At 53.8% G+C, this 115,343-nt stretch carries 86 protein-coding genes, 1 tRNA gene and 1 pseudogene (1 of these 88 running past the window's edge); 54 read left to right on the forward strand and 34 right to left on the reverse strand.

The features are described from left to right. Window positions 1-81: 81 nt before the first annotated feature. On the reverse strand, window positions 82-7,653 hold the full coding sequence (locus OSC10802_RS0119425; RefSeq protein WP_017718435.1) for a CHAT domain-containing protein: 7,572 nt from the start codon (window positions 7,651-7,653) through the stop codon (window positions 82-84). Window positions 7,654-8,143: 490 nt separating this feature from the next. On the opposite strand from OSC10802_RS0119425, the gene hisB reads away from it, so the two are divergent. Both hisB and OSC10802_RS0119435 read left to right on the forward strand, forming a co-directional pair. After that, window positions 8,144-8,785 carry an imidazoleglycerol-phosphate dehydratase HisB gene (gene hisB, locus OSC10802_RS0119430; RefSeq protein ID WP_017718436.1) on the forward strand — a complete coding sequence of 214 codons (642 nt, stop codon included), beginning with the start codon at window positions 8,144-8,146 and terminating at the stop codon, window positions 8,783-8,785. 160 nt (window positions 8,786-8,945) lie between these two features. Then, window positions 8,946-10,079, forward strand: a complete 1,134-nt coding sequence (locus OSC10802_RS0119435; RefSeq protein WP_017718437.1) for a histidinol-phosphate transaminase — start codon at window positions 8,946-8,948, stop codon at window positions 10,077-10,079. 297 nt (window positions 10,080-10,376) lie between these two features. On the opposite strand, the gene OSC10802_RS0119445 is transcribed toward OSC10802_RS0119435, so the two are convergent. Both OSC10802_RS0119445 and OSC10802_RS0119450 read right to left on the reverse strand, forming a co-directional pair. Beyond that, on the reverse strand, window positions 10,377-10,970 hold the full coding sequence (locus OSC10802_RS0119445) for a hypothetical protein (RefSeq protein WP_017718439.1): 594 nt from the start codon (window positions 10,968-10,970) through the stop codon (window positions 10,377-10,379). A 459-nt stretch (window positions 10,971-11,429) separates the two neighbouring features. Continuing rightward, the gene (locus OSC10802_RS0119450; RefSeq protein WP_017718440.1) at window positions 11,430-12,053 is read right to left on the reverse strand and encodes a GNAT family N-acetyltransferase; all 624 of its coding nucleotides are present in this window, start codon (window positions 12,051-12,053) and stop codon (window positions 11,430-11,432) included. Window positions 12,054-13,928: 1,875 nt separating this feature from the next. Between OSC10802_RS0119450 and OSC10802_RS0119455 the strand changes: the two genes are divergently transcribed. The 4 genes from OSC10802_RS0119455 (at window position 13,929) to OSC10802_RS0119475 (ending at window position 18,685) form a co-directional block, all read left to right on the forward strand. Beyond that, a complete protein-coding gene (locus OSC10802_RS0119455) occupies window positions 13,929-14,165 on the forward strand; it encodes a hypothetical protein (protein WP_155968081.1) in 237 nt (78 codons plus the stop codon). Window positions 14,166-14,330: 165 nt separating this feature from the next. After that, window positions 14,331-17,861: a response regulator gene (locus tag OSC10802_RS40910; RefSeq protein WP_044170172.1), complete on the forward strand. Its 3,531-nt coding sequence runs from the start codon at window positions 14,331-14,333 to the stop codon at window positions 17,859-17,861. Window positions 17,862-18,327: 466 nt separating this feature from the next. Further along, window positions 18,328-18,398 (forward strand) — tRNA-Gly (locus OSC10802_RS0119470). A gap of 83 nt (window positions 18,399-18,481) precedes the next feature. Beyond that, window positions 18,482-18,685, forward strand: coding sequence for a hypothetical protein (locus OSC10802_RS0119475; RefSeq protein WP_155968083.1), 204 nt, complete (start codon window positions 18,482-18,484; stop codon window positions 18,683-18,685). Here the strand turns inward: OSC10802_RS0119475 and OSC10802_RS0119480 are convergent. The 4 genes from OSC10802_RS0119480 to OSC10802_RS0119500 all read right to left on the reverse strand — a co-directional run bounded on the left by OSC10802_RS0119480 (window position 18,682) and on the right by OSC10802_RS0119500 (window position 20,942). Further along, window positions 18,682-19,431: an HNH endonuclease gene (locus OSC10802_RS0119480; RefSeq protein ID WP_155968085.1), complete on the reverse strand. Its 750-nt coding sequence runs from the start codon at window positions 19,429-19,431 to the stop codon at window positions 18,682-18,684. The two genes, OSC10802_RS0119475 and OSC10802_RS0119480, sit on opposite strands and share 4 nt — an antisense overlap. Before the next feature lie 569 nt (window positions 19,432-20,000). After that, entirely contained in the window at window positions 20,001-20,390 is a 390-nt protein-coding gene (locus OSC10802_RS0119485; RefSeq protein ID WP_017718447.1) for a 6-pyruvoyl trahydropterin synthase family protein, read from the reverse strand. Between the two features lies 1 nt (window position 20,391). Then, complete coding sequence (locus tag OSC10802_RS50360) at window positions 20,392-20,688, reverse strand: hypothetical protein (RefSeq protein ID WP_155968087.1); 297 nt, start codon at window positions 20,686-20,688, stop codon at window positions 20,392-20,394. Between the two features lie 98 nt (window positions 20,689-20,786). Next, entirely contained in the window at window positions 20,787-20,942 is a 156-nt protein-coding gene (locus OSC10802_RS0119500; RefSeq protein WP_155968089.1) for a hypothetical protein, read from the reverse strand. A gap of 93 nt (window positions 20,943-21,035) precedes the next feature. Here OSC10802_RS0119500 and OSC10802_RS0119505 point away from each other — a divergent pair, with 93 nt between their 5' ends. After that, on the forward strand, window positions 21,036-22,151 hold the full coding sequence (locus tag OSC10802_RS0119505) for a DNA cytosine methyltransferase (RefSeq protein ID WP_017718450.1): 1,116 nt from the start codon (window positions 21,036-21,038) through the stop codon (window positions 22,149-22,151). Window positions 22,152-22,333: 182 nt separating this feature from the next. Here OSC10802_RS0119505 and OSC10802_RS0119515 read toward each other — a convergent pair whose 3' ends face one another. The 3 genes from OSC10802_RS0119515 to OSC10802_RS0119525 all read right to left on the reverse strand — a co-directional run bounded on the left by OSC10802_RS0119515 (window position 22,334) and on the right by OSC10802_RS0119525 (window position 24,573). Next, window positions 22,334-22,639 (reverse strand): hypothetical protein, encoded by a 306-nt coding sequence (locus tag OSC10802_RS0119515; protein WP_017718452.1) that lies wholly within the window; start codon window positions 22,637-22,639, stop codon window positions 22,334-22,336. Window positions 22,640-22,752: 113 nt separating this feature from the next. After that, window positions 22,753-23,814, reverse strand: a complete 1,062-nt coding sequence (locus tag OSC10802_RS0119520) for an ABC transporter permease (RefSeq protein ID WP_017718453.1) — start codon at window positions 23,812-23,814, stop codon at window positions 22,753-22,755. A gap of 243 nt (window positions 23,815-24,057) precedes the next feature. Then, window positions 24,058-24,573 (reverse strand): adenine phosphoribosyltransferase, encoded by a 516-nt coding sequence (locus OSC10802_RS0119525; protein ID WP_017718454.1) that lies wholly within the window; start codon window positions 24,571-24,573, stop codon window positions 24,058-24,060. On the opposite strand from OSC10802_RS0119525, the gene OSC10802_RS0119530 reads away from it, so the two are divergent. The 4 genes from OSC10802_RS0119530 (at window position 24,572) to OSC10802_RS0119545 (ending at window position 33,963) form a co-directional block, all read left to right on the forward strand. Beyond that, window positions 24,572-24,874, forward strand: coding sequence for a hypothetical protein (locus OSC10802_RS0119530; protein ID WP_017718455.1), 303 nt, complete (start codon window positions 24,572-24,574; stop codon window positions 24,872-24,874). The genes OSC10802_RS0119525 and OSC10802_RS0119530 overlap by 2 nt on opposite strands. Before the next feature lie 110 nt (window positions 24,875-24,984). After that, the gene (locus tag OSC10802_RS0119535) at window positions 24,985-25,590 is read left to right on the forward strand and encodes a DUF3038 domain-containing protein (protein ID WP_017718456.1); all 606 of its coding nucleotides are present in this window, start codon (window positions 24,985-24,987) and stop codon (window positions 25,588-25,590) included. Beyond that, the gene (locus tag OSC10802_RS0119540) at window positions 25,587-26,933 is read left to right on the forward strand and encodes a DUF4335 domain-containing protein (RefSeq protein ID WP_017718457.1); all 1,347 of its coding nucleotides are present in this window, start codon (window positions 25,587-25,589) and stop codon (window positions 26,931-26,933) included. Before OSC10802_RS0119535 ends, OSC10802_RS0119540 begins: the two co-directional genes overlap by 4 nt. Window positions 26,934-27,675: 742 nt before the next feature. Then, window positions 27,676-33,963, forward strand: coding sequence for a CHAT domain-containing protein (locus tag OSC10802_RS0119545; RefSeq protein WP_017718458.1), 6,288 nt, complete (start codon window positions 27,676-27,678; stop codon window positions 33,961-33,963). 168 nt (window positions 33,964-34,131) lie between these two features. Here OSC10802_RS0119545 and OSC10802_RS0119550 read toward each other — a convergent pair whose 3' ends face one another. Together OSC10802_RS0119550 and OSC10802_RS0119555 are read right to left on the reverse strand one after the other, a co-directional pair. Continuing rightward, entirely contained in the window at window positions 34,132-36,096 is a 1,965-nt protein-coding gene (locus tag OSC10802_RS0119550) for a hypothetical protein (protein WP_017718459.1), read from the reverse strand. Window positions 36,097-36,691: 595 nt separating this feature from the next. Continuing rightward, on the reverse strand, window positions 36,692-38,422 hold the full coding sequence (locus OSC10802_RS0119555; protein WP_017718460.1) for a DUF655 domain-containing protein: 1,731 nt from the start codon (window positions 38,420-38,422) through the stop codon (window positions 36,692-36,694). Between the two features lie 346 nt (window positions 38,423-38,768). On the opposite strand from OSC10802_RS0119555, the gene OSC10802_RS0119560 reads away from it, so the two are divergent. After that, window positions 38,769-38,951, forward strand: a complete 183-nt coding sequence (locus OSC10802_RS0119560) for a hypothetical protein (protein ID WP_017718461.1) — start codon at window positions 38,769-38,771, stop codon at window positions 38,949-38,951. Window positions 38,952-39,333: 382 nt separating this feature from the next. On the opposite strand, the gene OSC10802_RS0119565 is transcribed toward OSC10802_RS0119560, so the two are convergent. Next, window positions 39,334-39,633, reverse strand: coding sequence for a hypothetical protein (locus OSC10802_RS0119565; RefSeq protein WP_155968093.1), 300 nt, complete (start codon window positions 39,631-39,633; stop codon window positions 39,334-39,336). A 178-nt stretch (window positions 39,634-39,811) separates the two neighbouring features. On the opposite strand from OSC10802_RS0119565, the gene OSC10802_RS0119570 reads away from it, so the two are divergent. The 4 genes from OSC10802_RS0119570 to OSC10802_RS0119590 all read left to right on the forward strand — a co-directional run bounded on the left by OSC10802_RS0119570 (window position 39,812) and on the right by OSC10802_RS0119590 (window position 44,260). After that, window positions 39,812-40,213, forward strand: a complete 402-nt coding sequence (locus OSC10802_RS0119570; RefSeq protein ID WP_026098639.1) for a DUF7682 family zinc-binding protein — start codon at window positions 39,812-39,814, stop codon at window positions 40,211-40,213. 152 nt (window positions 40,214-40,365) lie between these two features. After that, window positions 40,366-41,571 carry a cysteine desulfurase family protein gene (locus OSC10802_RS0119575; RefSeq protein ID WP_017718465.1) on the forward strand — a complete coding sequence of 402 codons (1,206 nt, stop codon included), beginning with the start codon at window positions 40,366-40,368 and terminating at the stop codon, window positions 41,569-41,571. Between the two features lie 1,096 nt (window positions 41,572-42,667). Next, window positions 42,668-43,396, forward strand: coding sequence for a DUF1995 family protein (locus tag OSC10802_RS0119585; RefSeq protein ID WP_017718467.1), 729 nt, complete (start codon window positions 42,668-42,670; stop codon window positions 43,394-43,396). A 120-nt stretch (window positions 43,397-43,516) separates the two neighbouring features. Next, window positions 43,517-44,260, forward strand: a complete 744-nt coding sequence (locus tag OSC10802_RS0119590; RefSeq protein ID WP_017718468.1) for a metallophosphoesterase — start codon at window positions 43,517-43,519, stop codon at window positions 44,258-44,260. Between the two features lie 549 nt (window positions 44,261-44,809). On the opposite strand, the gene OSC10802_RS0119595 is transcribed toward OSC10802_RS0119590, so the two are convergent. Then, window positions 44,810-45,670 carry a M48 family metallopeptidase gene (locus OSC10802_RS0119595; RefSeq protein ID WP_017718469.1) on the reverse strand — a complete coding sequence of 287 codons (861 nt, stop codon included), beginning with the start codon at window positions 45,668-45,670 and terminating at the stop codon, window positions 44,810-44,812. 353 nt (window positions 45,671-46,023) lie between these two features. Here OSC10802_RS0119595 and OSC10802_RS0119600 point away from each other — a divergent pair, with 353 nt between their 5' ends. From OSC10802_RS0119600 to OSC10802_RS0119610, 3 genes are all read left to right on the forward strand, one after another. Then, window positions 46,024-46,572: a DUF4330 domain-containing protein gene (locus OSC10802_RS0119600; RefSeq protein ID WP_017718470.1), complete on the forward strand. Its 549-nt coding sequence runs from the start codon at window positions 46,024-46,026 to the stop codon at window positions 46,570-46,572. A 121-nt stretch (window positions 46,573-46,693) separates the two neighbouring features. Continuing rightward, window positions 46,694-47,152 carry a fluoride efflux transporter CrcB gene (gene crcB / locus OSC10802_RS0119605; RefSeq protein ID WP_017718471.1) on the forward strand — a complete coding sequence of 153 codons (459 nt, stop codon included), beginning with the start codon at window positions 46,694-46,696 and terminating at the stop codon, window positions 47,150-47,152. Window positions 47,153-47,162: 10 nt separating this feature from the next. Continuing rightward, window positions 47,163-47,474, forward strand: coding sequence for a DUF190 domain-containing protein (locus tag OSC10802_RS0119610; protein WP_017718472.1), 312 nt, complete (start codon window positions 47,163-47,165; stop codon window positions 47,472-47,474). A 51-nt stretch (window positions 47,475-47,525) separates the two neighbouring features. Here OSC10802_RS0119610 and OSC10802_RS0119615 read toward each other — a convergent pair whose 3' ends face one another. The 3 genes from OSC10802_RS0119615 to OSC10802_RS0119625 all read right to left on the reverse strand — a co-directional run bounded on the left by OSC10802_RS0119615 (window position 47,526) and on the right by OSC10802_RS0119625 (window position 51,140). Then, window positions 47,526-48,518 (reverse strand): M48 family metallopeptidase, encoded by a 993-nt coding sequence (locus tag OSC10802_RS0119615; RefSeq protein ID WP_017718473.1) that lies wholly within the window; start codon window positions 48,516-48,518, stop codon window positions 47,526-47,528. A 462-nt stretch (window positions 48,519-48,980) separates the two neighbouring features. Next, window positions 48,981-50,054: a coiled-coil domain-containing protein gene (locus OSC10802_RS0119620; RefSeq protein ID WP_017718474.1), complete on the reverse strand. Its 1,074-nt coding sequence runs from the start codon at window positions 50,052-50,054 to the stop codon at window positions 48,981-48,983. Window positions 50,055-50,141: 87 nt separating this feature from the next. After that, entirely contained in the window at window positions 50,142-51,140 is a 999-nt protein-coding gene (locus OSC10802_RS0119625) for a hypothetical protein (protein ID WP_026098642.1), read from the reverse strand. A gap of 771 nt (window positions 51,141-51,911) precedes the next feature. On the opposite strand from OSC10802_RS0119625, the gene mgtE reads away from it, so the two are divergent. The 3 genes from mgtE (at window position 51,912) to OSC10802_RS0119645 (ending at window position 56,720) form a co-directional block, all read left to right on the forward strand. After that, on the forward strand, window positions 51,912-53,309 hold the full coding sequence (mgtE, locus tag OSC10802_RS0119635) for a magnesium transporter (RefSeq protein ID WP_017718477.1): 1,398 nt from the start codon (window positions 51,912-51,914) through the stop codon (window positions 53,307-53,309). Between the two features lie 45 nt (window positions 53,310-53,354). After that, window positions 53,355-54,962 carry a WD40 repeat domain-containing protein gene (locus OSC10802_RS44580; protein WP_155968095.1) on the forward strand — a complete coding sequence of 536 codons (1,608 nt, stop codon included), beginning with the start codon at window positions 53,355-53,357 and terminating at the stop codon, window positions 54,960-54,962. Between the two features lie 642 nt (window positions 54,963-55,604). Further along, window positions 55,605-56,720, forward strand: a complete 1,116-nt coding sequence (locus OSC10802_RS0119645) for a hypothetical protein (RefSeq protein WP_017718479.1) — start codon at window positions 55,605-55,607, stop codon at window positions 56,718-56,720. Between the two features lie 63 nt (window positions 56,721-56,783). Here OSC10802_RS0119645 and OSC10802_RS0119650 read toward each other — a convergent pair whose 3' ends face one another. Beyond that, window positions 56,784-58,157, reverse strand: a complete 1,374-nt coding sequence (locus OSC10802_RS0119650; RefSeq protein WP_017718480.1) for a sensor histidine kinase — start codon at window positions 58,155-58,157, stop codon at window positions 56,784-56,786. A gap of 96 nt (window positions 58,158-58,253) precedes the next feature. Between OSC10802_RS0119650 and OSC10802_RS0119655 the strand changes: the two genes are divergently transcribed. The 5 genes from OSC10802_RS0119655 to OSC10802_RS0119680 all read left to right on the forward strand — a co-directional run bounded on the left by OSC10802_RS0119655 (window position 58,254) and on the right by OSC10802_RS0119680 (window position 67,338). Then, window positions 58,254-58,931: a response regulator transcription factor gene (locus OSC10802_RS0119655; RefSeq protein WP_017718481.1), complete on the forward strand. Its 678-nt coding sequence runs from the start codon at window positions 58,254-58,256 to the stop codon at window positions 58,929-58,931. A gap of 324 nt (window positions 58,932-59,255) precedes the next feature. Beyond that, window positions 59,256-60,383 carry a redoxin domain-containing protein gene (locus tag OSC10802_RS0119660; RefSeq protein ID WP_017718482.1) on the forward strand — a complete coding sequence of 376 codons (1,128 nt, stop codon included), beginning with the start codon at window positions 59,256-59,258 and terminating at the stop codon, window positions 60,381-60,383. 757 nt (window positions 60,384-61,140) lie between these two features. After that, window positions 61,141-61,269 (forward strand): hypothetical protein, encoded by a 129-nt coding sequence (locus tag OSC10802_RS55730; protein WP_017718484.1) that lies wholly within the window; start codon window positions 61,141-61,143, stop codon window positions 61,267-61,269. A 26-nt stretch (window positions 61,270-61,295) separates the two neighbouring features. Continuing rightward, on the forward strand, window positions 61,296-65,369 hold the full coding sequence (locus tag OSC10802_RS44585) for a tetratricopeptide repeat protein (protein ID WP_017718485.1): 4,074 nt from the start codon (window positions 61,296-61,298) through the stop codon (window positions 65,367-65,369). A gap of 193 nt (window positions 65,370-65,562) precedes the next feature. Continuing rightward, the gene (locus tag OSC10802_RS0119680; protein WP_026098643.1) at window positions 65,563-67,338 is read left to right on the forward strand and encodes a tetratricopeptide repeat protein; all 1,776 of its coding nucleotides are present in this window, start codon (window positions 65,563-65,565) and stop codon (window positions 67,336-67,338) included. A gap of 368 nt (window positions 67,339-67,706) precedes the next feature. Here the strand turns inward: OSC10802_RS0119680 and OSC10802_RS46390 are convergent, their stop codons facing one another. Further along, window positions 67,707-67,922: a hypothetical protein gene (locus OSC10802_RS46390; protein WP_071593321.1), complete on the reverse strand. Its 216-nt coding sequence runs from the start codon at window positions 67,920-67,922 to the stop codon at window positions 67,707-67,709. 334 nt (window positions 67,923-68,256) lie between these two features. Here OSC10802_RS46390 and OSC10802_RS0119700 point away from each other — a divergent pair, with 334 nt between their 5' ends. Beyond that, window positions 68,257-69,522: an FAD-dependent oxidoreductase gene (locus tag OSC10802_RS0119700; RefSeq protein ID WP_017718490.1), complete on the forward strand. Its 1,266-nt coding sequence runs from the start codon at window positions 68,257-68,259 to the stop codon at window positions 69,520-69,522. A gap of 187 nt (window positions 69,523-69,709) precedes the next feature. On the opposite strand, the gene OSC10802_RS0119705 is transcribed toward OSC10802_RS0119700, so the two are convergent. Then, window positions 69,710-71,080 (reverse strand): helix-turn-helix domain-containing protein, encoded by a 1,371-nt coding sequence (locus tag OSC10802_RS0119705; protein ID WP_017718491.1) that lies wholly within the window; start codon window positions 71,078-71,080, stop codon window positions 69,710-69,712. A gap of 411 nt (window positions 71,081-71,491) precedes the next feature. Here OSC10802_RS0119705 and OSC10802_RS0119710 point away from each other — a divergent pair, with 411 nt between their 5' ends. Continuing rightward, window positions 71,492-73,042, forward strand: coding sequence for a radical SAM protein (locus OSC10802_RS0119710; protein WP_017718492.1), 1,551 nt, complete (start codon window positions 71,492-71,494; stop codon window positions 73,040-73,042). 752 nt (window positions 73,043-73,794) lie between these two features. Here the strand turns inward: OSC10802_RS0119710 and OSC10802_RS0119715 are convergent. Next, complete coding sequence (locus tag OSC10802_RS0119715) at window positions 73,795-74,007, reverse strand: hypothetical protein (RefSeq protein WP_017718493.1); 213 nt, start codon at window positions 74,005-74,007, stop codon at window positions 73,795-73,797. Between the two features lie 288 nt (window positions 74,008-74,295). Here OSC10802_RS0119715 and OSC10802_RS50375 point away from each other — a divergent pair, with 288 nt between their 5' ends. From OSC10802_RS50375 to OSC10802_RS0119735, 4 genes are all read left to right on the forward strand, one after another. Continuing rightward, window positions 74,296-74,448 (forward strand): hypothetical protein, encoded by a 153-nt coding sequence (locus OSC10802_RS50375; RefSeq protein ID WP_155968101.1) that lies wholly within the window; start codon window positions 74,296-74,298, stop codon window positions 74,446-74,448. Continuing rightward, complete coding sequence (locus OSC10802_RS0119725) at window positions 74,435-74,791, forward strand: hypothetical protein (protein WP_026098644.1); 357 nt, start codon at window positions 74,435-74,437, stop codon at window positions 74,789-74,791. The genes OSC10802_RS50375 and OSC10802_RS0119725 overlap by 14 nt, the downstream gene beginning before the upstream one ends. 312 nt (window positions 74,792-75,103) lie before the next feature. After that, window positions 75,104-75,682 carry an Hpt domain-containing protein gene (locus OSC10802_RS0119730; RefSeq protein ID WP_026098645.1) on the forward strand — a complete coding sequence of 193 codons (579 nt, stop codon included), beginning with the start codon at window positions 75,104-75,106 and terminating at the stop codon, window positions 75,680-75,682. A gap of 221 nt (window positions 75,683-75,903) precedes the next feature. Beyond that, a complete protein-coding gene (locus tag OSC10802_RS0119735; protein ID WP_026098646.1) occupies window positions 75,904-76,242 on the forward strand; it encodes a cupin domain-containing protein in 339 nt (112 codons plus the stop codon). Between the two features lie 178 nt (window positions 76,243-76,420). On the opposite strand, the gene cimA is transcribed toward OSC10802_RS0119735, so the two are convergent. Beyond that, window positions 76,421-78,043, reverse strand: coding sequence for a citramalate synthase (gene cimA, locus OSC10802_RS0119740; protein ID WP_017718497.1), 1,623 nt, complete (start codon window positions 78,041-78,043; stop codon window positions 76,421-76,423). Window positions 78,044-78,144: 101 nt separating this feature from the next. On the opposite strand from cimA, the gene OSC10802_RS0119745 reads away from it, so the two are divergent. After that, window positions 78,145-78,483, forward strand: coding sequence for a 2Fe-2S iron-sulfur cluster-binding protein (locus tag OSC10802_RS0119745; RefSeq protein WP_017718498.1), 339 nt, complete (start codon window positions 78,145-78,147; stop codon window positions 78,481-78,483). Window positions 78,484-78,527: 44 nt separating this feature from the next. Here the strand turns inward: OSC10802_RS0119745 and OSC10802_RS50380 are convergent, their stop codons facing one another. Then, entirely contained in the window at window positions 78,528-78,989 is a 462-nt protein-coding gene (locus tag OSC10802_RS50380; protein WP_155968103.1) for a hypothetical protein, read from the reverse strand. 205 nt (window positions 78,990-79,194) lie between these two features. On the opposite strand from OSC10802_RS50380, the pseudogene thiO reads away from it, so the two are divergent. The 4 genes and pseudogenes from thiO to patX form a co-directional block, all read left to right on the forward strand. Further along, window positions 79,195-80,202, forward strand: a pseudogene (gene thiO, locus OSC10802_RS56560) (glycine oxidase ThiO); the annotation flags it as partial. Window positions 80,203-80,403: 201 nt separating this feature from the next. Beyond that, on the forward strand, window positions 80,404-81,246 hold the full coding sequence (locus OSC10802_RS56565; protein WP_255349197.1) for a thiazole synthase: 843 nt from the start codon (window positions 80,404-80,406) through the stop codon (window positions 81,244-81,246). Window positions 81,247-81,509: 263 nt separating this feature from the next. Continuing rightward, complete coding sequence (psb34, locus tag OSC10802_RS0119755; RefSeq protein WP_017718500.1) at window positions 81,510-81,692, forward strand: photosystem II assembly protein Psb34; 183 nt, start codon at window positions 81,510-81,512, stop codon at window positions 81,690-81,692. 898 nt (window positions 81,693-82,590) lie between these two features. Beyond that, window positions 82,591-82,776: a heterocyst-inhibiting protein PatX gene (patX, locus tag OSC10802_RS56570; RefSeq protein ID WP_369797088.1), complete on the forward strand. Its 186-nt coding sequence runs from the start codon at window positions 82,591-82,593 to the stop codon at window positions 82,774-82,776. A gap of 385 nt (window positions 82,777-83,161) precedes the next feature. Here patX and OSC10802_RS0119760 read toward each other — a convergent pair whose 3' ends face one another. Then, window positions 83,162-83,680 carry a DUF29 family protein gene (locus OSC10802_RS0119760; protein ID WP_017718501.1) on the reverse strand — a complete coding sequence of 173 codons (519 nt, stop codon included), beginning with the start codon at window positions 83,678-83,680 and terminating at the stop codon, window positions 83,162-83,164. Between the two features lie 265 nt (window positions 83,681-83,945). Between OSC10802_RS0119760 and OSC10802_RS0119765 the strand changes: the two genes are divergently transcribed. Continuing rightward, entirely contained in the window at window positions 83,946-84,515 is a 570-nt protein-coding gene (locus tag OSC10802_RS0119765) for an HD domain-containing protein (protein WP_017718502.1), read from the forward strand. 201 nt (window positions 84,516-84,716) lie between these two features. Here OSC10802_RS0119765 and OSC10802_RS56575 read toward each other — a convergent pair whose 3' ends face one another. From OSC10802_RS56575 to OSC10802_RS0119800, 6 genes are all read right to left on the reverse strand, one after another. Continuing rightward, window positions 84,717-87,266 (reverse strand): protein kinase domain-containing protein, encoded by a 2,550-nt coding sequence (locus OSC10802_RS56575; RefSeq protein ID WP_017718504.1) that lies wholly within the window; start codon window positions 87,264-87,266, stop codon window positions 84,717-84,719. Window positions 87,267-87,540: 274 nt separating this feature from the next. Further along, window positions 87,541-89,004 carry a serine/threonine protein kinase gene (locus tag OSC10802_RS0119780; protein ID WP_017718505.1) on the reverse strand — a complete coding sequence of 488 codons (1,464 nt, stop codon included), beginning with the start codon at window positions 89,002-89,004 and terminating at the stop codon, window positions 87,541-87,543. Window positions 89,005-89,511: 507 nt separating this feature from the next. Further along, window positions 89,512-91,698: a tetratricopeptide repeat protein gene (locus OSC10802_RS44595; protein ID WP_017718506.1), complete on the reverse strand. Its 2,187-nt coding sequence runs from the start codon at window positions 91,696-91,698 to the stop codon at window positions 89,512-89,514. 97 nt (window positions 91,699-91,795) lie between these two features. Then, window positions 91,796-92,839 carry an S-methyl-5-thioribose-1-phosphate isomerase gene (gene mtnA / locus OSC10802_RS0119790; protein ID WP_017718507.1) on the reverse strand — a complete coding sequence of 348 codons (1,044 nt, stop codon included), beginning with the start codon at window positions 92,837-92,839 and terminating at the stop codon, window positions 91,796-91,798. 323 nt (window positions 92,840-93,162) lie between these two features. Next, on the reverse strand, window positions 93,163-94,641 hold the full coding sequence (locus OSC10802_RS45430; protein ID WP_017718508.1) for a pentapeptide repeat-containing protein: 1,479 nt from the start codon (window positions 94,639-94,641) through the stop codon (window positions 93,163-93,165). Between the two features lie 1,074 nt (window positions 94,642-95,715). Then, window positions 95,716-98,103 (reverse strand): pyridoxal-dependent decarboxylase, encoded by a 2,388-nt coding sequence (locus OSC10802_RS0119800; protein WP_017718509.1) that lies wholly within the window; start codon window positions 98,101-98,103, stop codon window positions 95,716-95,718. Between the two features lie 507 nt (window positions 98,104-98,610). On the opposite strand from OSC10802_RS0119800, the gene OSC10802_RS0119805 reads away from it, so the two are divergent. Further along, window positions 98,611-99,240, forward strand: coding sequence for an adenylate/guanylate cyclase domain-containing protein (locus OSC10802_RS0119805; RefSeq protein WP_017718510.1), 630 nt, complete (start codon window positions 98,611-98,613; stop codon window positions 99,238-99,240). A 302-nt stretch (window positions 99,241-99,542) separates the two neighbouring features. Here the strand turns inward: OSC10802_RS0119805 and dxs are convergent, their stop codons facing one another. Both dxs and OSC10802_RS56580 read right to left on the reverse strand, forming a co-directional pair. Further along, complete coding sequence (dxs, locus tag OSC10802_RS0119810) at window positions 99,543-101,447, reverse strand: 1-deoxy-D-xylulose-5-phosphate synthase (RefSeq protein ID WP_017718511.1); 1,905 nt, start codon at window positions 101,445-101,447, stop codon at window positions 99,543-99,545. A 433-nt stretch (window positions 101,448-101,880) separates the two neighbouring features. Then, window positions 101,881-101,961 carry an LPXTG cell wall anchor domain-containing protein gene (locus OSC10802_RS56580; RefSeq protein ID WP_082218405.1) on the reverse strand — a complete coding sequence of 27 codons (81 nt, stop codon included), beginning with the start codon at window positions 101,959-101,961 and terminating at the stop codon, window positions 101,881-101,883. Between the two features lie 213 nt (window positions 101,962-102,174). Between OSC10802_RS56580 and OSC10802_RS56585 the strand changes: the two genes are divergently transcribed. The 5 genes from OSC10802_RS56585 (at window position 102,175) to OSC10802_RS0119835 (ending at window position 105,895) form a co-directional block, all read left to right on the forward strand. Next, window positions 102,175-102,393: a PmbA/TldA family metallopeptidase gene (locus tag OSC10802_RS56585; RefSeq protein ID WP_369797089.1), complete on the forward strand. Its 219-nt coding sequence runs from the start codon at window positions 102,175-102,177 to the stop codon at window positions 102,391-102,393. Window positions 102,394-102,396: 3 nt separating this feature from the next. Beyond that, window positions 102,397-103,227 carry a TldD/PmbA family protein gene (locus OSC10802_RS56590; RefSeq protein WP_369797090.1) on the forward strand — a complete coding sequence of 277 codons (831 nt, stop codon included), beginning with the start codon at window positions 102,397-102,399 and terminating at the stop codon, window positions 103,225-103,227. Next, on the forward strand, window positions 103,190-103,582 hold the full coding sequence (locus tag OSC10802_RS56595; protein ID WP_369797091.1) for a metallopeptidase TldD-related protein: 393 nt from the start codon (window positions 103,190-103,192) through the stop codon (window positions 103,580-103,582). Before OSC10802_RS56590 ends, OSC10802_RS56595 begins: the two co-directional genes overlap by 38 nt. A gap of 102 nt (window positions 103,583-103,684) precedes the next feature. Beyond that, on the forward strand, window positions 103,685-104,374 hold the full coding sequence (locus OSC10802_RS0119825) for an HAD family hydrolase (protein WP_017718512.1): 690 nt from the start codon (window positions 103,685-103,687) through the stop codon (window positions 104,372-104,374). Window positions 104,375-104,935: 561 nt separating this feature from the next. After that, window positions 104,936-105,895: a WD40/YVTN/BNR-like repeat-containing protein gene (locus OSC10802_RS0119835; RefSeq protein WP_017718514.1), complete on the forward strand. Its 960-nt coding sequence runs from the start codon at window positions 104,936-104,938 to the stop codon at window positions 105,893-105,895. Window positions 105,896-106,218: 323 nt separating this feature from the next. On the opposite strand, the gene OSC10802_RS0119845 is transcribed toward OSC10802_RS0119835, so the two are convergent. Together OSC10802_RS0119845 and OSC10802_RS56600 are read right to left on the reverse strand one after the other, a co-directional pair. Next, window positions 106,219-106,851 (reverse strand): PAP/fibrillin family protein, encoded by a 633-nt coding sequence (locus OSC10802_RS0119845; RefSeq protein ID WP_198525152.1) that lies wholly within the window; start codon window positions 106,849-106,851, stop codon window positions 106,219-106,221. A 355-nt stretch (window positions 106,852-107,206) separates the two neighbouring features. After that, window positions 107,207-107,536, reverse strand: a complete 330-nt coding sequence (locus OSC10802_RS56600) for a GUN4 domain-containing protein (RefSeq protein WP_369797124.1) — start codon at window positions 107,534-107,536, stop codon at window positions 107,207-107,209. A 357-nt stretch (window positions 107,537-107,893) separates the two neighbouring features. On the opposite strand from OSC10802_RS56600, the gene OSC10802_RS0119855 reads away from it, so the two are divergent. From OSC10802_RS0119855 to OSC10802_RS0119895, 9 genes are all read left to right on the forward strand, one after another. After that, complete coding sequence (locus tag OSC10802_RS0119855) at window positions 107,894-108,049, forward strand: hypothetical protein (RefSeq protein WP_155968105.1); 156 nt, start codon at window positions 107,894-107,896, stop codon at window positions 108,047-108,049. A 422-nt stretch (window positions 108,050-108,471) separates the two neighbouring features. Then, window positions 108,472-109,515, forward strand: coding sequence for a ParB/RepB/Spo0J family partition protein (locus OSC10802_RS0119860; protein WP_017718519.1), 1,044 nt, complete (start codon window positions 108,472-108,474; stop codon window positions 109,513-109,515). 117 nt (window positions 109,516-109,632) lie between these two features. Next, a complete protein-coding gene (locus tag OSC10802_RS0119865; RefSeq protein WP_017718520.1) occupies window positions 109,633-110,400 on the forward strand; it encodes a glycosyltransferase in 768 nt (255 codons plus the stop codon). Next, the gene (locus tag OSC10802_RS0119870; RefSeq protein WP_017718521.1) at window positions 110,378-111,682 is read left to right on the forward strand and encodes a DegT/DnrJ/EryC1/StrS family aminotransferase; all 1,305 of its coding nucleotides are present in this window, start codon (window positions 110,378-110,380) and stop codon (window positions 111,680-111,682) included. Before OSC10802_RS0119865 ends, OSC10802_RS0119870 begins: the two co-directional genes overlap by 23 nt. Next, the gene (locus tag OSC10802_RS44605; RefSeq protein ID WP_082218317.1) at window positions 111,679-112,914 is read left to right on the forward strand and encodes a 3-dehydroquinate synthase family protein; all 1,236 of its coding nucleotides are present in this window, start codon (window positions 111,679-111,681) and stop codon (window positions 112,912-112,914) included. Before OSC10802_RS0119870 ends, OSC10802_RS44605 begins: the two co-directional genes overlap by 4 nt. Further along, entirely contained in the window at window positions 112,907-113,653 is a 747-nt protein-coding gene (locus OSC10802_RS40960; protein WP_017718523.1) for a sugar phosphate nucleotidyltransferase, read from the forward strand. Before OSC10802_RS44605 ends, OSC10802_RS40960 begins: the two co-directional genes overlap by 8 nt. Before the next feature lie 53 nt (window positions 113,654-113,706). Continuing rightward, window positions 113,707-114,333, forward strand: coding sequence for an SIS domain-containing protein (locus OSC10802_RS0119885; protein ID WP_017718524.1), 627 nt, complete (start codon window positions 113,707-113,709; stop codon window positions 114,331-114,333). Then, window positions 114,287-114,937, forward strand: a complete 651-nt coding sequence (locus tag OSC10802_RS40965; protein ID WP_071593323.1) for a D-glycero-alpha-D-manno-heptose-1,7-bisphosphate 7-phosphatase — start codon at window positions 114,287-114,289, stop codon at window positions 114,935-114,937. The genes OSC10802_RS0119885 and OSC10802_RS40965 overlap by 47 nt, the downstream gene beginning before the upstream one ends. Window positions 114,938-115,037: 100 nt before the next feature. After that, window positions 115,038-115,343: the 5' portion of an SDR family NAD(P)-dependent oxidoreductase gene (locus OSC10802_RS0119895; RefSeq protein ID WP_017718526.1), read on the forward strand. It continues 672 nt past the right edge of the window; only the first 306 of its 978 coding nucleotides appear in the window; the start codon lies at window positions 115,038-115,040; the stop codon falls past the right edge of the window.

Raw genomic sequence — 115,343 nt, forward strand, 5'->3', positions numbered from 1 at the left:
CCCCCCAACCCCCTCCCCGTTCACGGGGAGGGGGAGAAGGAGAGGGGTTCATATTATTAAGGTGCGACGGCAAAATTCATATTACCACGGGCTGCCAATCATGGTAAAAGCGGACCAATAATAGGGGTGCTTGAGATTGTGGGATCCTTCGTTGAGCAATTCTGCCGGCAGGGAAACACCGGCACGAGTTCCGCTCCGCAGCAACTGACCCCCTTCTATCCGCACTTCTCCCCGAATCATCGCCAGCTGCGCTTGACGCAGCGCCTCCGCTTTAATTTTGGCTGATGCCAAGTGCTGGTAAAACTCGGTCATTAGCGCTAAAGTTCCGGCATCGCTAACATACCACAAACTGGCAACTGCTGACTTGACTCCTGCTGCCACCGCGAAACCGGCAAACCCCAACTCCGCCTTTTCATCGCCGACTGCGGTGCGACAGGCAGACAGCACCAGCAACTCCACCGGCGGACTGTTCAGGTGAAGGTTGCGCAGCTCATCAAGGCGCAGTTTGTCCTGCCACAGCTGAATGTAAGAGTTGCTGATTTTCCCCGCTTGAAATTCCCCATGCGTTGCCAGGTGAATGATAGGATAGGGATAGTTAGAGCGCTGCTCCATCAGGTTGTCTCGCGTGAAGTCTTGATTCAAAAAGGCTTTGCCCTGCCACAACTTATGGGTAATTTCGGAAAGTTCCACCGGCACGGCTAACAAGGGTTTGCGGTCGGGAAATTCCGACGCCCCCATCGCCAGAACTTGTTTCCCGTGGAGAGGCTGGTAGCGGGTGTCAATCAAGCTGACGCTGGGGATGAGCGCCAGGCTGTATTTTTCCACGAGAAACTGTTTGCCGTCATGCAGCGCCGCCACCGGCAGACTGCGCAACCCGGCATCCATACTGAACAGCAGCGTGTCAATTTTAGCGGCTTGCAATTCCGCCTCTACCGGCGCAATCAGCCACTTATAAAGCTGCTGCGCCGGCTGCAAATAGCTGTCGGTGTTCCGTTGGCGAACGTCTGTGATTTCGTCGCGAAAATCCCGGACAGCAAGCATCAGTTTCTGCCGCTCGACTGCCGGCACAGTCTTGCGAATAAACTTGCCTTCTGGCGTCAGCAGCACCACTTCCACTTGGTCAGGAAGTGCCGTAACATATATGATAGCAGAGCGGGTGCCGGTTTGGGAAGCAATCGTTGCCAAAGCGTCTCGGATGCTTTCTGTTGAGGTCAGCTTGTTAGAGATATCTGAGCCGAAGTAGTTGGTAAATTCCCGCTCGCGGGTTTGCTCCAACTGTGCGATGGCTTCCGCCGAATTCACCGCCAGCTGGCTGCTATTAAGCACATTCAGACCGGCTGCGATCTCTTGGGCGCTGCTGCTGAGAGCGAGTTCGTTACTGTCGGGGGTGGCAGTTTTCCTGCCCGACAGGTTGGGGTTGATGCTGCTGTCAGAACTCAGGGTATGATTCAAGCTAGCAGACAGCACCGGCTGGGTTTGGGTTGAGGAAGCTACCTGCACGGAGTTTGCGGGAGCGAAAACCGGCACCGGCACGGGATTAACGCCAGCATTGATATTCACTTCTCCCGTATCCTTGCGGACTTCACCCGTGTGAATCTGTCCGCTAGCGCTCGTGAGGTTTATATCCCCACTTCCTTGAGTGCCGGTGGAGGTGAGATTGCCAGTATTTATGTTACCAATTGCAGTGTTGGTGAGGTCGCCGGCAGTTCCGCCAATAGCGCTGGAGGTTTGAGCGCCGGTGTTTATGTCGCCACCGGCAGTGTTGGTGATGCTGCCAGAATTGCCATTCGTTGCGGTGGTGGTTTGGTTGCCGGCGGTAAGATTGCCACCGGCAGTGTTGGTGATATTGCCAGAATTGCCATTTGCGGAGCTTGTGGTTTGATTGCCGGCAGTCACATCTGAGCCGGCACTGTTGTCGATCTTCCCAGAATTGCCATTTGCGGCGCTGGTGGTTTGATTGCCGGCACTCACATCTGAGCCGGCAGTGTTGCTGATATTGCCGGAATCACCCTCACCGGTGGTTGTGCTTTGATTGCCGGTGCTGATGTCCTCACCGGCTGACACATTTATATTCCCCGAATCCCCTTCATCCGTGCGAGACTGGATATTCAGAGTCGTGACGTTTCCCCCGGCACTCACTTGAATATTCCCCGCGCCCAAACTGCCTATCGAGTCCAAGTTGCCTGCCGCAATATTATTGCCATTGACGGTGATATTCCCGCTGGGCCCACTTCCCGCTTGCGTTGTGATAGTGTTTGTCGTGACGTTATTACTGTTGCTAGTCACAGTAATGTCGCCACTTTCGGTGCTGCCATAGGAGGTGATGTTACCTGCTAGGGTAATGCTACCCGGACTCGTAGTGGTGATATCACCCGCCGTACCATTAGTAGAATAAGTGTCGAGATTGCCGCTAGCATTGATGCTATTTTGGCTGTCGCTGCGGATGCTAATATTGCCGCCGCGCGATGGGCCTTCGGAGCGGATGGTAGCGATTTCGACATGTCCGGCTGCATTGATGGTAACATTGCCGGCAGCACCCCCAGAAGACATTGTATTGAGTGCGCCGGTGCTGGTATCTACCCCACCGCCGCTGCTTTCGATGGTGATATTTCCGCCGGTGGCAATGCTCCCTTCAAGTGGGGTGAAGTTCAGCACACAGCCACTATAATCGCACAACTGGTCAGCGGAAAAACCCGCCATTGACTCAATCTGCCCTGTTTTAATATCCCCAGAAGCCGTCAGGGTGACAGAACCCGCACTCCCCTGAGTTGAATAAGAGGATAGCCCACCACCGGTAGTGTCAATGCCACCGCCACTGCTAGTGAGGGTTATATCCCCCCCACTGCCGGTGACCGTGCCCAAAGAATACGACCAGATGTCATCTGTTTTAATATCCCCAGAAGCGCTCAGGGTTACAGAACCCGCATTCCCCTCATTGGATCTGGAGGATAGGCTGCCACCGACAGTTTCAATGCCACCGGCGCTGCTCTTGATTTCGATATTCCCCCCACTGCCGCTGCTTGAAATTGACTCGATTCCACTTATCTTAATATGCCCAGAAGCCGTCAGGGTGACAGCACCCGCATTTGCCTGAATTGAATAAGAGGATAGCGAGCCACCGGCAGTGTCAATGCCACCGGCAGTGCTGGTGAGGGAGATATTCCCCCCAGAGCCGGTGCCATTTGAATACGACCTGATATCCCCTGTCTTAATATCCCCAGAAGCCATCAGGGTGACAGAACCCCCATTTCCTGCTTCTGAATAGGAGGATAGCATACCGGAGGCAGTATTAATGCCACCAGCACTGCAGGTGAGGGCGATATTCCCCCCAGAGCCGGTGGCATTAGAGTTCGACCTGATATCCCCTGTCTTAATATCTCCAGAAGCCGTCAGGGTGACAGAACCTCCATTTCCCTGTGCGGAGGTGGAGTTGAGAGTGGTGGCGGTGGCATCAATGCCACCGCCGGTGCTATTTAAGGTGATATTTCCGGAATTGCCAGAAAATGGACTAACAGTGCTCACCGGCTCCGCAACCGTGATGTCACCGGCAGCGCGTAGCGAAACCTCTCCCCCACCTGAAGTTATAATCCCCACAGGCTGATCGGTAGCGCCACCCACCGTCACTCCCCCCGCTGGAGACTCGAAAAACGCCCCCCCACTTCCTGCGCTTGCCTGTAAATTGCTGACACTGATGCGCAGCGGTTCTGCCGGCAGCCCAATGCTGCCTGCATCTAATATTTCTGTCTGGAATAAAGCACTGCCGGCGGTAATTAACGAGTCGGCTGAGCTGCGCAGGATATTCCCCGCTATGGCACTGACGGTGAGAGCGCCTGCCGTGTTTATATTGCTCAGGGTGATATTGCCAACTTCTCCAAGCTGGCCCAATTCTATGGCAATATTGCCGGTGCCGGCCTTCAACGTCGCGCCCGGTGCCATTGTCACGGAACCGGCACCCGATTCGCGATAATTCGGGTTAGCGCCGTTATAGTTCCCTCGCAAGGTAATATTGCCGTTCCCGCCTGAGGTGTCGATGTCGGCGTTTATGTTGATGCTGCGACCGGCATTGAGTTCTAAATTGGAAATTGAGCTACTTTTAATGGGTTCGCTGACGGTAATGTCGTTGTGAGCGTTCAGGGTGACATCCCCGGCGACAGCGCTAATATTGCTGGCACTGGCAGTGACGCTGGCGTCTGAGTTCGTATTGAAGGCACCATCTTTGCCAGAAGCAGCAATTGTGATATTCCTCGCACCGCTCAAGCTCCCTGCGGATATGCTGCCGGCGTAAGCATTTATGGCCAGAGCCCCTGGAGTGCCATTTGTTGAAGTGGAAGCGGAGTCAAAGAATCCCCGGTTGATGATGTCACTCAAGTTGCTGGTAATGGTAATGTCCCCACCCTGCAAGAAGCCAAACGATTTGATGTCGCCGGTTAAGATTATACCACTGGCACTCAGGGAAACAGAACCCCCATTCCCCTGAGATGAAGAAGAGTCTAGCTCGCCACCGGCAGTATCAATGGCACCGGCACTGCTATTGAGGGTGATATTCCCGCCACTGCTGGTGTATGAACCCGAGGAGATGGAACCTGTCTTAATATTCCCAGAAGCTGTCAGGGTGACAGCACTGCCATTCCTCTCCCTTGAAAAAGTTTCTAGCCACCCACGGGCGGTGTCAATCCCACCGGCACGGCTCTTGAGGGTGATATCCCCCGCCTGGAACAGCGCATACGACCGGATCGCACCCGTCTTAATATCCCCATCAGCCGTCAGGGTGACAGAACCGCCTTTTTCCTCACCTGTAAAAATACTAGACATACTCCACGCATTTGAAAAAGAGGTTATCCGTCCCATAGAAGTGTCAATCGCACCGGCACTGCTATTGAGTGCGATATTCCCCCCACGTCTCATTTCCGAACTCGAACTGATGTTACCGGTCTTAATATCCCCAGAAGCTGTCAGGGTGACTGAACCGCCATTCCCCTTTTTTGAAGAAGCGTCTAGCCCGCCAAGGCTGGGATCAACAGGGTCTACCCCGCCAGTGGTTGTATCAATGCCACCGGCACGGCTAGTGAGGGTGATATTCCCCCCATTGACGGGATTATCCAACATCTCTATCTCTGAGATTGAATCACCTGAATACGACCGGATCTCACCTGTCTTAATATCCCCAAAAGCACTCAGGGTGACAGAACCCCCATCACTCTTCAATGAATAGGCAGACAGACTGCCGGCACGGCTATCAATGGCACCGCTGCGACTTTCTAGGGTGATATTCCCTCCCGTACCCCTGCCGCCCCGGTCGCCGCCCTCTTGCAACGCAACATGCCCTGATGCCGAGGAAATCGCACCTGTTACAATGTCTAGTTGCGCCGTCAGGGTGATATTTCCCCCATTCCCATTATAAGAACTGGCGTCCAGTTTGCCGGCACTCGTATTAATCCCACCGGCACTGCTGCTGAGAGTTATATCCCCCCCTCTGCCGGTGACTGACAGGGGCGGCGACACTGAACCTATCTGAACAGAACCACCTGAGATGCCGGCACTCGCATTCATCCCACCGCCACTGCTATCAATGGGAATTAGACCCCCCCCTGTGCCGGTGTCCGACACAGTCGGCGGAGGCGACACAGGCGGCGGAGGCGGCGGCGGCGGCGGCACGGGAATACTCCCAGAATCACCTGTGATGCCGGCACTCGTATCAATCCCTCCGTCAGAGCTATTGATGGAAATTATACCCCCGTCTGTGCCGGTGTCCGAGGAAGGCGGCGGCAAGGTGCCGGTCTGAATTCCCCCAGAATCACCAGACGTGCCGGCACTGCTGCTTGGGGAGCTCTCCCCACTAGCGATGCCGGTGGAAGCTGACCGCAAGGAACCTGTTACAATATCTGATGTGGCATTGAGCGTAATGGAACCGCCGTTTTCTGGGGCGCTCGTGTCAATATTGCCAACAGTTATTGCCTGCGCCGAAATTGTAATATTTCGCCCTTCCGCGCGGATGGTGTCCCCCGCATTCATAGAAAATGAGCCGGTGCCATCGCTATCCGCATCCGCCGTCAGGGTAATCGTGCCGGTGCCCGGTTTAAAGCTTAATTCATTGTCCGACAAGTCTGAGACGGTGATATCATTACTCGCCTCTAACTTGACATCAGCGTTCCCGTCCAGACTTTCCAGCTTGGCCTCAGAGATGGTAAAGGTGCCGGTGCCCTCCCCAAACAGGACTTCACTGTCCGTCACTTCACTCTCCGAGTCCCCGCCATCTCCATCCGCGATTATAATATTTTCTGGGTCTAGCAGCAAGATGCCCGGAGTGCCCAATGCGGCGCTCACATCAACAGTCCCCCGGAAAATTAGGTTCTCTTTTCCCGAGACTTCCACAAATCCGCCACTCCCAGAATTTATCCCCCCACGGGCGCTAATATGACCCAAGAAATGTGTCGTTTTATCTGACCAAACTATAACACGTCCCCCATCTCCATTCCATAGGGCGTCCGCATTAATTGCCGAATCCGAACTGACAAACGTGTGTGAGGCATTCAAGGGGCGCACAGGCAAGTTCACAGGCGGGTGCACAGGCGAGACGCCTGTGCTACGTCCTTTATAGTCGCCGCCAATCAGCACCTCCCCGCCGGCAATTGCGCCCGAAGCGTTAATATTAGCGCCGATAAGTCCAGCGCGAGCGCCCAAAACATTGACCGCGCCGCCAACACCACTCGGCGCAGACACATCTATATTCCCCGCAACAATTGCCATCCCCGATTCTGCCGGTATCCTCACCCCAGAACCTGTCAACAACACCTCGCCTTTCTCACTCACACTCAGCGCAGAGGCGTGCCCAAAATCTGGTCTGCCGGTCAGCAATTGTGGCAGCGACAATGGAGTGAGCTTTTCATTATTATGACGTAGGACAGGCGTCCCGCCTGTCCCTCCCCCCAATGCCACCGCCTCAATGTCCAAACTCAACAAATGCCCCTCTTGAGAAAGTCGCACGGCACTCTCACCCGGCACACCGGCAATGGTAATATTCCCCCCAGGACTTGTCAGGGTGCCGGTGTTTATTACTGTCCCCCCCAACAAGGTTAGACTGTTCCCAGATGTTAAGCTTAAATTCCCCTCATTGACAATCGCCCCTGGCTGTGATCTTGCGAAATTAAACGCACTCGGAGTCCCCACTAAAATATTGTAATCATTGCTACCCACCGCATTAAACCAGCCCGCACCAAACCCAATGCCGGTGGCTGCTGTCGCGGTGAAGGATGCCGGTACATTCAAGCTGGCATTTGGGCCAAACATGATGCCGGCGGGGTTCATCAGAAATAGATTCGAGTTCCCCCCGGTGACTTGGATTAATCCATTTATATAAGAAGCGTCGCTCCCGACGATCCGCCCCAGAATATTGCGGATATCCGGATTCGAGATAAAGTTGGCCGTCTGCCCCTCGCTCAGGCCAAATTTCTGGAAACTGTGGAAGAGATTCGCGCCATCTCTTGACAGGGAACCGCCTTGTATGTTAAATGTATTTCCCTCTCGCGTGACCGCCGTGCCGGTGCCGTCGGGTGCCGGTGTGACCGGTTGGGCGCGTGCCGGTGTGGCGGCTGCTAGTGAGGCGATAAAGGGAATAATTACCAGCAACGAACTCAATGACCCGGCGGGTTTCATTAGGTACATAGCCTTAATTCTATTTTTTAACCACTGGTTATAAGTCTAGAATAGTTTTGATAAATTAGCAACACCTTCCGCTTTTTTTACTGGAAGGCCGCCAGGGTGAGTATAAGTGCTTATGACAGTTCGGATCGATGCGGTCAGAACCCGGTTAACTTCGGCAAAACCCGATTTATTTACGCCCGCTCTTTCGCCTTCCTTAAGTATCACACCTTTCGCCCCTATGAATTATACTTCTAATTCAATCGTAGGAATTATATCTTAATATTAATTAATTCAATATAAAATAAATATGCAGCTACATGAAATTTGCCCTAGCAGCCGGCACTTGACCGCAACTGCCGGCGGGCCAGCAGCCAGCGCGGTAGCCCCAAAAAGGGGCACACTTAGCCCCGTGCCCGCTTGCAGGAGAGGGTTGGGGTGGCGAGCTCCATTGCCGGCACTCAGCAGAACGTGATATAATTCGCTTCCCTAGCCAGCAGCTGCCATGCAAACACGCGACCGCAACCCCCAAACCCTCCCCAACCCAGAACAGCCACCGGCACGCACCGCCAGTGTCCGCCGCACCACCGGCGAAACCGACGTGCAAGTCAGCCTCAACCTGGATGGCACCGGCATGTGCACCGCCAAAACCGGCATCCCCTTCCTCGACCACATGCTGCACCAGATCGCCTCCCACGGACTGATCGACCTGGACGTTCGCGCCACCGGCGACATCGAAATCGACGATCACCACACCAACGAAGACGTGGGCATCACCCTGGGGCAAGCCCTAGCCAAAGCCCTCAGCGATCGCAAAGGCATCGTCCGCTTTGGCCACTTCACCGCCCCCCTCGATGAAGCCCTGATTCAAGTCGCCCTGGACTTTTCCGGACGCCCCCACCTCAGCTACGGGTTGCAAATCCCCACCCAGCGCGTCGGCACCTACGACACCCAACTCGTGCGCGAATTTTTCGCCGCCCTCGTCAACCACAGCCAAATCACCCTGCACATCCGCCAGCTCTCCGGCATTAACTCCCACCACATCATCGAAGCCACCTTCAAAGCCTTCGCCCGCGCCCTGCGCATGGCCACCGAAATCGACCCCCGCCGCGCCGGCAGCATTCCCAGTTCCAAAGGCGTTTTGTAATATCAATTTTGGATTTTAGATTTTGGATAATGGAATTGAAAAAGACGGCAGGAAAGCTTTTTCATCCACAGTAGGGGCGGGTTGACAGACAATCTTGGCTTCCCGCAGACATCCGGAGTGAACCCGCCCCTAATATCTATCTCAACTTTGTGTGAAATCCATGCTTCCATTTATCCGCTCCGACCTTGGCGAGCTCAGCGCCTACACCCCCAATCCAGGCGGCACCCCAGACGAGCCCGCTCCCATTTCCCCCGACCGGCTCGACGCCAACGAAAGCCCCTACGACTTGCCCTCTGACTTAAAACAAAAGCTGGCTTGGACTTACCAGCAGGAAATCGAGTCGAACCGCTATCCAGATGGCAGCCACGCCGCCCTCAAACAAGCCATCGCCGAATATGTCTGCGAAACAGCCACTCCCTCGCCAGCAGATAGCATCACCCCAGAAAATATCACCGCCGGCAATGGCTCCGACGAACTGATCCGCTCCCTAATTATGGCCACCTGCTTGCGCGGAGAAGGCTCTGTCCTCGTGGCCAATCCCACCTTCTCCATGTATGCAATTCTGGCAGAAACCCTCGGCGTGCCGGTTGTGCCGGTGGGGCGCAGTGAAACGAACTTTGAAATGGACTTGGGGGCGGCGCAGCAGGCGATAGAACAAACCCAGAACCCGCCGGTGCGTGCCGTGTTCGTCGTCCACCCCAACTCCCCCACCGGCAGCGCCCTCACGCCGGCTGAACTCGACTGGCTCAGGAATTTGCCTCCGCACATTCTCGCAGTCATTGACGAAGCTTATTTTGAATTCAGTAGAAATACGGTTGCGGCGGAGCTGCGCAGCCACCCCAACTGGGTTATTTTGCGGACATTTTCCAAAGCCTTCCGGCTGGCAGCCCACCGAGCCGGTTATGCCATCGGCAACCCAGAACTGATCGCCACCCTGGAAAAAATCCGCCTCCCCTACAATTTGCCCAGCTTCACCCAAGCAGCAGCCCTCAGCGCACTGCGCCACCGGCACGAACTGCTGGCGTCGGTGCCCGAAATTCTCGCCGAGCGCGACAGGTTGAGAGACGCCCTCGCCCAGATGCCGGCGCTCCAGGTGTGGCCCACCGACGCCAATTTCATCTACCTGCGGCTCTCTGGTGCCGGTGGCAATGACGCCTTGGCGAGCCTCACCGAGCAGCTGAGAGCCGGTGGCACCCTCGTGCGCCACACCGGCGGCGGTTTGCGAATCACCGTCGGCACCCCCGAAGAGAACTCCCGGACACTCCGGCGTTTTAAAGCACTTTTCAGCCGGTAGAGAGACAGGAAAGTGAGTCCGAAATTAGGGTATTAGGGGATTAGGGCTGGCAAACTTGCTTGAGTTACGGTTAATTAATTTTCATAAAATTCCTGTGGGGGGTTTCTTAAAGAAACCCGGTTTCTGAACCGGCATGGCCTCGGGCGCATGGCCTCGGGCGCATGGCGGGGACACGCAAAACAATCAATCGAAAATCTGGGCATCGAAAATCCGGGCATCCAAAATCCGGGCATCCAAAATCCAAAATTCACAATGCGATGATGCCCCATGCCCCATGCCCAATGCGCCATACCCAATCTAAGCCATCACCGGGGCGGAAAGCTGCGAAGCGGTGCGGCGCACAGTGGCTACAGTTTGCGGCAAAACGCCCACGAGACGAGCAAAAGCCTCATCCGAGATTTGGCTCACCGTCTGCGGGTCAAAGTAATGCTCAAACTGGGTCAAGACAGTTTGGGCTCGCTGCATCGGTGCCGCGTTTTGCGTCAGCTGTTCGATTAAGCGAATCCAGTGACGGCGAATCGAGAAAGCCTTCTGTCGCTCTTGGTGGGATTCGGGATAGACCAAAGCCAGATCGCCCACCGGCACGATTTGCTGGCAGTCCACATCCAAGAAGCCGCCGACCGCCGCTCCCGGGCCAGCAAACTCAGCGTGGAAGCGCTTGTAGATAATTAAGCCGCAGCGGCGATTTTTAGCCACCGCCAGCAGCTGTCCGCTGCCTATCTGGGCGAGGATTTCCGATTTTCGAGCGTGCAAGATCAAGCTCTGGCAAGGGGTGGGAGTTTTTGTTGCCAATCGTTCAGTGTTCTGTGAGCTGAGGGTATGAATGCCGGTGCTTGAGTTATGCACGGCGTCAAAAGCTTTGCTCTCGTGCTGCTGGTTATTGCGATTCATCTGAAATTCACTCCTGCTGCGTGCACCAAAACCCAAAGCCCAGAAGGTGACTCAATTAGGTGTACTTTTGGAAGACCCATGCGGATGGGAGTCCCATCTGTAATATCAATGATGACTTGGTGGCGCGGCTTGTAATAACAAGATTTAGTAAATCTTAGCCGCCCTACCCCCCAGCTTTTGTGAAGATTTTTTAAAGCCGGTCTGAGAGTTCCCACGCAGGGAGCGTTCCGGGAAAGACAGGACTGAAATGCTATATTTAGATTACTTCCGGTTTATTGATTGGAATTAATTCCTGTCCTGCTCTAACTAAAATAGTGTTTTTATGCCCTAATAAAGTAAACTAATCAACCGTAATTTATATCATCTCCCATCTTCCGCCACCGCGCAAGGCCATCAGGAAGCACTGTTTGACACCGGCACGGGAGCCGCCGGTGGCGGGGAGGGCGGCTGCGCCTGAGTTCAGTGTCTTTGGGCGAGGTCCTTGCGCAGCAACATCCGCTTGGGCTGTCCCAGCAACCAAGAATGCCAGGGGCTGTCAGCCTCCTGCAGCCGGTAGCCCACCTTGAAATAGAGCCGGCGAGCCTGATGGTTATTTTCCAGGACGTGCAGGTAGATGTCTCGGAAGCCCCATTCGAGGGCCATGCGTTCGCAGGCGAGCAGCAATTGCCCAGCCACTCCCTGGCGGCGGCTCTCCTGTTGCACAGCCAGATTAGACACATAGGGATATTGGGAGTCACAGTGAGGCCAGGAATGGATGGAGCGCAGCGCCATTTCCACCGTGCCGACGATAGCTGGCTGGATGTGGGTTGGGGTTTTGGGCGAGACATCGATAGCCACAAAGCAGACGTAGTGCGCCGTGGCAAAGCGGAGCCGGTGCCGCAAGTCTTCATAGATGCTCATGCGCAAGAATGGATAAACCCAGCGCATCAGACCCTCGCGAGAGTGAAAGCTATCGGTGAGGATCTCAGCAAGGCAGGTCAGATCCTGCGGTTGGGCAGCACGGATGAGCAAGCGGTTAGAACCGGCATCAGAGCCGGAAAAATCTGGCTTGCCTGGGGTTGCGGAGGAAAAGCAGGGGTTCACAACTAAACTCAGGATACTTGCGAGATCGTCCTAAATTCTGCGGGCAGCTGAGAGCGGCGTTCCATAAAGGCATGGTGTCAAATTTTATAGATTTGACTTCAGAGGGGAGATCCGTGCGCCAAAACTCACACAAACTGACCTGGAGTTATACCCTCAGGAGTTGAAGCAAGTTTTCTGTTTGTCCGCGGGAGTGGGTTCTCCGGGGTATCAACGGGGAACGAATCCTCAGCCTTTGAAATAGCTTTAGATAGGAAGCACTGTTCCGGGAGCGCCACCTTGATTCTCCCTCATTGTGCCTTACAGCTTAGCATTTCGGCCAGTACGCCGTGGGGAATAGGCGCAGCTGCGAGTGCCAATTGCCTCCCTCCCTGTTGGCGTCCAGTTTCCAACCCTAACCTGCAATGTCAAAGGGCCACTCTATTGGGAGCTGCCAAATCCTCTGCTGCGATCGAGGCACTCCCCCACCCAGTTGAGATCGCGAGGCGCGCTACTGAAAGCGAAGACTGTATTTATAAGACCGCTGTTTCTCTTCAGCCGGTTTCCAAAAAATGTCCGCCCTTCCCCTCTCTAGGTTTAAATATTTTATGGAGACAATCCAGCGCTACTCATTCTCTTTTTCTCAAGATGAGTTGCCTGCTATCTCTCCCCCGCCGCCTATCAAACCTTATTTTTTTGTTATGCCCGCTAAAAAAAAATGCGTAAAATCTCTTTATTTCGCCCTCAGGCATAACCGGAAATGCTGCTGAAATGATTAAAAATAAGGGCGGTCTTGTAGGACATGCAATCTTTGAAAGGCAGGGGGTGAGGAAATCATAATATTTCCCCTGAATTTACGGGGTTATTGCTGGAAAAGCTAGCCCTTCAATCTTCTTCCAGAAAGGAGGAACAGTAGCGCTCGCGGCTTACCGGAATTGCCTGGATATTGAGATTATACCACTAGCAGAGCAATTTGGCAAGAGAATAGAGTAAATTAAGGCAACTTTGTGGCGTTTCCGCGTCCCCCGAGCAGCCCTTGGCAGGGGTTGGCAGTCCCGCCTTAATGTCAGCGGAGCCGCACCAGAGGGGCGCGGTGTTGGAGTGGGTGCCGGCAGGGCAAGCGGTCGATTGGCAGAGCAATTGGGCTCTCAAAGGACGCGGATGTGGGGCGTGAGACGGAATAAGGGACAGGAGACGGAGGTCTAGCCCCACAGCCGGCGGACAGATGGTTCCTGTCGGAATGCCTGAGCTGGCGGAAGTTGCCGCAGCCAGAGAATCAACAGGCCGGCCTGTTGGTATACTGAACTGTACCCAACCTGTAAGGCGCTCTCGCACCGCGGAACCTGAGGCAGGGCGCGAGCGTAGGCTTGGCGGGGTTGCAGCCACAGGAGCGTGTGACAGCGGTGGCGCAAGGCACGGGCACCGATTCAAATCCGGAGCGGCTGCCGGTTTTGGCTTCGTGGCGGCTAGGCTGCGAATAGCCGTGGCAAAACAGCACCGGAAAACACCCCAGCAGGGGGGAGCGGCTTGCGGATGAGAGTTTTTCACTGATTGACCGCTCCCCAAGCTCCCGGCGCTCACTCAAACCCAAGGAGGGCATCGGTGCCTCTGGTTGGGGTTAGGTGTTAGTTTTTAGAGGGAATCTTAATAAGTAAGAACATTGCCCCCACCGGCTGTCAGATGAGAGAGTTTCCTGGCAGCTAGCTTGCAGGCTTATTGGCTGTATTAGGATCGTACATAAGGAGTGCATCAACCAATGGAAGTGCGGGGCTCTCACCACCCAGGAAGGGCACGGTCCGGTGCTCGCCTGCCGCTTGCCTGTCCAGTTTTTCGGCTGGCACCGACTGCGCCGCAGTGCCAGACCGCAGGTCACACCATCACACCCAAAGGATCGCTCCTTTGACTGAGATGACAATTCGGGTTGCTTTTTTCAAGTCCCCTGACGCCGCGCCTGACCTGCGGATTCTCCCAGGTCCGGTGTTAAAGGTTGAGCGCGGCAGCAATGGGCGCACACCCCCCAGGGGGACTGGGGACGCCCGCCACCGGCACCTTTGGGCTGACGCAACCACGGCCCCACACCCCCTGGCACGCCTTGCTGCCGGTGGGGGCAGCATGACGGATTTCCAAAGGGGCTAGAGCGCCGGAGATTTTAGATTTTACAGTAGAGATTAATCCGGGCATTCCAAACTAAAGCAAAACCTAAAATGACTGTATCCCTCCCTGCTACCCTCACGCTCGTAACCTCCTAGGCTTGATAAAACAATGTTGGATCTAACTGCCCTAGCTGTAGGAGAGCGGTGCATGACCTCCCAAGAAAACAGTAAGCCCAAAATTCTGGTTGTCGATGACGAACCGGATAACCTGGATCTGCTTTACCGCACCTTCCACGAGGAATATAAAGTGCTGAGGGCAGAGAGCGGACCGGCGGCGCTGGATATTCTCGCCACCGAGGGAGATATTGCCGTGATCATCTCCGACCAGCGCATGCCCCTGATGAGCGGGACCGAGTTTCTCAGCCTCACCGCCACCCACTATCCAGACGTGATCCGGATTATTCTCACCGGCTACACCGATGTGGAAGACCTGGTGGAAGCGATCAACGCCGGCAAGGTGTTCAAGTACGTCACCAAACCCTGGGACGCCGAACACCTGCAATCCGTCGTGCGGCAAGCCGTGGACACCCACAACGTCCTGAAAGCCCGGACGCGGGAGCTCTGCCGCACCCTGCGCCAGGAATCGCTGCTGAATGTGGTGACCAATACGATTCGCTCGCGCACCAACTACCGGCAGATTCTCCAGACGATCGTAGAGACAGTTGGCCAGATGTTTGAGGTCACCTGCTGCATCCTGCGTCCGGTTCAGGACGACCAGATGGTGGACGAATGGTTCGTCTACCGCAGCAAGACTGAGGAGAAAACCTCTCTCAACGGAGCCGCATCGAGAGAGCCGGCAGGCGTAAGTGCCGAGTTGGCCCAGACGGTTTGGGACACTCGCGATGTCGAGGTGATCAACGATACAGAAACTGACCCGCGATTCAGTGAGACAGAGGAGGGCGTCGCCCGCGCCGCAGCGTGCCGGTCGGCCAATATCCGCTCCAGTCTGGTGGTGCCGCTGTTCTGCCGGCTGGATCTGATGGCCGTGCTGGCCCTGCACCAAATGGGTGAGCCGCGCACCTGGCAGGATGACGAGGTGCAGATGGTGATTATGGTGGCGGATCAAGCGGCTCTGGCCCTGGCCCAGGCGCGAGCTTACGAGCAAGTGCGGGCCCTGGCCAAACGAGAGGCCCTGATCAACACGATCACGTCGGCGATTCGCTCCAGCCTCAACCCGACCGACATTTTTGCGGCGATCACCCAACAGCTGGGACAAGCCCTGCACGCAGATGGCTGCGCCCTGTCCCTGTGGACGGAGGAAGATGAGTACGTGCAGTGTGTGGGACTGTATGACGCGGGGCTGCAGGAGGTGGAAGTCCAGGCGATTGGGGAAGGGGCGGACGCCAAAAGTAAAGACACCTCTCGCTACCTGCCTAGGTCGGTGGTGCCGATTCGCGGCAATCCGGTGCTGCTGCAGCTGCTGATGTCGCGAAAGCCGGTGGTGGTCAGCGATCTGGAAGCCAAGCCAGAACTGAACGTGCTGGACTTGCCCCTCCGATCGCCGGCGCGGGCGCTGCTGGTGGTGCCCCTGCAGTCGGAGGGCCAAATTATCGGCAGCATTTCCCTGCGCACGACGGCAAAACCCCGCCAGTGGTCGGCGTCCGATATCGAGCTGGCCCAAGCTGTGGCGGCGCAGGCAGCTATCGCAGTGCAGCAGTCCAGGCTCTATCAAAAAACTCGCCAGCAGGCGGAACGGCTTATGGAGCTAGACCGGCTGAAAACGGAGTTTTTCCAAAATATTTCCCACGAGTTCCGCACGCCGCTGACGCTGATGATTGGCCCGCTGGAGTCAGCGGTCACCGAAGGCGCGGCTCTGCCCTACGAGCAGGCGGAAATCGCCCTGCGCAACTCCCGGCGCTTGCTGCGACTGGTCAACCAGCTGCTGGACTTGCAGCGCATCGATGCCGGTCGGATGCAGCCCACGTTTCGCCCCTGCGACTTGGTGGATTTCGTCAGCCAAACGGTGGATTCGTTTCGCCCCTACTGCCAGAAAAAAGGCATCGGGGTCTACACCCAGCTCAGCGACTGCCCCTCGGTTTACCTGGATCTGGAAAAGTTTGACAAGGTGCTGTACAATCTTCTCTCCAATGCGATGAAGTTTACGCCCAAGGGCGGCAGCATTACTGTCACCCTCCAGCGGGCTGGGGATCACTGCCTGCTGCAAGTGAGAGACACCGGCATTGGCATCCGCGCTGACCAAATCCCCCACCTGTTTGAGCGGTTCCGCCAAGCTGAGGGCTCGGCGAGCCGGTCTCACGAGGGCAGCGGTTTGGGGCTGGCTCTGGTGAAAGAACTGGTGGAGATCCACGGCGGCCAAATTACTGTGGAGTCGGTTTACCGGTCAGGGGCTGCGTTCACGGTTTGGCTGCCCACCGGCACCGCCCACCTGCCTCCCGAACAAATTATTGAAGTGCCCACGGGCGTGCTGCCCTCTCGCGCGGCAGAAGAGCTGGCTGATGTGGAGGTTGAGCAAGACTCTGAAGAGTTAGCGCTTCTCAGCGAGCAGTTTAGAACATTAACTCAAAATTCTCCTCCTGCAGCGGAACGCTCAGCACATAAGCTAAAAGCTGACTCTCACGAGACTGTTTTGTTCGTGGATGACAATCCGGATTTGCGCACTTATGTCTCTGGGATTCTCAAGCAGAAAGGCTATCAGGTAGTCGTCGCCCGCAATGGGGCGGAGGGATTCCAGCTGGCTCAGAAGCACCGCCCAGACATGATAGTGACGGATTTGATGATGCCGCTGGTGTCCGGTTTGGATATGATTCGCATGATTCGGGAGGATCGGGGTTTAAAGGCAACGCCTGTGGTTTTGCTGACGGCAAAGGCGAACGAAGAAACTCGCTTGGAAGGGGTGGAAAAGGGAGCCGACGCCTACCTGGCTAAGCCGTTTAATGACCGGGAGCTGCTGGCAACGGTGCGCAATTTGCTGGCGCTTAAGGCTCAGGAGCGGCGGGTGCAGGAACTCAATGCCTACCTCACTGAGTCGGTGCTCAAGCGGTTTTTGCCGCCTTCTATGGTGCGCAAGGCGGCTGTGGGTGAGCTGGCGCTGGACTTGCGTCCAGAACCCCGGCTGATTACGATTTTGTTCAGCGATATTGTCGGCTTTACCCAGCTGGCGAATACGCTGCGCTCCCGCCGGGTGGCTGAGCTGCTCAATGAATATTTGGCGCAAATGACGCTGGCGGTGTTTGATAATGGCGGTACGGTGGACAAGTTTGTGGGAGATGCGGTCATGGCCCTGTTTGGGGCTCCGGAGGAGCTGACTCCCAATGAGCAGGTGCGGCGTGCGGTGGCGGCGGCGCAGCAAATGCAGCGCTCTCTGGCGCTGCTCAACCACCGCTGGCAAGAGCAGGGTTTGGTGGGCAGTGCCGGTGTGCCGCCGATTCAGTTCCGCTGCGGCATCCATCAGGGCACTGCTGTTGTGGGTATGTTCGGCAGCGAAGCCCGCGCTGATTACACTGCTATTGGGCCTTCGGTGAATATTGCGGCTCGGCTGCAAGAAGCGGCAGATCCGGGCAGCATTCTGGTTTCCGCTGCAGTGGCGGACTATCTCGATGAGGAGGAGATCACTAAGTTCCGCCCCCTGATGCTGAAGGGGATCGATGAGACGGTTCTCACTTTTGTCCTCCAAACCGAAACCGCCGGCCAGTCCCAGCTCCCGCTCACCGGCACATAAGGTGTAATTGTCAATTGTTAATTGGAAATTGTTAGGCCCTGTGAGGACAGGGCTGGCTATAAAAGAAGTAACAATTAACTGTTAGCGATTAACGATTAACAAAACTTATGGCAGCCCGGTTGGGGAGTCCTTGCCCCACAGAGGTCTGCCGGTGGGCCCGAACAACTTGTTATGCATTTAATTTGCGTCATCTATCTCTATGGCATCGTTTTCAGTGATACTGTAAAAGCCGCTGTGGGGGATATACCTAGTTTGAGAAAAGAGCAAATTAAAAGCCGAACAGCGCAATCTGGAGAGAGGGTGAGGGAAGACCGGCACCGCGCCGGCTGTGCAAATCAGGTTTTTTGGAAAATTTGCTTGACTTGTCTGGAGGTTGTGTTAATATAGAGAAGGCTCGGTTAAAGAGCCATAAAAAAAATAGTGTCAGTGGGGCTAAACCCCAACTGCAAAGGCTAACTGTGTCGGTGCGGGCGTAGTTTAGTGGTAAAACTATAGCCTTCCAAGCTATTAATGCGGGTTCGATTCCCGCCGCCCGCTTTGATAAAACCTAGCTGATATAAGGGTTTCAGCCAATAATTCCTGTTAGGATGGGTTTGGTAATCTATCCTAACAGCTGTTTTTTGGGCGGAGTTTGGGGGAGAGAAGAGTGGGGAATTCCCCCAAACAAAAGGTTTTATTTATTATCAGCTGAGGGCTGCAATTGCGGATCTGCGGCGATTGGACAGCTGAAAGCGGGGTTAGAGGGATTGCCGGTGAGGTGCCGGTGGGGTGCCGGTGGGTGGGGGTGGGTGGGGGTGGGGACAGTACAGTCAGGGTTGTTCTAAACAGTCATTCCCCTGCAGGCGGTGTGGTGACTTCTAATCAGCGCCGTTAATTCGCCCATCGTCAGCCAGGGTCGTTTTGCATGGAGCATACGATGGCAGTTTGAACAAACAAGAGCTAGGTCTTCAATATGCGTTTTCTCCCCAGGTCTTAAAGTATGAAGGGGCTTCAGGTGATGGCACTCGATAAAACCTTTACCATGTTCGCCGTAAGTTTGCTCAAAGTCAAAGCCGCACGCTTCGCAGAATAAGCGACCGTGTTCTTTCAGGAATTTGGACTTGCGCTGATTGACTAGCTTTTGACTTCGCTCCCTTAGCCTGTGAACCTTTGTTAAAATCCGACCTTCTTCAGCCTCTTCAACGCCGTCAACTTCCTCCTCATTTGAGGTTTCCGGCAGTGCTTCGTCTGAACTTACTATCGCACGAATAGCTTCGGCTAACTGCCGACATTTTTCAGGAGCATTAGCAAATTCTTGCCAGACAGTTTCTTCAGCCTTACCACCTCTCTGAAGCCCGGAACCTTGGTAGGCAGGGTCTAGACGTAAGAAGTTGCGGAGCTTCATATGGACGCTGTTTGGATTCCGGTAGCGCTCGTCACGGTAAGAATAAGTGTGCAGTCTTAGCTTGTTCAGCAGATCGCTAAGTTCCATAATTTCGGAGCTATTCTTTGCAGGTATCGATGGTTTGTGGCGCAGGTATAGTTCCAGAGCCAGGATTAGTTCATCTCTATGCCAAGGAGGGTTTTTCATTCCCATTTACCACTCTCGCTCTACTCAATAAAACTCTCGTAGCTATTAGAGGGCTTTCAGAAGAATTATGTTATTAAGATATAGCAATGGACAGTCAGTTTAGGACAGCGCCGGAACGCTGCGCTTACAAAGCCGTTGCAGGAAGTACGCACTTCGGGAGATTGGGACAGGCAAGATGCCTGTCCTGCGAAGTATAGCAGTAGGCAGTTAGGTTAGGGCATTAGATCAAGAGGGCAGGCGAGACGCCTGCCCTACGCCTTTTATCCCTAGGCCACTGATGTCCGCGCCCAATATGACTACTGCTATATATCCGTAAGGCAGGCGTTCTCTCCGACCCTCAATGTCTAATGTCCTAACCAATTTGGCTAGTGCTAGAGTAGGGCATACAGGCGATTGCCTTACTTGCGAGTTTATGAGTAGGATAACACAATTAAATGCACTTAATTCTTCCTCAGACTCGCCGTAACCGCGTGCGGGAAGGGGGCTGCAGGGTCGGGTATCTTATCTTCACACCCACCGGCACCCTCACCCCAAGGAGAAAAACTCAACCCTCCCCAGAAGACCTCACCTCAGTCATCCTCGTACTCCACCCAAGAATTGGGAGTCTCAGACACAGCCACCTTCAACTGCACCCCCACCGGCACCCGCCGCTTCGTCTCATCATAGATATACTTAGCAATCATCTCCGCCGTTGTCTCATACTCCGCCGGCATCACCTCATTGAGGACGCAGTGATCCAGCCCTCCCTTACTCACATCTTGCTTGGCCCAGCGCAGCGTCTTGAAATCCGCCACCATCACTTCGTGAGGGCAGTATTGCGAGGCGTGCAGCTTCTGTGAAGTCGCCTCCACCCGCACTCTGTAGGTGTGCCCGTGCATTCGCCCGCATGGCCCATCATAGTCTCGGATAAAATGGGCGCTGTCAAAGGTAAACTCCGTGCGCACTGTCCACTTGGGCATCTTAACATCTCTCCACAATCAATCCTCCATCCTTTAAGGATGGCCGAAAATCCGCGCCGCACAAACCCCGGACAGATCCCTCTGTTCCCCTTCCCTTTCTTACTCCCCCTCCCCGCTTGCGGGGAGGGGGTTGGGGGGTGGGGTTTCTTTGGATGCCGGCAAAAATTTTTCCAGAATGCCGGTGCAACGCCCCGAAAGTCCGCGCCGCCTGAAACCGGCTGTGCTGGCAATTCCCACCCTCCGTCACTTTAACGCTATATCGACTCGGGAGCATCCCGGTTGTGCGAGCGTAGCCCATATCAATGCGACAATGATTTCAGCAGAGGGCAGGAGGACAACAGCTGAATCCCGGAAACGGGATTGAAAGAAACCATGCCTCCCCTCTCCCCCCAGCATTTATTTTGCCCTCTGCCACAAAACCCGAGAGCGCCAGGAGAGCCCACTGACGCCGGCTTGGATCGCACCGGCAACCTCCGCCCCACCCCCGACCGGCTGGCCGACTGTCCCGCCCGCCCCCGCCTGACGCCAGCGATTGAGCCACCCCCTCAACATTTCTTCACCTCCTTCCCCCCAAGCCATGCGGTAAGCTATAATTCTAAACTTCCTCGGCAATGCAGTTTTCCCCGTCAGGTTGCAGGTGATTCGATGAGTCAGAGCAAGAGCGTGTTCTCCTTTTTCGCCGGCACCGGCTTCCTCGATTTAGGCTTCGAGTTGAGTGGCTTCAACATTGTCTATGTTAACGAAATTAACCCCCAATTTACGAAAGCATACTGCTATTCCCGGCAGCGCCTTAACTTGCCGGTGCCGGCATACGGTTGCTCTGAAGAAAACGTCACTAACCTGACTGAGGGAGAAAATCAATCACGTCTCAAAGAATTGATCCTGGATGCCCGCACGACTTACGAACTTGTCGGCTTTATAGGTGGCCCGCCCTGCCCGGACTTCTCTATTGGGGGCAAAAACCGGGGCAAGGAAGGCGAGAACGGTAAACTCTCGGCAGCCTACATTGAATTAATTTGCCGGCAGCAGCCCGACTTTTTCCTCTTCGAGAATGTCAAAGGACTGTGGAAAACCGCCAAACACCGGGCTTTCTTTGATGAGCTTAAATGCCGGCTTGAAAGCGCCGGCTACCTCTTAACAGAGCATTTAATCAACGCCCTAGAATATGGCGTTCCGCAAAACCGGCACAGAATTATTCTCATCGGTTTCAAGGCTGATCTATTACGCAGCAGGGGAATTCCAACCCTCCATGAAGGGGCTTTTCCTTGGGAAAAGCATATTAAATATCCCAAAGAGAAGGTTTTCTCTTCCCGTTGGCCAAAGACAGATCGCTTCGAGGAAGATAGCGAGCTCCCCTGTCCTGAAGGCATCCTTCAAGAATTGACGGTTGAGCACTGGTTCCAGCAGAACGACGTGCTGAACCATCCCAATGCTGAGCATTATTTTAAACCGAGAGCCGGCATCAAGCGATTTGCTTCCGTGGATGAGGGCGATGACTCAAAGAAGTGTTACAAGCGGCTGCACCGGTGGCGCTACTCCCCAACGGCTTGCTATGGCAATAACGAAGTCCACCTGCATCCCTACAAAATTCGCCGGCTGTCAGTGGCTGAAGCCCTAGCCATTCAATCTTTACCGAAAAACTTTGAGCTCCCACCCAACCTTTCCCTGACCACTATGTTCAAAACAGTGGGAAACGGTGTGCCCTACCTGGCCTCCGAGGCACTCGCCCAGACTATTCTTGATTTTCTGGGAGCAAATTAGTGCAACTGACAGCTGCCAGCAAAAACCCGGTTTCTCAGCCCCGAAAATCCCAGAAACCGGGTTTCTGCGACAAATTTTGCTTCTCCCCCGAAAGATTTAATCAGAAACCCGGTTTCTCAGCCCCGAAAACCCCAGAAACCGGGTTTCTGCGACAAATTTTGCTTCTCCTCCGAAAGATTTAATCAGAAACCCGGTTTCTCAGAACCCACGACGGTTAAAAACTCAATTTTCGGCAACAGTGGCTCCTGGACAATCCCCACACCGGCAAACCCCCACCGCTGTAGCAACCCCTTTAGCTGAGAGCCGGCGATTGACTCCACGCCAAACTTATCCCCGACACCGGCACCGTGGGTGTTGAGATAGCTCAGGGCGTCAAAATGCTCCCGAAACATCAGCAAATAGCCCGGTCCCCCACTGGTTTTGGGGTGAGCCGCGAGATAGCTGCCGTCAGTTTTGGAACGGACCAAATAGTAGATTTCTGAAAACATATTTCCTAGCCTGCATAAGCGAGAGAGTAACGCCCCCTCTCTGTTAACCAGAAACCGGGTTTCGCCGAAGTTACCCGGTTTCTTATGCTCTCATTAGGCGCTTTTACTCCATTCTAATTCATATCTGCCAGCTTAATGCGGGGATCGGCGAACTTGAGCAGCAAATCTGCCAGGAGATTGCCCAAAATCAGCATCACGGCACCCATCATCAGACTGGCCATCACCAGATATAAATCTTGGGTGTTCACCGCCTGCAAAATCAGCCGGCCCAAACCGGGCCAATTGAAGAAAAACTCGGCAATGAACGCCCCGCTCAGCAAGCCGGCAAACTCAAACCCCAGCAGGGTAATCAGGGGATTGATGGCGTTGCGCAGGGCGTGGACATAAATAACCCTGTTTTCTGGGAGCCCCTTGGCGCGAGCGGTGCGGATGTAGTCTTGGCGCAGCACGTCCAGCAATTGGCCCCGCGCAATCCGCTGCAGGCCGGCAAAACTGGTGACGCTGAGCGCCAGGGTGGGCAAAATCATGTGCCAGCCAATATCCACCGCTTTGCCCAAAGGGGTGAGTTCGGCGTAGTCAATGCTCGTCATCCCGCCCACCGGGAACAAAGGCGAGGTGTTTTGCGCCAGAATTAGCAGCAGCAGCGCTGTGATAAAGCTGGGAAATCCCTGACCGGCATAACTGATCACTTGCAGGAACCTGTCAGTCCAGCGATTTTGGTTCACCGCGCCGACAATCCCCAGGGGAATGGCAATTGCCCAGGTGACAATCAGCGAGGAAATTGCCAGCAGCAGGGTGGCCGGTATTCGCTGGCTAAGCAGTTCTGCCACCGGTCGCTGCGTGGCAAAACTGATGCCAAAATCCAGTCGGGTGACAATCCGCCACAGCCAGCGCAGGTACTGCTCAACTGGGTGTTTGTCTAACCCGAAATTGACGGTGAGCTGTTTAATTGTCTCCGGCGAAATCTTGGGATTCTGCTTGAGGGTATCTAAATAATCCCCTGGAGCCAGCTGAATAATCGCAAAACTGAGTGCCGAAGCCAGGAGCAGCGTCACGAGCGCCTGCAGCAGCCGCTTCACCACATAGAGAAACGTCTCGCTAGTGAGCGCCCCCACCAGCCCTTCCCAAAATGATTCCAGCCCCCCACTGACAGATGAAACCTTCGCAGAACTCATACCCTTTTTCGTACCCTGCTAATTTTTAATTCTTCACTCCTCACTTCTAGCATTTCTAAATGATTTGTGAAAGTCTCTGCCTGCTCCTTCCTTGGCGCTCTTGGCGTCTACCCTTCGGGAATCCGCTGGCGCGTCTATGGCGGTTTATTTTTTAAAAAATCACTCTTCAATTAGAGCCGCTATATAATACAGTATTAGCCATTAGCCATTAGCCAGTGACCAATGACCAATGACCCATCCCCCCTAATACTCAACCAGCGCCACCACCGGCACGCCCTCGGGCAGTTTCTGACGCCCGCCCAAGCCGGTCAGCTCGATGACGAAGCTGAAACCGACGATCTCGCAGCCGGCCAGCTGCAACATCTCGGCGGTGGCTTTTGCCGTGCCGCCGGTGGCCAGCAGGTCGTCAGCCACCAGCACCCGGCTTCCGGGCAGCAAGGCGTCCTGGTGCATTTCCAGCCGGTCTGTGCCGTACTCTAGCTCGTACTCGACGAAGTGAACTGCAGCCGGCAGCTTGCCCCGCTTGCGCACCGGCACGAAGCCAGCCCCCAGTTTGTATGCCAGGGGCGCTCCAAAAATAAAACCTCGCGACTCCATGCCCACAATGCAGTCGGCTCCCAAACCGGCACATTTTTCCGCCATCGTGTCTATGGTGTAGCGCAGCCCCTCCCGGTCTCGCAGGAGGGTGGTGATATCCCGAAACATAATTCCCGGTTTGGGAAAATCTGGAATGTCGCGAATCAGAGACTTCAGATCCATGAGTTTATCAGTAAAAATTGTGATGGCTGTCCGCATCTGTGGCGCACTGCCGGTTGGCAAACCGCCCACCGGCATCCCGTGCCGACGCGACAAAAATCCTACACTAGAATTTACCACCGGATCAGCGCCGGCATTCAAGACTTTGCTGACTGCCCCTGCCCACTTCTTCGTGCCCCAGCCCGAAACTGCTGATCGGGATAAGATTGTCTGCTCGGCAAGTCCGCAAATTTTTCAGGCGGGAGAGCCGAACTGCCAACCCACTTCGGCTTATATGCGGCGCAGGTACTACATTATAGCATAAATGTCAATACGGCGAGTCAGGATTTTTTGCTGGCCAGCCGTGAGAAATTCCATATCGCCCAGTTTAGTTTATCCTTCCAGGCAGCAAGCATGCACGGTTCTCTAAGCGTAATGCCACCGAACAGTCCAACCGATACGTCCAAGCCGCTGATTTTGGACAGTCTGCCCGACCCGCAGATAGCCGAACACGGCTGTCCGCGCCGCACCCGGTTGCAAATAGATTTGATTCTACTGGCCATAGAAGCCTTGAATCTCAGAGGCTCAGAAGAAATCCTCGCTGCAGCGAAAGAACTGGAGCTGCAGGAGATTATCCCCAATCGGGTGATGCTGTGGCGGCTGCGCAGCACGAACCCGCTGCGCCGTTACAGCCAGCGCCGCCCCCTGAAGTTGCAGGAAGCTAAGGCCCTGGTGGCGATCGCCTGCCACTTGGCCCGCCGGCAGACGGTGACGGTGCGCCAGTTGCTGCTGGACTACAGCCAGCTGCTCGACAAGCAAATCCCGCTGGACAATCACTTGCGGCTGTCGGATTACCTGGAGCGCTTCCGGGCTCACTTCCGCAGCCGCATGAACCCACGTCGCGCCGGCGTGCTGGTTTACAGCACGGAAGAAAAGTTAAACCAGCTGGCTCTGGATCTGTTGGGCCAGTTACTGTTCTGCACCGGCACGAGGGGAATGCTCAGATTTTGGATCGCTCTGTTTGACGGGGAGGTGCTATGACGATTCGACGCCAGTACAATTTGCCCAACTGCACTCTGATTTTAGACGGGCTGAGCGACAGCCTGATGGCGAGTCCGTCAGACGCCCGCCCGCTGATGTCAATGTTAGTCAATGTCGAGTGCCGGCTGGCCGGTCGAGACAGACCGCTGACGGGAGGGCGGGAGTTTTTGGAGGGGTTGGTGACAGCAACCAGCCGCTACGCTCAGGAATTTTTGAGTGGGGTGCCCCACCCGGGCGACGAAAACGGTCGCACGCCACTGGTGCGGCTGCAAAAAATTGCTGGGAATTTGCACCGGCTGACGGTTCAGTCGGGGGCGCGGATTGGGGAGTCAGGGGAAAGTCTTTCGCCGGTTCAGATTGATTTAACCACTGTGCAGCTGTTCGATTTGGTGGAGGCGGTTGACCAGTTCTTTGCGGACAGCCGCACTCTGCCAGATATGTCGCTGCAGCTGATGCCGGTTTCTAAGAGATATGCCAGAACCTACGAACCTCTGGCGAAACGAGCTATGCCGGCAGCGATTGGCCTGTCCAGTTTAGCTGCCGCCGCGATTGCTTTCGCTTTGATGCCGGTGCCTCAGGTGCAAAGAGGGGGCGAGCCGGCGGCCCAGTCTAAAACTGAATCAATTGCCACAACTGCCACACCCTCGCCTGAGTCCAAGAACCCCAGTTCAGCTTCGGATCTGGATGCGGCGCTGGCAACTGTGCCGGAAATTACCGACCCGATCCAGCTGGAAGATTTGAAGTCGAAACTGTACAGCAAAATCGATGCGTCTTGGAAGCGAGAGCCTGCGCTGTCTGAGGAGGAAATTTACCGCGTCGGTGTGGGCGCTGACGGGGCGGTTGTCGGCTACAAGCCGGTGAATGAAGCAGCTATTAATGCTAAGGAAACGCCGCTTAAGGATTTGATTTCTATTCCCCCTGAAGGGGGTGCGGTGAAGGCGATCTCTCTGGCTCAATTCCAAGTTGTGCTGACTGCCGGCGGGGTGGTGCAAGTCACTCCCTGGCAGGGGCAGCGCACTTCTGTTAGCTCGCAGGCAGACATTACTGACGCAACGCTGCTAGAAGAGTTGCAGCCAAAATTATTCGACGAAATTGACAGAAACTGGCAAACTCGTCCGACCTTTGACCGCGATTTAGTGTTCAAGGTTGGGATTACTAAAGATGGGGTGATTGCAGATTTCACGCCGGTGAATCAGCCGGCTGCTGATTTTGTTCAGGAAACTCCCCTCCCCAGTTTGCGCCAGCCCGGAGCAGCCGGCACTCAGGAGCCCCTGGGTCAGTACAGGGTTGTTTTCACGCCTGCAGGAGTGCTGCAAGTCAGTCCTTGGGGCGGATTGCAGTAGGGGAGTGTGGCTTTTTTTGCTGGGATGCCGGGGAACCCCACCCCCAACCCCCTCCCCGTGAACGGGGAGGGGGCTTTTTTATCCTCGTTATCCTCCTTCCCAGGCTCCGGCTGGGAACGAGGGCGCGGGAGGCTCCGCCTCTAACCCACTACGTTAGTGCTATAGCAGTAGGCACTTAGGTTCGTACATTTCGGCCTCTTTTGCACCCCCGCACTCCGGCTCCTATTGTCCTAACCCATATTACTACTGGGATATAGACGTAGGTACGGCGTCCGCCGAGACTGAAGGTCTAATGTTTTAACCCAAGTGAATACTGCTATATATCTAAAAGCCGCCAGGATATCTTGACAAATCCTGCTTTATGTGCTGTGCTGCGCTCCGCATATTGCAGATTGCCAACAGTAAGTAAGATCGGAAGCGCGAGACTGCGGCACCCCAAAGACTGAACCGCGCAAATGGCAGATTTCCAACAGTAAGCGAGCCAAGTCATCTGGGAAGCCGCCGGCGATCAATTTCGCCCCTCACCCTGTTAATTACTGTCGTTCGCCTGATAAATTGCAGATTGCCAACAGTAAGCGAGCCAAAATTTTTTCTCTGAAATCTGGCTTCCTTGCCGTGAGGCGGGCGAAACGCCCCGGAATGAAAGACTTTGATAAAAAGAGGAAGGAGAGCTTGCCAAGTGGGAAAAATTAATGTAGATTGAGAAATATTAGAAGACGCGCAAATCGGGGTTAGATACTTTATGAAATTCGCCGCAGGCTCATTGAGGTCGTTGCTGGTAATACTTCCTTTTGTCGGCTCACTAGCAGCCGCCAAACCGGCACTCTCCCAACCCGTCGCGCCGGCACCCGACGGCACCGGCACGGCAGTCACTTCTGAAGGCAATACATTTAACATACAAGGCGGCTATCTGTCAAGAGATGGCGCGAATCTTTTCCACAGTTTCCAGAAATTTGGCCTGAGTTCTGGGCAGACGGCCAACTTTCTCACCAATCCCGATATCCGCAATATTCTGGGGCGGGTTGTTGGGGGCGACGCTTCTTATATAAATGGGTTAATTCAAGTCAGTGGCGGGAATTCTAACCTTTTCTTAATGAACCCCGCCGGCATCCTATTTGGCCAAAATGCCAGTTTGAACGTGCCGGCATACTTCACCGCGACAACAGCCACCGGCATTGGGTTTAGTTCGGGGTGGTTTAATGCGGTGGGCAGCAATGATTACAATATTTTAGTGGGGACTCCGAGTGCGTTTAATTTCGCAAGATCACAGCCCGGGGCGATTGTCAATGAGGGGAATTTAAGCTTAACATCTGGGAACAGTCTAACCCTGTTGGGGGGGACAGTGATAAACACCGGCACCCTGACAAGTCCTGGGGGTAATATTACCATTACGGCAGTGCCGGGTGAGAGCGCGGTGCGGATTTCTCAACAGGGGCATTTGTTGAGTTTGGATATTGAGCCGGTGGCGTTAACAGGATCTGAGGTTCCGGCGGGACTACAACCTCTTTCTTTACCGCAATTGCTGACCGGCAGACCAGATTTTGGCCACGCCTCGGCGCTGAGTGTGAATGAAAAAGGCGAGGTGTCTCTGACGGGTTCTGGGGTGAGGGTACCGGCATCAGGGGGGATAGCTGCCGGCAATATTGACACGAGTTCTGAATCAGGGGATGGCGGGGCGATTACCTTGAATGCCACATCAGATATTATAACAGGTTATCTGCGGACAGCTTCGTCGTCGGGCACCGGCAGTGGGGGGGATATCACCCTGAACAGCAGTGCCGGTGGGATTAATACGAGTGCCGGTGCGTTAGATTCCAGTTCGGTTGAGGGGAATGGGGGGAATGTTACCCTGAGTGCTTCAGGGGATATTAAGACAGGTGAAATATCGTCGTTTTCGTGGGGCACCGGCAGTGGGGGGAATATCACTCTCAATAGCAGTGCCGGTGGTATTGATACTGCCTTGGGCGGGCTATCTTCTGATTCAAGTCAGGGAAATGGCGGTTCTGTCACCCTGACGGCTTCTGGGGATATTAAGACAGGTAACATCTGGTCGAATTCTTCAGGCACCGGCAGTGGGGGGAATATCACACTCAATAGCAGTGCCGGTGGTATTGATACTGCCTTGGGCGGGCTATACTCTTCTTCAAGTCAGGGGAATGGGGGTTCTGTCACCCTGACGGCTTCTGGGGATATTAAGACAGGTAACATCTGGTCGAATTCTTCAGGCACCGGCAGTGGGGGGAATATTACACTCAATAGCAGTGCCGGTGGTATTGATACTGCCTTGGGCAGGCTATACTCTTCTTCAAGTCAGGGGAATGGGGGTTCTGTCACCCTGACAGCTTCTGGGGATATTAAGACAAGTGACATCTCGTCGTATTCTGATGGCACCGGCAGTGGGGGGAATATTACACTCAATAGCAGTGCCGGTACGATTGATACTACTTTTGGGCGGAATGATCTGGGAAAGCTAGACTCTTCTTCAACCCAGGGTAATGGGGGCACACTCACCCTGACTGCCAGTGGGATCGTCCACACAGGCAACCTGAATTCTTCTGGCTTGTTGCGGGGGGGAAATATTACCGTCACTAGCCAGTTCAATAATGTCATCAACGGGGGATACCTAAACTCCGATTCAGAGAAGGGCACTCGGGGCCAAATCACCCTAAATGCTTATACCGGCAGCATATCCACAGGAAACTTCAGCGGTTCGCGGAATATCACAATTGCCGGGGATGGCAAAGATGATGCCTTCAATACGAACTCAGATGCCAGCGTCACTTCCGATGCGGACAAAATTAACACTCGCAGCGGGGATGTCACCCTGAACGCTCACAATGATATTACCGTCAGTGAACCCATTAAAACTTCTTCAGTTTCCAATTTAGCACTCAATGCCGGTCGCAGCATCAACATCAACGCCGACATCGATACCTCAGGCGGGAATGGCAATATTACTTTGCGAGGGAACAAGAACGAAGCTAACCCCAATTATCGCGAATCTGGCCCTGGGAATGTTACAATGGCACCGGGGACTACTTTGAATGCAGGCAGCGGCAACATCGCGATACAATTAGGTACGCTTGGACAAGTAGGCAACATCACTCTGAGCAATATAAACACCACTGGCTCTCTCACAGTCAATGCCGCAACGGGGAATATCCTGCGCAGCTCACCTGACTCGTTAATTACAGCTGGGCGTGCTTTATTTCAGACCTCAACATTAGACGCAGGCGGTATTGGTTTGCCGGCTGAACCGCTGCGCATCAGCGTCAACAATTTAGAGGCAACTGCGGGAAGTAGCGGGGCGTTTTTCGAGTCTCCCGAACTGGGAGTAACGGTGGGTGGCGCAACCGAATTACCTGTCGGGATTGTAGCATCAGGTGGGGGTGACGTTTCGCTACGCGCCGCCGGGGACATCGCAATTGTCGGACCTGTCAGCACTGCTAGCGCCTCATTTGGTAATGCGGGGAATATCATTTTAAAGAGTACCGGCGGTGCCATTGATACCAGGGCGAACACTCTCAACTCAAGCGCCGCACAGGGGAATGGGGGTTCTGTGACTCTGACGGCTTCTGGGGATATTAAGACAGGTGATATATTCTCGTCTTCTAATGGCACCGGCAGTGGGGGGAATATTGCCCTCACTAGCAGTGCCGGTGCCATTGATACTGCCAATGGCAGGCTACAGTCTGATTCAGATCAGGGAAATGGGGGTTCTGTCACCCTGACAGCTTCTGGGGATATTAAGACAGGTGACATCGAGTCGTATTCTAATGGCACCGGCAGTGGGGGGAATATCGCACTCAATAGCAGTGCCGGTGGGATTGATACTGCCTTGGGCTGGCGAGAATCTTATTCACGTCAGGGAAATGGGGGTTCTGTCACCCTGACAGCTTCTGGGGATATTAAGACAGGTGGCATCTCGTCGTCTTCTGATGGCACCGGCAGTGGGGGGAATATTACACTCAATAGCAGTGCCGGTGGGATTGATACTGCCTTGGGCGGGCTATACTCTTATTCCAATCAGGGGAATGGGGGTTCTGTCACCCTGACAGCTTCAGGGGATATTAAGACAGGTGACATCTCGTCGTCTTCTGACGGCACCGGCAGTGGGGGGAATATCGCACTCAATAGCAGTGCCGGTGGGATTGATACTGCCACTAGCGGGCTATCCTCTTTTTCAAGTCAGGGAAATGGGGGTTATGTCACCCTGACTGCTTCTGGGAATATCACGACAGTTGGCATCTTGTCGTATTCGTCAGGCACCGGCAGTGGGGGGAATATCTCCCTCAATAGCAGTGCGGGTGCCATTGATACTGCCTTGGGCAGGCTCTCCTCTTATTCAAGTCAGGGAAATGCGGGTTCTGTCACCCTGACTGCTTCTGGGGATATTAAGACAGGGCGGATTCAGTCAATGGCGGGCTTTGAACAAAACCATAACTCTGAAAACTCCCAGGTGGAATTCACCGCAATTCCTGGCAGCACCGGCACCGGCGGAAACATCACCATCGAAAGCACCCGTGGTGGGGTAAATACCAGCACCGGCTCACTCAACACCATGTCTTCCGGAGGAATTGCCGGCGATGTTACAATCAATGCTGCCGGACACGTCGAAACCGCAGGCATCCGCTCAGACGGCTTATCGCTTGGCGGCAATATTAGCATCCACAGCGACAGCCCAAATAGTATCAGTGTCGGCAGCAACCTAGACACCCATTCTGACAGTGGCACTGCCGGCGATATCACCTTATCGAGTCCGGGTAGAATTACCGTAACGGGTGACATCACCTCCTACGGAAAAACAGAAAGTGGGGACATTACTGTTACCAGTAACAGCAATACCGTCACCACAAATTATATCAAAACTCAATCGGAAAATGGGCCGAGCGGCAATATAACCGTCAACGGCAACAGCATTGCCACCGGCAACCTCGACTCCATCGGCAGAGATCAGGCGGGTAATATTGAAGTGACTGCCGGCGGGAACGTCACGACACTTAATATACAATCTCGTGCGGAGTCAGGAGATTCTGGTAATATTGGCGTAGAAGCCGGTGGCGATATCAGCACCGGCAACCAAACCACCACTTCCACCAACGGCAATTCCGGCAACATCACCAATACTGCCGGCAACAACATAACAACTGGAGACTTAACCAGCAGCGCCACCAACGGCAATTCCGGCAACATCACCAATACTGCCGGCAACAACATAACAACTGGAGACTTAACCAGCAGCGCCACTAACGGCAATTCCGGCAACATCACCAATATTGCCGGCAACAACATAACAACTGGAGACTTAACCAGCAGCGCCACTAACGGCAATTCCGGCAACATCACCAATATTGCCGGTGGCAATATAACCACCGGCAACCAAACCACAAGCGCTATTGGCGGAACTGCCGGCAACATCACCAACACAGCAGTTGGCAGCATTACTGCAGGCAATATCACCTCCACCGGCACCAATGGAAGTGGTACTATCACCCTCAATAGCGCCACCGGACAAATTAACACGGGTGCAGTTCACTCCGATACGGGAGAAGTGAATATCAATTCAGGGGTTAACCCACTGCCGGTGCCGGTTCCCACAAACCCCGTGCCGGTATCTTTCTTAACCCAAACTGTGCCGGTGCTGACTAACTCCTTAATTCAATCAGTGTCTGCTAACAGCAGCACCAACCCCAACGTATCCAGCAGCCAAACTTACAGCAACTCCAACAGCAGCACCAACATCAGCAACAGCAGCAATTCCCAAAAACTCTTAGCAAGCATAAGCGTGTTAAACAGCAGCTCTCTCGCGGTGATCGCACCGGAAGCAATCGCAATGCTAGAGCAACGCCGGGATAAAGAATTTGCCGATTACTTCGGGCAAAATCTCTCCAACCAACTGACCTCTCCAGAAAGTATCCGAGACGCTCTGTCAACCATTGCTTCCCAAACCGGCAACCGCTCTGCTATAATATATGTGACGGCATTTACCGACCAATTAGAGCTGGTAGTGTTCACGCCAGAAGGGCGGCCAATACGCAGGGCTGTTCCGGAAGCAAAGCGTGAGAAACTGCTGAAAGTGGTCAGCAATTTTAGCGAAAAAATTACGGCTCCCCGCTACCGGGATTATAGCAGCTATTTGCAGCCGGCAACTCAACTCTATCAGTGGCTGATTGCCCCAATCGAGCCAGAATTGCAAGCCGCTAAAATTGACACCCTGCTGTTCAGTATGGATGCGGGGTTGCGGGGATTGCCGGTGGCGGCGCTGCATGACGGCAAACAGTTTCTCGTCGAAAAGTACAGTCTCGCTTTAATACCCAGCGTCAGTTTAATGGACACGCGCTACCAATCCCTCAAGGGGGCGCGAGTGCTGGCAATGGGCGCTTCGGAATTTCGCGACCAAAATCCCTTGCCTGCCGTGCCGATGGAGTTGCAAACAATCGCGCAGCAGCTGTGGCAAGGTCAAGCTTTTTTGAACGAAGGTTTCACCCGCAACAATCTCAACGATAAACGCCATAATTATCCTTATCAGATTCTTCACCTAGCTACACATGGCGAATTCCAACCCGGAGAAATCAAGAATTCTTACATTGCGCTGTGGGACGAAAAGTTGCGCCTGGATGAACTGAGCAAGCTGCGCCTGAACAATCCGCCGGTGGAGTTATTGGTGCTCTCCGCCTGTCGCACTGCAGTTGGCGATGAACAAGCGGAATTGGGATTTGCCGGTTTCGCCGTAGCGGCGGGAGTCAAGACAGCAGTAGCCAGTTTGTGGTATGTTAGCGATGCGGGAACCTTAGGGCTGATGGCGGAATTTTACCAGCACCTGAAAGATGCTAAAATTAAAGCGGAGGCGCTGCGTCAAGCACAACTGGCGATGATTCGGGGAGACGTGCGCATAGAAGAAGGTGAGTTGCGCCAAACAGGGATTCGTACCGGCGTTTCTCTGCCGGCAGAATTGCTCAAGGAGGGCAACCACAATCTCAAACATCCCTATTATTGGTCTGGTTTTACCATGATTGGCAGCCCGTGGTAAGATAGCCCAGCCCAGAAACCGGGTTTCTGGCAAAAACCTGGCCTCTCATCCGAAAGATAAATTCAGAAACCCGGTTTATCTCTAGAAACCGGGTTTCTGGAAAAAATTTTGCCTCTCACCCGAAAGAAAAATTCAGAAACCCGGTTTCTCAGCCCCGCCAAACAAAATTCATCGCGTCGCGTAACCGAGCACAGTCGTGGGGGCGAGGGGCTCGATATCCCGGTCGAACCCCCCCACTTGATTGGTGCGGAGCCCCCACAAAGCAGCCCCATGCTGCAACAAAATACCGGCAATTGTATCGTGCGCCCGCCGGGGAACCATCGTCCGCCAGGTGGTTACCACCTTAATCACAGTGCTGCGTAAATTATCCTCGCCATTCTTACTAATTCCTGCTAACTTGTCCACCTGTTCGCGCCAGTCAGGCACGACAATTCCTAAAGGAACTAAATTGATTTCCAGCGATTGCGCCAGCTCCACCAACTTCCAAAATCGCAGCGTTTGCTCGTCATCCGCATGAGACAGCAGCCATTTTTGAATGTCAGGGTTAGACTTCCGTTTTTCCTGCATTCGCTGAATCGTCGCATACAGCGCTTGATTCGAGTCTTGCACGCAAGACGTCACCGGCGTCACCACCGACGCGCCGGTGCCATCCCCGATGCGGTATCGCGCCGCCATTACATCCAGCTGCCAGCAAAATTCCTCCATCGGTGACAGTTTAATGCCACCAAAGTCGTAATCGTCCGTAATCGCATCGAATTTTATGATAAAATCGCAGATAGGTCGATCTCCCAGCCAGCCCCTCTGCAAATCGCCCAGATAGTTACACCATTTTATCCTCCCCGCCACAATCCCATCTGGGTTGTGGGCGTAGACTTGCCGGTATTCAATATCAAAGCGCAACTCGCCGGTGAAGGAGTCGCGAACAACATCAGCCACCCCATAAGCAAAATGGCCGGTGACAATCCCAAATTTTATCGGGTCGCCTTTTTTGCCGCCAATCCCGCCAAAGGCGTGCATTACAATTGCCGTGTCCCCTTCTTTCCAGCGCGAGATCGCCTCTCTCTGGCTTTCTGATGCCGGCGCTAAAAGTACCGTTTTTGCCGTGCCTTTTCTAGCGGGAGTATTTATCCAATTATCCCACAGCAGATATTTCTGGCAAGCCAGCAAACCCAAACGCACTTCATCCGGTGCCGGTGCCGGTTTTTCAGCATATGCGGGAAGCGCCGGCACACTCCACTCAGCCGCACCCACGCGCACGATCGCGCGGGGTTCAATCGCTCGGGTGACAAACACCCCATCGCCATCTCTTTCGCCATAAATGTACCAGCCGTCTCCATTTACCGGCGACTTTTCAATCAGGCGATTCGTCGATCTTCGCACCCCCTGCCGGTCGGGCGGCACTTGTGGAATGCGAATCATTTCAAAAGCCCCATCAAATTGCCCAGAAACTTTGTTATAATGGCGGACAAGGAAACGGTCGCTCCCCTGAACTTCCGGTCGCAAAATCGTCACCAGAGCGCAGATGCGACCGCTAATTTGCACGGGCTCGCCGCCGATCTCTAACGCCAGCCAGCCACTGCTTCCGTCCCGCACCACCTGCGCATCTTTTAGCAGAACAATCATATCATCTTGCGGGCGGGCACCGGCAAGCGACTCCAGCGGTCCCACCCGCTCCCAGTTATTCAACCTCACCGGGTGCACATTGCCAGATTTTTCGCTATTTATAGCCTTTTGGGTGAAGCAGACATCTCGCGTCACCGCACTGACAAATTCTCGAACTTTTGGGTCATTGCGCCACCGCAACCAGACCGTCTTCCCCACCAGCTTCTCACACGCAGGAGGGGCGCTGTGCACTTCAAACAGCACCGAATCCTCCAACCGGCGCTGCTCCAATGCCGGCAAAATCAGGCGACCAGTCCACAAGCCTACTGGCTGGTAAAACTGCCGCGCCGCAGTTCGGTCCCGCTCGATCTGCTGCAGCAGATCCGCTGTCATTGGCTCCACCGGCTCCACTGCTGGCTCAAACTCCCAGCGCTTCCCCCCAAGGAGTTGGGAAAGCTGCCGGTGATGAAAAATCACGAACAGAATGCCCGTCAGAATCAACAGCCCTAAAATCAGGTTGATATGGATCACAGTTAGACTAGAGAGTAGAATTGCGAAAGAGTAAAGATAGCACTTGGCCGGTGAATAGAGTCAGGGCTGCTAACCCCTTCCCTCACTCACCGGCGGAGAAAGGGGTGGGAGTATCCCATTTTTGTAATCCCCCTCACCCCCAACCCCTCTCCCATAAGGGGAGAAGGGAGAATTCTTTATTCTTCCCCCCTCTCCCGCTCTTGTAAAGACGCGATTTATTGCGTCTGGGGTTAGGGGGGTGAGGGTGACAATCTTTGCAAAAATGGGATGCTCCCGAAAGGGGTTGCCTCACCCATTTTAAACCGGCTATCATCGAAAACACGCAGTCAAACACACAGGCAAACACCATTAAGTCCCACAGGGCCAGCGGTCAGAAACCAGGTTAATTTAAGAACCCAGGTTTCTAGATGTTCAGTTTATTCCCCTCGTTTCGGGGCGGAGGGGGGAGAATCCGCTTTTTGCAAAAATTCCCCTCTTTCCGGGGGGCGGCGGGACGCGCCCCGGAAAGCCCCGGAACGCCCCGGAACGCCCCGGAACGCCCCTCGGTCAGCTCTGCCTGCTTTCAGGGGAAAAGCAGCATTATTCGCCTAATAGCTTACCAAGTCACCCGGTCTTTTAACTGCTCCAGCAGCTTTGGCCCAACCCCTGGCACCCGATCCAAGTCTTCCAGAGATGCAAAGGGTTTTTCCTGCCTTGCGGCGACAATCTGCTTGGCCAATTTCGGCCCAACTCCCGGCAGCGCCTGCAATTCTTCCAAACTAGCGGTGTTGAGGTTGACTTTCTCACCGGCAGTCAGTCCCGAATCAGCCGGCTGTCCCATGCCGGCATCCCCTGGCGGGCACTGTTCCTGCTGCGCCTGGATTCTCCCCTGAATTCGGGGCGGAACCCCCAACTGGGCACCGGCATAAAGTCGCTCAAATTCGCGGACATAATGTGCCGCCACCGTGGGGTTGCGAATCACTAAAACCGTCTCATCATTCCCGGAATTCGCCGCGTCCGACCAATTGTGAGAGCCGGCAATCACAGTTTCCCCGTCTACAATACCGAATTTGTGGTGCAGCAAATCTCCCTGAGGCAGCACCGGCACACCCACCGTCGCAATGGGACGCGCCCAAGGCCGGTTGCCCGCTTCGTACCGGCACATATCCCCCAGGGCAACCCCCATCATATCCAGCGCCTCACTGTAAGTTCGGTAAGCAAAATCCGGGTCAATTAACGCCCGCACTCGCACCCCCCGATCGTGAGCGCTTTCCAGAATATTCCCCAGCTGCTGTTCCGAGAAAACAAACAGCGCCAAATCCACAGAGCGCAGACTTTCAGCTAAAGTCTTCCCAATCGTACCGTTACTGCTGTCGCTCCAAGGCACCGCCTTGCTGCTGGGGGAAAATTGCACGGCGACGGTGCCGGTGCCCACAGGGAAAACCTGCGCCGGTCGAAAGGGCTTTTTAATGCCAAATTTGCTGTCCGGCTTGCCCTTCGGCCCATCCCCCCACATCAGGTTAAATTCCTGCTCAAACACAGCCGCCACTTGGGAGCTGTTAATTTTTAGCAAATTGTTTGGGTTGCCGCGACTGGCCGGTGCTGAAAAATCTCCGTAAATGTCGCTGCTGGTAAAATTAGCGGAGGTAACAATCACTGTTGCGCCATCGACAATCGCAAATTTGTGGTGCATCAAACCGCTGCCTTTCGAGCCATCCGCCGTATCGTCAATCACCGGCACCCCTCCGTCGCGCAATATCACCAGCGCGTCTTTCTGGTTTATTTCTTCGGAACTCAGCTGCCCATCCCCATCGATATCTGCTAACTTGACGAATTCATTATAGCGCTGGCGCTCCCGATCTGGCAGCTGGCTCACCTCAGCCGGTTTGAACTCCGACCAAGGCCGGCTGTAAGAATTTTCCAAAATCACTCTCACCCTGACACCGGCTTTTTTCCGCGCGGCGAGAGCAGCAGCAATTGCCGGCAAGCGCAACTCCTGAACCGCCACATCGACCGATGAGCTAGCCCCCTCAATCGCGCTGAAAATCAGCCGCTCAAAGTCATCCCCTTTGCGGGCAATCTTCCGGTACGGTTCAGTAAATTCTGCCGCTCGGTTTTGATTCATGTAAACCTGAATGTCCGGGTCTTGAGGCAAAGGACGTTCTGGCACGGCGCTGTTTTTTCCCTTAAATACCGTCAAGAGCGATCCTATCCCCAGCAATCCCAGAAAGCCCAGCAATACCGAGACAGCCAGCTTCTTGCTGTTCCCTTTGGGCTGTTGAGATGCGGAATAGAAGTTTCGATTGGAGTGCGAACGGTCGCCCCGGTGCTGCGCAGGCATGATCATTCCTCCGTACAATTCAAATTTTGTCTTTTATCTGGCGTTGCTCCAAAATTTACTCATCACAGCTTTTTTCCTTTCCCGCCCGCGACGGGCGTGGCGAAAACCCGTCCCCAAAACCCTTATTATCCGCTGGAATGAGTCTCTATTGGAACTGATTTCAGCAAGCCGGCATCACTGAGCGGAACATAGCCCTTGTTAGAAACCGGCGTTCTTAAAGAAGCCTGGTTTCCAGATGCTCTGTTTATTTGTGCCGTCCTACTTATAGCGGTTTTCAGTTGGATAAAGTGCGCCCCAGAAATCCGGTTCTTTTAAGGAACCGGATTTCTCAGTCGCTCACTGTTGAAACGAGATGCGATTCTTTGACCTTTGGTTTGAAAAGGAATTTGTCACGGCTAAAAATTTTATTGTTAATAATATCATACAGCGCTTGCCCGTCTTCCGGCCAGCGGAACCGGCACCCCCGGTGAGCGCGGCTGCCGGTGGCAAGCCAGGGCTGGCCCCCTCAGGCCCTTTGCCGGTTGCCCAGCCCTAGAAGCAGCGATCGCCGGCTCCCTTTACCACAAATGTTCAATGTTTGCAGCAAGGACTTCACAGCCCTCACCGCCGTCCCACTGCTGCCGGGCGAGACCGGCGCACTTTCAGTGCTACAATTGTGTGACAAATCTGAACTCTAACTCCGAGCCGGGATCGCAGGCGGGACGCCCGTGCCGGCTTTGGGACGCGCGAAAAAAATACGCTTGATTGCTTCTAATTTAATGAGACAGGGGTTAAGCAAAAGATTGGAATTCAAGCGTCAAGTTAGATAACTAATCAAAAGAAATATCAGACGTTTGACCGGGGTGCGCCGCCTGCCTGCTGGGGGAATTTCATCAGGGGCGCTTCCTCTGATAGGCTGGTAAAAAGAAATGTTGGAGTCAGCTTCCCCGCTTAGCTCGCAGCTTTGGCGGGCGGGCAGGGCAGTAAGGATTGCCACCTGAAAGCCTGCCTTGAGTGAACGGCTTACCTGGCGCAGTCAAATTCTGGAAAAACAGGAGAGAGCGCAGCCACGAGCCCCCACCGGCATTGCCCGCTGCGCCCTTGGGGGCGCTTTTGCAGCGAAAAGCGGATTCATCCTTGCTGTGCGACATCGCTTGGCTTTGAGGGGGGCGGAAACCTTCCGCAGAGCAGACGCCCCCAGAAGTCAGAGTCTCCCCATTTCCCAAGGGGAGAGTCAAGACAACCTCTAAATGTAACGGCGATTGGAAAGTTAAAGTAAGATTAATGTTATGAATTGCGATCTTTCAGCCAGCGGACAGATGGCACGTCTCGTCGGGCCGCCTCGATGACGCCCAATGTCCGAGCGTGCAGCGGCAGTGTTACAGGTGGGTGGCTCTGAACCAACACGACTGTTTTATGCCTAGAAGAAAAAAGACATTTCCGTGTGGACATCAAGGGTACGGTCAAACCTGCCATCGCTGCGCACAAGCAAGCGCAGCGCGGGAGAGAGCTGCCCAACAGCGTGCGGAAAAACGACAGAAAAAACAGGAGTGGGAAGAGTCATTTGCGCAAGATCCCATCGATCTGAGAAACCTGCCAGATCATGTGGTGGTCAAGGCGCGCACCATCATTGCTAGCTTAATGACGAGCAGCAATTACAGAGAATTTGGCGGGAAGCGGCTGCGCCACAATCGCTTCATCATCAGTATCCCTGTAACCCGCAACTACCGCATGCTCTGCCGCGACTGCGGCAGCTTTCTGGTGCCGCAAGAAGTTCTCTCCCACGAGGAGTACAATGTCTGCAAACCAGGGGGTTAGGGGAGCCGGTGCAGCGCGAAAGCGGGCGAGGCAGTTTGAGGGCGGCAGCTACCCGAGGCCGACTCCTTCAAAAAGTAGATTCACCGGCTCGTTTGAAGTTCTATGCTGGAAACAGAGAGCCGGTCTAGAAGCGTTCCATCGCTGGAGAAATCATGCAAATTTACCTGGATCACAGCGCCACGACGCCCGCGCGCCCAGAGGCTATCGCCGCCATGCAAGACGCCCTCACCCAACAGTGGGGCAATCCCTCCAGCTTGCACGAGTGGGGGCAGCGCTCCGCCACAGTGATCGAACGCGCCCGAATCGGGGTCGCCGGTTTGCTTTCCGCCCCGCCAGAGTCGATTGTCTTTACCTCTGGGGGCACAGAGGCCAACAACTTGGCCATAATGGGAGTGGCCAGACGCTACACCGCACCCCAACACATTATTATATCCAGCGTCGAACACTCAGCTGTGGCCGGCCCGGTGGCCTGGCTGGAGCAGTGGGGCTGGCAGGTGACGCGGCTGAAAACCGACACCGGCGGGCGGGTGAATCCCTGTCACCTCCAGGAAGCCCTGCGCCCCAATACCGTTCTGGTGTCCGTAATCTACGGACAGAGTGAGGTGGGCGCAGTGCAGCCGGTACAGGTGCTCGGCGACATCGCTCGCGCTCACGGCGTGCTGTTCCACACCGATGCGGTCCAGGTTGCCGGTCGCTTGCCGGTGGACGTGCGCTCGCTGCCGGTGGATTTGCTCTCCCTGTCGGGCCACAAAATGTATGGCCCTCAGGGAGCCGGTGCCCTTTATGTCCGCCCCGGCGTCGAGCTTGTTCCTTTGCTCGGCGGTGGCGGGCAGGAATTCAAGCTGCGCTCCGGAACCCAGGCGGTGCCGGCGATTGCCGGGTTTGGCGTCGCCGCTGAGCTGGCGGCGCGAGAAATGCCGGTGGAAACCCCCAGACTGATGCGCCTGCGAGATCGCTTGTTTGATCGGCTCGCCGGCACCCCCGGACTCATCCCCACCGGCGACCGCCTGCACCGGCTCCCCCACCATGTCAGTTTCAGCGTCATCCCCCCTGGGGGGGATGAGTCAGTCACCGGCAAAACCCTCGTGCGGCAGATGAACCTAGCTGGGATTGCCATCAGTGCCGGTGCCGCTTGCAGCAGTGGCCAAGTCACCCCCAGCCCCATCTTGCAGGCGATGGGCTACAGCGAGACAGCGGCAAAAGGCGGCATTCGCCTCACCCTGGGCAGAGACACCACCGAAGCCGATGTGGACTGGACAGCAATGGTGCTCAAGCAGGTTTTGGGCCGGCTGATGCCGGAGGCTGCCAGCAGCAGCCGATTCGCTAACGCTTGCCGAGGGATTCTATACTTTGCTTAAGGCAGCCGGCAATAGCCCGAGAACCAAAGGCCGGCGGTTGCCTTGAAATGGGGAGCCACCTTACCCTGAAAACCATGATTGTGGGTGGACTTCTCTCTCGTTTGGATGCCGTTTTTTTTTATTTTATAGAGCGGTAAACGGGATCTAGACTGAACTTTAAATCGGGCTGAAATTTGACTGCTGGCATGGCTTGATACGCCCCCGGGTTGAGAGAGTCTCTCAACTTATGTATTTGTTAAAAACTGTTAAAGGTTGTTAGCAAAAAAGTCTCGGCGGCTTGAGTTATAGCAGTATTCACTTAGGTTAGAACATTAGACCTTCGGGGCAGGCGTCCCGCCTGCCCTACGTCTATATCCCAGTATAGCAGCAGTCATATTGGTTAAAACATTAATGACATGGCTTATGGGGCTCATGCGCATCGGGCTCATGCGCATGGGAAAGACTCACAGCTTTTGCGTGATGCCATGCATGCGTGATGCCCTAAACTCACTGTCTATTGCTATATTAGCCTAACAGCTTATGTACCAGGACTGTCTGGAGCTGTGTTCTGGGGAAAAAGTAGAAATCTCTTAAGCTTTCCCACCGAGGCGCACTGGAGAACCCCTTCAAAAATCGATTGGGTGAGGCAGGGGCTGGCGGAGGCGAGCTGCCAGCTGCGACCGGGAGGGGATTGCATCTATTGCTTTTTTCAAGCTGGAATGCGAGAGAAGTGACCCAAGAGTGGGATGGGATGAGAGCTGTGATGGAAGAAGCGCTTCCAGAGGGGAAACTAAATATAGCGTTTCTCATCCTTTGTGAGGTACTCATAAACCCGGTTGCTTTAAGAAACCGGGGTTATGGCCAGAGTTCATCCAACGGAGAACCGCTATATATATAGCAGGTCGAAGTGAAAGGGGATTGTTTTAAGAAACCGCTCCCTGCCTGCCAGCGCCAAAGGAAGCAAAGAGAGAGGATTTTACAAAGAAGTTAGAAGGCTAAAGCGGTAGCTGAGGCGGAAATGGCAGGGGAAATTTAAGGGCGGGTTGAGCGGTTCGCCGGCGGAGACAGGATCGCATAAAATAACACCAAGCGAGTGAGGTTGAGAGAGCGACAGACAATGGCTGAACTACCCAAGGATATAGACGAGGCAATAGCCCAAGCCCGAGAAGCCACCCAAGCCGCCCTGGCGGATGGCTGCCGCCGGCTGCAAGTGGAGCTGGTGTTCCCCGAACTGAAAGTCCAGCCGGTGGCGGAGAAATTTCTGCCGGCGCTGGAGGATTTTGGCGAACGCCTGAAAGTGTATTTCCCCGATGCCGGTGCGGCTGCCCTCGCCCGCCGGGACTGGGGCCAAAAGCCCTATGTGATTCGCGGCATGAGCGAGATCAAGGGGCAAATGCAGCCGGAGGACGAAATTTTTCTGTTCGTGGAGCCTTCCTCGATAGAAGTGAGCCTGCTCGAGAAGATGTGCGAAGAAGCAGGCGATCGCCCGGTGGTGCTGCTGCTCCCCAGTCTGGAAAACGTGGCCACGATCGGCATCGGCTACGCCGCTCGCCAGCTCAGGGAGCGCTTCCTCAACACGCTCGAGTCGTGCTACCACATCAGACCCCTGCAGGGAGCGGCGATCTTCCGCTGCTACCCTTACCCCTGGCAGGTTTGGCGAGAAGCAGGCGACAGCTGGGAGCTGATTTCCGAAACGCCCCAAAAGCCGGTGGGAGATGTCTTGGAACAAATTCTGCAAGGCGGGGGAAGCGCCACCGGCTCAGAGGAATTGCAACCGCAACCTATGCCCAAGCGTCAGGGGCTGGTAGCAGGACTGAAAAGTTTCCTGCGAGCCCTGAATCAGTAACTAAATCTTACAATAAAATTAAGCGGCTCCTGCCGGTAGCGCGGGGAAAGCGCTGGAAAGCGCTGGGCAATCCAGACTCGTCCGGAAGCGCTACACCGCATTTTTAGCCCGAGAATTTCAATGAGAGAAACTACCCCCCGGCGCATTTTTATCGGCGACGTACACGGTCACTATGATGGCCTCATGGTTCTGTTGGAGTCGATCGCCCCAGGAAAGGACGACCGGGTTTATTTCCTGGGCGACTTAATCGATCGGGGCCCAATGAGCGCTAGCGTCGTGGAATTTGTGCGGCAAAGTTCCTACTCTTGCGTGTTGGGCAACCACGAGCAACTGTTGCTCGATGCTTTCCCCAACGGACGCCAGCACAACCCAGCAATGGCAGCATGGCTTTACAGCGGCGGAAAAGCGACACTGGCGAGTTACCGCAAAGACACCGGCAAGATGCTGGAACACCTTGAGTGGATGCGAGGGCTGCCGGTCTACCTAGACTTAGGGGATATCTGGCTGGTTCACGCCGGCGTCGATCCGCAACTGCCGCTGGACAAGCAAACGGCTGATCAATTTTGCTGGGTGCGGGATGAATTCCACCGCATCACCAAGCCCTACTTCCCCGACAAACTGATCCTCACCGGGCACACGATTACCTTTACCCTGCCGGGAGTCGCCCCCGGAGAGCTGGCTCAAGGCCCGGGGTGGCTGGACATCGACACCGGCGTCTATCACCCCCTCAGCGGCTGGCTGACCGGCGTGGACATCACCAATGGCAAAGTCTATCAAGTCAACGTCTTGCAGTACATCATCCGCACCCTGTCCCTGGACAAGGTGGCGAAGCCGATTCAGCCTGCGAAACAGTTGGCTCACTAGAACCAGGAACAAGCCACGGCAGCAGATATAGCAGCAGTCATATTGGTTAGGACAATCGGAGCTTCGGGAGCTGGGGATCTCGGGAGCAAGGGAGGCCGGAATGTACGTTCCCTAAAAGCCTACTGCTATATAGACGTAGGGGGGGCGGGACGCCCCCCCTGAAGGTCTAATGTCCTAATCTAAGTGGCTACTGCTATAGAAATAGTCATATTGGTTAAGACATTAATGGCGTAGGGATAAAAGGCGTAGGACAGGCGTCTCGCCTGTCCTACTGTTCTAACCTAAGTGCATACTGCTATATATACCACTAACCATTTAGGTTAGGGCACGGAGGGAGCGCCTGCCCTAGGTCGGGATATTATAGGATAGGCGTTCCTTTACGACGAGCGTGTCCGAACCTAAGTGAATATTGCTATATCTCGTTCCCGGGCTCTAGGGAGGGCCAATTGCGCCGGCCCCCGGAACGCAAATGTGAGAGAAACCCGGCTTCCTCAGCGAAACCGGGTTTCTGCAGCTTGAATTTTTTTGCGCCCTCTGACTGGGTTCCCGTTACAGGGGCTGGATTCTGGCTCTGTAGGCCGAGCTGTCCAAGCCACTGCCGACATTCCTGGGGGTTGAGTTTATCTTCTCTTTAATAGCTTGAATGCGATCTTCGGTGGCGGGGTGAGTGCTCAAAAAGGTGGGAGCCGACCCTCCCCTTTTATCCAGCAGTTTTTCAAAAAATCCAATCATCCCCGATGGATCGTAGCCGGCTTTTCCTAACATGTCAAGCCCTCTTTCATCCGCTTCGTATTCGTACTGGCGGCTTCTGGGAAGGCGCAGCGCCAGCTGCACGCCCAGCTGCACGGCTGTGTTGCGGTCAATGCCGGCGGCTGAGGCGATTCCTTGCTCGATCGCCGCCTTTCTAATCCCCTTGAGGACGTGCTTGCCCTCAATGTGGCCTATTTCATGGGCGATGACGCTGGCCAGCTGGGCTTCGTTGTCTGCGGCTTTGATGGTGCCGGTGTTAACATAAATAAAGCCCCCCACAGTGGCAAAGGCATTGATGGAGTCGTCTCTAACCACCTGAAACGTATAGGGGATATTCGAGCGAGAGCTGGTTTGAGCCAGCCGCTGACCGATCTGGTTGATGTAGCGGTTGAGCGCGGGATCTCTGTAGAGCTTAATCTCTTTGCTCACCAGCTGCTGGTTAATTTCCTTGCCGAACTCGACCTCTTGCTCCGCAGACATGTTTGACAGCTGAACCCCCTGAATCACCTGAATTCCACCGCGAATCAAGTCTTGGATGGAAATTGCCCCGGTGGGAGCGGGCGATCCCAGGGCCACTCCCAGAGCCACTACGGCAGAGAGCAACCCGTAGAACCAGCGCCGGTGGGAACGCCGGGGAATCAACCGCAAAGCATTAAACATAGGATCTGTGTGAGGAGACATTATAAAACAACTCTCTATGGATCGACTGTTAGAATCCAGTTTAGTGTTCCCCGCACCAGACCGGCTCGCTCGATGGCGTCGCACACGAGAAGGATGATTGAAATTTGTTCCGAGGCGCTTTAATCCCCTCAAGCTCCCCCTGCCGGTGGACGGGGAGGGGGTTGGGGTGCCGGGTTCTTCATCCGGGGCGCTCTGTGCATCCCTCGCTCGATCGAGGGCACCGGCGCGAGAAATTCTCCGCCCGCGCCCAAAGTCAGCTGAAGCCGAGCGCCCGCAATGGTAATCTCTGTGTTAGTTTAGACAACTGTGACTGTTCGGAGAGGGGATTCGCTATGAAGATTTTAGATTCTCAAGGTCGCCTGTTTGGTAAGGTGAGCATCCTGGATGTGGGAGCGGCGCTGGTGATTCTGCTGGTTGTGGTGGGGATCTTCTTCTTTCCCGGCACCACCGGCTCTGTGGCTCAAATCGGCGTCAGCGAAAAACCCATCGAGGTGGATGTGATTGTCCGAGGTTTGAGCGTGCGCGACCCAGACGCCCTGTTAAAAGAGTGGGACAAAACCAAGAAGACCAATATTATTATTCGCAACCAGCCCTACGGTGAGATTAAGATTAAGTCTGTAGAAATCCTGGACAAGCTGTTGGCAGTGCCCCAGCCAAATGGAGCGGTAAAGGCTCTCCCCGATCCCCGGGTTGAGGAGTCTTACAGCAGCAACCTGCTGATGACACTGACTGGCCCAGCTAAAATTACTTCCAATGGGCCCGTACTCGGCAACGAAAAAATCAAGATTGGGACGACCCTGGAGCTGGACGGATTCAGCTATAACTTCAAATCGAGCGTGATCGACGTGCGAGTGTTGGATGGAAAACAGTCCCGCAGCTAATAGGCGAAGCCGCTGCTAGAGCGCCGGTCAAGACATCGGCGAAATCGGTTTTATTTTGGCTTTCGCTGCCAAAAAAAGACCGGCGACAGGAGCAGCCCGCGCTGATAAATAGGCTCAACAGGTGCGTTTCTCTTGGAGACGCACCGGCGGTTTTTTTTGTTCCCCCATCGGCTGGCACGAGATGCTGCAAGACCCCGCAATTCGCAATCCCATTGCCATCAGTTTTGGCGCGATTGCCGGTGCCCTGATCCGCTACTACCTCACTTTGTGGTTCGCTCAGCGCTTCGGCACCGGCTTTCCCTACGGCACCTTTTTCATCAACCTCACCGGCTGTTTCGGCATGGGCTTCTTTGCCACCCTAGCGCTAGAGCGGGTGGCGGCGATTCCCCCAGATGTCCGGCTGTTAGTCACCACCGGCTTCTTGGGTGCCTACACGACTTTTTCTACCTACGGGCTGGATACCATTGCCCTGCTGCGCACTCAAAACTTCCTCACCGCCGGTTTTTACTGGGCCGGCAGTGCAATACTGGGAATTATCAGCGTTCAGTTGGGTGTGATTTTAGCCCGGTTGCCAAGGTAAGGAAACAGCCATGACAGTTTGGAAACAGCTGACCGTCTATATTGATGAATCGGACCGCTGGCACCACCAGCCCCTGTATACGGCGCTCATTGAAAAGGCTCGCGAGCGGGGACTGGCTGGGGCCACTGCCTCAAGAGCCATCGCTGGGTTTGGCAAACACAGTACGGTGCACGCGACGCATTTGCTAGATCTGTCTTCTGACTTGCCGGTGGTGGTGACAGTTATTGACCGCGAGGAGGCGCTGGTTGAATTTTTGCCTGCGGTCAAAGAGATGGTAAAAGAGGGATTGGTGACCCTGCAAACGGTAGAAGTCCTCAAATAGGAAAGTAGGGTGCCGCACCGAGCGCGTAACGCACCCTACGCCCTACTTCTGCTATTCGCCGCCGGTGCGCCGAGACTTAACCCGGTCAATTTCCCGCTGCAATTCTTCCACTTGCCGGCGCAACGCCTCAACATCGGCGGTCGCTGTTTGCGAGCTCGGCGTTTTCACTTCCACCTCAACCGCGCCCTCAGCTCTCGCTCGCGGATAATTGCCGCTGCGAATTTGGCGATACTCTTCCGAAGACGCCCACTCCTGCAAGTAGCGAACCCGCTCAACCGTAAAGGGATGGGTGAGAAACACGCCTTGCGTAATGTTATTATACAGTAAAAATTTGTACACTTGATTCAGGCTGTCTTCGTCGAGGTCTTGATATCTCTGCGCTTGCCGGATAAACTCATCCAAACTGCATTCGTTATTGTGCTTGACACTTCCTCCGGCAAGCTTCATCATCGCCTGCAGCACCGGCCTGGGGGCGTCTGTGACTAAGAGAGCCGCCCGGTCTGCGGACAGTTCCGCTCGGCGCAGCCATTCGTAGAACGCCAAAATCAACCCCCGGCTCAATATATTGCCGATTCCAAAGGTCAGGTCGCCGATGAAAGCCGCAACGCCCAAGGCCCAAAGCGCCATCTGGTTTAAGGTCGTGTGACCGCATTTAATATGCCCTAATTCATGGGCGAGTACCGTCCGGATTTCCTCGTCGCTCAGCAAGTCCAGCAGCCCAGCGTTGAGCACCACCGAGGGTTGCTCCTGTCCCAGTGCGTAGGCGTTAGCCAGCGGATTTTGCGTGACAAACAGAGCCGGCTCTGGGTAGATGTCTAAATCCCGCACGCACTCCCGAAAAAGCTGGTAAATCGTGGAATACTGGCGGGGACCGACTTGAATGCTATTGCCCATCAGATAGACGAACTGCGGGCGCTCGTAGACAAATTCCACAAACTTGCGGGCGACAATATCGAAGCCCGGCAAGCTGCGTAAGGCTTGCTCAGCTTCCCGGTCGAGGGGGTGGCGAAAGGCTTCGCTAGAGATTCCAGTGTAGGTAGGCATAGGGGCGGCTTTAGCCTGTGATGGCGCTCAAGATAACTGTGAATATATAACTCTTAATATAACACAATGTGCTACTTTTTGAGGTTCGGCCTTAAAAAAGTTAGGAGTTGGGCTTCAGCCCAAAGGTTTGTAGTTGGGCTAAAGCCCAAAGGTTTGTAGTTGGGCTAAAGCCCAAAGGTTTGTAGTTGGGCTAAAGCCCAAAGGTTTGTAGTTGGGCTAAAGCCCAAAGTTAGTAATTTCCTCCTTCCCAGCCTGAGGCTGGGAACGCTGTTAAGGAGGCTGTGCCTCCTTAACTAGCAATTTAGATTATTATAGCAGTTCTAAATGATTTGCGCAACCGCGCTTTGGCCCAGAACCCCGGTTTCTTTAAGAAACCGGGGTTCTGAAATTTACGCGGCACTCAACAGGAGCGCCGGTGAGGGGGGTAGCGGGGCAACTCATCAATTGCCCCTTCACCGCTGATTATTTGCTTTTCTGTATAGTTTTCGCTTGCTCCAGCGCGATTTCTTTGAGAACCTGAGACGAATTCAAATTCGAGGCCCCTTCGATAGCCTTGACAGCCAAATCCTGAACCTGTTTGAGAGCGGATTCGAGCTGCTTAGAAAGAGTGGCAATTCGCGTTTCTTGATTTTGAATTGTCTGCTCCAGAGATTGCAGCCGCAGCTCATAGATGCGCTTTTGACCTTCTACTTCCTTCCCATCCAAATCGGCCTTAACCTTCGCCTGGTAGCTGGCGATTCCCCGCCCCTCTTCTGTGCCCTTCTTAATAGCGGATTCTTTTTCTTTAAGAAAAGCTTCAAATTTCGTTTTAGCCTCTTCAAATTGTTTCTCTCGCTCAGCAATTCCTTTCTCCCGAGCAGCCCACTCTTTTTCTTTCGCTTGCTTTGCTTCTTCCAGAGCCTTATATAAGCTCTTCTTTCGCAACTCGTATTCCTCTACATCGCGCTGGCGCTGCTGCTTGAGGTCATACTGGTATTCCTGCGTGTCCCGCTGGCGGGTTTGCAGCCGCAAATCATTGCGTTCTTTAACCGCGCGTTTCTGCTCCTCTTGCTCTTTGTCCCAAGCCTTCTTTTGTTCCAGCTTCTGCTGCTCAACAGCTTCCCGCCGCTGGCTGACTTCCTCTACAAAAGTTTTGGAACTCGCTTCATATTGGTGGATCAGGTTATCCAAGCTATCTTCAGCAAATTCTAAGCTGTGCAGTTCTTGTAACTGTTTGGTTTCCTCCGCCACAGACTCCCTGATTTCTTGCAGCCGAGAAGCTTCCAAAGAGAGTTTTTCAGAAAGCTCGCTGGCGGCGCTGCCAAATCCCAATTGCAGCTTCTCAATCGCTTGAAGGGTTTGCACAATTTTTTGCTGGGTGAAGTTCGCAGTTTTCCCGTTCATTTTTGCAGGATCTCCAGAGGTATTATTACTTGCTTTTTTCGAGGCGGCTTGCTGCCCTTTCTGCGCCGGCTTCCCTTCGGGCTGGCTCTCCCGACTGACTTCCGGTGCCTTTACACTCTCATCCTTCGCACTCTTAGTAACTTTTTTTACCATGATGGTTCGTCTCCTAAATTAGATATCCGCACATCAGCGAGGGGGCTCCAGAAACCGGGTTTCGCAGAAGAAAACCGGTTTCTCGGCCTAACTTTTCACAGAAGCCCCATTAGAGGTGCTGGCAAACGCTCGCATGGCGAGTTCTTGAGCTTGCTTAATGGTGTCTTGGAGTTGCTTGGACAGGTCGCCAATCTGTTCGTTCTGTCTCTGAATCGCCTGCTCCAGGGATTGCACTTTAAAATCATACCCTTCTTTCGTTTTCTCCCATTCTTTCGCCAGCAAATCGGATTTCACTTTAGCCTCTCGGCTGACATCTTCAATCGCTCTCTTCCGGGCTTCGTCCTCTGCCTTCTTCAGTTCTTCAGGCATGGTCGCTACTTTCTGCTGATATTCTTCAAACTGCGCCTGATTGTCCGCCAGAAACTTTTCGCGATCTGCCCACTGTTTTTGATTGGCTTGTTCGATGTCTTGCAGCTCTCTTTCTTGTTGGCGGGCGCGATTTTCATACTCGTCCATCTCCAGCTTGCGCGTGCGCTCTATTTTGTACTGGTAGTCTTCGGCTTCTTTCTGGCGGTCTTTGGCTGCAGTTTCGCTCTCTTCTTGAAGGCTGGATTCATATTCTTCTTGCTCTTTTTGCCAAGCCTTTCTTTTGTCGGCTTTGTCTTTATCCAGCGCTTCAAGGTAACTGGCTGCGTCTTGTTCCAGCGCTTTTAACTTTTCTTGGTGTTCTTGAGTTAACACATAAAGGGCGTCGGCTACGAGTCGCGTTTCCCGCACCTCTTGCTGCAGTTGCGTTTCAATCTCTATCGCCCGCTTTAGTTCGTCTAGCTTGGAGGATTCTTTGGTTAACTTCTCTGAGAGACCGATGATGATGCTGCTAAACTCCAGTTGCAAGTCCGCTAGACCTTTAACAATACTGTCTGTCGTGTATGTGGAGACGACTTCCAGCAGCTGCTTGTTCTGTTCCTTGGCGGCTTCTTCTTCTTTGGTGGCTACTTTGGAGCCGATCTTTTTCTTCTCGGCAATCAGTTGATTGAACGCTTCCAGAATCTTGGCTTTACTGTCTGGTTGGGCCACTGTGCTCATGGTAGTTCTCTTGAGTGACTGGGTGAGTGGGTTTTGGCCCGCCGGCTGCCGGCTGGGCGGCGTTGACTTTTTCATCAACTAAATCCATAGTAGCGAGTGTTGATTTTTTCGTCAAGCATTTGGGGAAAATTTCTTGCAGCGCTTGTCTGGCAAGGGTTTCGGGGCTTGAGCCGGCTCCCGGAGAGGTGCCAGGAGGGACCGGCCTCCCCCTGCGCCCCCCTGGGGGGTGGCCTGACCGGCGTGCGGGCCAGCCTGGGTCAGCCTTGACAGACCCAGAAGCAGGTGCTGCAATAGGGGTTCTAGCCGGTGAAGCCAGTGCGAGTCCAGCGAGTGGAGCGCCGGCGTCCCTTGCGGGAAAGTTTAAACAGGACTTAACGCAGGGGCCGTAAGATGAGAGTGAGGTGGGGAGCCGCACAGTGCGGGGATGAAACTGTACCCGCTTAAAGCGCCGCATCTGCCCCAAACTGCCTCCAGGGGCAATGCTCGCGCCGCTGTCCGGCACAGGGGCCAGGGGCCTGCCGCTACAAACCAGCGATCCCACGCTCTGCGCGACGCCGGCTGCCGAGCGGCTGAGCTGTGGTGACGCGGGCTATCGAGACAGGGGGCGTCGGCGCATCCGCAAGGAATGCGCCCAAAGAGCGCGGGCGAGCGGGGCGAGCGGTTAACCCAGATGCCGCAGCGGCCTAAACTTCAGCGGGTTCGATCTTGGCTGTGCCAGCGACATCTAGACTAAATGCAGCAACGTACTTGAAGGCATCAGGAGAGTCGGCTTTGACTGAGCAGAACAACTTATCCTCTCCCCTCCAAACCCTCTCGCGCCGAGAAATCCCGGAGCTAGTCTGTTCCCAGCTGCTTGCGCTGCTCGAACAAGGAGATCTCCAGGGAGCCAAAGCCATCCTGGTGCCGGTGCAGCCGCCGGACATTGCAGAAGCCATCGGAAGCTTGCCAGAAACGATGCAGGCGCTCGCCTTCCGCTTGCTCTCAAAAGGCGAGGCGATCGAGGTGTATGAATATCTCGACTCCAGTGTGCAGCAGCTGCTGATCGAGGAATTCAAAAGCCAGGAAGTTCTCGACATCGTAGACAAAATGTCGCCCGATGACCGGGCTCGGCTGTTTGACGAGCTGCCGGCAAAACTTGTCCGGCGTCTGCGCCAGCAGCTCTCGCCCTCGGAATGGCAGGCAACCGCCCTGCTGCTGGGCTACGAAGCGGGAACAGCAGGGCGGATCATGACACCGGAGTATATCGCTCTAAAAGAAAGCGTCACCGTGACTGCGGCGCTGGAGCGGATTCGGGCTTTAGCGCCGGTCACCGAGATCGTTTATTACCTGTACGTCACGGATACAGCCCGCCAGTTAACCGGGATTGTCTCGCTGCGGGATCTGGTGATCGCTGGGCCCGAGCAAATTGTTGGCGAAATCATGACTCGCGAGGTGGTGTTTGTCTACACAGACACCGACCAAAAAGAAGTCGCCCGCATGATTGAGCGCTATGACTTTCTGGCGGTGCCGGTGGTGGACAGCGAGCAGCGTTTGGTTGGCGTAATTACAGTTGATGACGTGATCGATATCTTGGAGGAGGAAGCGACCAAAGACATTTATGCCTTGGGCGGGGTGCAATCCGGCGGTGACAATTATTTCCAGACAAATTTGCTGACCGTCGCCCGCAAACGGGTGGTCTGGCTGTTCGTTTTGCTGATCACCAATACCGTCACCGGCACGATTATCAAATCTCAAGAGGAGATTCTCAAACAAGTGGTGACCCTGGCGGCGTTTATCCCCTTGCTGACCGGCACCGGCGGCAACGTGGGCGCACAGTCGTCCACGGTGGTGATTCGCGGTTTGAACACCGATGACATTCGAGCCCTCGGACCGGCGCAAGTGATCTGGCGGGAGGGGATCGCCGGTGCCTTTCTGGGAGCGATGTTGGGCGCAGTGGCCACAGTCTGGGCGTTCTTGCTCCAGGGCAAGTTTGAGGTCGCCGTCGCCGTCGGGATCAGTCTGGTGGCGATTTCAATTTTGGCCTCTGTGGCCGGTTCGGCGCTCCCCTTCCTGTTTCGCACCTTGAAGCTAGACCCCGCGCTGATGTCGGCTCCGTTTATCACCACAGCGGTTGATGTCTTGGGCGTGCTAATTTATTTCAACTTGGCGCGGCTGATTTTGCGCTTGTAGAACCTCTCCACCGGCAGGAGTGACTGTTATTATTCAAAAAGCAGGGTGAGCTTTCTTTATATGTGGAACACCCCTCATCGGCTAGAAATAGCGGAGTATGTCGCAGTCGCAGGCTCCGTCTTGGGGTCAGTGGCGGCTGCAATTTCTGGGAAGGTGGTTTTTGCCGCTGTCCCCCTGACTCTCTCAGTCTCGCTGAACCTGCTCAACCGCTACCGCAGCGACCAGCTCTCTTTGCGGCGGACAACTGCAGCCATTGCGCGGCTCCAGCAGCAAGTCTCGGAAGAGATTGAATCTCTGCACGCCTCGGCTCCCGCCCTGTCCGGGCACTCGCCACCGGCTGAAGGTGCGGGAGTGGCTTCCGGTGCGGCAATCCAGAGTCCTGGAAGCCAGCAGCAAGGGCCAGACCTGGAGCCGCTCTATCAAAATATTGCCGGGCTGCAGGAGCAGTGCGCCACCGTGCAGGAATCCGTTAGCAGCGTCATCCACTACCTGAACAGCTCGTCAGTGGTGGAGCGCGTTGACCGCTTGGAAAAGGCAGCGGCCCAACTTTCGGACAGCCTGGCGGGGTTGGCCAACCAGGTGGACGCCGTGGCCCAGCGCCGGTGGGATCACAAACCCCAGCCCCAACCCGCCGGCCAAACCGCTGAACCCGACCGGCCCTCCCAAAGCCCACCGGCACCCGCAGCTGCTGCCCCAGTGCCGGCCAAACCCGTCGTGCTGCCAAAAATTGTCTCTGACGCCATTGAAAATTGGCGAATCGCCCGCACCCTAACCGCGCACTCCGACTGGGTGAGCTCGCTCGCTATCACCTCTGATGGCCAGCGTCTCGCCAGCGGCAGTTTTGACAAAACGGTGAAAATTTGGCGTCCGCACACCGGCGAGTTGCTCCACACCCTAAGCGGTCACGCCAAGGGCGTTTTTTCTGTGGCCACCAGCCCGGGCGGTGAGATTCTGGCCTCTGGCAGCTGGGACGAGACGGTCAAGCTGTGGCGGATCGCTGACGGCACTTTGCTCGACACCCTCACCGGCCATACCGGCTCAGTGCGGTCTGTGGCCATCAGCTCCGATGGCCAAATTCTGGCGTCTGGCAGTTTTGACCAGACGATTAAACTGTGGCAGCTCACCGGCGGCATCGTGCAGAGCCGCCTGACGGAGTATTCAGGGCCCATCTATTCCGTGGCCTTTAGCCCCGACGGCCAGATCCTGGCCAGTGGCGGCGGGGAGGGTGCGATCCAGCTGTGGGGCGTGCCGGCACGGGAATTTCTCTGCAGTCTGACGGGAAATTTGGACTTTGTTTGGTCGCTGGCTTTTAGCCCCCAGGGCAATCTCCTCGCCAGCGGCAATGGCGACGGCACCATCAATCTGTGGCAGATCCCCAGCAACGGACAGATGCGCTATGGCCCGTCCCTGCTGGGCACCCTGGCCGAGCATTCCGGGCCGGTGTACTCCACCATCTTCTCTCCCGATGGCCAGACCCTGCTCAGTGGCAGTGCCGACGGCACCGTGAGAATTTGGGATATGGGCAGTGGAAAGATCCTGCACACTCTGGCAGAGGCTGGCAAACCGGTGATCTCCCTGGCGATTAGCCCGTCCGGGCAGTTGCTCGCCGCCGGCAGCAGTGCCGGTGCAGTCGAGATTTGGCAGCGCGATTGAATTTCTGAACGGGCGCGAGAATTTTTATCTCTTTCTGCGGGATACGGATGAAGCGCCCTACTTTTGTAAAGTCAGGACTGACACATTTCAACAGTCAAATTAGGGGTGCAGTTGCCAGGTATCAGCGAACCTTTAAATTGCCTGTTTACCCTTGTGCTATACTAACAAAGCACCCATTTATTGAGGCTGAATATTAGAGCAGCTCTCAGTTGGATGAAGTAGGCTCCAGAAAGCCGGAACCGGAAGAGGGCGGGCACGGGGGCCATCGGTGTCAACTTAAGCTGTGTCCCGTAGTCTCTAGGCGGTTGAAACCGCAGCTATACAGACAAAACCCGCCTGCGCGGGTTTTAAAATTCCCGCTCTTTTCTTAAGTCCGCGAAGGCGGACTTCGTTTGTGTAGCCGCGATTTCCAATCGCCAGGAGCTTAAGTTGACACCAGTGGCACGGGGGCCCGCCCCTACGCTCACCCGGTTTCTCAGCACCTCACTAATATGAAAAGCGCTATAAATTTATTTTTCCTTTCCGCCACAATCCGGATTGCGCGCAACCCACCGGACAGGATGTGACGGGTGCCAGCCCGCAGCCCCTCCCTTGGCGAGCGCGATAAAATTTAACAGTTAACAATTGCTAGATAGCAAAACAATGAACAGCCGCAACTGGCTCGCAATTGCAGAGTATGTGTCCCTCGCCGGCACAGTCGCCGGCACAGCGGTGGCTGCGGTTTCCCAACAAGTCATCTACGCCGCAGTGCCGGTGTCTCTATCGCTAGCGGTGAATCTGGCCAACCGGCAGCGCTTTGAGCGACGGACTGGCCAGCAAACAGCAGCGGCGCTCACCAAATTAGACCGAGAGCTCTCCAGTCTGGAAGCTGCCAAACAGCAGTGGTCTGAAGCCTTAAAAGCGGTGATTTCGCGCTTGGAGCGGGAAGCAGAAAAAATTTCCCCCTCCCAGAACTTTACCCACCTTTCCTCAGAAATTGACGGGCTCAAAGGGCTGCAAAACGGTCTGGAGGAATTCGTAGCGCGGCAGAAAATCCAGCTAGATGCCCTCAAAGAAGAATTCAAAACGCGCCCAGAACTCGAGCAGATCGAAAATTTGACCGGCATCATTGTAGCCCTGCAACAGTACCTCAACCAGCTCCCTCCCCTGAGTGACTCGCAAGCTCAGATGACTGCTTTGCAGCAACAGCTGGAAACTGCGATTGCCAGCATCCCAGCGCGGGTTGAAGCCGCCGGCGATCGCTGGGTAGAAGAGATTAACCAGCGGCTTCAAGTCAGCCAGCAGCCCTATGAATACCAGCTGGTGTCTGAGCGCGACCGCAGCAAAAACTTGCTAGAAACGGCACTGGAAACCGCTACCAGCCGGCTAATTGCTGTCGGTCCGTGGCTGAAAAGAAGCCGGCTGGATAGCGACACCCTGCAGAAATTTCGGGCGCTGCTTGACCGGCAGTGCTGCCTTGATATCGGGTGGGGGAACGGCAGCGATTCCGACGACGCCGTAGATGAGTTGCTCAAGCTGGCGCGGGAATATCCAAGCCGGTTCAGGCTGAAGCTGCTGGGGACTCACGAGAATTTCTTGGTGTGCGACAAAACCTTTGCCTGGGTGGGCAGTCACGACGCACTCAGCTCAGGTGTTTCCAGCGACCGGCCAGAGGTGGGCGCACGCACCACAGATCCCCGCATTATTGAAGAATTGATTCAGCGCTTTGAGGAGGCAAAGGCGCTGCATCTGCCTCCTGCCGGCAGCACCGGCGGTTAGCAAGGGAGGCGCAAACCCCACCCTGCCGGTGGGAAACTTTGCCTGACGGTAAAGTTGAATGATTCACCTCTCCTGCGCCCTCGCAGCACTCGCTTGAGGAATCTTGACGGTAAATGTCGTTCCAACCCCCACGTTGCTCTCCACAAAAATCTGCCCCCCGTGGAGAGCCACACACGTTTTGACCACAGCCAGTCCCAGTCCAGTGCCCGCAATATTTCCAACATTCTTACCGCGATGGAAAGGCTCATACAGCTTGTCTTGGTCTTCCAAGGGAATCCCAATGCCACCGTCTTTAATCTTAAAAATAACAGCTTCTGGCTCGCAACTCAGAATCAAATGGATTTCCCCTCCCTGAGGGGAATACTTGCTGGCATTCGAGAGCAAATTGCTGAGAATCGAGCGCGCCAACTTTTCATCCAGGTAGGCGTGGGTGCGGCTCCCTTGGCTGGTAAACTTAATCGCCAGCGGCGCGGCGCTGCCAAACTGAATATCTTCTACTAGATTCAGACAGAACGATTCCATATCCACAACTTCTGGCTGGCACTCCAGCTTTCCGGCTTCCGCCCGCGTTAGGGTGAGGATATCTGACAGTAACTGGGTCATTAACTTGGCTGAGGATTGAATGCGGTGCAGATTTTTGAGTCTCTTATCCTCCGTCCATTGCTGGCTACTTTCTGCCAGTAATTGAGCCGAACCCAAGATGACACTCAAAGGCGTGCGAAATTCGTGGGAAACCATCGAAAAAAAGCGGATCTTGAGTTCGCTGAGCTCTTTTTCCTGGGCGAGGCTGCGCTGAAGGGTTTCGGCTTGCTGGCGCTTGACCATTTGCTGGTAGAGCAGGGCGTACACTCCCAAGAGAATCGCAAAGGTCAAAAAAGTGCCGATCAGCTCTATTGGCATTCTGTAGTGGATGCTGGACTCGTACTGTCCCACCCACATCTCCAGCAGCTGCTCCTCTTCGCTCTGTATTTCTGCAATCACTTTCCGGATTTTATCCCGGTTTCTCTTGCTTTCAACAATCAGGGTAGATTGAGCTGATCGCGCTGTTTTGCCTTCCTGGTATAAATCGACAGACTGCTGGAAAAGAGCAATTCTTTGCAAAATCAGCGAATCCAGAATTGCCAGCCGGTGCTGCTGGCTGGGATTGTCTGCAGTCAGTTGCCGCAGCCTTTGTATTTTTGGATCAATCCTTTGAACAGCACTGTTGTAAAGTTCTAACTCTTCCTCATCTCTGAACAGGATATAGCCCCGCCGTCCCGACTCCGCATCGGTCAAATTGACTAGCACATCTGTGAGGGCTTTGAGAACTTCATGGGTGTGCTCCACCTTGTCGTCACTCTGAATTAACTGAGTGGCGTTTTGGTAGGAAGCAATGCTGACAGCGCCCATCAGCAGGAAGGCCATCCCAAAACCGCAAGCCATCCATTTTTTTTCCATTGTTTTATAACCTACTTTAATTCTATATTTAAATAACCGCCATATCGTGGCAAAAGCTATTTTAAAGTTGTGTCAGAATTGAGGAACCTCACAGCCATGCGCATTTTAGTTGTGGAAGATGATGTTCAGTTAGCGGACATGCTGGCAGAAGCGCTGACAGACCGGCAGTATGCGGTGGATGTCGCCAAAGACGGGCAAGCCGCGTGGGATTGGGTAGAGACGCTAGAGTATGACTTAATTGTACTGGATGTGACCCTGCCCAAGCTAGACGGCGTGAGTTTTTGCCAGCGGTTGCGCCGGCGCAACTCTGCTATCCCTGTCTTGATGCTAACAGCTCGCGACACGGTTGCCGACAAAATTACAGGCTTGGATGCGGGAGCGGATGACTACATGGTGAAGCCCTTTGACTTGCAAGAGTTAATGGCTCGGATTCGGGCGCTGCTGCGCCGGGGGAGTTCCGCCGCAACAGCAACTCTCTCCTGGGGGAGCCTGCGCCTGAATCCTAGCACATACGAAGTCAGTTATGAAGAAAAGCCCCTGCACTTAACCCCTAAGGAATACGCTCTGTTAGAGCTGCTGGTTTCTAGCGGGCGTCGGGTGCTGAGTCGCTCCGGGATCATCGAGCGGATTTGGTCGCTGGAAGATCCCCCCAGCGAGGAAACCGTCAAATCCCACATCAAAAGCTTGCGCCAGAAACTCAGGGCGGCTGGCGCGCCAGAGGATTTCATCGAGACGGTTCACGGACTGGGCTATCGCCTGAAGCTGCCCACCTGAGCCGCTGGTTTGAGCCGGTGGCGGCTGTTTCCTCTAGCTCCTCAATACTCTCCCCGATTTCTGCCCGATTTTTCCCCGCTTTTTCAACTTCCGCTCGCTAATCTCACAGACAGTTAGCTCGAATCCGAAACCAACAGAGGATCGACCGGCGCTGAGGGGGGAGCCGGATTTAAACGCACTCTCTCCTCTCCGCTGCGGTCGAAACACGCACGCTGAGAAGCGTGACCGCTTAACTCCCGGACGGGGGAAAGTTTGAGTGCGATTCCAGCTGGAAGTGACGGCTGTCCATGTTTAACCAGACGCTAAAATAGAGGAACCCGCCCTATGCCCTTACTTGAAATTGGAGATCCCGCCCCTTGGTTTTCCCTTCCCTCCACCGTCAATTCCCTTTTTCATTTTAACACGGTTGGCGGGCGGCGGATTGTGCTGTTCTTTTTCGGAAGTGCCGGGTTCGAGTATATTCAACAAATTCTAAAAGACTTTCAGAGTTCGCACGCAGAGTTTTCTAGCTTGAAAGTGTCGCTTTTCGGCGTCAGCATTGATCCGGCTGATCGAGCCCAAAACCGGCTCTCAGAAATTGCCCAATCATTCATCTATTTGTGGGACTTTGAGCGAGAGGTCAGCATCAAGTACGGGGTTGGCAAACCCGTCGAGTCAGAAACCCCTCGGCTCCAGTATCTGCCCCAAACCTTCGTTCTTAATGAAAACCTACAGGTGCTCAACATCTTCCCCCTCGACGAGCCCGCTCGCCACGCCGAGCGAGTCTTGCGTTTTATCAAAGCCTTACCTGCTCCCGAGGAAGCCCGCCCAGTAACAGCTGCCCACCCCCCTGTACTCATTATCCCCAATGTTCTCGACAAAGCCTTCTGCCAATACCTGATCTCCCTGTACAGAGAAAACGGCGGCACTCCGTCTGGCTTTATGCGGGAAATGGACGGTAAAACCGTAGGCATTCTGGATGATGGCTTCAAGAAGCGCTCCGATTTCTTCATACAAGATCCCAAAATAAAGCAAAACCTGCACAATATTATACTTCGCCGGGTTTGCCCGGAGGTAGAAAAGGCATTCCAGTTTTATATTACCCGGGTTGAGCGCTATTGCGTCGCCTGTTACGACGCCCAAACCGGCGGCTATTTCAATCCGCATCGCGACAATACAAGCAAGGGCACAGCACACCGGCGCTTCGCCATGACACTCAACCTGAATGTGGGAGAGTACACCGGCGGATTCCTGCGGTTTCCCGAATACTCGCCCCACGGCTACCGGCACGAAACCGGCACAGCCATTCTTTTTTCCTGCTCCCTGCTGCACGAAGCGACAGCTGTTAACACCGGTCAGCGTTTCGCTCTCCTCTCATTTTTCTACGGCGAAAAAGATGCGAAAGTTCGGGAAGCAAACAAACAATTTATTGTGAGCGAACCATCTCCTGCTATAGCGACAGCCCCCTCTTAGAGATTTATCTTATCCGACGCTCCTGTTAGGATAAAACGAGGCGGGGTGCGTCCAGCGCCGCACCCCAGAAACGTCGGTTGCGCTCCCTCACTTGACGCACCTCACTGCAGCGCTACACTGAAAAATTGCCCCCATGTTCTAAAATAAGATTCGCCTAAACAGACCGCGCTAGCTGAACACCCCGGTTCGGCGAGTCCCCGCATATCACACATTCCGCTTTTTGTCAACTCAAATGTCGGTCGGGAGAGGGCTGCCGGTCGCCCGGTACGAGCGAGTGCCGGTGAGCGGTCAAACCTGTGAGGACAAACCGCTCAAACCGGCAGAGACGTTCCGCTCCAGGTCTTGACACCCAGCGGCAAAACGCTTTCTCCACCTGACAGGCGTGCGCGGGCCAGCCTCGCCCCGCTCCTCCCTCGCCTTTTTGATATCATTGAGGGTAGCTTTCGCTTCCCGCCACGTCCCTTTCCCCTCACTTGCCACCACGTCGCAGGCGCTTGTAGCAGTTTCCCGAATTAGGGCTGCTCAAATAGAGCGCCTTTGGCCTCCGGCTAGCTCTCGCGGCTGTCCTTCGGGATCTCCTGCGGGGTGCGGTTCGGGACGCGCTAGCGAGCTGCGCGCCCTTGCAGCTCTTGCAGCCGCAAGCAAGCACGCGAACGCGCTTTTCGCACAGCAGCAGTTTTTTCAGCAGTTCCTTACATGAACTCGATGAGCGTGACTTTTTGAATCTTAATTCTCAAAAGATTTGAGAAGTTATCAGATGAGCGTTGAGAAGTTTTACAAACAGCTGTTTCTCTCAGAAAAACGGCGGCAAGGAGCGTGCGATAAGGAGCAAGATTTGGCGCGAGCGAGCGAAGCTGGTATAAAAAGCTATTGGATTGCGGAATGAGGCGGGCTCAGGAGTGGTAAAGTTTGATGAAAAAAAGCTGGCTAGACATTGCGGAATATCTCTCCCTCGCCGGCGCTATCGCGGGGACAGCTGCGGCGGCGGCGACACAGCAGGTGGTCTTGGCGGCTGCGCCGGTGTCCCTGTCGCTGGCGCTGAACATGGCCAACCGGCGGAAATTGGAGCGGTTCGCTGAGCAAAATCCTGCCGAGGCGGCGCTCCAAGTTCAGCAAAAGCTCTCAACAGAAGTCGAATCTCTGCGCACCTCACTCAAGCAATTGCCCACCCAAGAAGACCTGACGGGTGTCAAACAAGCCATTGCTGTGGAGCTGCGAAATCAGGAACGGTTCAGTGGCTCCTCTGTCAGCGCAGTCCGGGAAGAACTGTCCAACATGCAAAAGCGCTATGGCGAATTGCTCGAAACAGTTTCCGGCATCACGGCTCGCCTGGAGAATTTCTCCCCCAAGTCAAAACTAGAAAGTCTCGAAAGTGGGCTGGCTTCTTCGAGCGAATCCCTGGCGCTGGTCTCCTCTAAAATGACTCAGCTGCAAGCCGATCTCGAGCAGCTAGCATCTAAACCCGCAGCCGTCCCAGAGCCGGTGCGGGCTCAGCTCGAAGATCTCTACCGCCGGGTGAACAGCATACCAGACTCGCAGCCGCAGCTGGCAGAGCTAAGGAACGCCCTCGCCAAACTTCAAGAGGACGCCAAGAGCCTCACCTCCAGGCAGGATTTCCTCACCCTGCAGCAAATGGTGGCACCCTTTGCCGACAGCGTGCCGGAACTCACAGAGCAGCTCGCCGATCTGCGGGCGCAAGTGAGCCGGGGAGAAGAGATGCAGGCGGCGAACGCTCGAGAAGAGGCGGAAACATTCAGGAGAATCCTCGCCGAAGTCAACCGGCGCATTGACGAGATCCCGCCGCCGCCAGAACCCGTTGATCTGACCGGCGTGCGCGAGGAACTGTCCCATCTCGCCGCCGCCACAGGGGAAACAAAAGCTGACATGGAACGCCGGCTCGCCCCCCTGGAAGCGCTTGACCTCAATCCCCTCAGGGAAAACATCAGCGAGTTGCGCCAGCGGTATGCCAGCTTGGGAGAATGGGTTGCCGTCTTTGCCGGCGGCGTCTCGCTGGCGGAAAAAGTAGCGTCCTTGCAGAGCGCCGCAGCCGAACTCGCGGAAACAGTAGCCGGGCTGCAGCAGGAGGTGGCGCAGCAACCCGACCGGATTTCCCAGCAGCTCCAGCCGCAGCTGCAAGAATTTAGAATTGCCGCAGCACAACTGGAGCAGGATGTCAACAATCGCGCTTCCAAGCAGGATGTCGCCTCTCTCGAACAAGTAGTGGCAGGCGCTGATAGCGCCCTTTCCGATATCAGCGTACAGCTGCACGCCGTGACCTCACAAGTCAACCACCTTTCTGAAGAAACGGTGCAAAGAGCGCTTCAGCAGCTCGACGAGTTGCGGGGTGTCCTGACTGCGGTTTCCCGGCGCATCGATGAACTTCCGCCTCTCCCACCGCCGGCTGATTTGAGTCCGATAGAAGCCGAATTAGCAAGGCTGGCATCCAACCTCACCGAGACTCGCGAGGGAATGGACAGCCGGATCGTCCCGCTGGAAGCGCTGGAAAGCCGGATCGTCCCGCTGGAAACCCTGGAAAGCCGGATCGCCCCACTGGAAACCCTGGAAAGCCGGATCGCCCCACTGGAAACCCTGGAAAGCCGGATCGCCCCACTGGAAACCCTGGAAAGCCGGATCGCCCCACTGGAAACCCTGGAAAGCCGGATCGCCCCACTAGAAACCCTGGAAAGCCGGATCGCCCCACTAGAAACCCTGGACCTCCAGCGGGCGCACAGAGAGCTTACCGAGCAGCAACAGCAGTACGCTGCCCTGATCGCGCTGGTTTCCACTCTATCCCCGACATCGCGGGTGGAGAACGTGGAAAATGCCCTGGCTGCGATTTCCCGCCGCATCGACGAACTCCCGACTCCCCCAGCAGCGGCTGATTTGAGCTCAATCGAAGCCGAACTTGCAGCGCTCTCCTCAAACCTCCGCGAGGTTCAAGAGCGGATGGAAAGCCGGCTCGCCGCACTCGAAGCCCTTGACCTGGAGCCGGCGATCGCAGACATCTCCGAACTCAAACAGCAGTATGCGGCGGTGAGGGCGCTAGGAGACACTGACCCACCGGCATCGGGGATACAGGAGCTAGAACGTTCCGTCGCTGAGATTTCCCGCCGCATCGAGGAATGGGACGCCCGCCCCGAAACGGCTAATTTGTCAGCTGTCCGAGAAACGCTCGATAAAATTGTCGAATCGGTCGCCTCGGCGAAAGCCGAGCTGTCAGGCCGCATCGCCCAGCTCGAAGCCCTCGAACTCGAGTCTTTGCGCGAGCAGTTCAACCGGCGGAGCGAACCCTGGCAAGTTGAAGAGCTCAAACAAGCCATCGATGACCTGCACCGGCGATTTGAGAATTTTCCCTCCCCCCCCGAGCCGGTCGAACTCACCGGCGTCGAACAGGCGCTGGCAAAGATGATCGACTCCCTCGCCGATACCAAGCAGCAGCTGTCAAGCCGCATATCACCTCTAGAAGAATCTGTCAACCCCCTGCGGGCAGAAATTTCTGAGCTGCAGGCCGCTTTGGACAGGGTAGAGCGCAGCCATGTCGGGTATTTGCAGAGTGCGGTAACCGAGCTGCAAAGCGAGGTAGAAAACTTGGCGGCCCAACCTCAGGTCGGGCGCAGTGAGGCAGAGCTGCTCCCTCTGGTGGAGCAAGCGGTGGAACGCCGGCTCGGCGAGGTGAACGAGCTGCTCAAAAACATCGGAACCCCGGAGATGAAGCTGGTCTTTGACCGCCCCGGAACGCGAACCGCCCTCTTTGAAGCGCTATCAAACGCGCAAGAGCGGGTGATTATTGTCTGTCCGTGGCTGAGCCGGTCGGGGATTGACAGGACTCTGCTGGACAAGTTGGAGGCGTTCCTGCAGCGGAAAGGCAAGATTGATATTGGCTGGGGCAATCTCGGAGATATCGATGCCGGTCAGTTCCCCCGGCGGATCAACCAGCAGTGGCAGGCGGGCGAGCGAACCTGCGGGTACGACGCGCTCAACGACCTGGAGCTGCTCAAAAGCAAATATCCCAAGCAGCTGCGGTTAAAAGTGCTGGGAACTCACGAGAACTTCGCGGTCTGGGACAGCGCCGGTGCCATCATCACCTCTCACCACTTCCTGAGCGCCGGTGCCGGCTATCCCGAGCGGGAAGTGGGCGTGATCGCCACAGATCCCCGGATTGTCCAGGGTTTAATTGACCGCTTCACCGAGCCGGTGCTCAGTCCCGCAACAGCAGACTCCTACCGCAAACGCGGCTTTGAGCGCTTGAACGTCCGGGATTACCAGGGTGCGGTTGAGGATTACACCCGGGCGCTGGAACTTAACCCCAATAGCGCCATCACCTGCAATGACCGGGGTGTGGCCCTCTCCAGTCTCGCAGACCAGCCCGCTGCCATTGCTGACTACACCAAAGCTTTGGAGCTTGACCCCAACGAGCCGGTGTATTACTTCAACCGGGGTTTCGCTCGCTTTAACCAGGAGGACTTTCGCGGAGCCATTGAAGACTACTCTCAGGTGATTCGCCTGTCGCCTGAAAAGACCGACGCTTACTTCCACCGCGCTGAGGCTTATCGCCTTTTGGGTGAGTGCCAGAGCGCCGCTGACGGTTACACGCAGGTCTTGCGAGTCAATCCCGAAGATGCGGTTTCCTATAACAACCGGGGTTTAGCTCAGTACGAACTGGGCAACCGGCAGCAGGCGATTGAGGACTACACCCAAGCATTGCGAATCAATCCCGATGACGCAGTGGCTTATTTCAATCGAGGTGTCGCCCACTTCGGCAATGGGGAGTTCCTGACAGCGATTGAGGATTTTAACGATGCAATTCGCTTGAATCCCCAGTATGCGGCGGCTTATAAAAACCGGGGCTTGACCCGTTTGGAACTCGGCGACCGGCAGTTGGCGAGCCAGGATTTGCAGAAAGCGGCTGAGCTGTTTTCCTACAAAGGAGACGCCCAGAACCGCCAAGCAGTTCTAGAGGCGCTGCAAAAGCTGCAGCAGAAGTAAATGCCCTACAGGTGGGCCCCGCCGGCCCACCTCTTCTGATTTTGGATTTTTGATTTTAGATTGTGTATTTTTTTACCTATCTGTGTCACAGAGAGATGATAGCGGTTATAATTGAGGGGTGAAAATTGGGTTTGTAATAAACCGCCAAGACGCCATAGACGCGCCGCAACCCACTGTATAAAGACAGAAACTCGTGAATAGAGAACAACGACGAAAAGCCGCAAAAAATAAAGGGAAAGACAGTCAGGGGATGCTCCCCACCGGCAGTAACTTGCCCCCAGACGCCCTCTCTTACGCTCTCTCACTTCACAAGAGCGGACAGTTGGCGCAAGCGCAAGCCATTTACGAACAAATCCTCAAGTCGGAACCGGCAAATCCCAAAGTATTAAACGGTCTGGGCTTGCTCAAGTCGCAAATGGGCGACAGTAAAAGCGCGATTCGCCTGATTTCTGCGGCTGTCACCGCTGAACCCAACAGTGTTGGCTACCTCAACAACTTAGGCAATGCCCACCGAGCCGCCCACCGGCTCGACGAGGCGATTGACTGCTATCAAAAGGCGCTGCAAATCAATCCCGACTTTGCCGACTCGCACTTCAATCTGGGAATTGCCTTAACCGAAAAGGGCCAAGTCCCAGAAGCCATCGCCGCTTTCTTGCAGGCGGTGGCGGCGAACCCGCAACACCCCCGCGCCCATTTCGCCTTGGGCGATTTGTTCCAGAAACAGGACTTGCTCAATGAGGCGATTGCATCCTACCAAAAAGGTCTGTCGGTTCAGCCCAATTTCTTTGAAGGGCTGACCTCTCTGGGAATGGCGCTCTACCGCAAAGGCGATCTCAAGGGAGCGCAGTCAGCCTACGAGCGAGCGCTTTCCCTCGATCCTTACGAAACAGAAGCTCTGTCTAATATTGGCGCAGTTTTCTACGAACAGGGCAGACTGGAAATTGCGGTCGCGTGCTATCGCGAAGTGGCAAAATTAGCGCCCAAATTGCCCGACTCCCACATCAATCTCGGTTTTCTGCTCAGCCAGCAGGGTGAGGATGAGTCAGCTGCTGACTGCTACAGTCTGGCGCTCAAAGCCGATGCGAAATCCCTCAAGGCAATCGCCGGCTTGGCGGAACTGCGCGCCAAACAGTCGCAGTGGCAGTCAGCGATTCAGCTTTATGAAAAGATTCTAAAGATTACCCCCAATTCCGCTGAAGCTTGTGCTAATATAGGTGTGGGGTTGCGCGAACTGGGGGATGTCAGCGGCGCGGTGGCGCATTTCGAGAAAGCCCGCCAAATTGACCCCAGACATGTTAAAGCCTCCGCCCACCTCGGGCTGGCACTCCAAGCTCAAGGAAAAACCGAGGAAGCGCTGTCAATTTTTGACTGGGGGCTGGTGGCTAAATACCCCTTGGCGCATGTTGAAGGGTGGGAAAGTGTCAGCGCTTTCAATGCCGGTTTGAGGGATTATGTCTACAATCACCCCACCCTGCTGCGCGACCGGCTTGGCAAACCCATCAACAAAGGTCGCCAAACCTACGAGATTTTTGCTGACAGCGCTCCTGTTATGGAAGCCTTGCGCCGGCTGATCGACACCCACCTTCGCGAGTATTTAAGCTTCTGTGCGGCAAATTCCAAGAGCGCCTATTTCCAAAATTCGCCCTCAGCGTGGAAACTGAGCGGATGGGCTGTGGTGCTTGAGCCGCAAGGCTTTCAGAACTCGCACACTCACCCGGAAAGTTTTGTGAGCGGGGTTTATTACATTCAAATTCCGCAGTCGGTGCGCGAAAATTGTGCCGGTGAGGGTAATTTGAATTTTGGGAATCTGTTCCCGGCGGTTGCCGAGGAGGAAAAAATAGAAAAGTACACGGTTAAGCCAGAGGAAGGTTTGCTGGTACTTTTCCCGTCTTACTTCTGGCACTCTACCATTCCTTTTTCCGGGCGAGAGGATAGGATTTGCATTTCGTTTAATGTGATGCCGGTGTGAGAAACCGGGTTCCTGCAATAGCCTTGGCATCTAGGGATAAATCTTTATTCAGAAACCCGGTTTCTTCATGGGAAGCGAGAAACCGGGTTTCTGCAATAGCCTTGGCATCAAGGTAGAAATCTTAATTCAGAAACCCGGTTTCTTCATGGGATGGCATGCCAAATTGAAGGTGTGAGGGATGCCGGTTATTTTGAGAGCGGGGTCAAAATGTTGTGGGATTGACGGCTGTGTTTGCATCGCTGTAAACGTAGAGTCTGAGGAAATCTGCTAGGGTGGGATTGTTGCGCTTTTCGATAGCGGAGTTCTCAGGAAGCTGGGGTGGGACTGTCCCTGAAGGACAGGCACTGCAGACGGGATATGTCGGGACTTTATATAACGACAGACAGTTCATCGACCATCTTAACGCGACCCCGGCACACGGAGCGAAGCAGCCGGTCGATGGAAAATCTTTCTTCCTCGCTGAGGGATTCGTCAAACATTGCGGCGAGCAGTCCATAGCGATCGGCGAGCGTGATGCGACCAGAGGTGGTGGCTTGGGCGAACAGGTCGGAGAGGGCGGTGGGGAGGAGGGTAACTGGAGGCATGACTTTTACTGGCTGAACTCTATGTATTTAATATCGCGCCTTTTCCTGGAGGTGTTGGTGATTCCATTCGCGAGAGCTCTGTGATAATTCCGAAACCAGCGGGCGATCGGAAGTCATTGCGGTTGGTGAGCGGGATCTCTGTCGTTGGGTGACGCCGGTCACAGGAAAGCGGTTCCAACAAGCCGGCATCCGCCTGCAGGAAGATAAATTCGCGTTGCGCATTAGTGCGATTAATCCCACCCCCAACCCCCTCCCCGCGCTTCGGGGAGGGGGCTTCATTTAGCAACTCTTACAAATCCGCTGTAATGGAAGTAACGAGTTTGACGGTCTAACTATGATACAGGACGCCTCGCCCGTTTCGAGCGCAACAGCGGGCCAACCGGCACCGGCACGCGAAATTCTGGACACCCAGCAAACAGGGTGCTGCGTCGTCGGGGGCGGACCCGCCGGCGCGGTGCTGTCACTGCTGCTCGCAAGGATTGGGGTGCCGGTGATGCTGCTGGAGACGCACAAGGACTTTGACCGCGATTTTCGGGGCGACACCATCCACCCCTCGGTGATGGAGATAATGGACGAAATCGGTTTAGCCGACCGGCTGCTGCAGATCCCCCACACCAAGATGCGCCACCTGACTCTAACCGCCGGCAGTGAGTCGGTGACTGTCGCTGACTTCCGCCGGCTCAAAACCAAGTTCCCCTACATCACGATTCTCCCCCAAGTCCGGTTTCTGGACTTGATCGCCGCCGAGGCGCAAAAATATCCCAACTTTCAGCTGCTGATGGGTGCCAACGTGGGGGAACTCGTCGTGGAAGATGGGACAGTCCGGGGCGTGCGCTACCGGGGGGGCGGCGGATGGCACGAAGTGCGGGCCCAGCTGACGGTTGCGGCGGACGGGCGCTTCTCGAAGCTGCGCCAGCTGGCGGGTTTCGAGCCAGAGAAAACTTCTCCGCCGATGGACGTGCTGTGGTTCCGCCTCGACCGCAAGTCAGGAGACGCAGAAGGTATCGGCTTGGGGGCGCGCACCGGTGAGGGCCACATGCTGGTGATCATCGACCGGCTTGATTACTGGCAGCTGGGCTATGTTATCCTCAAGGGCAGCTACCAGGAATTGCGCAGCGCTGGCATAGAAAAGCTGCGAGAGTCTGTCGCCGAGTTGGCTCCGGAGTTTGCGGACAGCTTGAGCGAGCTGGAGGACTGGAGTCAAATTGCCTTTCTTTCGGTGGAGTCGAGCCGGCTGGAGCAGTGGTATAAACCGGGATTGCTGCTAATTGGGGATGCGGCTCATGTCATGTCGCCGGTGGGTGGCGTGGGGATTAATTACGCGATTGCGGATGCGGTGGCGGCGGCGAATATCCTGGGCGAACCGCTGAAGCGCGGTCATGTCCACCCGTGGGATTTGGCGGAGGTGCAGCGCCGGCGCGAGCTGCCGGTGCGGGTGATCCAGGCGTTTCAAGCGTTTGTGCAGGAGCGAATTATTGCCAACGCGCTCAATCCCAATCGGGCGTTCCAGCTGCCGGCTTTCCTGAAATGGCCGGTTTTGCGGGATATACCGGCTCGGCTGATTGGGTTTGGGGTTTGGCCGGTGCACGTTAGGGATTAGAGGGGGAGGGTGCCGGTGAGAGCGAGGAGTAAAAATTATAGCACTAGCCATATTGGTTAGGACGTAGGACAGGCGTTCCCTCCGATCCCAGAAACCATGAGGGCACGGAGAAAACGCCTGCCCTACGCCTATACTTCGTATTCCAGTGTCCTAAACTGACTGTCTACTGCGATAAACGCTAAAGTCACTACTGAAGATAGAGATTTTTGACAGACTGTTTGAATACGGGATTGAGAGAAAACAAGGTTGTCTTCCCCTGATCCTGGGCATCCACGAGAAACCGCCTGACGAGCGAGCGCATAGCATTCAACACCTCGGCGGGAGATAGAGGAATATTCTGGCAAATTTGCGGCAGAGCAACCGGAGCAGTTTCTCTAGAAAGCTGAATCATTACCGCCTGTTCTGGCGGCGCTAACCGCTGAAAGTGTTGCTCTAATTGGGATTGCAAGGATTCGTCCAAAATCAGCGGTTCGTATTGCAAAAACTCAGAAACCCTGCCCCCGCACAACTCTTGAATCAAGGTAGCCGTCAAGTCCAACCAGAGAGGATTGCCTTGATATGTTTCAACCAAAGTATCCCAACTTTCCTCATCGGATAACTTGCGGGATTTCAAAATTTCTTTAGCCGCCGCCCCCAAACTCCCCAACACCAACGAGCGAACCGGGCTTTTTTCTTTTTCCAGGTGAGCCACTTCTCGCGGTTTTTCCCAATTAAGCAACATCAAACAACTCTGGTGAGAGACTTCGGCAACGAGCTTGAAAAAGAGGTGAGACTCTTCGCATCCCGATTTGTAGTGTCCGGCAAACTGCCCGCTGCTGAAAAGCACCCGCACGTCATCGAGGACTATCAGACAGCGATACTGGCGCAAATAGTTGAGAAGTTGGGAGATTTGGGCTTCTACGCTGTCGGGAATTTCGGCTTGCGGTGCAAAGACTTGCAGGAGGTTGGCGAGGGTGGCATTCAGGGGTGGAGAAAAGCGCAGGCTGCGATAGATGATATAGTCGAAGTGAGTTTTGATGTCGTCAATGAGGCGGATGGCGAGCGCGGTTTTGCCAATGCCGGTGATTCCCAGAAGTGCCACAAGACGGCAGCGTTCTTGTACGAGCCAGCGTTCCAGGGTGGCGAGTTCGGAGGTGCGCTCGTAAAACGTCAATACTTCCGGCGCGTCGCCTAAGTCGAGATGAAGTTTAGTTTTGTTTGGCTGGTGTTGTGCGTCCTTTTTTGAATGGGGAAGAGTTGGCAGACAACAGTTAAAATTCTGAATCAGTCTATGATAATCACCGCTGAGAGCTAAGGCAGAAAATTTCCGTTTCTTGATCATAGCCCTACAATTTGTTTTAGTAACGTCTTCTCCGAATCCTTCTGAGAGGATTTTCCAAAGTTCTGACCCTACATTTCTAACATGCCCTTCGTTAGAGTAAGTGTCTTCAGCGATTTTCCTGTAAGTCTTGCCTTCCAATGCCCCCCGCAGGATGGCCTCTTGCAAATAGTCCAAGTGTTCCCCCGTTTTGGCCAATAGTAGCTCGTCCACTACTCTTAAGACTTCTTTAATGTCCATTGTGTCAGATCGGTGCTATGATGTGCGGCTCCCTGCATTATACCCGACTTTCTGACATGTCCGACAGTTCTGACAGTTCTGACACCGCCATTTTAGCAAATCCCTGACATTTCTGACTTGGCAGCGATTAGGTTTTGGCATCATACTTATATGGCAGGTGCAGCGCATCACCAGAGTGAGAGGAATAAACAAAGCCTTCTACTCTTAATGCCTAACAGTCAAGCTCTGATCGGGAGTATAGCGATGACCGTGTTAAGACAGCTTAAGCCCTTACAGTGGAATGACCTCCCAGACATGGCTCAAGTCCTTCCCATCTCAGAAAGATGAAGCCTATTAGATATTCCTTTGAGAATATCTAAAAAATAAGTGCGGTTTAATTCAAAGATTTGTTTCCATTGCCTAGGGTGAACTATGATCGATAAAAATTCTCCAACCATAGGACTTATTGAAGCTCCAGCGACGGGCTTATACGATAGTGATGGGAAAAATTGGACTTCCTTATATAGACATCGTTCTTTAATAAGTAAGCAAGTTTTAATCCCGGATTTACAAGCAGGAGGATTTGACGCTCAATTAGTCAACCTCAGGGACGATCATTATAGTGAGGAATTTGGAGAGGTTTTCTGGAAAGGGATGGCCTTAAAGAAAACTTATGTCGGAGGCAAAATTTCCGATCTCGATCCTCAAGATTTTGATGCTTGGGGAGTTACAGTTAACTTTTCTCAAGATCGTCAAGTTAGCTGTATGCTCATTGAGCATTTAGCTCAGGGAGATCGCCCGATTGTAGTTGGGGGATCTGATGCTCTAGCTGAACCACATCACTATTTCAAAGCGGGCGCATCAGCAGTGGTTCAAGATAAATCTGGAGCGGCAAATTGGGCTATTTTTGACTATGTATTGGGAAAAACACCCCGAGAAGAACTTACCGGGGTAATTCTGGCCGATGGGAAACAATATCCTCGCAAAAGTCAAGCTAAAAGTCCAGATGATTGGGCCTTACCATCGGTGGAAGTAGCAAAAGATTGTTTAGGGACTCTCCCTAATGTGCAGGGATTAGTGCCTGTGGGTTCGTTAGTGGCTGACATTGGTTGCGATCGCACCTGTGACTTTTGTATGACACCTACCTACGGAACAGGTTTTCGGCGAATGTCTCCAAAAACAGCCCTCAAATGGTTGGAAATTCAGAAACAAGCGGGCGCTCGTGCTATAAATATTGGGTCCGATCAATTCCTCGCTCGTGTTCTCTTTCCGGGAGGACGAGAAGAAATCCTTGAAATTACCAATGGGGCGCGGGACATGGGTATAACCCTCATGTGGCCCAATGGTTTAGAACTGAGAAAAACTACTCTAGGAGCGGGACGTAACTACAAAAGCACCGATCTAAGACCCGATGAAGAATTAATTGAAGCTCTCTTTGGTTGGGATGGTCAAGTGGGCTGTCCTTTGGCTTATATTCCGGCTGAACGTCCAGTATTTGGACGAGAAGCTTACAAGAAATTATTACCTTGGCAAGAACATTGTACCTTAATGAAGGCTGTGGTGAGTACGGGTGTGCCTGTAATTACCTATGGCATTATTATCGGACTCCCTGATGATGACCATGAGGATTTGTTACGTCTGGAGGAAGCCATCTCAGATCTTGTAGATGAATTGGTAAAGATTAATCCTAAATTGGAATTTCAGACCTGCTGTTACAGTATTATTCCTCTCCCCGGCACTCCCCAGTCCTATAACTTACGCAAGACAGGGATGCTACAGTTTGAGGATAGCTGTCTTTGGGGAGTATGGACAACTACTTCTAATACTAATCACCTTACCTACGAGGAGGTTTCTGATTGGCAAATTCGTCTATCTAATATTCGCCGAGCCCCAACTAAATTTACCAACTATAACGGAGAATATTCCGCAATGGTTAGTAGTGCTTCTTCTGGCGATTCCAAGATTGTCTTGGGAAATTCTTGAGTTAAACAGCAGGTAAATCGCGGAGCGGTAAAATTGCTTTTTCATATTCGAGAACTTCCTCGCACCCTGCCCTAGACACCTTCCGCAATTTCCGCGATGAAAAGCTCCTAACTCATCCTGTTGGCAAGCGGCTACTGAGTCTTTACTACCTTTACTGCCGGCTCATCCCCAGCATAGCGCAGCATGTGGAAAAGCTGCTCATTCTTAATACTTTTTTAAGAGGGCAGCCAGGACGTCTAGCCCAGTGGATGCGCGAGCAAAGTGTTATAGCAGTATTCACTTAGGTTCGGATACGATGGTCGGAATGATTGCCTATCCTACGAGGTTCCGACGTAGGTCAGGCGCTCCCTCTATGCCCTAACCTAAGTGGCTAGTGCTATAAATGCTAATATAGCAGTAGCCACTTAGGTTCGTACATTTCGGCCTCTTTTGCACCCCCGCACTCCGGCTCCTATTGTCCTAACCCATATTACTACTGGGATATAGACGGAGGGGAGGCGTAGCGCTAACGCGCCGCTGCGCTAACGCCTGCCCTGAAGATTCCATAATCAAAACAATATAAAGGCTTGGCTTGGGCTTTTCCGACCGGCAACCAGTCCCGAAAAAATAAAGATCAGCCGGCATGAATGCCAGCCCACCGGCACATCCTGTCAAACGCAACCGCACCTTAACCTGTAGGGGCGGGTTTAGCCGGCATATCTGCAGGTGGCAAAGCATATCTATGAACCCGCCCCTACTGTCCTCGGTTCGCATCAGTTAGGCAAAGCCTCCACATCAATCACCCGATCGAGGTAAGATTGTGTTTGCGCAGCTTCGAGCGCCATTTTCCGCGCTTTGTCCTTCATGGACTTGAGCACCAGACGAATCACCCAAGAGGAGATGCGCGGGTTGTTGTCTATCTCCGCGATCAGGGCATCTATATCATTAATCATAGCGAGCAGTTCCAGGTTGTTGTGCTGTAGCATGGCTCTCTCCTTTCTTTTCATTTAACGATTTGCTTTAAGTAGCCCAATAATCTATTAGCCGAGGGTTTTAGCGCCTCCTGATATCATCTCCGGTAGCACCGTTGTTGTTGGCTAGGTGGGGGCGGGTTTATTCATATTCTGCTAGATCGGCAGAAATATCTTGGCAGAACCCGCCCCTACAAAGGTATGTGCACACAACCCATGCAAGCGGACATGATATGACTGCTGCAGCAGTTGCCTATCGCCCTCGATTTATATTTATAAACTAAAAATTTTTCCATCTTTCTTGTGCCAGTAGTGTGCCACTACCTGAAGCGATTGCCAAACACGGGAGGCATTTTTGCAAACCGGCTCCTTGCCGCCAAGGGGCGCAAATCTTTTGCCGGCAAGCACTTCCCGCAACAGCGTTCCGGTGGGAAAAGCGCGAATGGCTATCGCTAAACTACTTTATCAGAGTAGACACTTGGCAAATTGGCACACCGGCAGCCGCCAGCAATATATCATCCGACAAAAGACTACTTTTACAGCTCCCCGATACCGAACGCAGCGGTGGGGCTTCCCGCTTCCCGCCCCGACCGGCTGGCTGCTGCTGCCGGCGTGGGCCAAGCAGTCCCGTTGCTGGAAGCCGGTGGCAGTCAAAAAACCCGGTTTCTCAAACAATACCTTTGCCAATTTAGCTGAGGTTGCTACAAGCGGGTGGCGGCTTGCTCTCAGACGCGCTCCCCTATCCCAAATGCTGTCCAATTACAAGTGTGAGGACGCTGAAGTTCTCCGCCGGCTTTGAGCCAACCATCTCAAACTCCTCCGTGAAGTTTCGCTAACACTCCGGACATAAGTAGCGCTACTCTTTTGCCTGGATTAAGAAACTTGGTTTTTTTCATAAACCGGCTTCGGGAAGCCGGTGGGGGCGAGAGCGTCCCCATGCATGCAAAGATTTTCACCCCCTCACCCCTCAATACACCCAACGCCCGTGAAGGGAGAAGGGAGAAAAATCAATCATTCGGTTGGGGGTGAGGGGGAGTGCAAAAATGGGATGTTCCCGGTGGCTGCGTTTTGCAAAAGTAAAACCTAAAAACTAAAAGGAAAAAGTAAAGTTATGCTGCCGGCATGGAGAGAGCGCATTACAGGTTACTTTATTGAGGAAACAAAAGACAGCCTCACTGTGATTGAGCGAGGGTTGCTCAATCTGCCAGCCACCCTCTCAGACCCAGAATCGGTCAAAGAGCTCTGCCGCGCCGCTAATTCGCTGAAAGGGGGGGCGGCAATGCTGGGCATCAGTAGCATTCAGAAAATCGCCCACCATTTAGAACAGTGCTTCAAGGCGTTTAAAGACAATCCTGTCAAGCCAGACCGAAAGCTAGAGGTACTTTTGCTACACCTTTTTATTACCCTCCAAGAGCTTTTGGATCATTTTTCTGGACCTTTTGGCCTGAAAGAGGAAGTGGCGTCGCAAATTATTTGGCGTACTTGGCCGGTTATTGATGAGCTTAACAGTCACCTGCAACAGCTGCTCAATCAGGGGTGGCTGAACACTTGCAAGACATGCCGGTACTTCTATGGTTTGCGCGATGGCGGCAATTTCCTGATCTGCGCTGTCCATCCTGCCGGTCCCCAAGAAGACTTCTGTCGCGACTGGGAAGGGCATCCCACTGGGGCAGAGATTGAAATATCTTGAAATTTCGGATAAAATCCCCTAAAAAAAGCTATAATGTGCCCCTACTAAGCTTTTAGGCTTTTAATCTTCCTATCTGCCTGAAGGAGGCAGAGCTTCCTGGACGGCGTTCCCAGGCGGAGCCTGGGAACGAGGGATAGAGGCGTGCAAATTCAATGCACCCTAGCTTAGATTGCGCCTGGCAATCTGTCGGGGCGCACCGGCTTTTAAAAGGAGATTTTGCCATGAACTGCACTTACTTTGCCGATTTAGCAAAACAGGTGGATATCCCACCCGACGGCATCCTCAGCCGCACTCTGTACAGCGACGAGCGGGTGAAGGTGGTTGTTTTTGGATTTGATGCCGGTCAGGAACTGTCGGAACACACCGCATCAATGCCAGCAATTCTCTCGATTGTACAAGGAGTTGCCCGCTTGACGCTGGGGAGCGATACCCTAGACGCCGGTGCCGGCTTTCTCGCCCACATGCCGGCGCAATTGCCGCACAGCGTTCATGCGAAAACAAAGCTCGTGATGCTGCTGCTGCTTCTGCTGCCGGCAACCGGCACTTCGCCCGCTTCTTGAGGGCGGAGAGGCGAGAAACCGGGTTTCTGCCATAGCCTTTTTCACAAACCAGAAACACGATTCAGAAACCCGGTTTCTTTGGGCCAGAAACCGGGTTTCTGCCATAGCCTTTGCATCCGGGGGAAAATCTTTATTCAGAAACCTGGTTTCTTTCTCCGAAGCCAGAAACCCGGTTTCTTTATCCTTTCACCGGCACTTTCACCGCGTTCAGCAGCAAACCGTACTCCAACCCCTCTACCACAGCTTGATACGAAGCGTCAAGTATATTCCCCGACACCCCCACCGTGGTCCAGCGCTGCTGGCCATTCGTGGACTCAACCAGCACGCGCGTCTTGGCAGAGGTGCCGGCACCCCCATCCAGAATCCGCACTTTGTAGTCCGCCAGCTGAAACTCTGCAATCTCCGGGTAGAAATTCACCAGCGCCTTGCGCAGCGCCGCATCCAGCGCCGAAACCGGCCCGTTTCCTTCCGCCGCCTCCAGCAAGTCTTTCCCGCTCACCGCCACTTTAATCGTCGCCAGCGCATGCGACGATCCTCGGGCAATATTGCAGTGAACCTGACAGCCCTTGAGTTCAAAGAACTGCTTCCGCTGTCCGAGCGCCTCCCGCATCAGCAAGTCAAAACTCGCCTCCGCCGCCTCAAACTGATACCCCTGACTTTCCAGCTCCTTCAACCGCTGCAAAATTTGCCGGCACGCCGGATCTCCCTTATCCAGATCCATCCCAAAACTGCGAGCTTTTGCCAAAACATTGCTCAGCCCGGATTGCTCAGAAATCACAATCCGCCGGCTGTTCCCGACCACTTCCGGCTGAATGTGCTCGTAAGTCAGCGGGTTCCTCGCTACCGCCGATACATGCACGCCGCCCTTGTGAGCGAACGCCGACCTCCCCACAAACGGGGCGTGTTCATCCGGAGCCAGATTCACAACCTCACTGACAAACCGGCTCGTTGCTGTCAGGTGAGCCAGCTTGCTGCTATCAATGCAGTGATAGCCCAGCTTCAGCTGCAAATTGGGAATCACCGAACACAGGTTGGCGTTGCCGCAGCGTTCGCCGTAGCCATTAATGGTGCCCTGCACCATGCGAGCACCTTCCATCACCGCCGCCAGGGCGTTGGCCACGGCGGTTTCCGAGTCGTTGTGAGTGTGAATCCCCAGCATGGGGGCCGGGATTTGGGGATTTGGGGATTGGCTGATGGCGGCGAGCACCTGGCGGACAATCTGGCTGATTTCGCTGGGTAAAGTGCCGCCGTTGGTGTCGCAGAGGACGAGCCACTCGGCACCGGCAGCGGCAGCCACCTCCAGGGTTTTTAGCGCATACTCCCGATTGTGCTTGTAGCCGTCGAACCAGTGTTCGGCATCGTAGAGGACGCGACGCCCCTGAACCCGCAGGTACTCAATCGTGTCCCGGATCATCGCCAAATTCTCATCGAGGGTGGTTTTCAGCCCTTCCGTGACGTGCATGTCCCAGGATTTGCCAAAAATCGTCACCCAGCGAGTGCCGGCAGCGATAATCGGCTGCAGCATCGGGTCTTCTGCTGCTGTTGCGCCCGGTCGCCGCGTCGAGCAAAATGCCACAACTTCCGCGCCTTTGAGCGGTGTTTCTTTCAGCTGCCAGAAAAATTGCACATCTTTGGGATTTGCCCCTGGCCATCCCCCCTCAATGAAGGGAACGCCCAGCTCGTCTAGCTTGCGGGCAATTCGCAATTTATCTTCAATCGACAGGGAAAGCCCTTCGCGCTGGGCTCCGTCGCGCAGGGTGGTGTCGTAGATCCAAATTCGCTTAGAAGTGTCTGGAGTCATTGCTGACGGGGGGAGAGAGGGGACGCACACAACTCATTGTAGGGAGCGGTCACAATCGAGCTATAAAACTTAACAGAAACGTAATGCATGGATGCATCACTATGCCGAAAGTTACAGCCCGAGGGAAAACGTTTGAGTGCGAACGGGGTGCCAATCTGCGTCAAGTCTTGCTGAAGAATGGCATCGAGGTTTACAACGGCGGTGCGGCAGCCATCAACTGTCGCGGACTGGGGACTTGCGGCACCTGTGCCGTCGCGGTGGAAGGGGAAGTGTCTGAACCCAACTGGCGAGACAAGACGCGGCGCTCTCTACCCCCCCATTCTCCCACAGCCAATCGCCGGTTAGCCTGTCAAACTCAAGTTTTAGGAGATGTTAAGGTAACAAAATATGACGGATTCTGGGGGCAAGACTCTCAAACCGTCTGGACGCCAGAAGGGTAATTGCTGGGGTGCCGACCGGCGAGAGGACAGGCGTCCCGCCTGTCCTACGTCTGGGTTCGGTTAACCGCATGCGGAAGTACGGGAAACCGAAGCAAGAGCGCTGTCTCCGGTGAGCCGGCGACCCCCACACCCCCGCAAAAGCAGCAGCCAAAAGGGTTTGCACCCTGCAGCTGGGGGTCGGAGGGAACGCCTGTCCTAGGGGGATGTTCGGTTAACCGCATGCGGAAGTACGGGAAACCGAAGCAAGAGGTGTTCCGGTGCGAACAGTCCCAGTCCGTGCCGGTGAGATCCTGCCAAATGGCGTAGGACAGGCGTCCCGCCTGTCCGGCAGCACCGGCAGGGTTCGGTTTCCCGCATGCGGAAGTACGGGAAACCGAAGCAAGATGTGTTCCGGTGCGAACAGTCCCAGTCCGTGCCGGTGAGGGCGAACCCGATGGAGCAGGACAGGCGTCCCGCCTGTCCTGCAGCACCGGCAGGGTTTGGCATTTTGCCGGTCGGAATGTCATAGACTTTTCAATGGGGGGCGGGCTGTCCGTTTCAATCCCGTTTCCGGGATTCAGCTGGCCAAAAATCTTCTCCTCCTACCCTCTGCTAAAATCATTATCGCATTAATATGGGCTTCTTTGCACAACTGGGATGCTCCTGTCCAGCTCACCCGACACGCCAATCCCCCTCTGTTGCGCGACAGGCATTTTGCCTGTCCGGTAGGAAATGAACTCATCTAGTGACATTCTGATTATCGGGGGTGGCACGATTGGCCTCTCAATCGCCATCGAACTGAAGTTGCGAGGCGCAACTGTCACCGTCATTTGCCGGGACTTCCAGCAGGCAGCCGCCCACGCCGCCGCCGGCATGCTCGCTCCTCAGGCGGAGGCTATACCCCCTGGCCCAATGCTGGATTTGTGCCTGCGCTCCCGAGCTTTATATCCAGACTGGACGAGCAAACTCGAAGAGATCGCCGGCTCGCCCACCGGCTACTGGCCCTGTGGCATTCTCGCTCCCGCCTACGAGCCGGCCACCGGCGGGGAGTCCCCTGCAGCGCTGGAAAACGGACATTTATATGGACATTTATATAATGTCAGCGCTTTGTGGCTCGACCGGCAAGCGATTCACCAGCACCAGCCCGGTCTTGGCCCAGAGGTGGCCGGCGGGTGGTGCTTTCCGGAAGACGCCCAGGTGGACAGTCGGGCGCTGGCGGGAGTGCTGCGCTCCGCCGCCCCAGCGCTGGGCGTAAAGATTCTCGAAGGTGTGGCGGTTGAGGGAATCGTCCAGCGTTCCGGGCAAGTCACTTGCCTGAGAACCTCTGCCGGCGAACTGCACGGCGGGCACTATGTCTTGGCGACCGGCGCGTGGTCAAACCAGTTGCTGCCGCTGCCGGTGCATCCGAAAAAAGGGCAAATGCTCTCGGTGCGGGTGCCGGTGGAGACTGCGGTCCCGCCCCTGCAGCGGGTGCTGTTTGGGCCTGAAACTTACATCGTCCCCCGCCGCGATGGCCGGATTGTCATTGGAGCCACGAGCGAGGATGTTGGCTTCACTGCCGGGAATACGCCGGCGGGTATGAACACTCTGCTGGAGCGGGCTGTGCGGCTCTACCCCCAACTGCAACACTATCCGATTGAAGAATTTTGGTGGGGGTTCCGACCGGCAGCGCCTGACGAGCTGCCAATTTTGGGCCCGGGCCTGTGCGAGAATTTAACCCTGGCCACGGGCCACTACCGCAATGGGATTCTGCTCGCGCCGGTGACGGCTTCTCTGATTGCGGATTTAATCCTGAATCAAAAATCTGACCCGCTGCTGGAGCATTTCCACGCCTCACGGTTTTTCCGCCGGCAGCCATCCGCCGCCCGCCCGCAGAGCGCAGTCGAGACGCGCCCCGGCGATCTAAAAAATAACAGCTCAAACGGAAGTCAAACCCCTCCAATGCTCACCTACCCCGCTCCCACCCAGCAGGCACCAGCGAAGCTGTCTCCCGACACTCCGCTGACGATTGCCGGTCGGCAGTTTCGCTCGCGCTTGATGACCGGCACCGGCAAGTATCGCAGCATTGAGGAAATGCAGCAAAGTGTCGCCGCCAGCGGTTGCGAAATTGTCACGGTGGCGGTGCGCCGGGTGCAAACGAAGGCTGCAGGGCATGAAGGGCTGGCGGAGGCGCTGGACTGGACCAAAATCTGGATGCTGCCCAATACTGCCGGCTGTCAAACGGCGGAGGAGGCGATTCGGGTGGCGCGTCTGGGGCGGGAGATGGCGAAGCTGCTCGGACAAGAGGACAATAATTTTGTCAAGTTAGAGGTGATTCCGGATGCCAAATATCTTTTGCCCGATCCGATTGGCACTCTGGAAGCTGCAGAAAAGCTGGTGAGGGAAGGTTTTGCGGTCCTGCCGTATATTAATGCTGACCCGTTGCTGGCGAAACGCTTGCAGGATGTTGGCTGCGCTACGGTGATGCCTTTGGGTTCGCCCATCGGTTCCGGACAGGGGATAACGACTGCGGCGAATATTCAGATTATTATTGAGAGCGCCCGCGTGCCGGTGGTGGTGGATGCCGGCATTGGGACGCCTTCTGAGGCGGCGCAAGCGATGGAGATGGGGGCGGATGCGGTGCTGATCAATAGCGCTATCGCCCTGGCGGAGAATGCGGCTGCGATGGCCAAAGCGATGGGTATGGCGGTAGAGGCAGGGCGTCTGGCCTATCTCGCCGGTCGCATGCCGGTGAGATCCAGCGCCAGCGCCAGCTCACCCCTGACCGGCACGATTGCCGGATAGGGGCGAGGGGGAGGGGGAGAGGGGAGACGGGTCCGTTTCAATCCCGTTTCCTTTGATTCGCTGGCCAAAAATCTTCTCCTCCTACCCCCTGCTGAAATCATTGTCGCATTGATATGGGCTTGTTTGCACAACCGGGACGCTCCCAATTGTCCCACTGTCCCCCTCTCCCTTTTGTTAAGAATCATTAATAGTTCTGAAGCAATACTTCTGAGAGCTAATTTTTGATAGAGTTAGCTAAAGTAAAAAGACTGAGGGTGAGATTCATGCCATATACCGAAGAAGAAGGCGGACGCTTGAACAATTTCGCCGTTGAGCCAAAGATGTACAAGGCTGAACCTCCCACTAAGGCTCAACAGCGGAACTATCTGGTGTTGGGAATTTTGGCAGCAGTGCTTGTTGCTGGGCTGTTCTACGTCGCCTTCTCTGTCTCGACAAAGGTCAGCTGATAATAAACGCTTTTCCGGATTCCTGTAGCACTTTTAGATATTTTTCAGGTCAGCCAGGTTGCCGGCTCTGCCGGTGCCTGGTTTTTTTGTCTCGCCAAGAGTTTGACAGCCCGCACCAGACGCCTGCTGCCCCTGTCTTGTGCGAAAGCCCGACGAGCGGGCGGCTGCCCTGCGGGATCGCCCGGCTGCTATGTCTGAACCGCCGCAATTTCCCAGAAGCTGTTGGTGAATTAACGGGGGGTTATACCCACGGTTGCGGAATATCGCGCTTATTGGGGGAGACAAAGGAATGGAAGCATGTAGGGGCGGGTTCACCCACAACCTGTGCCACACAGCCCGCAAAGCATAAAAACCCGCCCCGGCACATCCCTAACCCCTCACCGATTCGCCAACAGCTTCTTTCCCACCGCCAGGGGAGAGTAGCCAAAGTGTCAGGCACCCCAGTCATATCTAGTCCGTTCGATTGACCGCAATTCGGCAGCTTGGGAAAGGGGAAAGGAGGCAGTATGCAGTATGCAGTGTGATGCTCTATGCCCCATGCCCCATTCCCCATTCAGAGATATTGTGGGTGTTCCACCGGACATGATATCAGGTGTTTGTGCGAGGTAAATGCCTGAGATCTGGTGCCACCGGCTTTTTTGACGGACTGCAAGATCGGACAACTAGAAATATTATAGCACACATGCGCTGGCGGCGGTTGAGGTAAGGCACCGCCAAATAGCTACAAATCAAAAAACCCCCCGGCATTGCTGCCAGGAGGCGGTTTATCGGGGTGCATCACTCTTTCTGTTCTAGTGGGAAAGACCGGCATCCGGACAGTTGACAAAATCGCTCTTTGCCCGGATGGTTGCGCTCTTGTCCGTAAAGAGAATTGGAAGCTCTGACACGGATAGTTCTTATGCGCGTCTACACGCCGTTTTTTTTGTTAACCCTGTTATTAATTGGGAGCGCCACTCCCTCCCGAGCGAATGAGTATCGCACAGTCAGCCGGCTGCAAGCAGATACGGCACAATCGGCTCAAAATGTATGTTCGCCGACTGTGACGCCCGACGATCATCGTGGGAGTGGGCGTTGCGAACAATAGGGATGGGCAGCTGTGTCCCGAAGACACAGCTGAGGGGCGGCATCAAGGGTTGGAAGCTCTGACACCCGCGCCCTAAATGTATCATCTCATGTCTGCGAGCTAATCGATCTACCTATTTTTTTATTGCCGGCGGCTGCACCAGAGTTTTGGTGCAGCCGCTGTTTGCGTTGATGCCGCACACTCCCCTCTACCGATCCTTAGAGTGCCGGTTGCTACCGCAGCAGCACAGGAGCACAGTAGGATGCGTTCCGCCTTGAGAGGATTGCGCACAAGCAGAGCGCCCTGGGATAAGCGGAAAGCACCCTACCGTGGCACAAAAAAGTAAGGTGCGTTCCGCCTTGAGAGTATTGTTGCTTTGTGAAATTGCCCTGCGAGCAGCGTCACGCTACAGGTTGCCTTCTTGCCAATCTTTCCCACCCGGTAATTCGGCTAGATAAGTGTCAATTATGTCGGGTAACTCGCTGGGCTTGTGGACATACGTCAAAGCGAGCAATTGTTCAGCCGTCTGGACTATCTGATTTCGGTCGAGCATCTGCGAGAGTTGAGACGGAGTTAATCGCCCGGAGCGCACTTCCACACTTGCCGGTCGAATGGCTGCCGCCAGTGCGTCTTCCAGGAAAGGCTGCCATTCATCTTGCTTTATATAATAAGAGGTTTTATTGTCTTTGAGATTCAGCTTTTGAATTTTTACCAGCGAATCAGAGATTGAAGCTACCCAAGAGTTGGTAAGCCGCTGCTCTATTTGATTTTTAATCAGATGAACCAGCAGTCTGACTAAAAATGAGTCGATATTCCGCAGAATTGCTTGTACGCTCATACCCTCCAGCTCGTCTACAATGGCCAAGGCGTCCTCGTAGCGCCCCTCCAGGATGCTATTTCTTAGGTCTAATAGTTCCTGAGTCATAAAGAATTCCTTCCAGAGTCAGTGTTTGGAGCGGTTATAAATGATTTGTGCGAGTTCTGGGGGATCAGAAACCCGGTTTCTTAAAGAAACCGGGTTTCTGTGATCTCACAAGTCAAATAGAAACGCTATATAAGCTGAGTGTAACACACCGGCTTGCAGGGCTAGCGGGATGGCCTGCAGGGAGCGAGCGATTTGAAAAGCGATTTAATCGAGCCGGTATAAAATAAGCTAAAATGGGAGAGTCCGAGGTAAGCGGAGTACCCAGATGCTCTCAGAACGGTTTACAGAAGCCCTCACCTACGCCACTGGGCTGCACGCCACTCAAACCCGCAAGGGAAGCGGTATTCCTTATATTGCTCATCTCTTGGGCGCAGCCAGTATTGCTTTGGAATATGGGGCGAATGAAGATGAAGCGATTGCGGCTTTGCTTCATGATGCCATTGAGGATCAAGGGGGCGCAGTCACCCGGGAAGAAATTCGCCGCCGGTTTGGGGATGTGGTGACGGAAATTGTAGACGGCTGCACGGATGCGGAGACGATTCCCAAACCGCCTTGGCGACAGCGCAAAGAAGCCTACATCGCCAGCATCGGGGCTGCTTCACCATCGGTGCTGCTCGTTTCTGCAGCAGATAAACTGCAGAATGCTCGCTCCCTGCTCAAGGATTATCGGGCGAGCGGTGAGTGCGTTTGGGAGCGTTTTAAAGGCGGGAAAGAGGGCACTCTTTGGTATTACAGGGCTTTGGTTGAGGCATTCAGAGCTGCGGGTTCAACCCCTTTGGTTGAAGAATTAGACCGGGTGGTTTCAGAACTGGAAATGATCTCTGTTTCGCTATAATATAGCGTTTCTCAGTTGGATGAACGTGTTTGCCCAGAAACCCGGTTTCTTTAAGAAACCGGGTTTCTCAATGTGCTGGGAGATGCTGGGGTGCTGAATATTCAGGCACCGGCAGATTTTAGTCCGAGTTTGGGGGAGCGGATTGCATATGTATTTGAATCAGCTGGTTTGATGCCGGTAGGGGGGGAGACGCTGTATCCTTTAGGGTGAATTTGGGCTAATTTGTGAGGTGCGGGGAGGGCAGACGAGATTGCCATTTTGGAGAGTGGGAGGGTCGATGTGTTGGAGAGAAGAGTAGTAACTTTTGCATAGAATAGCTCTTGTCTCAGTCTGTGTGCCGGGGGCGTTGGGGACTGCGAATACGCCACCACTATAGGCGGAGGAATATGTTTTCAAAGGGGTGGCATAAGTGAAGGCAGATGTGGCAGTGGTACTAACTGAATATTCGTAGTTTCCTGTTTTGGCTGGAATGTCCAAACCAAGCTCGGTGAAAGAGTTAGCAAAGGTGCTGTGTTCTGAATAGTAAGTTTGCTGCGCTCTGTTAATTGACTCGACAGAATAGCGGGCAATCGCCTGCAATGCGCTGTCTCTCTTGTCGTCGGATTTGATAGATGAGGCTGCCCGAAGGGCTTGCTCGTACTGACCTTTCTGGGTGGATGAGCGGGCAATCTCCTCCAATGCGCTGTCTTTGTCAGAGTCGGATTTGATAGATGAGGCTGCCCGAAGGGCTTGCTCGTACTGACCTTTCTGGGTGGATGAGCGGGCAATCTCCTCCAATACCCTGTCTCTATTGTTGTCGTCTCTATTGTCGTCGGATTTGATAGATGAGGCTGCCCGAAGGGCTTGCTCATACTGGCCTTTCTCGGTGGATGAGCGGGCAATCTCCGGCAATACCCTGTCTCTCTTGTTGTCGGATTTGATAGATGAGGCTACCCGAAGGGCTTGCTCATACTGACCTTTCTCGGTGGATGAGCGGACAATCGCCTGCAATGCGCTGTCTTTGTCAGAGTCGTCTTTGATAGATGAGGCTACCCGGAGGGCTTGCTCGTACTGACCGGCTGCGGCATAGGAGCGGGCTATATCAGTCAGGGCGATATCTTTGGAATGGGAGTGCTGGATGGTTTGGGCTACTGTTTCGGCGAGTGAGAAAATTTCCGCTGCTTGCAAATTTTTACCGGCTGCGGCATAGGAGCGGGCTATTTCAGCGAACGAGCGAGCCTTAAAATAGGGATGTTTGATGGTTTGGGCTACCTGCAAAGCTCGCTCGTACTCGCCGGCGGCGACTAACTCGTCGGAGCGATTGGCTTCCGGCAAATCTTCACCTACTACAATAGGCCACCAGCCATCTATTCTTGTTGTGTTGGCACCGCATTCTATGCGATTACCTTGCACGATTGGGTGAGCGGGGTCTGATTCGGATTCGTCGGATATATTTGCTTTGCACAGAATATCAGCTATCAAAACCTCGCCGGTTCTCACATCGCCTGGGACTGCAAAAACGCCCCCAATATAATGGCCATAATAGTAGTTATGGAAATCACCGACCCCCCCCCTTATTGCTATATTGCCGGCACTGCAATAGTTAAATGCAGCCTCAGGACTAGCTTTAGTTGAACAAAAAAAATTGTATATATAGTAGGGATTGGGTAATAACGGTTCTAGATTGTCTGCAAAAACCCCATTCTTTTGGTAGTAGCTTGTCTGATTGCGGTTGATTTCCTTAACGGAGTATATGGCTTCATCAGAATATAATACCCGGTAAGAACCAGTGTCATTATCAGATGAAGCAACACATTCTGTCAAAACTAAAAGGAAGCCCATCATAACACTCATAGCAAATCCTACGCTAAATAAGCATCCCATCGGGAGAGAAGAAACTTTCGGGGCGTTTTGGAGACTGCCGCTACCAGCTGTTTCTTTGAAGGGGGTAGCTTGCAGTGCCTCAAGTGCTTGGCGTGCTTGGGAGAATCGCCGTTCAGGAGCGGGAGCGCACAGTTTTTCAATCCAGTTGGCAAAACGGGGAGTTAGGCTGACTTTATCTTTAAATTGCAGGCGCATTTTCTCCTGCGGCAAGTTAGCAGGGGGCGTGCCGGTTAACAGGTGAATCAGAGTGGCTCCTAGGGCGTAAAGGTCACTCGCTGGAACGGCTTTTCCCCAGAGCTGTTCCGGTGGGGCATAGCCGCCGGTGCCAACGACTGTGAAGGTGACTCCCTCTGTCTTGGCGCGTTCTTGAACGGCACCAAAATCCACCAGATAAACGTGCTGGTCTTCTCCCATGATAATGTTGCTGGGCTTGATGTCGCGGTGCAGCACCGCCGGACTTAACTCGTGCAGGTAAATTAGGATGTTCAGCAGCTGAGTGGCTATGTTTTGTGCCTCGGCTTCTGTAAAGTGTTTGCCCCCTTTTAAGAGCTGCTGCAAAGATGTGCCGGGAATGTAGTCCTGCACTAACCCAAACCAGGGCAAACCCCCGCCAGCATCCTTGTCGAGGGAAAAATCATCCCGATAACTGGGAATTCTGGGATGGTTGAGATGTTTGAGGACAGATGCCTCGCGCTGAAATAACTTTAAGTCATCCCACTGCATCTGAGGGCTAAAGGGCAGCAGCTTGACAATCACTTGGTTACCTGCAAGGGATGCCTCTGCGGGTTTGGCCAAATCTTTTGCCAGCCAAGTTTGACGACCGGCACTGTTTCCCAACTGTTCTTTGAGTTGATAGCGTTCCTGTAAAATTTGTCCTGGTTTTAGCATAGTCTTGATTCTCTGTCAACGCTTGCAGTTTTGTGTAAAGTTGCTAATTGCTAATTCCTGATTTGGTCGTAATCTCCCTGCCCTTCCCTAAGAGGGAAGGGGGAGCATCCCAGTTTTGCAGAGCCCGAGTTGAGGGCGAAGCATTCGGATAAGAAATTCTCGGTTTTGACTCAGAGATTATTCGCCCGAATGCTTCGCCCCTACAAAAATGGGATGCTCCCTAGGGAAGGGGGGTTGGGGGGGTTGGGTTTGTCCCACTTTACGTTCACAGCCCTTAGTCCTTAGCTCTTAGCCCTGAATACAGCCAGTCTTGAATTTCTTCAACTAACCATTCTGCCTCTGGATTTGTTAATTCCTCCCCAAAGCAATAGGTTTTCATTTTAGTTTCAAGTCTGACTGAGCCATCGGAAGGGATTAGATTTATAGTTTGAATCTCTGAAGTTGAGCCTGAGCAGGAATAGGCCCAAATAAAAAGTCGCTTCTCTAGGAGAAATTTGTATCTATCCATGCCAAGGTAATGGGAACCAAAACAAGCAATCGCGGCTGACTTCAAGGAACCCAGCACTGCCGCTGTAAAACCAGACCAATTTAAAACAAACAGATTTAAACAAAACATAATAATTAGCAGGATGAATATAATAAGATAACAGGAACCGGACACAGAATGTTCTCCGACAAGAATATATTGTTGTATGTCCCAGATATTTAAGAAAGAATATCTAAGGATTTGATCCCCCAGTATTATGAAAAGAGGTAAGCACGGCCAGAACATAATGATTAAGCCTTTAACTGACCGGAGCATAGATAGAAGATGTGGGATATCGCTCAGCGATATGCCGCGTTTAGAAATTTTAATAACCAGCTTATTGGGGGACTTTTTCAGCCGGATGCGGCTGCTGGCGGGTTGGCGGCTTTTTTGCAGAGACGCTCCAGTTTTTAGGGCTTCAAGTGCTTGCGCTGCGGAACTGAACCGGCAGTTTAGGTCAGGCTCTGTCAGGGATTCAATCCACCGGCAAAACCGGGCGTCGAGACTAACTCGGTCTTGAAATTGAATCCGCAAGTTACTCTGGGGCAAATCCGAGGGGGAAATGCCGGTTAGTAAATGAATTAGAGTCGCTCCCAAGGCATACAAGTCTGATGCCGGCACGGCTTTTCCCCAAAACTGTTCTAGGGGTGCGTAACCGGCTGTTCCCACGACTGTGAAAGTGGCTCCCTCAACAGCAGTTGGATCGCTAACAGCGCCAAAATCCACCAGATAGACTTGCTCATCCGCTCCTAAAAGCAAGTTGCTGGGTTTGATATCCCGGTGCAGCACGGGGGGATTCAACCCATGCAGCTGAATCAGAATGTCCAGGACTTGGGTGGCAATTGAGCGCACCTGGGTTTCCGTGAAGCGATACCCCTCATCCAGCATCTGCTGGAGGGATTTCCCCGCAATAAAGTCCTGCACCAACCCAAACCAGCACAACCCCTCACCGGCATCCTTATCTATAGAGAAATAATCGCGATACTTAGGAATCCGGGGGTGGTCGAGATTTTGCAGAACTTGCGCCTCCCGCTCAAACAGTTTGAACTCGTCCCACTGCATTTCGGGACTGAAGGCGAGGAGTTTGACAATCGCCGGCTTGGGTGGATTTTCTGAGAGTTCTAACGCCAGCCAGGTTTGGCGACCGGCACTGTATCCTAAGCTTTTTTGGAGCTGATAGCGCCCCTGTAATAGCTGTTGTATTTGCAACATCGCGTGGGGACTCCCTGATCTAGAGATAGCTGCGACTTTTGCCAAAATCATTCCGTGCTGATGCCGGTGTCAGGATGGCAACATTAAGTCTTTCGCAGTCATCCACCTAGGATGGCTAGATTGACAGATAAAACTCCTGAAACGCCTGCCAAATCAGCTTTTTCTTTTATGTTTACCATCTAAACACACCGCCCTGTGATTTGGCAAGAGGTCTTAATATTTTGTAACATTTTCGGAGAAAAGTCAGCCAGCCCTGTTGGACTCCTGCACCGGCAAGGCGCTGGATTGCCGGTGGATAGAGCGGGAGGGTGCCGGTGCCTGCATGAGTTCTAAAAACCCGCGCAGGCGGGTTTTGTCTGTATAGCTGCGGTTTCAACCGCCCAGAGACTGTGGGACACAGTTTTAATGGGGCCAGAAACCGGGTTTCTTGTGTAGGAGGACTGAGTTTTCCGGCTTACCCAGTACAAGAAACCCGGTTTCTTGTAGCTTCACTTTTTTCTTTATAAATCAGATATAAACCAGTCCCGCGCACTTGAGAACTTTTAACAATTGATCGAGATTGACAAAAATATCCTCAATACGCGGGCTGGGGCAGATGATTTTATGGAAGTTCCCACCGGCTAGTGTTTCCCCAAAAGCGCAGTAATATTCAAGCCCGACAATATTGCTCACCAGCCAGTAGCAAGGATAGACATAATTGGGCGAAAAAATCTCTATGACCTGAGTTCCCGGCTGGCAGAAAACAAGGTTAGTCAGTCCGCCCCCGTGAGGCGCTACTACAACTTTAGCATTCGCCAGCAACCATGCCTGTTGCGCCACTGACATGGATTCCAGCGTTACGTTCCTGAACCCCAACTTACTTAACAAGTTTATCACTTCATATTCATTGATAACTCGGCGATTTTCAGCCAGCGCCCGACTGATATAGATGCGCTCTATTTTCTCTGGCGCTTCACTATCTTTCAAAAAGTCCCCTCTCAAAAAATCGCAAGCCCATTTGGGCATCCAGGCTATAGTTCCCGAAAAAGACGGAACGACTAACTTCGTCGCTTTCAGGTGAGGGAACTGAGAAGTCTCCAATATTTTGCTTTCTGGAATCCCCAAGGCGTTTAGCGTCTCTCTCTGAAACGGGAGGCGGCTGCTGATTAAAAACTTGTCTATCCTCTCCATATCTATCCCGCAACGGCGCAGCAAGTTAATGCGGGGGAGGATGTCAAACATCCAGTGAAAATAGACATCATTTAACAGTCCTGACAGAACGGCTACTGTGCCATCAAAACTCTGAAGCGGCGGGAACTTCCCGGAAGAGAAGATAGAATGTTTGCTGGGGTGTTTGTCTGGATGTCCGGGACTTAAAGCTGGGAATTCTGGGGAGACATCTCCTAAGAGCTTGTTATCTGGGGCGATTGTGGCGCTAGCCGTCTGAGTTTCGTCCAGCCAGTAACGCCCGTCTGGCACTAGGGCGACAAATGCTGCCGGCAATTTAACTTGCCCCCCAAATCTAAACCTAAAATCGATAGTGCTATCGGGCGTTATAGGGGGTGCGAGATGAATGGTATTTTCTGGATAGATAGTGGTATAATTGTCGTTGAAATTAGAGGCAACTGCCCAGTCGTGCGCCAATTCGTAAAAATCCTGGGGGGGGTCAACCGGCACTCCCACCGGGAAACCGACAGCTGTCTCATCCCGCTCGCCTTGCAGGCGTTGACTTGCGATAAAATCGGAGATAGCGCCAGCCAAGTCAGGGTTAATTTCCCTTGCCTTTTGGAAACAGGCGATCGCTTCGCCGAACTGGGTGCCGGCGGCAAAAGCTTTCCCTAAATAATAGTATAGCTCAGCAGATTCAGCTTGACTGTACAGGGTTTTTAGCAAACCGGCATTAGAGAAGATTGCTTCCTTAGACTTGCCCTGTTTTGCCAGAGTGTCGCTCCACTGACAGTAGGCTTCCGCGAAAGCCGGTTGAATCTGTATTGCCTTTCGGAAACAGGCAACCGCCTCATCCAATTTGCCTTGTTTTAGCAGTGCGTAACCCAAATCGCCACAAGCCGGTGCGAAATCTGGCTGAATCTGAATAGCTTTTTGGAAACAGGCAACCGCCTCATCCAGCTTGTCTTGCCGGCAAAAGCACAGCCCCAGATTCCAATACCCCTCAGTCCAGTCTGGGACCATCACCAAAGCCTTTAAATAGCAGGAGATAGCCTTTTCAAATTCTCCCAGCTTCTCAAATACCTCTGCCTGGTTTTGGTGCGCCTCAGCGAAGTCTGGTTGGAGGTCAATCGCCCTCTGCCAGCAGGCAATCGCCTCATCATAACTCCCCTGATACGACAGGGCATTTCCTAAATTATAATAAGCTTCTGGCTGACTGTCAACCACTTCTATAATTTGCCAGTAAATTCTTTCTGCCAGTTGGGGGTTGCGCTGGAGATGCCGGCTCGCTTCCGCTTCCAAAACCTCCAGCAATTCCGCCCCCCACAGCTCGACTTCCTCTGGGGTTCCCCGGGCAATTGCTGACAGCCATACAGCTTGAGCCTCTAATTCTTCTCCTTGCAAGATCCACGCCAGTCCCAGATGCCAGTAGTTAGACATCTCAGCCGGATTCGCCCCCACACACTGACGGTATAATTCTATCGCCTCACTGTACCGGCTTTGTGCCAGGTATTTAGCGGCTTTCTCTTGGATTTCAGCGATGTCCATATTGCTAAAACTTCACCCTAAAATATTATAAGTTCGTAGTGAGGGCTTTAGCCCTCTCTACAAGATGAGGGCTTCAGCCCTCACTACAAACTTGTCCTTACACCGCTTGCTTCTCCCGCAACTGATTCAAATCAGCGGGGGCGAATGCGCCGAACTCTGTAATAATCGCGGCAATATACGCAGCCGGCGTCACGTCAAACGCGGGGTTGTAAAACTCCACGCCCACTGGCGTAAGCCGCGTTTCCCCAACTTGGTAAATCTCAGCGGGGTCGCGCTCCTCAATGGGAATTTCCGCACCCGAAGCGAGCTTGAAATCAATGGTAGAAAGGGGAGCCGCCACGAAGAAAGGAATATTGTGAGCTTTGGCGGCAATTGCCAGATGGTAGGTGCCAATTTTATTCGCCGTGTCCCCATTGGAGGCAATGCGGTCAGCGCCGACTACCACAGCATGAATCATACCGCGCTGCATGCAGTGCGCCGCCATGCCATCGGAAATCAGCGTCACCGGAATGCCTTCTCGCACGCACTCCCAAGCTGTCAGTTTTGCGCCTTGCAAACGGGGGCGGGTTTCATCGGCAAACACCCTTGTCAAGCGACCGGCACTCCACGCGGAGCGCACCACACCCAGGGCAGTTCCGTAGCCGGCTGTTGCCAGTGCGCCGGCATTGCAGTGCGTCAGAATATTCAGCTTGTCGGGATTCGCCGGCAGCACTGACAAACCGCAATCGCCGATGGCTTTACAGGTTTGCAAATCTTCGGCGTGGATTGTTTTTGCCGTTTCCAGCAAAACTTCTTTCAGGTGCTCCACTCCCAGCGCTGTTTCGCGCGCCGTTTTCAGCATCCGGTCGAGCGCCCAAAATAGGTTGACTGCTGTGGGTCGGGTTGATCCCAGCAGCTGGGCGATTTCGTCGAGCCGGCTCAAGAATTCGCCGCGATCTCCTGTCTGAATCTCTCGCGCACCCAGGTAGATGCCATAGGCGGCGGCGACCCCGATTGCCGGTGCTCCCCGGACAATCATGGTTTTAATCGCCTGCGCCATGTCCTGATAGGTGGCTATTTCGACAAAAACTTCCTCAGCCGGCAGCCGAGTTTGGTCGATGAGTAAAACGCGGTCTTCTTTCCAAGTGATAGGATCAACCATTTTAGGGCTTTTCTAGGTTAGAGTATCTATTTTACCTTAAAAGAACCGCAGATTAACGCAGATTAACCCAGATCGCCTCAGATTTATCCCCTCGTTCCCCTCGTTCCCAGCCTCAAGCTGGGAACGCCGCGTTCATGAGGCTCTGCCTCCTTGGGTAGCAACTTGAGTTCTTTTACCTTAAAAGAACCGCAGATTAACACAGATTAACGCAGATTGTCTGCGATTTATCTGCGGTGCGTCCATCTGCGGTTGACAGTCCGGGATCTAACCGCTGACAGCCAGTCTGGCCCAGTTCCCGGCTAGATTCTCAAGTGCCGCTAATTTCAGTCTTTCTCAGACTGATATATTGACCCATCCGGCATGATGGCCCCTTCAAGAAAAGCGCCACTCAATTCATCAACGCTCACCTTAGCATCTTTGAGATTTGCACCACTGAGGTAGGCTCCCTCTAGGTTAGCGCCACTCAAACTAGCGTGACTCAAATTGGCACCGTTCAGGTTGGCGTGACTCAAGTCCGCACAAACCAGCTTAGCGCTCCTGAGGTTGGCACTGCTGAGGTTAACTTGACTCAAGGCAGCAAAACTCAGGTTGGCATGACTGAGATTGGCACCAATAAGTTGAGCCTGATAGAGGTTAGCATTATCGAGATTGGCGCTGCTCAGATTGGCATAACTCAAATCCGTCTCACTCAAATTAGCCGCACTCAGATTGACCCCCAGCAGATTAATCTCTGCTAACACCGCACCGGCAGCATCCAAACCTCTCAGAGACACCCCATCCTCATTCAAATCTTGGAGGGCCAAAAATCTTGCATAGCTAACTTTTTCGCCGCGCGCAGCATCGATCCTCCCCCAAGCTTGGTAGTGAAATTGTTTCCGGCGAGCGGGAGCTTCTTTAATAAAGAGAACTAGGGCAACCACGAGCGTGATAGCATCAGCGCCCTCCAGAATCTCTGCCAAAACAGAATTGTCACCGGCGAGCCAAAAAACTGCTCCCATGATGCCGGCTGCCACACTAGCGACTGCCCAAGCTGGCAGTTTCCAGAAAGTTTTGCCCAGCTTGACCGGCACTGTTTTGAGGTTTTCACCCCACTGATTCTCCGATACGCCGGGCTGGACTTGCTGATACCTTTCCGTGACTTTCCCCGGAAGTCGCGTGAGGTTTTCACCCCAGCGATTGACAGGAATTTTAGCACTTAATTGCTGGTACTTTTCAGCTATATTAGCGGTCAATTCTTGGAGCCTGTCACTATCCCACTGAATTGATACGAGAGGTTTTCTCTGGGACTCGACTAAGAGCTGTAGTTGCTGAGCGTCGTTCTTGAGTTCTGCCTTTAATTCTGAAGCCTCCTCTAAGCTGGCAGGTTGTTCATCTGGGTCAACTCCTACTGAAGAGTCTTCACCGGCATCTTTTAACATCTGAGCGGCAATCGCTGCCAAGGCATCTTCCCACGCTTGTTTGACTTCCGGAGTCCAATCTTCCTGGAGATACTGCTCAAAAGTCGCCAGCAGCGCGTCCCCAACTGCGGGGTAATGAATGGCCAGCGCCCCATATTCGACGTCTCTCGCTCCCAGGGTGTCGAAAACTTCCCCTAAAGCTTCTGGATTTCGGAGATTTTCTACCACCAATACCAGATCATTTACCAGCTTTTTGTATTGCTTGTTCATCTCGGTTTTGGCAAACAGAGGTTTCACCTCTGGGTAACAGATAAACAGGTTATCGTAGAAGCTCACCGCAAATTCATCACCCCAAGGTTTTACTCGCTCTAAACTTCGCTCTAAAGCTTCAACATTCAGTGACATATTTTCCCCTCAATAGACATTTTCACCCCCCTAACTAAAGCCCCGCCTTACCTATTAGCTAGCGCCGCTGCAATCCCTCACCCAAAAAATTAATGGGCTGGCATTCCTGCTCTATCTAACTTCATTGGCATCTAGCCGTCTTCCTAGTTTGTCTGGACTCAAGTAAGGTGTTTTTGTGAGCGCTGCAATCTCCTGAACTAGATTAACTTCCAACAGGTAGGACCTGAATAAGGTTAGATAGAAGCCCGGAGGACAGGGTGGGCAAGGCGGTGCATTCAGCAGAGTTAGGTGCCCCTGCAGTGCCCGTTTTGGAACCGCTGACCCGAGCTGGCTATTTTTCAGTCCTGGCCAAGGTTCGAGGCAAGCGGAGATTCCTCGACTGTTCTGATGTTTTTTACTTTACCATAAAGCCTAGAGTTTCCCCTCGGCTTTAAGAAAAATTAATTTTTTAGGAGTGCTAGTATGTTAGAGGGTGTTTGTCAAGTATAGAAGCAGTCATATTGGTTAGAACAATAGAAGCTTCGGGATCTCTGGAGCAAGGGAGGCCGAAATGTAGGTTTCCTAAATGCTTACTGCTATATAGACGTAGGGGGCGTCCGCCGAGCCTGAAGGTCTAATGTTCTAACCTAAGTGCATACTGCTATAATTGTTAAGTGTGAGTGGGGGCCATAAACCGGGTTTCTCCTGTAGTAAAGCAGAATTGTCCCGCTTCTCTACCACAAGTAACCCAGTTGCTTCTGACTTCACGTTACCTTTATAAATGAACTTTTAATAGGTGAGCGGCTCGGTCGGCAATAGTCTGTTAAAAGGTGATAAAATACACAGCCGGCTAAGGAGCGCACTTCCTCCATGTTTACTGGACGCTTAACTAGAGCGAGTGCTGTGCGAGGAGTCTGATCCTTCCGCAATTCTAGTGGCTCGCCGGCTGCCTCGCCCCACAGGTAATAGCGCCATTCGACCCCTTCTTTTCACATAAGAAACCCGGTTTCTTAAAGATACCGGGTTTCTCAGTCCCAAGATGAAAAACGCTACAATCTTCCTTTGCCGCAGATATTGCCGGTGAGCCCGAAACTCCTATCGAGCTGACAGCACTAAAAATTGCGAGAAGTTCTGAAGAAATTCCTCCATCGAAAGCGTATTATCGCTGTTGACATTACTCATTTTCCAGAACCTATCAATTTCCTCATCTCCATAGCCCAAGGCTTTAAATTTGGCCTCAATTTCTGACATCTGCAACACGCTATCTTTATTCTTGTCAATATCCTCAAACACTTGGAGGAGTGCGTCTCGGAACAGGGCTTGAGAAATCGCCTGGCGGAACTCATTTTCCAGCAAATCGAGGAACGACCCCTTAGAAGTTTCGGCGAGCCACGGATCGAGTACCGTAGACCGCAGGACAGTGATAGGGGCTCCCGGCAAACCCGTTACACCCAGATGGCGTTTCAAGTTTTCCATGAACGCCTCTCCATAATGTTCGGCATCGAAATCTGTGGTGCTGACGATCAGCTTGTACCCGTAAATATCCTCGCCCGGTTTGATGCTGAGCTGTTCGTAGAGCGCCTTATTGAACCGATTGGCCATATCTAAATTATTGTTGAGCGAGCCGTCGGGATTCTTGAAATTGAAAGCATAAGTCAATATATTCTGGTCGGGGCCGATTTCTGTAAGCAGTTTCATCGCTTTTGGATTCGCCAAAAGCTCCTCATTGCTCGCCCCATCGATTTTTTCCCGAATAAATTGAATCTGCTTTTCTACATTACCTCCAGAAATTTCAGCCGGCAGTCGGGGTACGGGAACGACAGTGAAGCGATCTTGCGGACGCGCCATGCACAGCAGTCGCGCGTAAAGCTTCTTACAATTAAACAGCGCCTTGCCAATGATTTTGCCATAACCGCCCTTGGAGGGGCGAATCACCTTGTGGCTCAGATAGACGGAAGCCGCCGCAGCCCCCGGTTTTGACCCCTCCACGCCATAAATGCCAACGGTTGGCTCAGCTTCCCCGTGAAACACATAGGGCGCGGCGAACGTCACCAGATTTCGCATCGCCGAATTGCGGTAGCAAAGCGCCCCTGCTGGGTAGGGAATATACCCCGATTTGTGAGGATCGACCGTGATGGAATCAGCATTTCCCAGCACTTGGAACTGCTCAGTTACATAGGAACTCAAACCGATTTCCGGAACCAGTTCCCCGCTTTCAATCTGGTTTTTCGAGCCCGGGCTATCTTCCCGAATCAGGGAGGCAAAATACCCGCCCCAAGCCGCATCGGCATGAACGGTAAATTCTAGCCCCTCGGCGCGCAACTTCTCTCGCAGTTCCAGAACCTTTTTAATGGGGTCAACCGCACTCTCTTCCGTGCTCCCTATGACAGAAACCACGGTGTAGACCGGCTTTTTCTCTGCAGCGCAGCGTTTCAGGAGTTCTTCCAGGGCATCAATATTCATCCGGGCGTCTTCATCCACCGGCACGTCTATCAAGTTCGACGCTCCAATTCCCAAAATTGCTGCTGCTTTGGGGAATGAGTAGTGTTTTGTCGCTGGGACAAAGAAGACCGGCGAATGTTCAATCTCACGCAGGAACCGGCGGGAGAAATCTTGGAACCCGAGGTTTTGCAGGGAATAGTTGGTGAGGGCTTTTGTTACTGCGTCGCTGGCAATCTTGTAGTCCTGGGTCAGGCGTGCCGGCAAGGCGAGGATGTCATCTCCTTTCAGGTTGAGCAGCGCCCAAGTATCGAGATCGGCGAGACGTTTTGACCCCCCAGCCGGCAGGGGAATCTCGATCTCCTTTGCTGCAGCTAGTGCCGGTTCATTTTTCAAAGCCGCTTGCAGCGCAAGCGGATAAAATTTCAGGTTTCTCGCCGACCAAATCGCCTCAATATTGGCAATCGTTCCCCCACAAGTGATGTGCCCCCAAGGTCGAATCGCTCCTTTTTTTATCTCTGCCTCATCCGGCAGGGTATATCCCAGCATCTGGCAAAGATCGTCTCCGACCAGCATTTCCAGAATCGTCGTTGCCGTTGACGCTTCAAAGGCCACGTTATTCGGGTTGTACAGCATCGCCGCAAAGTAGCCCAGGATAGATGGCATTGTCATATCCCAGTTCATATGCCCCTGATAGCGCATGCTGAAAAAGGGGACGGACTTTTTCATAAACGCCAGCAGCGATCGGTAACTTTCCTTGAGCGTGTCAATGGCACCCACATATTCTGGCTGCCGCTTAATTTGCTCCGTGATGTGAGTCGGATCGCCAGGATGAAAGTTTTTGCGCCAAAATGCGTTATCGCGAACGGCTTCTACGATTAAGCGCTCGAATTCATCGGCATTCTCTGCTTTGGTTCCTAAAAACCACGCCTCAACTGAATTACTACCCGGCCCATCTAGAGGTGGAATTTCTCCAAATTTAGAAGGTTTTACCGGCTGCTTTTTAGGGCCGTTACTTGAGCTGCTAGCTTTTTTTTTGCTCACGGTTATCCTCTGGCTTTTTGTGCTTTATGAACACTTCTCCCTACAACATATTATGCCTATTTGATAGGGAGATTGCAATAGATAAATTTACCCATTTTCGCTCCCTACCGCGACAGCTCTGCCGGCGCACTCCCACGCCGGCAACAGTTAAGGACAGAGGGAAGGACAGAGGGGAGCCGCCGGCAACCTGAGCCCGCCTACAGCAAGATGCCCGGTTTATGGCCCCTCTCCGGCTGAACAATTCCTTTGTAAATCAGCTCTCACCCGAGAGGGGCTGGGGTGCCGGCGCTAGACAGGGGGAGGTTCATCTGTCACGACGCAGATCGCATTATCGCAGTTTGTGTCGCAAGGCACAATAGAGGCAAAGACCCTCTCCCGCCGTGAGGCGGTGTGGGGCTAAAGCCCTACTACAAACGGTTCCTTTAATTTTTAGCTTGACGCCAGACTCTTTTTGTGGTATAATTATCATTATGCAGCATTTTAATAAATTGCGAGGGAAAACTGACTGTGCAATCTAGTAAAAAAATTTATCCGAGCGCTTCCCTCTACCGGCTGGAAAAATTGATGGCCGAGCGGTTGAAACCCGGCTCTAATAAAGAAGAGATTGACGCGCGCATTTGGGATCTATTTGGGGAAACTTGGGCCGTCATGTTTACGGATTTGTCAGGGTTTTCCCGCTCCGTAGAGGAATTTGGCATCATCCACTTCTTGCAAGTTATTTACGAATCGCAACGCCTGTTTGTCCCCTGCATTGACCAGCACGATGGCATCTTGATCAAAACAGAAGCGGACAGCATGTTAATCCTCTTCCGCTCCGTGAATAAAGCTGTCCAATGTGCGATAGGCATGCAGCGCCTCGCGAAAGCCTACAATCAGAATAAATCCGATTCGGAAAAAATTCTCCTCTGTGCCGGCATCGGTTACGGCGAAATGTTAACCATTGGCGACCACGATGTCTTCGGCGCGGAAGTGAATGCTGCCAGCAAATTAGGCGAGGATACGGCTAAATCTTGGGAAATTTTGGTGACGGATTCTGTGGTCGCTAACCTCAAGAACATGCCCCACATCACTTGGGAGGAGATTCCCACCATTCCCCCAGGGGCAAAGCAGGCATTCAAGCTGAATTATCCCTTATAAATTTTGGATTTTGGATTTTGGATTTTGGATTTTAAATTTTAAAAAGGGCAGTAAAGCCTTTTCATTCCCAGTCTAATCCCATCTGTCTAAACTTTTTATAAACATCAGGCTGCGCTACGAACAGTTCATTTATAAAAAAAAGTGAACTCTCAAGAAACCGGCGTTCTTGTGGTGGGCCAGCGGTAAAATTATGCGAAGAAACCGGGTTTCTTTAAGAAACCCGGTTTCTCGTCCGGTTTCTGGCCCCCACTCAGGCTGAACAATTACTCTATAAACGCGCTCTCACGCACCCCACAACTGAGTTAGCTAACTGCTGACAGCTGCGGGCTAAACGCTAACCGCACTCTTTCGGCAATTTGCGCCGGCTTCAATCCAAGCGAAGCCATCGATTCATCTGGCGTAGCGTGCTCGACCAAGATATCCGGAACGCCAATTCGCATCACCGGCACCAAAACATTATTATCCAGCAGCGCCTCCGCCACCGCTGAGCCAAACCCGCCGGGGAGACACCCTTCTTCGAGAGTCACAACCCGCCCGATCCGCTTGGCGAGGGGCAAAATCAACTCCGTATCCAGGGGTTTGACAAAACGCGCATTGACCACGGTCGCCTCAATCCCGTGCTCGCTGAGAATTTCAGCCGTTTGCACCGCTGGGTGAACCATCGAGCCAAAGCCCACCAGCAGCACGTCGTCTCCGTGGCGGAGGATTTCGCCCTTGCCGATTTCCACCGGCTCCCAGCCTTCCTCCATCAGCGGCACGCCGTAGCCATTGCCGCGCGGGTAGCGCATGGCAATGGGCCCATCGGTATAGTTGATGCCGGTGACGAGCATTCGCTGCAGTTCCCCCTCATCCTTAGGTGCCATCAGCACCATATTGGGAATGCAGCGCAGGTAGGCGATATCGTACATCCCCTGGTGAGTTGGGCCATCCGCACCGACGATGCCGGCCCGGTCCATGCACAGGAACACCGGCAGCTTCTGGATGCAGACATCGTGAATAATCTGATCGTAGGCGCGCTGCAGGAAAGTCGAGTAAATTGCGGCAACGGGGCGCATCCCCTCGCAAGCGAGCCCAGCCGCTAGGGTGACGGCGTGCTGTTCCGCAATGCCGACATCTATATACTGTTTCGGCAGCTGGTCGTGGAATTTGTCCAAGCCGGTGCCGGTAGCCATTGCGGCGGTAATCGCCACAATTTTGGGGTTGTCGGAAGCCAGTTTAATCAGGGTGTCCCCAAAGACTTTGGAGTACGCTGGCGGTTTCGGCTTATTAGAGGGAATTGCTTTGCCGGTGGCGAGGTTGAAGGGGTTTTGCGCGTGGTAGCCCACTTGGTCTTTTTCAGCCAGCGCGTACCCTTTGCCCTTTACCGTGGCCACATGCACCAGCACCGGCCCGTGTAAGTGATGAGCTTGCTGGAAAGTGGCAATCAGTTCCTCCAGGTTGTGGCCATCCACCGGCCCCATGTAAGTGAAGCCCAACTCCTCAAACACAGCCCCCACCTTGGGAACCGCCAAGCGCTTCATCCCTTCTTTGAGCCGTTCCATTTCTGGGGTGAACTTCTCGCCGACGAAGGGAATGTGCTTGAACTGCTCCTCCAGGTTGTCCTTGAGGAACTGCACCGGATCGGAAAGGCGAATCTTATTCAGGTAGCGGGGAATCGCGCCCACATTGGGCGAGATGGACATCTCATTGTCGTTAAGCACCACCAGCAGGTTGGTTTTCGGCAAATGACCGGCATGGTTAATCGCTTCCAGGGCCATACCGCCGGTCATGGCACCGTCGCCAATCACCGCCACCACTTTGAAGTTTTCGCCCTTCATGTCCCGCGCCAGCGCCATCCCCAAAGCCGCTGAAATGCTCGTGGAGGCGTGACCGGCACCAAAATGGTCAAATTTGCTCTCGCAGCGCTTCAGGTAGCCGGCAACCCCGTCCTTTTGCCGCAGCGTGTGGAAGTTGCTGTAACGACCGGTGATTAACTTGTGCGGATAGGCTTGGTGGCCAACGTCCCAGATCACCTTGTCGCGGTCGAGGTCCAGTGTCTGGTACAGGGCTACGGTCAGCTCCACTACCCCCAAACCGGGACCGAGGTGCCCGCCGGTGGCGGCGACCGTTTGCAGATGCTTTTCCCGTATCTGACGCGCAATTTGCTCGAGTTGATGAATTGACAGACCGTGCAATTGGTTCGGGTGAGTCAGCTCACTCAGATGCATATTTACACCCACTTAGGTTATCGTGCTTAGTGTCAGGGAGACAAAATGGAGCTATTTCCGTCCGGCTGTCGCGATTTCTTTAGTTCCACTTAATCTTTCTGCTTAGTATAGAATGCTTACCCGATTCGCGCATCGGTGATGTGAAAGGGAGCATCCCGGTTGTGCGAGGGCAACCCAAATGAATGCGACAATGATTTCAGCAGGTTGCAGGCGGAGAAGATTTTTGGCCAGCTAATCAAAGGAAACGGGATTGAAACGATCGCTCTTTATTTTAGGCGCTCGCACGCTCAACCCCTGCCTGCCTTGTGGCGGACACCCAGTATAAACCAATTTGCACTCTAAAATCTAACACCGGCACAAACCCCACCCCAAGGCTGGGGTGGGGTCGGAGGTGCCCCCTCATTTTACTGCTTGACAAACGGAAAATTTTGTGCTATGCAATTTGCTTGCGCCGGCGCTTGCCGAGGGCCACAGCACCGCCGGTGAGGGCCAGCCCCAAAGCGGACAGTACGATTGAGCCACTCCCCGACTATCAAGGCGCGGGGATTCAGACGCTTGAGTTGGGTGCAGCTTTTCGCCTGCAACCAAACGGAATAGCTATCTCGCTACACTTTAGAATACCTCTCTCACCGGAAACTGCTATGGTACAATCTCCCGCACAGCCCCTGACTGCAACTGACCTCGCCACACTGGCTATCGACTTTATTCGCATTCCAAGGCTGCGAATATGGCGACGTGCGATGCCCGCACCTACCGGCACCAAGACCTGACCGCATCAGATCGCTCCCTAGACCGGCTCTCCCATAACGTCAGTTCCGGTTTTGGGGTGCGCGCACTCAAAGACGGCGCGTGGGGATTCGCCGCCAGCCCCAGCAAAACTCCCGCCGAAGTCGAAAGAATCGTCGCCAAAGCCATTGAAATCGCCAAATGTTGCCGCCTCTCCTAGCAGGTGCCGGTGCGCCTAGTGCCGGTGCTCGGCTACCGCGACACCTACATCACCTCCATCGAAATTGACCCCTTCTCGGTGCCGGTTGCCGAAAAAGCAAAACTGCTGCTCAGCATCAACGACAAGTTGCTCAGTTACAGCGATCGCGGCATCAAAAAAGCCCATTCTTTCCTGCACTTCTCCCGCGAAGACAAAACCTTCGCCCCCACAGAAGGCTCTCTCATCCACCAGACTCTCTACCGCAGCTATCCGGGATTTAGCTGCACAGCAATTGCGAGTGGCGACGCCCAAAGTCGCAGCTACGAACGCCCACCCCTCAATACGGGTTACGAGCATGTCGATACAGCAGACCTTTTCGGGCAAATCGAGCGCGTTGCTGAGGAAGCCATAGAAAAAGTTTACGCGCCAAAAGGCCCTTCTGGCACCCGCACCACCCTGATTCTCAAGCCGACGAATGTGTGGCTGACGATTCACGAATCCGTTGGGCACCCCACAGAACTCGACCGGGTTTACGGCTACGAAGCGAATTTAGCCGGCACCAGTTTCGCCACCACTGACAAGTTGGGCAAACTCCAGTACGCTGCGCCCTGGGTGAACTTCCGAGCCGACCGCACCCAGCCGAAAGGGCGCAGTACAGTCGGTTACGATGATGAGGGAGTTATAGCACAAGATTGGTATATTGTCAAGGATGGGATTTTAGTGGATTATCTCACGGACCAGGAGACAGCTTACCGGCCCCTTGCGTGCCGGCAGCAACGGTTGCGCTTTTGCCGACAGCTGGTACAGCGTGCCGGTGGTGCGCATTCCCAATTTGGGGTTGGAATCGGGACCTGATGGCGGAAGCCACACCGCCACGTTGCAGGAAATGATTGCTGACACGGAAGATGGCATTTTAATTGATGGGATTGGCAGCTATTCCATAGACCAGCAGCGGCGCAATTTCCAATTTGGCGGGGATGCCTTTTGGAAAGTAGAAAAGGGCAAGATTGTCGGGATGTTAAAAGATGAGACTTACCAGTCGATGACGACTGATTTTTGGAACAGTGTGGATGCGATTGGACCGGCATCTGAGCGGGTGCAGTGCAGCACGAATATCTGCGGGAAAGGCGAGCCGGTGCAGATGGCCCAGATGAGTCACGCTTGCGTGCCGGTGCGCGTGCGCGACATTCAGGTTGGGAGAGCGCGGTAAGGCGTATCTTCTGTTGCTGGCTATTTGTGCGTCTGAAGCCGGTTTTAATTAGGGAACGGCCGCCTGTACGGTGCCCAAGGAACAGGAAGAAAGGCACAACTGATGAAACGACTGATTTTATTTGATATTGACGGTACGCTGCTCTCGACTCAGGGCGCTGGCAAGCGGGCCTTTCACCGCGCTATGCTGAGCGTTTACGGAACGGCAGGCCCAATTGCCGGCCACTCTTTCAGCGGCAAAACTGACCGGCAAATCGCCAGAGAATTGCTCCAGCTGGCAGGGATGGAGGATGAAGCTATAGAACGGGGGTTTTCAGCGCTCTGGGCGGCTTATTTGCAAGAGATGGCGGTGGAGTTAGCTCAGCCAGACTGCGAAACCCTGGTCTATCCGGGGGTGCGCTCGCTGCTGGAGGAGCTTTGCTGCTGGCCAAATGATTCAGTAGTGGGGCTCCTGACCGGCAACATCAAGGAGGGGGCGGCGATGAAGCTTTCCTCTGCCGGCTTGGCGGACTACTTCAGATTCGGTGCCTATGGCTGCGATTCCGAACACCGGAGCGAACTCCCCGCCGTCGCAGTGGAGCGGGCCCGCGCTCTCACCGGTCGCCGGTTTTGCGGCGAGGATATTACAATTATTGGCGACACCCCCTACGACATCACCTGCGGTCGCAGTTTGGGCGTCCGGGCTGTGGGCGTGGCCACAGGAAACTTCACCGTTGAGGAGCTAGCAGCAGCCGGCGCTTGCGCGGTTGTGCCAGATTTGTCTGACCTGACTGCGGTTTTGGCTCTCCTGTGACCGGCTGCTGGAGTGATGGCTGGCTTTCGGGCTGCGGATTCCGCTAGCTTAGCGGCGGGTAAATGCATCGGGAGCATCCCGGTTGTGCAAAGAAGCCCATATTAATGCGATACTGATTTTAGCAGGGGGTAGGAGGAGAAGATTTTTGGCCAGCTGAATCCCGGAAACGGGATTGAAACAATGCATCGCTCTGGTTCAGGTGGTGCGAAAGCGCAGCCAGGACAGCGCTCGATCTCCTCCAGCTGGGAGAGGGGGGAACGGGGGGCTCACAGGTGCAGGTATTTTACACACCTTGGCTCTCAATGGCCTTTTTCCGCCGGCAACTCCCTCTTCTTCCTTGGCGCTCTTGGCGTCTTGGCGGTTCATTATTAACTTTAAATTAACACCAATGCCCCCACAGCCACCGTGTGCAAAAAACCCACACTTGTGAGGGAACGGGGGGTGAGGGTGAAAATCTTTGCACAAATAGGACGCTCCGGAATTCCTTCTTTTGGAGGATGCCCTGTAAGAAGCCCCTGTGTCAGCGTGGTAAGCAGAATTTTGCCATAGTGGGGGATGCTCATGTCTGTTGTGCTAGCCGGCACCGATAGTGGCGTTTTCCGGTGGGAGTCTCCAGAATCAGCGCTTCTCAAAGAAGAAAGCTCTCCTCCCGTCTCATTTTTAGCCGCAGCTCTTGGCAGTGCATTTGCCATATCTCAAGCCGGTGCCCTCTGGGCCAGAACAGGCCAAGGAGATTGGCAATTGGTGAGCGAACGTCCTGTTGCTGAAGAAGTATGGTCTTTTGCCGCTGACCCTTCTAAGCTGGGTCGGCTTTACTTGGGAGTTTCTCCAGCCCTCCTGCACATCAGCGATGATGGAGGCCAGACCTGGAGCGCTGTCCAATCGATTAAAAACATTCCAGGCTACTCAAACTGGACATTCCCACCGCCGCCCCACATCCCCCACGTCCGCTATATCGCCCCCGATCCGCAGGTTCCGGGTGGCGTCTATATCGGTGTCGAAGAAGGTGGCGTCTATCGCAGTGAGGATGGAAACCAGAGCTGGGAGAGCTTGAACCAGGGACTGTACTGGGATGTTCATACGGTAATTCCCTTGCCGAACAGCTCCAAGCTTTATGCCACAACAGGCAATGGCTTCTATCGCAGCGATGATGGCGGACTGCACTGGCAGCACATGATGCGAGGGCTGGAACGCTCCTACACCGTTCCTTGCGCTGTCATGCCAGGACAGCCTGAGCGGGTTTACACTGCCGCTGCAGCGGGGCCACCGCCTACTTGGGCTGGGGGAGCCAATGCCGCCATTTACCGCAGCGACGATGGGGGAGAGCTCTGGGTGCAGTTGCGGCAAGGCTTGCCAGAGTCCTTTGACGAGATGGTGCGGCTGCTAGCTATAGATGAGACTGGCAGTATTTGGGCGGCAGCGGGGCACCAAGTTTTCTGCAGCGCTAATGGGGGTGAGAGCTGGGAGCTGGTCGCCAAAGACCTGCCAGCGGTGAGGGCGCTGGCTGCAATCGGGCCCTGATGGGAGCCTGTTGTTTCAATCCCGTTTCCGGGATTCAGCTGGCCAAAAATCATCCGCTCCTACCCCCTGCTGAAATCATTGTCGCATTCATTTGGGCAGATTTGCACAACGGGGATGCTCCCTGCCGAGCCACCTGCGCGAGTGAGGCCCGCAAGACCTATTTTGCAGCTCTTGCGCTCTGCACCGGCTCTCGCTAGCAGCGAGAGCGAAGCTGCCAAGTCGAGGAGCCGTCGAGCGGGTGATTGCTGGGACTGGGGCGTTCAGGCACTGGGCAATGGTGGCGCTTCCAGAGCCGGTGTGTTCTTGGGGAAGGCGAGCCGGGCTCACCGGCAGCTGTCTCGCACCAGCACATATAAATTTTGCCGGTTCCCGCGCATCAGGCGCAGAGTGCCGTCCAGATAGGTGATATCTGACCACCCGCTAAAGGACAGAGGTGATTCGAGCGCATCTTCACCATTTATGCCTAAAGCGTCTCGGAAATCGCCGGCGCTCAAATCACTCGCGGGAATAGCGGATGCTTCCAAAAAATCAATGTTGAGGCGTTTGGAATTCTCGACTGTGTAGCGACCGGCAATTTTAGCAACGCCTTTTATTCCAGAGCCGGCAGTAAACTCAATGAGGTTGTTGTATTGCTGGCTGTCTGTGGAAATTTCTTGGAAAATGCCGGTGATGCTGACCGGCACCTTGGGGAGCTTTCCGAAGGCAAGCCGGTCTAGGGTCGTCTCTCGCTCTTGGCCAAAGCTGCTGTACAAAAGCCGCCAGCGCCCTTCCACTGCTTCCATCTGGCCGGTGGGATCTTCAGTTGGGGTTAAAGCCTCAATTTGTGAGGCGAGTTTCTCAATTTGCTCGCCGATTGCCGGGTCGCAGTTAAAGCCGGTGTCGGCGGCTGTTGAGATAGAAATCAGCTCTTCTTTGATGCTGGCCAGTTCGCTATTTACCATGTTCGCGTTTCGCATCGGACAGGTTCGATTGTATCTGGAAAGGCGGCTCACATTCGGGATTTGGAAGAGATTGCCAGATGCCGGTGATAATTTCCTCGTTCCTGGGCTTCTGCCTGGGAACGAGGAAACTTAGGGGTGGGGTGACGACCCCACATCAATTCGCCAACAGCATCGTGCGAAACTCACGCAAGGGAAAACTTTCGCCCGCCTGCGCCGGCGTTCAGAAAGCCTTGTTTCCTGCCGCCCCCCTGAAGCGTTCCTCGCGCAACCCTCACGGTGCGTGGACTTGATTCAAAATGCACATGAAATCGTACCAAAGAATCTTAAAAAAGTGATTGGATAACAGTCTGAAATGCCGGCGGGCTAAAGTTTATAAATCCTTGCCATAGAAGAGCCCCTTGATTGCGCTTTCACTCTCCCTCCAAATTCTCTTCATCGCAATCCGTTTTTGGACGCTAAACCAAAAACGGCCATTAGAATACTTCACCCACAACTGGTCTAGGGTTTGGAGGTCAGTACAGGGAAAACTCTGCCACGGATAGCCGGCCTTGAGGACGAGGCGACGAGTTTCTATATCAGCTTCTTTCCATTTATTAGCTTTCAAAAGCTTATGGAGGTGGCTGTAGTCTATCCCTCTATCACTAGCGAGCGAGCCAGACGGTGAAGGAGGCGGAGAAACTGGTTTCGGTACAGGGGAGATTAAGGATGACGGTGCAGGAATTGGTGCAGGAGTCGGTGGATCTGGTTTCGGTACAGAGGGATTAAGGGCTTGCAATACTTCCGTAGCAGATTGATAGCAATTGCCTGCTGGAATTGATAGCATCTTATCTAATATCAGCCCCAACTCATTGCTAAGACTGGCCTGTTTTCGCCATACCCATTGCATGCGGTGAGGTGAAACTATTCGGGGATTCAAGCAGGGTGGATAATTTCCTATCGGCCTATAAATAGCCTGTAAATATGCCACCTCTGAGAACTTTTTCTACAGGTGCCTTTACGTTTCCTCATTCGGCTGCGGAAAGCGAGGGTTTTTCAAAAAAGGCGCAAAAAGGGGAGTTTGGATCTCGGGCCTTGGCCACACCGGCAGCAAGAAGTCCAAGCAGTGCCGCTGGCGGCAGAGAGCGAGTTACTGGCGCAAGCAGCTGCCATAGCCGTTACTTCCCGTGCCACCAGCAGTGGGCATGGCAGCAGCCGACAGCAGCCTAGCAGGTAGCAGCCAGGCCATCGCAGGAAAGGGTGAAAGGGGGGTTGGATTGAGCGACGCCCGTCATGTCGGGAAGAAAGCGGAAGAAACAGTGCGACCAAATAGTCGTGTTGAGAAAGCGGAGAAGATCGGGTCGGCGGAGAGGGTGCCGGCGCAATTTCGGTATGAGCCACCCGCCGCGAGTTGATCTTAACTGGCCACCAACGCCTGCACTAGCGGCAGCCCCACAGTCCAGACACCAGCGGCAGAGTGGAATAAATGCGCTCGTTCCCTGACTCGCTTCGCGTTAACGGCTGTTGCAAGCAAAAATCGCTGCTCTTGGGCCTAGGATTGGGCGCTGTTGAAAGCCTAACTTTTTGTTAAGAATACGAGCGTGGGGATAAACAGCCATATAATTGGAGGGATATAAGCTGTCTAAGATACAGTAAAAAATGCTCTCACAGCAGCGCCGGCCCTCAACCTCATCTAACTCCCACCCAATAACTGAATACCAAGATAAGGGCTTTGAGGGAAACGGCTCTCAGCTACCAGCAGCCGCTCAACAGGTCCCACTGGCATCAATTGTGCTGCCTCAATACCAGCCCCGGCATTATTTTGATGAAGCTGCTATGCAACAGCTGGCTGACAGCGTTAGGGCACACGGCATCCTTCAGCCCCTTTTGGTGCGGCCTGCGGGCGAGCGCCAGTACCTGCTGGTAGCCGGCGAGCGCCGGTACAAAGCAGCCCAGGCACTTGGACTGACTGAAGTGCCGGTGGTAGTGCGCGAGATGACTGATTCTGAAGCGGTACACTACGCCCTGGTGGAGAATTTGCAGCGCGAGGATTTGAACCCATTGGAGGAAAGCGAAGGAATCCTGCAACTGCTGGCTTTCCGGCTGGAATGCGATTTAGCCGGTGTTGAGAGACGGCTATACCGGCTGGACAATCAAGCCAGAAAGAAAGCTACACAAAGCGCTTTGTGTAGCGGGGAAAGTGAAGCGGATGAGGCATGGGTTGGGGACAGACCGGAGAGTGCAGCGGATAAGGGGGAGGGAGAGGGGGAAATTCCCCAAAGCGCTTTGGGTAAATCAGACAGGGAAATAGTAGAGCAGGTATTTGCCGATCTGGGGCGGATGACCTGGCAGTCCTTCGTCCGCACCAGACTCCCCCTTCTCAAACTTCCTCCCGATATCCTGGAAGCCCTCCGCCTGGGGCGCATCGAATGGACTAAAGCCAAGGAAATTGCCAAGCTGGAGTCGGAGGCTGAGCGGAGGGCGCTTTTGGAAGAGGCGAGCGCTCAATCTCTGACCCTGCGCCAGATTCAAAAAGTGGTCAAGGAAAAGAAAACCCCTAGAGAGCAAGAAGAGCTGCAAGCTGAAATGGAAAATATCTTCAAAAGAGCTAAGAAGTTCACGGCGTGGGACGACAGCGAAAAGTGCGACAAGTTAAAATTGCTGCTGGCCGAGTTGAAGTTGCTGCTGCTTGGGGAAGGGTAAAAATGTTTTATAATTCCTTATTGAGAACAGAAAATATACATATAGTGTTTTTTTCGATCGCAGGCAATAAATAGGCTGGAATGATTTCTATTTGAAAGCAATTTGCTGTAAGCAAATATGAAAAAAATTGCGATTGTCACCTTCTGCTTCAATCGAGAGCGGGAGCTGGTGCGCTGTATCAAGAGTGTTCAGGCTCAGCAGGATGCACCGCCCTTTGTCCATTACGTGTTTTCTGAGCGCGTTGAAGCTCTGAAGGAGGTAGCCGACGTGGCAAAGATGGAGAATTTTGTTGACTGGGTTTCTATTACCAATCCTTATAGTGCTGAGCACTCTTCTCCTCGCATGGCCAAGCTCCGTCAGGCGGCTTTAGAGATGATACAAGAGCCATATGTCTGCTTCCTGGACGACGACAATGAAATTCTGCCGAATCATTTGATCAGTTTGTTTAATCTCATAGAAGCCCAGCAACTAGATGCTGCGTATTCCTGGAGGGTATTGGTTTACCCCGATGGTTCTCCGTTCGCGGGGGATTACTACCCCTGGAATCCAAACAAGGAAGTTGCGGAGTCTTTATACCGCTGGTGTGTGGAAAATGAGCTGATACGCCCAGGAGACTCTATTCTATACGATGGCCCCCGAAATTCGACCCATCCACATAATGTCGCCACCGTAGATATGAATGAGTGGTTGTTTCGCACCGCTTCCCTGCGCCGCCTGGGGTTCAACCCGGAATTTACCGAGGAGGAACTGGTAAATCAGGTGGGTGAGGATGACAAATTGTTAGAGAAAATTCTGCGAAGCGATTTTCGTTTTGAGTGCACTGAGAAGGCAACTGTTCGCTATTATCTAGGAGGTGTTTCTAATGCTAGACTCAACATCAACTGAATCAAGCCGAACCTCCGAATCAAGCAAACTAGCCATCAATGGGGGAACGCCTGTCTGTCAAAAGCCTTGGCCCACCTGGCCTCAATCCAACTCCGCAACGGAAAAAGCGGTCATTGATGTCTTGCGTAGCGGGCGCTGGACGATTAGCGGTTTTACCAATGGGCAGTTGGCTCAGGAGCAGATGTTTGCCGCAGCTTTTGCCGATTTTGTCGGGGTGAAGAACTGCATCCCTACCGATCACGGTACCTCAGCTCTAGAACTAGCTTTAGCCGCCAGCGGCGTGGGATCAGGAGATGAGGTGATTGTACCCGGGCTTACCTGGGTTGCCTGTCCCTATGCGGTGCTGGCGCAACAGGCGGTTCCGGTGCTGGCGGACGTAGATCCCTATACTATGTGCATCGCCCCCGAATCAGTGCGGCGCTTGCTGACGTCCAGAACGAAGGCTGTGCTGGTGGTTCATCTATACTGTCGTATCGCCGACATGGCTGCCTTAAACCGCATTGCTACAGAGCACGATCTGGTGCTGATAGAAGACTGCGCCCAAGCCCATGGAGCCCGTTGGCGCGGAAGATGTGTGGGGAGTATAGGCAAAGTGGGAGCTTTCAGTATGCAACAGGGTAAACCTCTGACCTCTGGAGAAGGAGGCTGTTGTGTCACCGATGATGATGAACTTGCCGATCTGATCTATCGCCTGCGCACCGATGGCAGAAGCTTTTTACCGGATGTACAAGCGCTGGGAAAGATGCAATTGTGGGAGCGCGGTGGGGTAGCTGGGCGTAACCACTGCCTTTCTGATATTCAATTGGCGATCCTCACAGCCCAACTGAAGGACTTGCCGGCTCAAAACGTCCGTCGTCGGGAAAATGCTGCTTATCTGACAAAACTGTTGGGGCAAATACCGGGAGTGTCTATTCCCAATTTTCACGACCCCGACGACGAAGAGACTTACTATCACTTCGCCTTTTTCCTAAATGAAGAGTTTTTGCGGGGGCGTTCTCTTGCCTGGGTTAGCGAGGCTTTGTCAGCTGAACTCGGTGTCTGGATTCATCAGCCGTATGTGCCGCTGAATCGTCATCCTCTGTATGTTCCCGAGGAGAAACACTGGGTAAAGCAATGTGCCGAAGCTCGGCAAGCAGTGTGCAAAGAGCGTTTCACGCTTCCCCATGCAGAAGAGGTTTATGGCAAAACCCTGCTCCTGCATCACTCCATCCTCCTGGCAGAGCGTAAGGACATGGATCTGATTGCTGCTGCGCTGAAAAAAGTTCATAAGGAAATGAAATGATGCCCGCAAACACGACAGTGACATTCCATAACCGACAGCATTCTCAAGTAGAGGGACAGCCAGTCAGAATCGACTTTTTCTTCGCCGAACGGTCAATGCCCATCGTCGTAGGACAGGATGTGCATCTGCAGTGTGTCGAGTTTTGCGCCCAGCGAAATCCCGATCTACTTTTTTTCATCGCTGATTCCCATGTCTGGAATCTGCATGGCAAGGAAATCGTCTCCCGCTACGGATATCACTTTCCCATTGAAAGTGTTTTGGTGGAACCAAGTGAGCAATGTAAGACCCTAGAATTGGTCAACCGCCTGCTGGAGACGGCGATGACAGCAGGGGTGACTCGTCGCAGTATCATCATAGCGCTGGGTGGCGGACTAACGGGGAATATTGCAGGTATGGTAGCCGGACTGCTCTATCGGGGCCTTTCCCTAGTGCATCTGCCCACATCCTTCCTAGCCATGTCAGATTCAATCCTTTCTCTCAAACAAGCGGTCAATGGTCGGGGCGGAAAGAATCTGTTTGGTATGTATTATTTGCCTGCTGCCAGCTTTGTGTCTGTTAACTTTCTGCGAACCCTGCCCGAGTTGGAACTCATTGCCGGAATCAATGAACTGATCAAGAATTGTCTGGTGTTTGACGCCGAGCATATTGAAATCCTGCTCTCCCTGATCAATCAGCCTCAAAGTTGTTCCACCTGGATGCAGCTTGTAATTCTGGGAATTGAGGCTAAACAGAAATTACTGCTGCACGATCCAAATGAAAGGAACATCGGCATTTCTCTGGAATACGGGCACACTGTTGGTCACGCTCTAGAGTATCAGGGCTATGGCCTGTCCCACGGTATTGCTGTTGGACTGGGAATGCTTGTGGCAGCTGCCATTTCCTTCAAGCGGGGGTGGTTGAGTGAACAGGAGTATTGGCTGCACTACGAACTGATCTACAGCGTCAATGGCCACCTACAATTTCCGCAAAATCTCGACTTGGATACTACTCTCAATATTATCCGGAAGGATAACAAACACGGCTATCTCACTCTCAGTAAAGATCAGCATCCTTTTGTCCTGTTGCGGTCGATAGGAAGGGTTGAGCTCACTGAGGGAAAACCCCTAGTTGGCGTCAGGGAGGACGAAATTATCGCCGCTTTAGAACAGGCTCGGAGAGATGCAGGGAATACTTTCAGAAGAGAGACTGTGAGCAAGCGAATATATGGAACGGAGAAGTTGTTTGATGTTTGACCAGGCAGTTATCCTTGCTGGTGGGCGGGGAACTCGTCTAGCTCCTTTGACCGACACTTTACCCAAAGTCATGGCACCGGTGCATGGTCGTCCTTTCTTGGAATATCAGATTCAGTATCTGCTCCGCCAAGGAATTACCTCTATTCTTCTTTTGGTCGGCTATCGCTGGGAACATATCCGGGACTACTTCGGGGATGGCAGCCAATGGGGAATCGATATTAAATACAGCCTAGAATTAACACCCTACGGCACTGCTGGATGTTTGTCCCACGCCTATCCTCAGCTTAGAGACTCCTTTGTTGTGATTTATGGAGACTCTTTTCTGCCTTGCGATTATTCGCTCATGTTTGAGTGCGCTACTGAAGACACAAGCACCGCTTTAATGACCGTCTATCCCAACCAGGGGGAATTACCGGTTCCTAACAATGTGCAAGTCGATTCTCAGGGACTCGTTCAGCAGTATCTCAAAGACAGGCCAGAGCTAAAATTTGGCTATGTTGATGCGGGTGTGCTGCTGATGCGCCGCCATCATATAGCCTCCTTTCCCCAGCATATTCCTTCCAGTCTAGAGGAGGACGTTTTCCCGCGTCTGGCAGCTTCAGGGATGATACGGGCTTTCGTGAGCGAACAGCGCTTTTATGACATTGGAACTCCAGCTCGATTGGATGTGTTCCGGCAAGATGTTACTCAATTTTTTGATGTATCAAGTAGTCGATGCGTAGGTTCAGACGTGCTATGAATAGCGTACAAAATACTGTGGATATAGCATCAGAGAATCATCAATCCCGGCGTATGATTGCTGAACCCCGACGCTATGTAGAGGTTTTGCAAAATGTGCTTTCCCTTCTTGATGTTGCAGCGGTAGAAAAGATAGCTCACATCATCTTTGAAGCTGTGAACCGAGAGGCCCAGATACTGCTTGTAGGAAATGGTGGCAGCGCTAGCAACGCAGCTCATTATCGTTGCGATCTGACTAGCACTTTCCGCTATTACCAACGTCGGTTCCAAGTGCTCAACTTAGCCGAGTCTCCTGCCATACTTACTGCTCTGGGTAACGATTTCGATTTTGCTGAAATCTTCAGCTATCAGGTTCAGGAAAATGGCAGACCTGGCGATGTACTCATCATGCTCACAGCTTCAGGCAATTCCCCCAATATCCTCGCCGCCTGCAAGACAGCTCAAAACCAGGATATGTGTGCCGTATCAATTACTGGCTTCGATGGGGGGAAGGTTGCTCAGATAGCCGACTGCAACATGACTATTCCCTCGAACAACTATGGTATCATCGAGGATGTTCAGCTAGCTGTGGGTCATATGCTCAGCCAGACTATCAGCGGAATGCTTAAAGAATCTTTAGTAGGCCGAGACTGTCATGCAGATAAATTCCGATCTCAGACCAGCGGTCTTTTTAGACCGTGATGGCACCCTCATCAAACATGTGCATCATCTTTGCTCTCCAGATCGGGTAGCACTCGAGCAAGGAGCCGCTGAGGCTCTCTATCTCTTACAGAAGGCAGGATTTGTCCGCGTGGTGGTAACCAATCAGTCAGTGGTCGGACGGGGGATGCTCAGTGTGGGGGGACTAAAAGCTATTCACGACAAGATGGAGCAGCTCCTTTCTAAGCAGGGAGCAAGTGTGGATAGCATTTACTTTTCCACTCACGTTCCCCGCACTTCGGATTTGAGTAAAGTTGAGTATTTTGATAGAAAGCCGGGACCTGGTATGCTGCTAAGAGCAGCCCAGGAATTAGGACTCTCTCTAGCAAAGAGCTGGATGATTGGCGACTCGATCAGTGACGTGCTGGCAGGTGCAAACGCTGGCTGCAAAGGGAATTGTCTGTTGAAGACGGGACTGTATTCTCTCGAAGGGCAATATAGCGACCAAATATCGTTTATCGCCTCGGATATATTGGAGGCAGCCCAGAGAATTTTGAGACAAGATAGCATTTCTATCTGGGGAGATAAACCAGCAAATGATGAAATTATGCAGCAGGATGTCCTCCCACCAGATCGCTATCTGTAACGTTTAATGTAAATCTTCTATCGTGCTGTCGCTGCTAACAAAAAAGACGATGCTTCCTTAACTCTACCCCAATCAAAAATCTCAAACCAGGAGAGTTCTCATGACAGTGTTGGTCACAGGTGCCGGTGGTTTTATTGGCAGTCATCTCACTGAGGCATTGTTATCCCAGGGATACACAGTCCGGGCTTTAGTACATTACAACAGTCAGAATAACTGGGGGCACCTCCGAGAGTTGCGACCTGAATTGCAAAACAAACTTGAGGTATGTCTGGGGGACATCACAGATGCCTATTTTGTCAGTAGTCTGGTTGCAGGGTGCGAGGTTGTATTCCACCTCGCTGCCTTAATTGGTATTCCCTATTCCTACCAAGCCCCTGCCTCCTATGTATCTACGAATGTGGGTGGA

The sequence above is a fragment of the Kamptonema formosum PCC 10802 genome, from assembly GCF_000332335.1.
Taxonomy (GTDB): domain Bacteria; phylum Cyanobacteriota; class Cyanobacteriia; order Cyanobacteriales; family Oscillatoriaceae; genus Oscillatoria.

Coding starts and splice junctions, on each gene's coding strand:
- OSC10802_RS0119500 (WP_155968089.1), bottom strand. CDS start 20,942: ATGTTGAGGGGGTGGCTCAATCGCTGGCGTCAGGCGGGGGCGGGCGGG.
- OSC10802_RS0119870 (WP_017718521.1), top strand. CDS start 110,378: ATGCTAGACTCAACATCAACTGAATCAAGCCGAACCTCCGAATCAAGC.
- OSC10802_RS0119865 (WP_017718520.1), top strand. CDS start 109,633: ATGAAAAAAATTGCGATTGTCACCTTCTGCTTCAATCGAGAGCGGGAG.
- OSC10802_RS0119650 (WP_017718480.1), bottom strand. CDS start 58,157: ATGGAAAAAAAATGGATGGCTTGCGGTTTTGGGATGGCCTTCCTGCTG.
- OSC10802_RS0119710 (WP_017718492.1), top strand. CDS start 71,492: ATGATCGATAAAAATTCTCCAACCATAGGACTTATTGAAGCTCCAGCG.
- OSC10802_RS0119600 (WP_017718470.1), top strand. CDS start 46,024: ATGAAGATTTTAGATTCTCAAGGTCGCCTGTTTGGTAAGGTGAGCATC.
- OSC10802_RS44595 (WP_017718506.1), bottom strand. CDS start 91,698: ATGGACATCGCTGAAATCCAAGAGAAAGCCGCTAAATACCTGGCACAA.
- OSC10802_RS40910 (WP_044170172.1), top strand. CDS start 14,331: ATGACCTCCCAAGAAAACAGTAAGCCCAAAATTCTGGTTGTCGATGAC.
- OSC10802_RS0119835 (WP_017718514.1), top strand. CDS start 104,936: ATGTCTGTTGTGCTAGCCGGCACCGATAGTGGCGTTTTCCGGTGGGAG.
- OSC10802_RS0119595 (WP_017718469.1), bottom strand. CDS start 45,670: ATGTTTAATGCTTTGCGGTTGATTCCCCGGCGTTCCCACCGGCGCTGG.
- OSC10802_RS0119885 (WP_017718524.1), top strand. CDS start 113,707: ATGATTGCTGAACCCCGACGCTATGTAGAGGTTTTGCAAAATGTGCTT.
- OSC10802_RS56585 (WP_369797089.1), top strand. CDS start 102,175: ATGGCGACGTGCGATGCCCGCACCTACCGGCACCAAGACCTGACCGCA.
- OSC10802_RS0119585 (WP_017718467.1), top strand. CDS start 42,668: ATGGCTGAACTACCCAAGGATATAGACGAGGCAATAGCCCAAGCCCGA.
- OSC10802_RS0119705 (WP_017718491.1), bottom strand. CDS start 71,080: ATGGACATTAAAGAAGTCTTAAGAGTAGTGGACGAGCTACTATTGGCC.
- OSC10802_RS0119575 (WP_017718465.1), top strand. CDS start 40,366: ATGCAAATTTACCTGGATCACAGCGCCACGACGCCCGCGCGCCCAGAG.
- OSC10802_RS0119645 (WP_017718479.1), top strand. CDS start 55,605: ATGAACAGCCGCAACTGGCTCGCAATTGCAGAGTATGTGTCCCTCGCC.
- OSC10802_RS0119765 (WP_017718502.1), top strand. CDS start 83,946: ATGCTCTCAGAACGGTTTACAGAAGCCCTCACCTACGCCACTGGGCTG.
- OSC10802_RS0119540 (WP_017718457.1), top strand. CDS start 25,587: ATGACGATTCGACGCCAGTACAATTTGCCCAACTGCACTCTGATTTTA.
- OSC10802_RS0119860 (WP_017718519.1), top strand. CDS start 108,472: ATGCTCTCACAGCAGCGCCGGCCCTCAACCTCATCTAACTCCCACCCA.
- OSC10802_RS44585 (WP_017718485.1), top strand. CDS start 61,296: ATGAAAAAAAGCTGGCTAGACATTGCGGAATATCTCTCCCTCGCCGGC.
- OSC10802_RS0119655 (WP_017718481.1), top strand. CDS start 58,254: ATGCGCATTTTAGTTGTGGAAGATGATGTTCAGTTAGCGGACATGCTG.
- OSC10802_RS0119520 (WP_017718453.1), bottom strand. CDS start 23,814: ATGAGTTCTGCGAAGGTTTCATCTGTCAGTGGGGGGCTGGAATCATTT.
- OSC10802_RS0119825 (WP_017718512.1), top strand. CDS start 103,685: ATGAAACGACTGATTTTATTTGATATTGACGGTACGCTGCTCTCGACT.
- OSC10802_RS0119425 (WP_017718435.1), bottom strand. CDS start 7,653: ATGAAACCCGCCGGGTCATTGAGTTCGTTGCTGGTAATTATTCCCTTT.
- psb34 (WP_017718500.1), top strand. CDS start 81,510: ATGCCATATACCGAAGAAGAAGGCGGACGCTTGAACAATTTCGCCGTT.
- OSC10802_RS0119610 (WP_017718472.1), top strand. CDS start 47,163: ATGACAGTTTGGAAACAGCTGACCGTCTATATTGATGAATCGGACCGC.
- OSC10802_RS0119715 (WP_017718493.1), bottom strand. CDS start 74,007: ATGCTACAGCACAACAACCTGGAACTGCTCGCTATGATTAATGATATA.
- OSC10802_RS56565 (WP_255349197.1), top strand. CDS start 80,404: ATGCTCACCTACCCCGCTCCCACCCAGCAGGCACCAGCGAAGCTGTCT.
- OSC10802_RS0119435 (WP_017718437.1), top strand. CDS start 8,946: ATGCTTCCATTTATCCGCTCCGACCTTGGCGAGCTCAGCGCCTACACC.
- OSC10802_RS46390 (WP_071593321.1), bottom strand. CDS start 67,922: ATGCCTCCAGTTACCCTCCTCCCCACCGCCCTCTCCGACCTGTTCGCC.
- mtnA (WP_017718507.1), bottom strand. CDS start 92,839: ATGGTTGATCCTATCACTTGGAAAGAAGACCGCGTTTTACTCATCGAC.
- OSC10802_RS0119735 (WP_026098646.1), top strand. CDS start 75,904: ATGAACTGCACTTACTTTGCCGATTTAGCAAAACAGGTGGATATCCCA.
- OSC10802_RS44605 (WP_082218317.1), top strand. CDS start 111,679: ATGATGCCCGCAAACACGACAGTGACATTCCATAACCGACAGCATTCT.
- OSC10802_RS0119745 (WP_017718498.1), top strand. CDS start 78,145: ATGCCGAAAGTTACAGCCCGAGGGAAAACGTTTGAGTGCGAACGGGGT.
- OSC10802_RS0119760 (WP_017718501.1), bottom strand. CDS start 83,680: ATGACTCAGGAACTATTAGACCTAAGAAATAGCATCCTGGAGGGGCGC.
- OSC10802_RS0119485 (WP_017718447.1), bottom strand. CDS start 20,390: ATGCCCAAGTGGACAGTGCGCACGGAGTTTACCTTTGACAGCGCCCAT.
- OSC10802_RS0119730 (WP_026098645.1), top strand. CDS start 75,104: ATGCTGCCGGCATGGAGAGAGCGCATTACAGGTTACTTTATTGAGGAA.
- OSC10802_RS0119590 (WP_017718468.1), top strand. CDS start 43,517: ATGAGAGAAACTACCCCCCGGCGCATTTTTATCGGCGACGTACACGGT.
- patX (WP_369797088.1), top strand. CDS start 82,591: ATGCGCGTCTACACGCCGTTTTTTTTGTTAACCCTGTTATTAATTGGG.
- OSC10802_RS0119725 (WP_026098644.1), top strand. CDS start 74,435: ATGGCTATCGCTAAACTACTTTATCAGAGTAGACACTTGGCAAATTGG.
- OSC10802_RS0119560 (WP_017718461.1), top strand. CDS start 38,769: ATGCGATTCTTTGACCTTTGGTTTGAAAAGGAATTTGTCACGGCTAAA.
- OSC10802_RS0119845 (WP_198525152.1), bottom strand. CDS start 106,851: ATGCGAAACGCGAACATGGTAAATAGCGAACTGGCCAGCATCAAAGAA.
- OSC10802_RS0119780 (WP_017718505.1), bottom strand. CDS start 89,004: ATGTTGCAAATACAACAGCTATTACAGGGGCGCTATCAGCTCCAAAAA.
- OSC10802_RS0119555 (WP_017718460.1), bottom strand. CDS start 38,422: ATGATCATGCCTGCGCAGCACCGGGGCGACCGTTCGCACTCCAATCGA.
- OSC10802_RS0119620 (WP_017718474.1), bottom strand. CDS start 50,054: ATGGTAAAAAAAGTTACTAAGAGTGCGAAGGATGAGAGTGTAAAGGCA.
- OSC10802_RS50380 (WP_155968103.1), bottom strand. CDS start 78,989: ATGACATTCCGACCGGCAAAATGCCAAACCCTGCCGGTGCTGCAGGAC.
- OSC10802_RS0119515 (WP_017718452.1), bottom strand. CDS start 22,639: ATGTTTTCAGAAATCTACTATTTGGTCCGTTCCAAAACTGACGGCAGC.
- OSC10802_RS50360 (WP_155968087.1), bottom strand. CDS start 20,688: ATGGGCTACGCTCGCACAACCGGGATGCTCCCGAGTCGATATAGCGTT.
- cimA (WP_017718497.1), bottom strand. CDS start 78,043: ATGACTCCAGACACTTCTAAGCGAATTTGGATCTACGACACCACCCTG.
- OSC10802_RS56575 (WP_017718504.1), bottom strand. CDS start 87,266: ATGCTAAAACCAGGACAAATTTTACAGGAACGCTATCAACTCAAAGAA.
- OSC10802_RS0119545 (WP_017718458.1), top strand. CDS start 27,676: ATGAAATTCGCCGCAGGCTCATTGAGGTCGTTGCTGGTAATACTTCCT.
- OSC10802_RS0119525 (WP_017718454.1), bottom strand. CDS start 24,573: ATGGATCTGAAGTCTCTGATTCGCGACATTCCAGATTTTCCCAAACCG.
- OSC10802_RS0119505 (WP_017718450.1), top strand. CDS start 21,036: ATGAGTCAGAGCAAGAGCGTGTTCTCCTTTTTCGCCGGCACCGGCTTC.
- OSC10802_RS0119625 (WP_026098642.1), bottom strand. CDS start 51,140: ATGAGCACAGTGGCCCAACCAGACAGTAAAGCCAAGATTCTGGAAGCG.
- OSC10802_RS0119615 (WP_017718473.1), bottom strand. CDS start 48,518: ATGCCTACCTACACTGGAATCTCTAGCGAAGCCTTTCGCCACCCCCTC.
- OSC10802_RS0119700 (WP_017718490.1), top strand. CDS start 68,257: ATGATACAGGACGCCTCGCCCGTTTCGAGCGCAACAGCGGGCCAACCG.
- OSC10802_RS40960 (WP_017718523.1), top strand. CDS start 112,907: ATGTTTGACCAGGCAGTTATCCTTGCTGGTGGGCGGGGAACTCGTCTA.
- dxs (WP_017718511.1), bottom strand. CDS start 101,447: ATGCATCTGAGTGAGCTGACTCACCCGAACCAATTGCACGGTCTGTCA.
- OSC10802_RS0119570 (WP_026098639.1), top strand. CDS start 39,812: ATGCCTAGAAGAAAAAAGACATTTCCGTGTGGACATCAAGGGTACGGT.
- OSC10802_RS0119660 (WP_017718482.1), top strand. CDS start 59,256: ATGCCCTTACTTGAAATTGGAGATCCCGCCCCTTGGTTTTCCCTTCCC.
- OSC10802_RS40965 (WP_071593323.1), top strand. CDS start 114,287: ATGCAGATAAATTCCGATCTCAGACCAGCGGTCTTTTTAGACCGTGAT.
- OSC10802_RS55730 (WP_017718484.1), top strand. CDS start 61,141: ATGAGCGTTGAGAAGTTTTACAAACAGCTGTTTCTCTCAGAAAAACGG.
- OSC10802_RS0119530 (WP_017718455.1), top strand. CDS start 24,572: ATGAGTTTATCAGTAAAAATTGTGATGGCTGTCCGCATCTGTGGCGCA.
- OSC10802_RS0119445 (WP_017718439.1), bottom strand. CDS start 10,970: ATGAATCGCAATAACCAGCAGCACGAGAGCAAAGCTTTTGACGCCGTG.
- OSC10802_RS45430 (WP_017718508.1), bottom strand. CDS start 94,641: ATGTCACTGAATGTTGAAGCTTTAGAGCGAAGTTTAGAGCGAGTAAAA.
- OSC10802_RS0119535 (WP_017718456.1), top strand. CDS start 24,985: ATGCCACCGAACAGTCCAACCGATACGTCCAAGCCGCTGATTTTGGAC.
- OSC10802_RS0119480 (WP_155968085.1), bottom strand. CDS start 19,431: ATGAAAAACCCTCCTTGGCATAGAGATGAACTAATCCTGGCTCTGGAA.
- hisB (WP_017718436.1), top strand. CDS start 8,144: ATGCAAACACGCGACCGCAACCCCCAAACCCTCCCCAACCCAGAACAG.